This window comes from Streptomyces subrutilus, from assembly GCF_008704535.1.
Classification (GTDB): domain Bacteria; phylum Actinomycetota; class Actinomycetes; order Streptomycetales; family Streptomycetaceae; genus Streptomyces; species Streptomyces subrutilus.
Map to the genome: position 1 here is coordinate 3923728 of NZ_CP023701.1, position 113549 is coordinate 4037276.

General features: G+C 72.4%; 105 protein-coding genes, 4 tRNA genes and 3 pseudogenes (2 of these 112 only partly in view). 51 read left to right on the top strand and 61 right to left on the bottom strand.

The genetic code is table 11. The features are described 5' to 3' along the window. Positions 1–136 carry the final stretch of a phosphomethylpyrimidine synthase ThiC gene (gene thiC / locus CP968_RS17145; RefSeq protein ID WP_150518857.1) on the top strand. It extends 1652 nt beyond the left edge of the window, so 136 of the gene's 1788 nt are visible here — the last part of the coding sequence; its start codon lies beyond the left edge, outside the window; the stop codon is at positions 134–136. Between the two features lie 166 nt (positions 137–302). Beyond that, positions 303–596 (top strand): annotated as a pseudogene (locus CP968_RS17150) (aldo/keto reductase); the annotation flags it as partial. Between the two features lie 234 nt (positions 597–830). On the opposite strand, the gene CP968_RS17155 reads toward CP968_RS17150, so the two are convergent. The 3 genes from CP968_RS17155 to CP968_RS17165 all read right to left on the bottom strand — a co-directional run bounded on the left by CP968_RS17155 (position 831) and on the right by CP968_RS17165 (position 4275). Then, a complete protein-coding gene (locus tag CP968_RS17155; protein ID WP_150518858.1) occupies positions 831–1637 on the bottom strand; it encodes a hypothetical protein in 807 nt (268 codons plus the stop codon). Between the two features lie 149 nt (positions 1638–1786). Then, on the bottom strand, positions 1787–2944 hold the full coding sequence (locus CP968_RS17160) for a metallophosphoesterase (protein ID WP_150521959.1): 1158 nt from the start codon (positions 2942–2944) through the stop codon (positions 1787–1789). 215 nt (positions 2945–3159) lie between these two features. After that, positions 3160–4275, bottom strand: coding sequence for a LacI family DNA-binding transcriptional regulator (locus CP968_RS17165; protein ID WP_150518859.1), 1116 nt, complete (start codon positions 4273–4275; stop codon positions 3160–3162). 361 nt (positions 4276–4636) lie between these two features. On the opposite strand from CP968_RS17165, the gene hisC reads away from it, so the two are divergent. Then, positions 4637–5716 carry a histidinol-phosphate transaminase gene (gene hisC, locus CP968_RS17170; protein WP_150518860.1) on the top strand — a complete coding sequence of 360 codons (1080 nt, stop codon included), beginning with the start codon at positions 4637–4639 and terminating at the stop codon, positions 5714–5716. A 124-nt stretch (positions 5717–5840) separates the two neighbouring features. Here the strand turns inward: hisC and CP968_RS17175 are convergent, their stop codons facing one another. Next, a complete protein-coding gene (locus CP968_RS17175; protein ID WP_150518861.1) occupies positions 5841–6209 on the bottom strand; it encodes a cyclophilin-like fold protein in 369 nt (122 codons plus the stop codon). A gap of 189 nt (positions 6210–6398) precedes the next feature. Here CP968_RS17175 and CP968_RS17180 point away from each other — a divergent pair, with 189 nt between their 5' ends. The 4 genes from CP968_RS17180 (at position 6399) to CP968_RS17195 (ending at position 14307) form a co-directional block, all read left to right on the top strand. Continuing rightward, entirely contained in the window at positions 6399–7904 is a 1506-nt protein-coding gene (locus CP968_RS17180) for a cytochrome ubiquinol oxidase subunit I (protein WP_150518862.1), read from the top strand. A gap of 17 nt (positions 7905–7921) precedes the next feature. Then, positions 7922–8923 (top strand): cytochrome d ubiquinol oxidase subunit II, encoded by a 1002-nt coding sequence (cydB, locus tag CP968_RS17185; RefSeq protein ID WP_150518863.1) that lies wholly within the window; start codon positions 7922–7924, stop codon positions 8921–8923. Between the two features lie 62 nt (positions 8924–8985). Beyond that, on the top strand, positions 8986–12546 hold the full coding sequence (gene cydD, locus CP968_RS17190; protein WP_150518864.1) for a thiol reductant ABC exporter subunit CydD: 3561 nt from the start codon (positions 8986–8988) through the stop codon (positions 12544–12546). A 24-nt stretch (positions 12547–12570) separates the two neighbouring features. Next, the gene (locus CP968_RS17195; protein WP_150518865.1) at positions 12571–14307 is read left to right on the top strand and encodes a sensor histidine kinase; all 1737 of its coding nucleotides are present in this window, start codon (positions 12571–12573) and stop codon (positions 14305–14307) included. An 88-nt stretch (positions 14308–14395) separates the two neighbouring features. Here CP968_RS17195 and CP968_RS17200 read toward each other — a convergent pair whose 3' ends face one another. After that, positions 14396–15292, bottom strand: a complete 897-nt coding sequence (locus CP968_RS17200) for a Cof-type HAD-IIB family hydrolase (RefSeq protein WP_150518866.1) — start codon at positions 15290–15292, stop codon at positions 14396–14398. A 225-nt stretch (positions 15293–15517) separates the two neighbouring features. Between CP968_RS17200 and CP968_RS17205 the strand changes: the two genes are divergently transcribed. Next, a complete protein-coding gene (locus tag CP968_RS17205) occupies positions 15518–16423 on the top strand; it encodes an LLM class flavin-dependent oxidoreductase (RefSeq protein ID WP_150518867.1) in 906 nt (301 codons plus the stop codon). 51 nt (positions 16424–16474) lie between these two features. Here CP968_RS17205 and CP968_RS17210 read toward each other — a convergent pair whose 3' ends face one another. From CP968_RS17210 to CP968_RS17220, 3 genes are all read right to left on the bottom strand, one after another. Continuing rightward, positions 16475–19522, bottom strand: a complete 3048-nt coding sequence (locus CP968_RS17210; RefSeq protein ID WP_150518868.1) for a tetratricopeptide repeat protein — start codon at positions 19520–19522, stop codon at positions 16475–16477. Next, positions 19519–21381: an HSP90 family protein gene (locus CP968_RS17215; protein WP_150518869.1), complete on the bottom strand. Its 1863-nt coding sequence runs from the start codon at positions 21379–21381 to the stop codon at positions 19519–19521. The genes CP968_RS17210 and CP968_RS17215 overlap by 4 nt, the downstream gene beginning before the upstream one ends. Positions 21382–21578: 197 nt before the next feature. Further along, positions 21579–22118 carry an RNA 2'-phosphotransferase gene (locus tag CP968_RS17220; protein ID WP_150518870.1) on the bottom strand — a complete coding sequence of 180 codons (540 nt, stop codon included), beginning with the start codon at positions 22116–22118 and terminating at the stop codon, positions 21579–21581. A gap of 141 nt (positions 22119–22259) precedes the next feature. Here CP968_RS17220 and CP968_RS17225 point away from each other — a divergent pair, with 141 nt between their 5' ends. Beyond that, the gene (locus tag CP968_RS17225) at positions 22260–23123 is read left to right on the top strand and encodes an aquaporin (RefSeq protein WP_150518871.1); all 864 of its coding nucleotides are present in this window, start codon (positions 22260–22262) and stop codon (positions 23121–23123) included. A gap of 259 nt (positions 23124–23382) precedes the next feature. On the opposite strand, the gene CP968_RS17230 is transcribed toward CP968_RS17225, so the two are convergent. The 4 genes from CP968_RS17230 to CP968_RS17245 all read right to left on the bottom strand — a co-directional run bounded on the left by CP968_RS17230 (position 23383) and on the right by CP968_RS17245 (position 27902). Next, a complete protein-coding gene (locus CP968_RS17230; protein WP_150518872.1) occupies positions 23383–24297 on the bottom strand; it encodes a MerR family transcriptional regulator in 915 nt (304 codons plus the stop codon). Positions 24298–24307: 10 nt separating this feature from the next. Continuing rightward, positions 24308–25177, bottom strand: coding sequence for a metal-dependent hydrolase (locus CP968_RS17235; RefSeq protein ID WP_306419888.1), 870 nt, complete (start codon positions 25175–25177; stop codon positions 24308–24310). 98 nt (positions 25178–25275) lie between these two features. Next, positions 25276–27039 carry an SDR family oxidoreductase gene (locus tag CP968_RS17240; protein WP_189828911.1) on the bottom strand — a complete coding sequence of 588 codons (1764 nt, stop codon included), beginning with the start codon at positions 27037–27039 and terminating at the stop codon, positions 25276–25278. A 5-nt stretch (positions 27040–27044) separates the two neighbouring features. Next, the gene (locus tag CP968_RS17245) at positions 27045–27902 is read right to left on the bottom strand and encodes a M24 family metallopeptidase (protein WP_150518875.1); all 858 of its coding nucleotides are present in this window, start codon (positions 27900–27902) and stop codon (positions 27045–27047) included. Positions 27903–28116: 214 nt separating this feature from the next. Here CP968_RS17245 and CP968_RS17250 point away from each other — a divergent pair, with 214 nt between their 5' ends. The 5 genes from CP968_RS17250 (at position 28117) to CP968_RS17270 (ending at position 32432) form a co-directional block, all read left to right on the top strand. Then, positions 28117–29157 carry an ABC transporter ATP-binding protein gene (locus CP968_RS17250; protein WP_150518876.1) on the top strand — a complete coding sequence of 347 codons (1041 nt, stop codon included), beginning with the start codon at positions 28117–28119 and terminating at the stop codon, positions 29155–29157. Then, positions 29147–30034 (top strand): ABC transporter permease, encoded by an 888-nt coding sequence (locus CP968_RS17255; protein WP_150518877.1) that lies wholly within the window; start codon positions 29147–29149, stop codon positions 30032–30034. The genes CP968_RS17250 and CP968_RS17255 overlap by 11 nt, the downstream gene beginning before the upstream one ends. Further along, positions 30031–30942 carry an ABC transporter ATP-binding protein gene (locus CP968_RS17260; RefSeq protein ID WP_150518878.1) on the top strand — a complete coding sequence of 304 codons (912 nt, stop codon included), beginning with the start codon at positions 30031–30033 and terminating at the stop codon, positions 30940–30942. The genes CP968_RS17255 and CP968_RS17260 overlap by 4 nt, the downstream gene beginning before the upstream one ends. Positions 30943–30956: 14 nt before the next feature. Beyond that, positions 30957–31676: an ABC transporter permease gene (locus CP968_RS17265; protein WP_150518879.1), complete on the top strand. Its 720-nt coding sequence runs from the start codon at positions 30957–30959 to the stop codon at positions 31674–31676. Between the two features lie 93 nt (positions 31677–31769). After that, entirely contained in the window at positions 31770–32432 is a 663-nt protein-coding gene (locus CP968_RS17270; protein WP_150518880.1) for a rhomboid-like protein, read from the top strand. Positions 32433–32607: 175 nt separating this feature from the next. On the opposite strand, the gene CP968_RS17275 is transcribed toward CP968_RS17270, so the two are convergent. The 9 genes from CP968_RS17275 to CP968_RS17315 all read right to left on the bottom strand — a co-directional run bounded on the left by CP968_RS17275 (position 32608) and on the right by CP968_RS17315 (position 42411). Then, positions 32608–33420: an HAD family hydrolase gene (locus CP968_RS17275; protein ID WP_150518881.1), complete on the bottom strand. Its 813-nt coding sequence runs from the start codon at positions 33418–33420 to the stop codon at positions 32608–32610. After that, complete coding sequence (gene serS, locus CP968_RS17280) at positions 33417–34694, bottom strand: serine--tRNA ligase (RefSeq protein ID WP_150518882.1); 1278 nt, start codon at positions 34692–34694, stop codon at positions 33417–33419. Before serS ends, CP968_RS17275 begins: the two co-directional genes overlap by 4 nt. A gap of 526 nt (positions 34695–35220) precedes the next feature. Continuing rightward, the gene (pheA, locus tag CP968_RS17285) at positions 35221–36156 is read right to left on the bottom strand and encodes a prephenate dehydratase (protein ID WP_150518883.1); all 936 of its coding nucleotides are present in this window, start codon (positions 36154–36156) and stop codon (positions 35221–35223) included. Positions 36157–36198: 42 nt separating this feature from the next. Beyond that, positions 36199–37476: an iron uptake transporter deferrochelatase/peroxidase subunit gene (efeB, locus tag CP968_RS17290; protein WP_229886400.1), complete on the bottom strand. Its 1278-nt coding sequence runs from the start codon at positions 37474–37476 to the stop codon at positions 36199–36201. Positions 37477–37481: 5 nt separating this feature from the next. Beyond that, positions 37482–39533 carry a copper resistance CopC/CopD family protein gene (locus CP968_RS17295; protein ID WP_150518885.1) on the bottom strand — a complete coding sequence of 684 codons (2052 nt, stop codon included), beginning with the start codon at positions 39531–39533 and terminating at the stop codon, positions 37482–37484. A gap of 22 nt (positions 39534–39555) precedes the next feature. Next, positions 39556–40038: a copper chaperone PCu(A)C gene (locus CP968_RS17300; protein ID WP_150518886.1), complete on the bottom strand. Its 483-nt coding sequence runs from the start codon at positions 40036–40038 to the stop codon at positions 39556–39558. Further along, entirely contained in the window at positions 40035–40688 is a 654-nt protein-coding gene (locus CP968_RS17305) for an SCO family protein (RefSeq protein WP_150518887.1), read from the bottom strand. The genes CP968_RS17300 and CP968_RS17305 overlap by 4 nt, the downstream gene beginning before the upstream one ends. A 74-nt stretch (positions 40689–40762) precedes the next feature. Beyond that, complete coding sequence (locus tag CP968_RS17310) at positions 40763–41485, bottom strand: YcnI family copper-binding membrane protein (RefSeq protein WP_150518888.1); 723 nt, start codon at positions 41483–41485, stop codon at positions 40763–40765. Between the two features lie 110 nt (positions 41486–41595). After that, on the bottom strand, positions 41596–42411 hold the full coding sequence (locus CP968_RS17315; protein ID WP_150518889.1) for a hypothetical protein: 816 nt from the start codon (positions 42409–42411) through the stop codon (positions 41596–41598). Between the two features lie 315 nt (positions 42412–42726). On the opposite strand from CP968_RS17315, the gene CP968_RS17320 reads away from it, so the two are divergent. Then, positions 42727–43173 carry an ATP-binding protein gene (locus tag CP968_RS17320; RefSeq protein WP_150518890.1) on the top strand — a complete coding sequence of 149 codons (447 nt, stop codon included), beginning with the start codon at positions 42727–42729 and terminating at the stop codon, positions 43171–43173. Positions 43174–43303: 130 nt separating this feature from the next. On the opposite strand, the gene CP968_RS17325 is transcribed toward CP968_RS17320, so the two are convergent. Both CP968_RS17325 and CP968_RS17330 read right to left on the bottom strand, forming a co-directional pair. Continuing rightward, positions 43304–44770, bottom strand: coding sequence for an aminopeptidase P family protein (locus CP968_RS17325; protein ID WP_150518891.1), 1467 nt, complete (start codon positions 44768–44770; stop codon positions 43304–43306). Positions 44771–44863: 93 nt separating this feature from the next. Next, a pseudogene (locus tag CP968_RS17330) lies at positions 44864–46392 on the bottom strand (PP2C family protein-serine/threonine phosphatase). Positions 46393–46852: 460 nt separating this feature from the next. On the opposite strand from CP968_RS17330, the gene CP968_RS17335 reads away from it, so the two are divergent. After that, positions 46853–47608 carry a bifunctional DNA primase/polymerase gene (locus CP968_RS17335; protein ID WP_150518892.1) on the top strand — a complete coding sequence of 252 codons (756 nt, stop codon included), beginning with the start codon at positions 46853–46855 and terminating at the stop codon, positions 47606–47608. Positions 47609–47718: 110 nt separating this feature from the next. Beyond that, positions 47719–48291 carry a hypothetical protein gene (locus tag CP968_RS17340; protein WP_167536813.1) on the top strand — a complete coding sequence of 191 codons (573 nt, stop codon included), beginning with the start codon at positions 47719–47721 and terminating at the stop codon, positions 48289–48291. A 180-nt stretch (positions 48292–48471) separates the two neighbouring features. Here the strand turns inward: CP968_RS17340 and CP968_RS17345 are convergent, their stop codons facing one another. The 3 genes and pseudogenes from CP968_RS17345 to CP968_RS17355 form a co-directional block, all read right to left on the bottom strand. Beyond that, positions 48472–49446: a DUF5926 family protein gene (locus CP968_RS17345; protein ID WP_150518893.1), complete on the bottom strand. Its 975-nt coding sequence runs from the start codon at positions 49444–49446 to the stop codon at positions 48472–48474. Positions 49447–49583: 137 nt separating this feature from the next. Next, positions 49584–50185 (bottom strand): annotated as a pseudogene (locus CP968_RS17350) (ATP-binding protein). A gap of 85 nt (positions 50186–50270) precedes the next feature. Then, positions 50271–51059 (bottom strand): glycerophosphodiester phosphodiesterase, encoded by a 789-nt coding sequence (locus CP968_RS17355; protein ID WP_189828912.1) that lies wholly within the window; start codon positions 51057–51059, stop codon positions 50271–50273. A gap of 240 nt (positions 51060–51299) precedes the next feature. Here CP968_RS17355 and CP968_RS17360 point away from each other — a divergent pair, with 240 nt between their 5' ends. The 15 genes from CP968_RS17360 to CP968_RS17435 all read left to right on the top strand — a co-directional run bounded on the left by CP968_RS17360 (position 51300) and on the right by CP968_RS17435 (position 66994). After that, complete coding sequence (locus tag CP968_RS17360) at positions 51300–52994, top strand: S1C family serine protease (RefSeq protein WP_150518895.1); 1695 nt, start codon at positions 51300–51302, stop codon at positions 52992–52994. A gap of 84 nt (positions 52995–53078) precedes the next feature. Beyond that, positions 53079–53984 carry a LysR family transcriptional regulator gene (locus CP968_RS17365; protein WP_150518896.1) on the top strand — a complete coding sequence of 302 codons (906 nt, stop codon included), beginning with the start codon at positions 53079–53081 and terminating at the stop codon, positions 53982–53984. Between the two features lie 79 nt (positions 53985–54063). After that, positions 54064–54660, top strand: a complete 597-nt coding sequence (locus CP968_RS17370; protein ID WP_150518897.1) for a cysteine dioxygenase family protein — start codon at positions 54064–54066, stop codon at positions 54658–54660. Beyond that, positions 54660–55706, top strand: coding sequence for a YeiH family protein (locus CP968_RS17375; protein ID WP_150518898.1), 1047 nt, complete (start codon positions 54660–54662; stop codon positions 55704–55706). The genes CP968_RS17370 and CP968_RS17375 overlap by 1 nt, the downstream gene beginning before the upstream one ends. 327 nt (positions 55707–56033) lie before the next feature. After that, positions 56034–56996 carry a trypsin-like serine peptidase gene (locus CP968_RS17380; RefSeq protein ID WP_150518899.1) on the top strand — a complete coding sequence of 321 codons (963 nt, stop codon included), beginning with the start codon at positions 56034–56036 and terminating at the stop codon, positions 56994–56996. Positions 56997–57044: 48 nt separating this feature from the next. Beyond that, positions 57045–57131: transfer RNA gene (locus CP968_RS17385), tRNA-Ser, on the top strand. Positions 57132–57522: 391 nt separating this feature from the next. Then, on the top strand, positions 57523–57945 hold the full coding sequence (locus CP968_RS17390; RefSeq protein ID WP_229886404.1) for a DUF6344 domain-containing protein: 423 nt from the start codon (positions 57523–57525) through the stop codon (positions 57943–57945). A gap of 873 nt (positions 57946–58818) precedes the next feature. Continuing rightward, a complete protein-coding gene (locus CP968_RS17400) occupies positions 58819–59130 on the top strand; it encodes a hypothetical protein (protein ID WP_150518901.1) in 312 nt (103 codons plus the stop codon). A 192-nt stretch (positions 59131–59322) separates the two neighbouring features. Then, on the top strand, positions 59323–60489 hold the full coding sequence (locus CP968_RS17405; protein WP_150518902.1) for an acyl-CoA dehydrogenase family protein: 1167 nt from the start codon (positions 59323–59325) through the stop codon (positions 60487–60489). A 233-nt stretch (positions 60490–60722) separates the two neighbouring features. Next, positions 60723–61706 carry a bifunctional MaoC family dehydratase N-terminal/OB-fold nucleic acid binding domain-containing protein gene (locus CP968_RS17410; protein ID WP_150518903.1) on the top strand — a complete coding sequence of 328 codons (984 nt, stop codon included), beginning with the start codon at positions 60723–60725 and terminating at the stop codon, positions 61704–61706. After that, positions 61706–62785: an acyl-CoA dehydrogenase family protein gene (locus CP968_RS17415; RefSeq protein ID WP_150518904.1), complete on the top strand. Its 1080-nt coding sequence runs from the start codon at positions 61706–61708 to the stop codon at positions 62783–62785. The genes CP968_RS17410 and CP968_RS17415 overlap by 1 nt, the downstream gene beginning before the upstream one ends. 102 nt (positions 62786–62887) lie before the next feature. Next, positions 62888–63298, top strand: coding sequence for a MaoC family dehydratase (locus CP968_RS17420; RefSeq protein WP_150521962.1), 411 nt, complete (start codon positions 62888–62890; stop codon positions 63296–63298). Further along, positions 63295–64461 carry a lipid-transfer protein gene (locus CP968_RS17425; RefSeq protein WP_150518905.1) on the top strand — a complete coding sequence of 389 codons (1167 nt, stop codon included), beginning with the start codon at positions 63295–63297 and terminating at the stop codon, positions 64459–64461. Before CP968_RS17420 ends, CP968_RS17425 begins: the two co-directional genes overlap by 4 nt. A gap of 136 nt (positions 64462–64597) precedes the next feature. After that, positions 64598–65131, top strand: a complete 534-nt coding sequence (locus CP968_RS17430) for a SigE family RNA polymerase sigma factor (RefSeq protein WP_150518906.1) — start codon at positions 64598–64600, stop codon at positions 65129–65131. 213 nt (positions 65132–65344) lie between these two features. Then, on the top strand, positions 65345–66994 hold the full coding sequence (locus tag CP968_RS17435) for a long-chain fatty acid--CoA ligase (protein ID WP_150518907.1): 1650 nt from the start codon (positions 65345–65347) through the stop codon (positions 66992–66994). Between the two features lie 56 nt (positions 66995–67050). Here CP968_RS17435 and CP968_RS17440 read toward each other — a convergent pair whose 3' ends face one another. The 3 genes from CP968_RS17440 to CP968_RS17450 all read right to left on the bottom strand — a co-directional run bounded on the left by CP968_RS17440 (position 67051) and on the right by CP968_RS17450 (position 71610). Continuing rightward, the gene (locus tag CP968_RS17440; protein WP_150518908.1) at positions 67051–67626 is read right to left on the bottom strand and encodes an antibiotic biosynthesis monooxygenase; all 576 of its coding nucleotides are present in this window, start codon (positions 67624–67626) and stop codon (positions 67051–67053) included. A gap of 13 nt (positions 67627–67639) precedes the next feature. Continuing rightward, positions 67640–71065, bottom strand: a complete 3426-nt coding sequence (locus CP968_RS17445; protein WP_150518909.1) for a response regulator — start codon at positions 71063–71065, stop codon at positions 67640–67642. Positions 71066–71184: 119 nt separating this feature from the next. Then, a complete protein-coding gene (locus CP968_RS17450) occupies positions 71185–71610 on the bottom strand; it encodes an SSI family serine proteinase inhibitor (protein WP_150518910.1) in 426 nt (141 codons plus the stop codon). Positions 71611–71794: 184 nt separating this feature from the next. On the opposite strand from CP968_RS17450, the gene CP968_RS17455 reads away from it, so the two are divergent. Together CP968_RS17455 and CP968_RS17460 are read left to right on the top strand one after the other, a co-directional pair. Next, positions 71795–71885: transfer RNA gene (locus CP968_RS17455), tRNA-Ser, on the top strand. Between the two features lie 226 nt (positions 71886–72111). Then, positions 72112–72184: transfer RNA gene (locus CP968_RS17460), tRNA-Arg, on the top strand. Positions 72185–72262: 78 nt separating this feature from the next. Here the strand turns inward: CP968_RS17460 and CP968_RS17465 are convergent. From CP968_RS17465 to CP968_RS17520, 13 genes are all read right to left on the bottom strand, one after another. Further along, positions 72263–73489, bottom strand: coding sequence for a site-specific integrase (locus tag CP968_RS17465; RefSeq protein WP_150518911.1), 1227 nt, complete (start codon positions 73487–73489; stop codon positions 72263–72265). Then, complete coding sequence (locus CP968_RS17470; protein ID WP_150518912.1) at positions 73486–73692, bottom strand: excisionase family DNA-binding protein; 207 nt, start codon at positions 73690–73692, stop codon at positions 73486–73488. Before CP968_RS17470 ends, CP968_RS17465 begins: the two co-directional genes overlap by 4 nt. Beyond that, a complete protein-coding gene (repSA, locus tag CP968_RS17475; protein ID WP_150518913.1) occupies positions 73680–75083 on the bottom strand; it encodes a replication initiator protein RepSA in 1404 nt (467 codons plus the stop codon). The genes CP968_RS17470 and repSA overlap by 13 nt, the downstream gene beginning before the upstream one ends. Continuing rightward, positions 75080–76147: a DNA cytosine methyltransferase gene (locus CP968_RS17480; RefSeq protein WP_229886407.1), complete on the bottom strand. Its 1068-nt coding sequence runs from the start codon at positions 76145–76147 to the stop codon at positions 75080–75082. Before CP968_RS17480 ends, repSA begins: the two co-directional genes overlap by 4 nt. Then, positions 76144–76341, bottom strand: a complete 198-nt coding sequence (locus tag CP968_RS17485) for a hypothetical protein (protein ID WP_150518914.1) — start codon at positions 76339–76341, stop codon at positions 76144–76146. The genes CP968_RS17480 and CP968_RS17485 overlap by 4 nt, the downstream gene beginning before the upstream one ends. A 5-nt stretch (positions 76342–76346) precedes the next feature. After that, positions 76347–76526, bottom strand: coding sequence for a hypothetical protein (locus CP968_RS17490; RefSeq protein ID WP_150518915.1), 180 nt, complete (start codon positions 76524–76526; stop codon positions 76347–76349). Between the two features lie 94 nt (positions 76527–76620). Then, the gene (locus CP968_RS17495; protein WP_150518916.1) at positions 76621–76950 is read right to left on the bottom strand and encodes a SpdD-like protein; all 330 of its coding nucleotides are present in this window, start codon (positions 76948–76950) and stop codon (positions 76621–76623) included. Positions 76951–76962: 12 nt separating this feature from the next. After that, positions 76963–77118, bottom strand: coding sequence for a hypothetical protein (locus CP968_RS34115; protein ID WP_167536814.1), 156 nt, complete (start codon positions 77116–77118; stop codon positions 76963–76965). Positions 77119–77137: 19 nt separating this feature from the next. Next, positions 77138–77326 carry a mobile element transfer protein gene (locus tag CP968_RS17500; RefSeq protein ID WP_229886409.1) on the bottom strand — a complete coding sequence of 63 codons (189 nt, stop codon included), beginning with the start codon at positions 77324–77326 and terminating at the stop codon, positions 77138–77140. A 19-nt stretch (positions 77327–77345) separates the two neighbouring features. Beyond that, positions 77346–78011 (bottom strand): DUF2637 domain-containing protein, encoded by a 666-nt coding sequence (locus tag CP968_RS17505; protein ID WP_150518918.1) that lies wholly within the window; start codon positions 78009–78011, stop codon positions 77346–77348. A 69-nt stretch (positions 78012–78080) separates the two neighbouring features. Beyond that, positions 78081–78272 carry a hypothetical protein gene (locus CP968_RS17510; protein ID WP_150518919.1) on the bottom strand — a complete coding sequence of 64 codons (192 nt, stop codon included), beginning with the start codon at positions 78270–78272 and terminating at the stop codon, positions 78081–78083. A 79-nt stretch (positions 78273–78351) separates the two neighbouring features. Continuing rightward, positions 78352–79701, bottom strand: a complete 1350-nt coding sequence (locus CP968_RS17515; protein WP_150518920.1) for an FtsK/SpoIIIE domain-containing protein — start codon at positions 79699–79701, stop codon at positions 78352–78354. 2 nt (positions 79702–79703) lie between these two features. After that, positions 79704–80033 (bottom strand): SCO3933 family regulatory protein, encoded by a 330-nt coding sequence (locus CP968_RS17520; protein ID WP_150518921.1) that lies wholly within the window; start codon positions 80031–80033, stop codon positions 79704–79706. Between the two features lie 155 nt (positions 80034–80188). Between CP968_RS17520 and CP968_RS17525 the strand changes: the two genes are divergently transcribed. Beyond that, positions 80189–80983: a GntR family transcriptional regulator gene (locus CP968_RS17525; RefSeq protein ID WP_150521964.1), complete on the top strand. Its 795-nt coding sequence runs from the start codon at positions 80189–80191 to the stop codon at positions 80981–80983. After that, on the top strand, positions 80980–81663 hold the full coding sequence (locus CP968_RS17530) for a YdcF family protein (RefSeq protein WP_150518922.1): 684 nt from the start codon (positions 80980–80982) through the stop codon (positions 81661–81663). Before CP968_RS17525 ends, CP968_RS17530 begins: the two co-directional genes overlap by 4 nt. Here CP968_RS17530 and CP968_RS17535 read toward each other — a convergent pair. Further along, entirely contained in the window at positions 81636–82556 is a 921-nt protein-coding gene (locus tag CP968_RS17535; RefSeq protein WP_150518923.1) for a nuclease-related domain-containing protein, read from the bottom strand. The genes CP968_RS17530 and CP968_RS17535 overlap by 28 nt on opposite strands. A gap of 608 nt (positions 82557–83164) precedes the next feature. On the opposite strand from CP968_RS17535, the gene CP968_RS17540 reads away from it, so the two are divergent. The 11 genes from CP968_RS17540 (at position 83165) to CP968_RS17595 (ending at position 94608) form a co-directional block, all read left to right on the top strand. Further along, positions 83165–84154, top strand: a complete 990-nt coding sequence (locus tag CP968_RS17540) for a PIN domain-containing protein (RefSeq protein ID WP_150518924.1) — start codon at positions 83165–83167, stop codon at positions 84152–84154. A 421-nt stretch (positions 84155–84575) separates the two neighbouring features. Further along, positions 84576–84941: a PH domain-containing protein gene (locus CP968_RS17550; protein WP_150518926.1), complete on the top strand. Its 366-nt coding sequence runs from the start codon at positions 84576–84578 to the stop codon at positions 84939–84941. Between the two features lie 180 nt (positions 84942–85121). Further along, complete coding sequence (locus tag CP968_RS17555) at positions 85122–85556, top strand: Lrp/AsnC family transcriptional regulator (protein ID WP_150518927.1); 435 nt, start codon at positions 85122–85124, stop codon at positions 85554–85556. Further along, entirely contained in the window at positions 85553–86437 is an 885-nt protein-coding gene (locus CP968_RS17560; RefSeq protein ID WP_150518928.1) for a DUF2797 domain-containing protein, read from the top strand. Before CP968_RS17555 ends, CP968_RS17560 begins: the two co-directional genes overlap by 4 nt. Positions 86438–86613: 176 nt before the next feature. Further along, on the top strand, positions 86614–86952 hold the full coding sequence (locus tag CP968_RS17565; RefSeq protein WP_150518929.1) for an antibiotic biosynthesis monooxygenase family protein: 339 nt from the start codon (positions 86614–86616) through the stop codon (positions 86950–86952). Further along, complete coding sequence (locus tag CP968_RS17570) at positions 86936–87817, top strand: amidohydrolase family protein (protein WP_150518930.1); 882 nt, start codon at positions 86936–86938, stop codon at positions 87815–87817. Before CP968_RS17565 ends, CP968_RS17570 begins: the two co-directional genes overlap by 17 nt. Before the next feature lie 84 nt (positions 87818–87901). Continuing rightward, positions 87902–88669 carry a response regulator transcription factor gene (locus CP968_RS17575; RefSeq protein WP_150518931.1) on the top strand — a complete coding sequence of 256 codons (768 nt, stop codon included), beginning with the start codon at positions 87902–87904 and terminating at the stop codon, positions 88667–88669. Positions 88670–88767: 98 nt separating this feature from the next. Beyond that, the gene (locus CP968_RS17580; RefSeq protein WP_229886410.1) at positions 88768–90279 is read left to right on the top strand and encodes a sensor histidine kinase; all 1512 of its coding nucleotides are present in this window, start codon (positions 88768–88770) and stop codon (positions 90277–90279) included. A 25-nt stretch (positions 90280–90304) separates the two neighbouring features. Further along, positions 90305–91597: a bifunctional glycosyltransferase family 2/GtrA family protein gene (locus CP968_RS17585; protein WP_150518933.1), complete on the top strand. Its 1293-nt coding sequence runs from the start codon at positions 90305–90307 to the stop codon at positions 91595–91597. After that, positions 91594–93789, top strand: coding sequence for an ArnT family glycosyltransferase (locus CP968_RS17590; protein ID WP_150518934.1), 2196 nt, complete (start codon positions 91594–91596; stop codon positions 93787–93789). The genes CP968_RS17585 and CP968_RS17590 overlap by 4 nt, the downstream gene beginning before the upstream one ends. Positions 93790–93969: 180 nt before the next feature. Next, on the top strand, positions 93970–94608 hold the full coding sequence (locus CP968_RS17595) for a TetR/AcrR family transcriptional regulator (RefSeq protein ID WP_150518935.1): 639 nt from the start codon (positions 93970–93972) through the stop codon (positions 94606–94608). A gap of 77 nt (positions 94609–94685) precedes the next feature. On the opposite strand, the gene CP968_RS17600 is transcribed toward CP968_RS17595, so the two are convergent. Then, complete coding sequence (locus CP968_RS17600) at positions 94686–96263, bottom strand: MDR family MFS transporter (RefSeq protein WP_459542117.1); 1578 nt, start codon at positions 96261–96263, stop codon at positions 94686–94688. A gap of 87 nt (positions 96264–96350) precedes the next feature. Next, entirely contained in the window at positions 96351–96788 is a 438-nt protein-coding gene (locus CP968_RS17605; protein ID WP_229886850.1) for a MarR family winged helix-turn-helix transcriptional regulator, read from the bottom strand. Positions 96789–96906: 118 nt separating this feature from the next. Between CP968_RS17605 and CP968_RS17610 the strand changes: the two genes are divergently transcribed. Further along, positions 96907–97140 carry a hypothetical protein gene (locus tag CP968_RS17610; RefSeq protein ID WP_150518938.1) on the top strand — a complete coding sequence of 78 codons (234 nt, stop codon included), beginning with the start codon at positions 96907–96909 and terminating at the stop codon, positions 97138–97140. Between the two features lie 52 nt (positions 97141–97192). Here CP968_RS17610 and CP968_RS17615 read toward each other — a convergent pair whose 3' ends face one another. The 10 genes from CP968_RS17615 to CP968_RS17655 all read right to left on the bottom strand — a co-directional run bounded on the left by CP968_RS17615 (position 97193) and on the right by CP968_RS17655 (position 104171). Then, positions 97193–97996: a hypothetical protein gene (locus CP968_RS17615; protein WP_229886851.1), complete on the bottom strand. Its 804-nt coding sequence runs from the start codon at positions 97994–97996 to the stop codon at positions 97193–97195. Positions 97997–98129: 133 nt separating this feature from the next. Further along, positions 98130–98969 carry an RNA polymerase sigma factor SigF gene (locus CP968_RS17620; protein WP_150518939.1) on the bottom strand — a complete coding sequence of 280 codons (840 nt, stop codon included), beginning with the start codon at positions 98967–98969 and terminating at the stop codon, positions 98130–98132. A gap of 230 nt (positions 98970–99199) precedes the next feature. Next, a complete protein-coding gene (locus CP968_RS17625) occupies positions 99200–100219 on the bottom strand; it encodes an RNA polymerase sigma factor SigF (protein WP_150518940.1) in 1020 nt (339 codons plus the stop codon). Between the two features lie 212 nt (positions 100220–100431). Continuing rightward, on the bottom strand, positions 100432–100593 hold the full coding sequence (locus tag CP968_RS34120; protein WP_167536815.1) for a hypothetical protein: 162 nt from the start codon (positions 100591–100593) through the stop codon (positions 100432–100434). Between the two features lie 362 nt (positions 100594–100955). After that, positions 100956–101279, bottom strand: a complete 324-nt coding sequence (locus CP968_RS17630) for a hypothetical protein (RefSeq protein ID WP_167536816.1) — start codon at positions 101277–101279, stop codon at positions 100956–100958. Positions 101280–101371: 92 nt separating this feature from the next. Then, positions 101372–101458: transfer RNA gene (locus CP968_RS17635), tRNA-Ser, on the bottom strand. Positions 101459–101506: 48 nt separating this feature from the next. Then, on the bottom strand, positions 101507–101935 hold the full coding sequence (gene tadA, locus CP968_RS17640; RefSeq protein ID WP_150521966.1) for a tRNA adenosine(34) deaminase TadA: 429 nt from the start codon (positions 101933–101935) through the stop codon (positions 101507–101509). A 68-nt stretch (positions 101936–102003) separates the two neighbouring features. After that, entirely contained in the window at positions 102004–102552 is a 549-nt protein-coding gene (locus tag CP968_RS17645; protein WP_150518942.1) for a tRNA adenosine deaminase-associated protein, read from the bottom strand. 340 nt (positions 102553–102892) lie between these two features. Then, entirely contained in the window at positions 102893–103087 is a 195-nt protein-coding gene (locus tag CP968_RS17650) for a hypothetical protein (RefSeq protein WP_150518943.1), read from the bottom strand. 145 nt (positions 103088–103232) lie between these two features. Continuing rightward, complete coding sequence (locus tag CP968_RS17655; RefSeq protein WP_150518944.1) at positions 103233–104171, bottom strand: universal stress protein; 939 nt, start codon at positions 104169–104171, stop codon at positions 103233–103235. Between the two features lie 213 nt (positions 104172–104384). Between CP968_RS17655 and upp the strand changes: the two genes are divergently transcribed. Then, complete coding sequence (gene upp, locus CP968_RS17660; protein WP_150518945.1) at positions 104385–105020, top strand: uracil phosphoribosyltransferase; 636 nt, start codon at positions 104385–104387, stop codon at positions 105018–105020. A 118-nt stretch (positions 105021–105138) separates the two neighbouring features. Here the strand turns inward: upp and CP968_RS17665 are convergent, their stop codons facing one another. Together CP968_RS17665 and CP968_RS17670 are read right to left on the bottom strand one after the other, a co-directional pair. Then, positions 105139–105804, bottom strand: a complete 666-nt coding sequence (locus tag CP968_RS17665; RefSeq protein WP_150518946.1) for a LytR C-terminal domain-containing protein — start codon at positions 105802–105804, stop codon at positions 105139–105141. Positions 105805–105954: 150 nt separating this feature from the next. Then, positions 105955–106251 (bottom strand): type II toxin-antitoxin system VapB family antitoxin, encoded by a 297-nt coding sequence (locus tag CP968_RS17670; protein ID WP_017240525.1) that lies wholly within the window; start codon positions 106249–106251, stop codon positions 105955–105957. Between the two features lie 88 nt (positions 106252–106339). Between CP968_RS17670 and CP968_RS17675 the strand changes: the two genes are divergently transcribed. After that, positions 106340–108010, top strand: coding sequence for a helicase HerA-like domain-containing protein (locus CP968_RS17675; protein ID WP_150518947.1), 1671 nt, complete (start codon positions 106340–106342; stop codon positions 108008–108010). 98 nt (positions 108011–108108) lie between these two features. Continuing rightward, positions 108109–109041 carry a glucose-6-phosphate dehydrogenase assembly protein OpcA gene (gene opcA, locus CP968_RS17680; RefSeq protein WP_150518948.1) on the top strand — a complete coding sequence of 311 codons (933 nt, stop codon included), beginning with the start codon at positions 108109–108111 and terminating at the stop codon, positions 109039–109041. Between the two features lie 130 nt (positions 109042–109171). Here opcA and CP968_RS17685 read toward each other — a convergent pair whose 3' ends face one another. The 4 genes from CP968_RS17685 to CP968_RS17700 form a co-directional block, all read right to left on the bottom strand. Beyond that, positions 109172–109771: an HhH-GPD-type base excision DNA repair protein gene (locus CP968_RS17685; RefSeq protein ID WP_150518949.1), complete on the bottom strand. Its 600-nt coding sequence runs from the start codon at positions 109769–109771 to the stop codon at positions 109172–109174. 210 nt (positions 109772–109981) lie between these two features. After that, positions 109982–110428, bottom strand: coding sequence for a molybdopterin-dependent oxidoreductase (locus CP968_RS17690; RefSeq protein WP_229886852.1), 447 nt, complete (start codon positions 110426–110428; stop codon positions 109982–109984). An 80-nt stretch (positions 110429–110508) separates the two neighbouring features. Then, positions 110509–113280, bottom strand: coding sequence for a molybdopterin-dependent oxidoreductase (locus CP968_RS17695; RefSeq protein WP_150518951.1), 2772 nt, complete (start codon positions 113278–113280; stop codon positions 110509–110511). Further along, a protein-coding gene (locus CP968_RS17700; RefSeq protein ID WP_150518952.1) for an FAD binding domain-containing protein crosses the window boundary here: on the bottom strand, positions 113277–113549 show its end. The gene runs 624 nt beyond the window's last position; only the last 273 of its 897 coding nucleotides appear in the window; the start codon falls outside the window, past its right edge — the gene reads right to left on this strand; it ends in the stop codon at positions 113277–113279. The genes CP968_RS17695 and CP968_RS17700 overlap by 4 nt, the downstream gene beginning before the upstream one ends.

Below are 113549 nucleotides of genomic sequence, written 5' to 3' on the forward strand. Positions count from 1 at the left end.
GATGAAGATCTCGCAGGACATCCGCCGCGAGCACGGAGGGGACCTCAAGGCCGAGGAGATCCAGGCGGGCATGGCGGAGAAGTCCGCCGAGTTCGCGGCCACCGGCAACCGCGTCTACCTTCCGATCGCCGACTGACGCACGCCCAGGAGAGCGCCTCCTCAAGGGCCCAAGGCCCTTGAGGAGGCGCTCCGCGTGCTTGCGCTGCAGCGCGCTCCAGCTCCTGGAGTGCGTCGCCATGACCATGTGATACCGAAGCCTCGGCGGCACCGGCATAGAGGTCAGCGCACACTGCCTCGGCACGATGATGTTCGGGGCGGTCTGCAACCCGGACCACCAGGAGTGCGCCCGGATCGTCCGCGCCGCGCTCGACCAGGGCATCAACGTCGTCGACACCGCCGACATGTGCTCCTCGGGGGAATCCGAGGAGAACGTCGGCAAGGCGCTCAAGGGACGGCGGGACGAGGTCGTCCTGGCCACCAAGGTGCACTTCCACATGGGCGAGGGAGAACCCGGTGAGGGCCGCGACCGCAGCGGTAATTCGCGCCGGTGGATCGTGCGGGGCGTGGAGGACAGCCTCCGGCGGCTGGACACCGACCGGGGGCGTGGCGCCGGCCCTCCCTGGCCGAGGCGGCCCAACGGCGCCGTCCCCTGGAGGACCGGGCCGCGGGATGGGCGACCCGGCCGCACGTCCGGGGCCGTGTACAGCCGTTGTTTCACGTGAAACAGGGATCCAGGGCGGATGTTTCACGTGAAACACGGGCACCGCCGTCCGGGCCCGGGACGGTCCCGGCCCGGTGGCGGCCCGGTGGCGTCCGCACGGCCGTGACGGTCAGTCCGGCTGGTGTTCCGGGCCGCCGAAGTCCGGGCTCGTGAAGTCAGGAGGCGAGTAGCCGGGCCGGGGGCCCTCCGACGCGCTACCCGGACTCGTGAAGTCGGGCGCCGTGTAACCCAGGTTGGGAATGCGTCCCCTGCGGGAGGGCGGCGTACCGGGGTTCCGGCTCGGGTCGGCCAGCGCGTCCCGGAGGAACGGCATGATCCCGCGCTCCAGGAGGGCGTGGCGCCATGCCTCGCGGGCCCGGGCCACCTCGTCGGGAACCGTCTCGGTCTCCTCGGGCACCACCTCGGTGGAGCTGTTGCGGACCGCCGTGACCAGCAGGCCGATCACGGCGAACAGCAGGGAGGCCGCGGTGAGGGCCCCGAAGAGCCAACCGGCCGTCAGCATGGTCCGGGCGAACGCCGGCTCCGGGTCGATCGTCTTCAGGCTGTAGCCCACGAGCAGGAAGATGAGCATGGCGGTGCCCGCCAGCACCGGCGCGAGCACCGCGACGACGGCGCCGGCCCCCGCTCCGTCACCGCTCTGCGCGCCGTCCTCCCCGTCCGCCGATCCGGGGGTGGAGAGCAGTTCGTCGCGCCGTTCCCCGCGGATCTTCACGTAGTGGTCGTACTCGGCCGCTGCCGCGGCCACCAGGAGCGCCGTGGCCCCCATGGCCATGGTGCGCAACTGTTCGGCGTTCAGACGTTCGCCGATGGTGGCGAGCTCGGGCCGGTCCGGCGCCGTGCGCAGCGCCTCGTCCAGGAGGCGGTCGAACTCCGGCCGGTCTTCGGTCAGCAGGTGCGGAGCGCTGGTCATGTGCATCCCCCGATGCTCCGTGGAAGCCGGTCCGCCCGTGGAGAACCGGGCGCCGGCACAAACGGAGGAGAGCCTGCTACGGATAGAGCGATGGTAGAGCGCCCCCGCCTTCCGTCGACAGGGGCTTTCCGGAAAATACCCTCGGGCGAGAGCCCTCAGTCGTCCAACGGCAGTCGTACGACCAGCAGTTTGCCCGCCATCGTGACCCCGCCGTCCATCGCGATGGCCAGTCCCTGCGCGTACACGTGCGGGCCGTTCACGGCCTCCGGGCCGCGGGCCTCGTCACCGTCCTCGGCGCCCACCTCGCCGAGCAGGTAGGGGATCGGGCTGTGCCCGTGCACCACCCGGCTTCCGCCGTAGGTGCCGAGGAGTTCGCGTACGGCCTGGGGGCCGGTGTCCTCGTCGCGGAAGGCGAACCGCTTGGTGAACTTGCGGAAGAGGTCCCAGGTGACGTCGGCGTCGTTGCGGTTGAGGAGTTCGTGGATGGTGTCGTTGACGTCCTCGACGGAGTCGCCGTAGTCCAGGTAGGCCGTGGTGTCGGAGTGCAGCAGGAGGTGGTCCTCCTCCAGCACGGCCGCGTCCAGCCGCGACATCCACTGCAGGTGGACGTCCTGCAGGCGCTCCATGTCGGTGCGCTGGCCGCCGTTGAGGAGCCAGGCGGCCTGGAAGGTGGCGGTGCCCGCCCCGGAGGCCACGGGGGTGTCCCCGAACCGCTTGGCGCCGATCAGCAGGAGCTCGTGGTTGCCCATGAGCGCCTTGCAGTAGCCGCCGGCGGCGGCGGCCTCCGCGGACAGCCGCATGACGAGGTCGATCACCCCGATGCCGTCGGGTCCGCGGTCGGTGAAGTCGCCGAGGAACCAGAGCCGGGCGTTCCCGGCGGACCAGCGCCGCTCGTCGTCGATCAGGCCCTGGGTGTGGAGCTCGGTCACGAGCTCGTCCAGGTAGCCGTGGACGTCGCCGACCACGTAGAGGGGCCCGGGACCGCCCGGTACGGGTTCCTGGGGGACGTACTGGATCTGGACCGTGTCCCCGGGGCCGCCGATCGCGCCCCGCCCGATGACGGGCAGGTCGCGCTGGGTCGGCGTGTAGCCCTCCGGGTCCTCCGGTTCGGGTGCGTGGCCCATCGCGGGCGCGGACGGAGCGCCCCCGCCGTAGTACGCCGGGTACCCGCCGTAGACGGGCGCCTCGTCGGCGTACCCGCTGGACACGGCGTACGGGGCCGGTTCGGTGACCGGGACCCGGAAGTCCCGCAGCGTCTCCGTCCGGACCGCGGGTCCCTGACCGGCCCCCTGAGTCATCGACCCCTCCACCACCGTCGCGCTGCCGTACACCTGCGGACCCTCCTGACCTCCGGGGAGGAGGGTCCGTGATGTCGTGCGCCCATCATAGGAATGCGGCTCGCGCTCTGTGACGCACCAGGGGTGGTGAATCCTTTCCGGAGCCGCTTGTTCCTACTGTTTTCTCCCGATATCGGTGTTGCTGAAATCCTCAGCGCGCCGACGAACACGCCGTGGGGGTGGTGTGGCGGTCAGTCCTGGGCAGGTGAACGGGGCGGGCTGACGGTCGTGCGCGGCTGCCTGCGCTGCGACGACGTGCGGATGATGAGCTCGGTCGGGACGACCTGTTCGACGGGGCGTCCGGTGTCCACGCCCTCGATGGCGTCGATGAGCAACTGGACGACGGCGGTGCCGATGCGGCGCGGTTTGAGGGACAGGGTGGTGATGGGCGGCTCGGTGTTGGCGTACACGGTGGACTCGCTGCAGCAGACGAGCAGCAGGTCCTCCGGTACGCGCAGTCCGTAGCGCCGGGCGGCGGCGAGCAGGTCGGTGCCGTTGGGGTCGAAGAGCCCGTAGACGGCGTCGGGCCGGTCGGGGCGGGCGAGGAGCCGGTCGGCGGCCACGGCGCCCGCGCACGGGTCGTGTGCCGGGTAGGACTCGTACACGGGGTCCTGCCCGACCCGTTCGCACCAGCTCAGGTACGCGGTGGTGGAGAGCCGGGTGTAGGTGTCGGTGGTGGTGCCGGTCAGCAGCCCGATCCGGCGGGCGCCGGCGGCGGCGAGGTGGTCGAGCAGGTTGAGTACGGCCGCCTCGTGGTCGTTGTCGACCCAGGCGGTGACGGGGAGGGTGCCGGCCGGGCGGCCGTCGGATACCACGGGCAGGCCTTGGCGGACCAGCTCGCTGACGACGGGGTCGTGGTCCGAGGGGTCGATGACGACGGTGCCGTCGAGGGCGACGTTGGACCACACGTCGTGTCGTGAGGTGGCGGGGAGGATGACGAGGGCGTAGCCGCGGGCGAGCGCGGCCGAGGTCGCGGCCCGGGCCATCTCGGCGAAGTAGGCGAATTCGGTGAAGGTGAAAGGTTCATCCCCGTACGTCGTCACGGTCAGGCCGATGAGGCCCGACTTGCCGGTACGGAGGGTGCGGGCCGCGGCGGACGGGCGGTATCCCAGTCGGTCGGCGACCTCGCGGACGTGGCGGCGGGTGGCGTCCGGCAGCCGCCCCTTGCCATTGAGCGCGTCGGAGACGGTCGTGATGGAGACGCCGGCCGCGGCGGCGACGTCCCTGATGCCGGCACGGCCCTGTCGGCCGGCGGCCCGCCGGGTGGTCTCGGTCCGGCTCACCTGATGCTTCCCTGCTGCTGTCATGGCGAGCCGATAGTAGGGCTCGGCGGGGAGGGTGGTCCGGCTGCATATGCACGCGTTGACAGGCACGATTCTGCATGGTTCGCCACCTTCAATGACCTTGCAAACAAAGGTATTTGGGTGCGAAAGGCGGTCGTGGCGCTAGTCGTCGGGTCCGTGCATGCCAAGCCGGGGTGGTCTCGGCTGGGCTTCAACTCACCTGCACGAGGGACGCGCGCCACGGCGCAGGCCACCGGCGCGCGCATATATGCGCGCGCTCCCCCGCATTCCAGGCGCCCCCATTCTCTGATCCCGGGAATCCTCATAAGGTGAGCAGTATTGAGTCGGCGGCGACGTCGTACGGGACGGTCGAGGAGGACCTGCGGTGAGCGAGAAGAGCCCGAGGCTGCGCGCCGAGCTGGACGGCATTCCGACGTACAAGCCGGGCAGGCCGGCGGCCGCCGGGGGCCCCGTCGCGTACAAGCTGTCCTCCAACGAGAACCCGTACCCGCCGTTGCAGGGGGTGCTGGAGAGCGCGGTCGCGGCGGCCGGAAACTTCAACCGCTACCCCGACATGGCCTGCACCGGGCTGGTCAACGAGATCGCCGAGCGCTTCGGGGTGCCGGTCGAGCACGTGGCCACCGGTACCGGCTCGGTGGGCGTGGCCCAGTCGCTGATCCAGTCCACGGCCGGCCCGGGCGACGAGGTCATGTACGCCTGGCGCTCCTTCGAGGCCTACCCGATCATCGCGCAGATCTCCGGGGCGACCTCCGTCCAGGTCCCGCTGACCGAGGGGGACGTGCACGACCTGGACGCGATGGCCGAGGCGATCACCGAGCGGACCCGGCTGATCTTCGTCTGCAACCCGAACAACCCCACCGGCACCGCGGTGCGCCGCGCCGAGCTGGAGCGGTTCCTGGACCGGGTGCCGTCGGACGTCCTGGTGGTGCTGGACGAGGCGTACCGCGAGTTCGTGCGCGACGCCGACGTGCCGGACGGCATCGAGCTGTACCGCAGCCGCCCGAACGTCGCCGTGCTGCGCACGTTCTCCAAGGCGTACGGACTGGCCGGGCTGCGCGTCGGCTTCGCGGTGGCGCACGAGCCGGTGGCCGCGGCGCTGCGCAAGACCGCGGTGCCCTTCGGCGTCAGCCAGCTCGCCCAGGACGCGGCGGTGGCCTCGCTGCGCGCCGAGGACGAGCTGCTGGGCCGGGTCGGGTCGCTGGTGTGCGAGCGGAACCGGGTGCACGAGACGCTGCTGGCGCAGGGCTGGACCGTCCCGGACACGCAGGCGAACTTCGTGTGGCTGCGGCTGGGGGAGCGGACCGCCGAGTTCGCGGCGGCCTGCGAGAAGGCCGGTGTGGTGGTCCGGCCCTTCGCGGGCGAGGGCCTGCGGGTCACGATCGGTGAGACCGAGGCGAACGACCTCTTCCTGCATACGGCGGGGGCCTTCTTCAAGGGCCTCTAGGGCCTGAAGGACCCGTTCCGCAGGGGCTCTGGGACCGCGAGAGCCGTACGGGTGCGGCAGCAGCGGCCCCTCGGAGCGTGGTCTGGCAGGTGACCGGTGGGACGGGAGGGCCCGGGGGGACGTACTAGGCGCGTTCCACCCGGATGGGATCGCCGTCGCGGACGGTGGACAGCAGGCGGGGGTCGCCGTCGAGCGAGCCGAGCACGTTGCACGGACTCGCCAGGCGGCTCTCGCCTCCGCGCGAGACGGGCGTGGGGCCGTAGGGGAGCGCCAGGGCGTCGCCTTCGGTCCAGAAGGCGACGGTGCCGGGCTCGACCACCTGTCGGGCGTCGTGTTCCAGGGTGACGGACACCCCGGTGTCGAAGTAGACCTCCTCGCCCCAGGTGCGGGCGGACGCGGAGATCGGGAGGGCCTCGGCCAGCGCTTTGCCGGTCGGGGTCTCCTCAAGGGTCGCGGTGAGCTGGCCCGCGGGCCATGAGATGCGTATCTGCATGAGCCGCATTCAACAATCTGTTGAATGCGTTGGCTAGAGGGGACCCCCCTGGAAAGATCCGGAAGTCGGTGCGCCATAATGCTTGTGAATGTGAACGCGTTCACAAGCGTGTCCTGTTCCTCCCGTATTGAGTGGGACACAACAGGCTTACCGCGGCTGTGACCACGGCGACCCGAAGGAGACGACGACGTGGACCTGGCTCTGGCGCCGGAGACCTTGGCGCGATGGCAGTTCGGTATAACCACCGTCTACCACTTCCTCTTCGTCCCCCTGACGATCTCGCTCGCCGCCCTCACGGCCGGTCTGCAGACCGCGTGGGTGCGTTCGGAGAACGAGAAGTACCTCAGGGCCACCAAGTTCTGGGGGAAGCTGTTCCTGATCAACATCGCGATGGGTGTGGTCACGGGGATCGTGCAGGAGTTCCAGTTCGGCATGAACTGGTCCGACTACTCGCGGTTCGTCGGTGACATCTTCGGGGCGCCGCTGGCCTTCGAGGCGCTGATCGCCTTCTTCTTCGAGTCGACCTTCATCGGCCTGTGGATCTTCGGCTGGGACAAGCTGCCCAAGAAGATCCACCTGGCCTGCATATGGATGGTCTCCATCGGTACCATCCTGTCCGCCTACTTCATCCTGGCGGCGAACTCCTGGATGCAGCACCCGGTGGGGTACCGCATCAACGAGGAGCGGGGCCGGGCCGAGCTCACCGACTTCTGGCTCGTCCTCACCCAGAACACCGCGCTCACCCAGTTCTTCCACACCATCACGGCCGCGTTCCTCGTCGGCGGCGCGTTCATGGCCGGCATCGCCGCCTACCACCTCGCGCGCAAGAAGCACGTCCCCGTCATGCGCAGCTCGCTGCGGCTCGGCCTGATCGTCATGATCATCGCCGGCATGGGCACCGCCATCAGCGGCGACCTGCTCGGCAAGGTCATGTTCAAGCAGCAGCCGATGAAGATGGCCGCGGCCGAGGCGCTCTGGGACGGCGAGGCGCCGGCACCCTTCTCGATCTTCGCGTACGGCGACGTCGACAAGGGCCACAACAAGGTCGCCGTCGAGATCCCGGGCCTGCTGTCCTTCCTGGCGAACGACGACTTCACCTCCTTCGTCCCCGGCATCAACGACGTCAACAAGGCCGAGCAGGAGAAGTTCGGCCCCGGTGACTACCGCCCGAACATCCCCGTCGCCTACTGGGGCTTCCGCTGGATGATCGGCTTCGGCATGGCCTCCTTCAGCCTCGGCATGCTGGGGCTGTGGCTCACCCGCAAGAAGTTCCTGCTGCCGCCGGGTCTGCGCACCGGTGAGGACGAGGTCCCGCACCTGGTCCTCTTCAGGAACTCGCTCAGCCCCCGGTTCACCCACCTCTTCTGGGTCGTCGCCCTGTGGACGATGGGTTTCCCGCTGATCGCGAACTCGTGGGGATGGATCTTCACGGAGATGGGTCGGCAGCCGTGGGTGGTGTACGGGGTGTTGCGGACGCGGGACGCGGTGTCGCCGAACGTGTCGCAGGGTGAGGTGTTGACGTCGATGATCGGTTTCACGTTGCTGTACGCGGTGCTTGCGGTGATCGAGGTGCGGCTCATGGTCAAGTACGTGAAGGCGGGTCCGCCGGAGCTGACGGAGGCGGATCTCAATCCGCCGACGAGGATCGGCGGGGACGACAGGGATTCCGACCGGCCGATGGCCTTCTCGTACTGAGCCCAGGAGGCCTTCGCATGCAACTCCACGACGTGTGGTTCGTTCTGATCGCGGTCCTGTGGACCGGTTACTTCTTCCTGGAGGGCTTCGATTTCGGTGTCGGTGTCCTGACCAAGCTGTTGGCGCGTGACCGTACGGAGAAGCGGGTCCTGATCAACACGATCGGGCCGGTGTGGGACGGCAACGAGGTGTGGTTGCTGACGGCGGGCGGGGCGACGTTCGCCGCGTTCCCCGACTGGTACGCGACGCTGTTCTCGGGTTTCTACCTGCCGCTGCTGCTGATCCTGGTGTGTCTGATCATCCGGGGTGTCGCGTTCGAGTACCGGCACAAGCGGTCCGAGGACCGGTGGCAGACCAACTGGGAACACGCCATCTTCTGGACGTCGCTGATCCCCGCGTTCCTGTGGGGGGTGGCCTTCGCGAACATCGTGCGGGGGGTCAAGATCGACGCGGACAAGGAGTACGTCGGGACCCTCCTCGACCTCCTGAACGGGTACGCGTTGCTGGGCGGGCTGGTGACGTTGACGCTGTTCACGTTCCACGGGGCGGTGTTCACCTCCCTGAAGACGGTCGGTGACATCCGTGACCGCTCGCGTCGCCTGGCCGCCTGGCTGGGTGCGGCGACCGCGGTGCTGGCGGTGGTGTTCCTGGCGTGGACCCAGGCCGCGCGCGGGGACACGGCGAGTCTGGTGGCGGCGGTGGTGGCGGCGCTGGCGCTGCTGGCGGCGTTGGGCTGCAACCTCGCCGGGCGTGAGGGCTGGGCGTTCGCCCTGTCGGGGATCACGATCGCCGCGACCGTCGCGATGCTGTTCCTGACCCTGTTCCCCAACGTCATGCCCTCCTCCCTCGACCCGGCCTGGAACCTCACCGTCACCAATGCCTCGTCGAGCCCGTACACCCTGAAGATCATGACCTGGTGCGCGGGCGTGGCCACCCCCGTCGTCCTGCTCTACCAGGGCTGGACCTACTGGGTCTTCCGCAAGCGCATCGGCACCCAACACATCGCCGACGCCCACTAGCCCGCCCGCCCGCGGAGCCCGACCACCTGCCTGACTGACCCTGCCCCTGGGGGATGTTTCACGTGAAACCGATCGACCCGCGCCTGCTCCGGTACGCCCGCTCCACCCGCCTCTTCCTCGGGGCGGTGGTTGCGCTGGGCCTCGTCGGGGCGGCGCTGGTCGTCGGTCAGGCGATGCTGATCGCCGAGGTGGTGGTCGGCGCCTTCGAGGACGGACTGTCCGGCGCGGCCCTGCGCACTCCCCTGCTGCTGCTCGCGGCCGTGGCGCTCGGACGCGCCCTGGTCGCCTGGCTGACCGAGCTGGCCGCCCACCGGACGGGCGCCGCCGTCAAATCGGAACTGCGGCGCCGACTCCTGGATCGGGCCGCCGACCTGGGCCCCGGCTGGCTCACCACGCAGCGCACCGGCTCGCTCGTGGCCCTGGCCACGCGCGGGGTGGACGCGCTCGACGACTACTTCTCCCGCTACCTGCCCCAGCTGGGGCTCGCCGTGGTCGTGCCGGTGGCGGTGCTCGCCCGCGTGGTCACCGAGGACTGGGTGTCGGCGGCCATCATCGTGGTCACGCTGCCCCTCATCCCCGTGTTCATGATCCTCATCGGCATGGCCACCCAGTCCCGGATGGACCGCCAGTGGCGGCTGCTGTCCCGGCTGTCGGGACACTTCCTCGACGTGGTGGCCGGCCTGCCCACCCTGAAGGTCTTCGGACGGGCCAAGGCCCAGGCCGAGTCGATCCGCAAGATCACCGACGACTACCGGCGCGCGACGATGCAGACCCTGCGCATCGCGTTCCTCTCCTCGTTCGCACTGGAACTGCTGGCCACGCTGTCCGTGGCCCTGGTGGCCGTGACCATCGGCATGCGGCTGGTCCACGGCGAGCTCGACCTCTACACCGGTCTGGTCATCCTGATCCTGGCACCCGAGGCCTACCTGCCGCTGCGGCAGGTGGGAGCGCAGTACCACGCGGCCGCGGAGGGGCTGGCCGCCGCCGAGGAGATCTTCACGGTGCTGGAGACCCCCGTCGCCCACGCGGGCGGCGAGAGCGCGCTGCCGAACGGCGCCCCCCTGCGGATCGAGGTCGACGGGGTCGCCGTCCGCTACGAAGGCCGCGGTGAGGCATCTCCCGGCCCGGTCTCGCTGAGCGTCGGACCGGGCGAGTGCGTCGCCCTCACCGGCCCCAGCGGCGCGGGCAAGTCCACCCTGCTGCAGGTGCTGCTCGGGTTCGTGGCACCGACGGCCGGTCGGGTGCGGATCGCCGGGGTGGACCTGACCGAACTCGACGCCGACCGGTGGCGCGAGCGGATCGCCTGGGTGCCGCAGCGGCCGCACCTCTTCGCCGGAACCATCGCGGAGAACGTACGGCTGGCGCGTCCGGGGGCCTCCGACGACGAGGTGGCCGCCGCCCTGCGGGACGCCGGGGCGTGGGAGTTCGTCACCGCCCTGCCCCGCGGGGCCGCAACCCTGCTCGGCGAAGGCGGTGTGGGGCTGTCCGCCGGACAGCGCCAACGGCTCGCCCTGGCACGGGCCTTCCTCGCGGACCGGCCGGTCCTGCTGCTGGACGAACCCACCGCCGCCCTGGACGGCGAGACCGAGGCGGCGGTGGTGGACGCCGTCCGCCGGCTCGCCGCCGGGCGCACCGTACTGCTGGTCGTGCACCGGCCCGCGCTGCTCGCCGTGGCGGACCGGGTCGTGGCACTGGCGGCGGTGGACAGCCCTGAGCGGCCGCTCCCCCGGGCCCTCGCGTCCGGCCGGGACGGGGCCGCCGGGGCCGGTTCGGGCGCGCCGGACGCCGCCGCCCCGGATGCCGGGGAGTGGATCCTCGGTGCGGCGCCCGAGCGGGTTCGGGCCGGCGGCGCCGCGGACTCCGGCGGGGCCGATCCGCTGCGCCGGGTGCGGGCGGTGGCCAGCGCCTGGCAGGGCCGGTTCCGGCTCGGGCTGTTCCTCGGGGCGCTGGCCGTCGGGTGCAGCGTGGGCCTGATGGCCGTGTCCGGCTGGCTCATCTCGCGCGCCTCCGAACAGCCGCCCGTGCTCTACCTGATGGTCGCCGTCACCGCGACCCGGGCCTTCGGCCTGGGACGGGCCGTCTTCCGGTACGCCGAGCGGCTCGTCTCGCACGATGCCGTGCTGCGCATGCTCGCCGACCTGCGGGTATCGGTGTACCGGCGGCTGGAGCGCATCGCCCCGGCCGGGCTGCGGGAGCACCGTCGCGGGGACCTGCTGTCCCGGCTGGTGGCCGACGCCGACACCCTCCAGGACTACTGGCTGCGCTGGCTGCTGCCGGTCGGCACCGCCGTGCTCGTCGGTACCGGGTCGGTGGCCTTCACCGCCTGGCTGCTCCCCGAGGCCGGAGCGGTGCTCGCGGTCGGGCTGCTCGTCGCGGGCCTCGCGGTCCCGGCGCTCAGCGGGGCGACCGCCCGGCGCGCCGAGCGCAGGCTCGCCCCCGCAAGGGGCGAGCTCGCCACCCGGGTGGCCGATCTGCTCACCGGTACCGCCGAGCTGGTCGTCGCCGGTGCGCTCCAAGGCCGCAAGGACCGGACCCGGGAGAGCGACGGCGCCCTCACGCGCATCGCCGCCCGTGGCGCCGGCGCCACCGGGCTGGGCAGCGGACTGTCCTCCCTGGTCTGCGGGCTCACCGTGGTGGGCGCCGCGGCCGTCGCCGCCAACGCCGTCCAGGACGGACGACTCGGCGGGGTGGCCATGGCCGTCGCCGTCCTCACGCCCCTCGCCGCGTTCGAGGCCGTCAACGGCCTGCCCCTCGCCGTCCAGTACCGGCAGCGGGTGCGCCGCAGCGCCGAGCGGGTCTACGAGGTCATCGACGCGCCGATCCCGGTCGTCGAGCCGGCGTACCCCGCCCAGCCGCCCGCCTCGCCGTTCCCGCTACGGCTGACCGGCCTCACCGCCCGTCACCCCGGGCAGGAGCGGGACGCGCTGCACGGGCTGGACCTGACCCTGGAGGCCGGCCGCCGCATCGCCGTCGTCGGTCCCTCGGGCTCGGGCAAGACGACGCTGGCCCAGGTCCTGCTGCGGTTCCTCGACCCTTGCGAGGGCGCTTACACGGTGGGCGGTATCGACGCCCGCTCGCTCGACGGAGACGATGTGCGGGCACGCGTGGGCCTGTGCGCCCAGGACGCCCACATCTTCGACAGCTCCGTACGGGAGAACATGCGGCTGGCCCGTACCGGGGCGAGCGAGGCGCAACTGCGCGGGGCGCTGGCGGCGGCCCGGCTGCTGGAGTGGGCCGAGGGCCTGCCGGACGGGCTGGACACGCTGGTCGGCGAGCACGGCGAGCGGATCTCGGGCGGCCAGCGCCAGCGCCTGGCCCTGGCCCGCGCCCTGCTCGCCGACTTCCCGGTCCTGGTCTTGGACGAGCCCGCAGAGCACTTGGACCTGGCGACCGCGGACGCCCTGACGGCGGACTTGCTGGCCGCGACCGAGGGCCGCACCACCGTGCTGATCACCCACCGGCTGGCCGGTCTGGAGGCGGTGGACGAGGTGCTCGTACTGGACCGCGGCGAGGTGGTCCAGCGGGGCGGCTACGCGGATCTGGCCGCCACCGAGGGGCCGCTGCGCCGACTGCTCGAACGGGAACGGCAAGCGGACGGAATGGTGGCCGACTTTCCTCAATAAATGGGACTAACTAGGCTCAAGGGCATGTCAGCGCAGGAGTCGCAGGAATCGCCGGACCGATCACCGGGAACCCCGGACCCGCTGGAGGCCGCCACCCAGGCCACCCGGAGTCTGCAGGGCCTGTCCACGGAGCTCACGGCCCGGGTCCCCCAGTTGTTGGAGGCCATGCGGTCGGTCGGTACGGGGTTGGAACTGCACTCGACGCTGGACCGCATCTGCGAGACGGCGGCCGAGCTGGCCAACGCCCGGTACGCGGCGATCGGTGTCGTCGACACGGAGGGCCGGGGCCTCTCGGACTTCGTCACCTTCGGGATCAGCACCGAACTGGCCCGGAAGATCGGCCACCGGCCGGACGGCAAGCGGGGCCTGCTCGGCGCCCTGATCTCGCACCCCGACACGGTGCACCTCTCCGACCTGACGAAGGACCCGCGCTCCGCCGGATTCCCCGCCCACCATCCGCCGATGAAGACCTTCCTCGGCGTTCCGATCCGCGTCCAGGGAGAGATCTTCGGCAACCTCTACCTCGCGGAGAAGAACGGCGGCGGCGAGTTCAACGACTACGACGTCCACATGGTCCGGGTGCTCGCCACCGAGGCGGGCATCGCCATCGGCAACGCCCGGCTCTACGAGGCCGCCACCCAGCGCGAGCGCTGGATCGACGGGTCGGTGGCCGTCACCACCGCCCTGCTGTCGGGCGGAGACGCGGACGACGCGCTGGCAGTCGTCGCCGAGCAGGCCCGTCGCCTCGCCGATTCCGCCGCCGGGATCGTGATGCTGCCGGCCGAGGACGGCGGGATGGAGATCGTCGCGGTCTCCGCCGAGAACCCGGCGACCTCGCTCGGCGTGGTGATCCCCGCCGAGAGCCCGGTGGTGGACAAGCTGCTCCGGGGCGAGCCGGTCTTCGTGGACGACGCCGCTGCCGATCCCCGCATGATCAGTCGGCTGACCAGCCAGTACGGGCCGTGCATGATGCTGCCGCTGCACAGCGGGGGCCGGGTGCTGGGAGCGCTGGTCACCCCGCGGGCCCGCGGCAAGCGGCCGTTCAGCGAGTCCGAGCGGACCCTCGCCACGCAGTTCGCCTCCCAGGCGGCGCTGGCCCTGATGATGGCCGAGGCGCAGCGCGACCGGGAGCGGCTCGCCGTGTTCGAGGACCGCGACCGCATCGCGCGCGACCTCCACGACCTGGTCATCCAGCGGTTGTTCGCCACCGGGATGATGCTGGAGGGCGCCCAGCGCCGGTCCATCGTCCCCGAGGTGCGCGACGGCGTCGGCAAGGCCGTGGACGAGCTGGACGTGACGATCCAGGAGATCCGCACCGCGATCTTCGCCCTGCAGCAGGGCCCGGCCGAGGCTCCGTCTGGGCTCCGCACCCGGGTGCTGCGGGAGATCAACATGGCAGCGGTGCCCCTGGGGTTCAAGCCCGCGCACCGCTTCCTCGGCCCCATCGACGCGGTCGTCGGCGAACTGGTCGGAAAGAACCTGATCGCAGCGCTCCGCGAGGCCCTTTCCAACGCCTTCCGGCATGCCGAGGCCTCGCGGATCGAAGTGGTCCTGGACTCCACCGTCACTCTGGCAGACGGCCGGCCCGGGGTGCGTCTGGAGGTCGCGGACGACGGGGTGGGCATCGCGGAGGGCGGCCGTCGCAGCGGTCTGCGGAACCTGCGCCGGCGGGCGGAATCGCTGGGCGGGGCGAGCTCGTACGGTCCCGGCATCGGCGAGGACGGCGGCGGGACCACCCTGGTGTGGGAGGCCCCGCTCTGAGGCGTGTCCGCGCCGTCGCACCGGGTCCGCGGGAGCCGGCGCCGAGGTGGCTCGGCAGCACGGGGCGGCCGGCTCCGCGAACGGCGTTCTAGAGGGGCGTCCGCGGCTGTGCCGCGGCGCGCTCGGCCAGGATGCGCTCGATGACGACGGCGACCCCGTCCTCGTTGTTGGCGGTCGTGCGGCCGGAGGCCGCCGCGATCACGTCCGGGTGGGCGTTGCCCATCGCGTACGAGGTGCCGGCCCAGCCGAGCATCTCCACGTCGTTCGGCATGTCGCCGAAGGCGACGACCTCGGCCGGGGAAATGCCCCGTTCGGCGCAGCACAGGGCCAGCGTGCTCGCCTTGGAGACACCCGGACCGCTGATCTCCAGCAGGGCGGTCGGGCTGGAGCGCGTGATCGAGGCGTAGTCGCCGGCCGCGGAGCGGGCCAGGGTGAGGAACTCGTCCGGCGCGAGCTCGGCGTGGTGCGCGAGCAGCTTGAGCACGGGCTCGGCGCTTCCTTCCGCGTCCTCGTAGAGGAGCTTCTCGGCCGTCGCGACGTGGGCTCCGGGGTCCTGGAAGAAGGGCGGGTAGTCGGGCTCGTAGGTGATGCCGGTGGTGAGTTCGACGGCGAAGGTGATGCCGGGGACGGCGGCCCGCAGGGCCTCGACGACGGAGATCGCCACGGTTCGCTCCAGCGGCCTGACCCGCACGAACTCCGGTTCACCGTGCAGGTCGACCACCGCGGCGCCGTTGGCGCAGATCGCGAGTCCGTGGCCGTGGACGTGGTCGCTGACCACACCCATCCACCGGGCCGGGCGTCCCGTCACGAAGAAGACCTCGATCCCGGCCTCCTCGGCGGCAGCGAGCGCGGCGACGGTGCGGGGCGACACCGACTGGTCATCGCGCAGCAGCGTGCCGTCGAGGTCGGTGGCGATCAGCCGGGGCATGGGGAAGGGCCCTTCCGGGCGCTGGGGAGCCGAGGTCACGGCTCCATCTTCGCCCATGACCCCCAGCGGACGGACCAAGATCGAGACGTCCTGCCGGAACGGCCGGTGTTTCACGTGAAACATGGCCCGGAGCCGCCTCGTGTTTCACGTGAAACATCGATCCGAGGCGCGCGTGTTTCACGTGAAACACGCTCGTGGGCGTCCGTGGGCCGCGGTAGAGCCCCTGCGCACCGCGTGCCGACGAGGTGCGGGCGCCGTTGCCCGACCCGTAGGCTCGAACGCATGAGTCTGCGTCTGAGTACGGTGATCCTTCCGGTACGTCGATGGCACGAGGGCGGCCGTGACCAGTGGCAGCGGGCCGAGCGCCTCGGATTCCACACCGCCTACACCTACGACCACCTCTCCTGGCGGACGTTCCGCGACGGCCCGTGGTTCGGCGCGGTGCCCACGCTGACCGCGGCGGCCGCCGTCACCGAGCGGCTGCGCCTGGGCACGCTCGTCACCTCGCCGAACTTCCGCCACCCGGTGACCCTGGCCAAGGACCTCATCAGCCTGGACGACGTTTCCGCCGGGCGGATCACCCTGGGCATCGGCGCGGGCGGCAACGGCTTCGACGCGACCGCGCTGGGCCAGGAGCCCTGGAGCCCGCGGGAGCGCGCCGACCGCTTCGCCGAATTCGTGACGCTGCTGGACCGGCTGCTGACGGAGGGGGCGGTGAGCGACCGGGGCACCTTCTACTCCGCCGACGAGGCCCGCAACATCCCCGGCTGCGTGCAGTCCCCGAGGCTGCCGTTCGCCGTCGCCGCGACGGGCCCGCGCGGCCTGAAGCTCGCCGCCCGCCACGGCCAGGCCTGGGTGACCACGGGTGATCCGAAGCTGTTCGAGGAGGGCACTGCGGCCCAGTCGCTGGAAGCCCTGCGCGGGCAGATGGCGAAGCTCGACAAGGCCCTCGCCGAGATCGGGCGGAACCCCGGGCCCATGGAGAAGATCCTGCTGACGGGCTTCACCCCCGAGCGCAACACCCTGCTGCAGTCCGTGGACGCGTTCGTCGACTTCGCCGGCCGCCACCGTGAGTTGGGCTTCACCGAACTGGTGGTCCACGCGCCGATCCCGGACTCCGACTTCGCCGCGGACGAGACCGTCTTCGAGAAGATCGCGACCGAGGCCCTGGCACAGCTGGACGGCTGACGGCTGACGCGGTCGTCGGCGCCGCCCCTCGGAGGCGGCGCCGACGACGGCTCAGGCCGTCAGCTGAGTGACCACGCGTTGGGCCGCGGGCAGCAGCCATTCGGGCACGGTCTCCTCGGGCAGCGCGCCGACCTCGTCGATCAGCGCCGAGATCCTCGCGGCTCCGGCCGCGGGACGGCCCCGCTCCTGCTCCGTCCAAGCTGCGTTGTTCAGGCACTGGAACCGGTCCCGCAGGTACTCCGGGCCCAGCTCGGCGTAGATGCCCGCCGCCCGGTCCCACAGCTCGATCTCCTCCACGCGCAGGGCCTCCACCTGCGCCGCACCCAGCCTGCCCGCAGCTGTTGGATCCCCGTCGTCCACGCTCCCGTCAGCGTCAGCGTCAGCGTCGGCGTCGGCGACGTCATCATCGTCGTCCTCATCGGCGTCCTCGCCGACCCGCCGGTCCAGTACCTGTGCCAGCTGGTGCCAGGTCTGGGCGAGCTCCGGGCGCAGTTCGGCGCTGTCCGCGTCCGGGGCGAGGGCCGCCGCCTCCAGTACCGAGACGGCCTCGCCCATCAGCGCGCGGGCCCTGGCCACCCCCGCGTCCCCGACCTCCTCGCGCAGGCCCAGCCAGGCCAGGGACCTCAGGACCCGGACCTCGGACACCGGGGCGTCCCCGGTCCGTCGGTACAGCTCCAGTGCCCGCCCGTACGCGGCCGTCGCCTCCACGGGCAGCCCCGCGCCCGACAACGCCTCGGCCGCCGAGTGCGCCAGGTTCGCCTGGGGACGCGGGTTCTCCCAGTCCGCCGCCGCCTCGGCCGCCAGCAGGTACTGCTCGGCCGCGGGCCGGGGCTCACCGAGCTCGCGCAGCAGGTCCCCCAGGAACTCCCTCCCGAACACGGCCTGTTCCGCACCGTGCTCCAGCAGGTCGGGCAGCGCCGACTGCAGCACCTCGGCCGCCTCGGCGGTCCGCCCGTCCCGCGCGTACGCCCGGGCCAGCATCAGCCGGGCCTGCGCCCCGCCGTCGGCGCTCAGGCCGGCCTGGTCGAACCAGTGGGCCCCGGCCAGGGCGTGAGCGGCCGCCTCCCGGACCGCTTCGCCGCGCCGCAGCAGGATGTCCGCGAGGGTCAGCCGTACGGCGCCCTGCGCCTCGGCGTCGACGACTTCGGCGGCGTGCTCCAGCCCGGCCCGGGCGGCCTCCTCGGCCTCCGCGGGCCGGCCCAGCGACATCAGGACCCCGGCCCGCAGGGTGAGCGGGTCGACCGCCTGCCACGGCCGGCCGGCCGCGACCGCCCGTACGGCGGCCGCCGCCAGCAGTGCCTCCGCCCGCTCGGGGTCGCCCTGCGAGAGCGCGAGGCGGCCCAGCATCTCCTCTGCCTCCGCGACCAGGTCGGCCGCGGTGTCCGCGTGGGCCGCGACGAAGGCGGTCAGCTCCGCCACCAGCTCGGCGTGGCCGTCGCCCGGAGCGTCCGCGTGCTCGTGGTCGTGCGGCGCCTCCACCGAGCGCAGGTATGACTCCACGCGGATCTCCGAGAGCTCCACGAGCGCGATCCGCCGGGCCCGCAGCGGCTCGTCGGCGTCCAGTGCCGTCGCGGCCCGGGCCGCAGCCCGGAACAGCTCCCGCACCTCCGCGGGCGCCGCCCCGGACTGGGCGGCCGTACCGGCCAGCCGCAGTTCGGCCAAGGCGGCGCGCTCGGCCCGGCCCAGCGCGCGGTACGCGTCCCGTACCGTCCCCAGCAGCTGCGGCGCCTCCTCGGCCCCGCGACGGGCGGCGGCCAGGGCGTGGTGGTCCGCCAGGTCGGCCGAGACCAGTGGATCGGGCTCCGGCCGGGCGTCCTGGCGTACGGCCACCTCGGCCCAGAGGGCGCCGGCGCCGGGGTGCCCCACGTCCCGGGCCCGCCGGGCCCGTTCCACCAGCTCGGTGAAGTCCGCGGGCGGGGCCGCGGGCCCGGACCGGGTGACGGGCGCGGAGGGCGGAGCGCCCGGCCCGGAGGGCGACGGCGGCAGCGTGGCACTGCGCACGCCCAGCGGCAGGACGTCCACCAGCGGCTCCCGCCCGACCCGGGCCAGGAACCGGTCGGAGATCCGGCTGGTGCCGTTGCGGGCGTCGAAGCGGCGGGCGATGTCGAGCGCACCCGCGTACAGCACTTCGTGCAGCTCGGAGACGGTGCGCGGGACGCCCTCGTAGGGGACGGCGGCGCTGCCTCCGTGCCCCAGCTGCTCCAGTCGGCGCAGCAGCACGAGGACGCCGCCGTGGAAGGCCAGTTGGTCGTCGACGTTGGCGAGCGGCGCGACGTGGCCGGCGTGTTCGGCGAGGATCTCCAGGCCGCGGGACTCGTTTCCGGTGAGCGCGCAGAACTCGATGTGCTTTCCGATGGTGGGCAGCAGGCTTTCGTTGCCCCGGGCCATGCGGTAGCCGCGCAGGTGGTGCGCGCGGGCCTCGTCGGCCCGGCCGAGCCGCAGCAGCGGCAGCAGGGAGGTGGCGAGCACCCGGTGGGGCTCCTCGGCGCAGGTCAGATCGCCTTCCAGCACCGGCTTCCAGAGGTCCAAGGCCTCGTCGTCGTTGCCGTGCAGGACGGCGTACTGGCCCTGGCCGTTCAGCTCGCAGGCCTGGCAGTCGCTCATGTCGTCGCGCTCGGCCGCCAGCCAGCGGCCGAAGGCGCGCTCCGCGCGGTCGTCGTCGCCGGTGGCGTGGGCGAGCCAGAGCTCGGCCTCGCGCACCGGACGCTCGCTGTGACCCGCGATCCGGTAGCGGCGCTCCATCTCGTCGAGCCAGCCGGTCGCCGACTCCAGCGGGATGCCCGGGGAGTCGGAGATCGCCGTGGCCACCCACTTGAACTGCCAGTACAGGGAGTGCGCCTCCCATGCGGAGAAGGCCCCCGGGTCCTTGTCGTACTCCTGGAGCAGGCGGGCGAAGGGGACGACCATCTTCGACGATTCGGAGCTGTACAGGTAGGCGTTGATCAGGTTGTCGAGTGCGCTGCGGAAGAGTGCCGGGTCGCCGCAGGCCTCGGCGGCGGCCGCCAGTACCTCGGCGTGGGCGTTGCGCGCGGCGCCGTTCGGGGCCTCGGCGTTCTCGGCCAGGCCCCGTTCGATCTCGTCGCGGGTCATCGCGGTCACTTCGGGTCCTCCGGGGTGTCGGTGGCGTGGGTCGCCCATTCCAGGAGCCCGAGGAAGGCCCGGTTGAGCAGCGAGGAGTCGGCGGGCCGCAGGGGGCGCTGGGACATCAGCAGGGCCTGGCCGTAGAGCGATTCCACGGCGGTGGCCGTCAGCTCCGCGTCGGGGAGCGCGGAGATGCGCCTGATCAGCGGGTTGTTGTGGTTGAGGACCAGCCGGGCACGGGGGGCCGAGCCCCGCAGCGACCCGAGGATGCCGGTCCACAGGGAGTCGGCGCCCTCCAGCGCGGCGGTCCGGTCGCGCTCTTGGCGCGCCTGGCGGTCGTCGAGGTAGAGCGCGGGCACGGACACGGGCTGGAAGGCGCGCAGCACCACGTCGCAGCCCTGGGCTTCCAGGCGGGTGCGCGCGGTGGAGAGGAAGGAGGCCAGTTCGAGCTCGGCGGCGGTCGGCACCGGGTCGAGGCGCTCGGTGACGGCCCCGGCGTCCAGTTCCGCGACCTTGAGCTCCGGGCGTACGGAGGGCAGCAGGGCCAGCAGGTCGGCGTCGTAGGTGTAGCCGGCGTTGACGACACCGAGTCCGTGGGCCGCGGCGATCGGCGCGATCTGCCGGAACTCCTCGACGGTGCGGGTGAAGTGGATCTCGCTGTGGGCCGCCGTGAACTCCACGAGGCTCATCGGGCCGTCGCTGGTCTCGAACGGAAGCCACGGCAGCATCAGGGCGAAGAGCTCCGCATCGTGCCGCGCCATCGACTTCACACCGAGGTGGTGGACGCGGAGGAACGCCGCCAGCCGCTCCGGGTCGCTCGCGGCGAGTTCGGCGAGCCAGCCGCGGACGCTGGTGCCGAGGGCGTCGCGCACGGCGGACAGGGTCTCGTCGTCGTAGAGGTTCTCGCGCGAGGCGGTGGGGCGCAGCGTGTCGGTGTCGACGACGGCGCGTACGAAGAACGCCCAGTCCGGAAGCAGGTTGTCGGCCCGGTCGGTCAGCAGCATGCCCTTGAGGTGGACGCGGTGCCCGGCCCGGTGCGCGGGGCTGGTCGGCTCGGGAAGGACGTACGCCACCCCGCGCACGCCGGCCACCGGCAGGTCGAGGTCGATGGTGTCGAGCGGGGTGAAGCCGAAGAGCTCCGCACAGTGCCCGGCGAGCGCGACGCGCCGTGCGACGGGGGTGGGGAAGGCCCGGTCCCAGACGGCGGGGCGGTCGGTGACGGGACGCGGCGCACCGCCCAGGCCGTCGTCGAAGGTGATCTCGTACGGCAGCAGGGAGCCGTAGTCGCGGGCCAGTTGCTCGACCTTGGCCGGGACGGTCCACTCGGCGGCGCCCGGTCGGGCCTCCAGTACGACGGTGGTGCCGGGCTCCGGGCGGGCTTCGTGGGGCAGTTCGCGGACGGTGTAGGAGCCGTCGTCCGCGGCGAGCCACTCGACGGGCGCGGCCTGGGGGTCGCGGGCGGAGCGGGTGACGACGCGGATCTGGCGGGCCACGACGAAGCAGGCGAGCAGGCCGATGCCGAACTGGCCGAGAAACTCCCGGCGGGCGGTCTCCAGGCCGTGCTCGCCGCCGCGCTTGGAGCTGCGGCCGATGGTGGCGAGGAGGGAATGGGCCTCGTCGGCGGTGAGGCCGATGCCGCTGTCCTCGATGGTCACGCGGCCGTCGGCCGCCGCGAGCCGGATGTGGACACGGGCCCCGGGGTCGAGGGCGTGGCGGGCGGTGACGGCGTCCACGGCGTTCTGCAGCAGCTCGCGGACGTAGACGCGCGGGCTGGAGTAGAGGTGGTGGGAGAGGAGGTCGACCAGGCCGCGCAGGTCTACCTGGAAGTTGTGGGCGGCGGACGGCGGTGCCGACGGGGGCGGGGACGTGGACGTCATAAGGCGTCACCTCGGTGCGTCAGGGATGGTTCGGCGATCGCGAGGTACCCCCCTCACGGATCCCGGAGTGGGAACAGAGTAGGGGGATGATCTGACAATGCCCTCCTGAATTCCGGTCCGTGGCAGCCGCTTTCGCCCCGCACGCGGGCCCGATCCGGACCCGCTCGGGCAGCCATCGGCGCACGAGGCCCGATGCGCTACGAGAAGCGCAGGAACCCCGGCGGTACGGCGTCCACCAGCCACACCCCGTTGGCACTCACCCGGAAGACGTGGCCCGCCGCGCGCATCGCCGCCGCGTCCACGGCCAGTACGACGGGCCGGCCGCGCCGTGCGCCGACGCGGGTCGCGGTCTCCCGGTCGGGCGACAGGTGCACGTGGTGACGGGCCATCGGGCGCAGGCCCTCGGCGCGGATCGGCTCCAGGGCGGCGGCGACGGTGCCGTGGTAGAGGTACGCGGGCGGCTCGGCCTCGGGGAGGTCCAGGTCCACGGCGACGGTGTGGCCCTGACTGGCGCGGATGCGGGTGCCCTCGACGGCGAACCGCTGCTTGTCGTTGGCGGCCACGACGTGGTCGAGCTCGGCCCGGGTGAGGGCGAAGCCGTGACCGGCGGCCGCGCGCAGCAGGTCCTCCACTTCCACCCATCCCCTGGGGTCGAGCGTCAGCCCGATCCGTTCCGGTTGGTGGCGCAGGTGCTTCGAGAGGTACTTGGACACCTTCACGGTGCGTCTGTCGTCCATGGCCCCAGGGTGCCCCGTCGGGCGGCCGGGGGGCCGGGCATTTCCGGGTGCGGGTGCCCGGTGCGCTGTGGACACCCCCTATCGGCGTTCCAGGACACGGAATACATTTTCCGCCAAGACGTCCGTTCCGGGGGAGGAACCATGACAGCCCGTACGTCCCTGCCGCGCCGGGCGGCCGCCGAACTGATCGGCACCGCCGGCCTGCTCGTGGTCGTCATCGGCTCCGGCATCCAGTCCGCCCAGCTCAGCGTCGACAGCGGTGTCGCCCTCCTGGCCAACTCGCTGGCCTCCGGCATCGGCCTCGGGCTGATCATCACCCTCTTCGGACCGCTGTCCGGCGCCCATCTCAACCCCGTGGTCACGCTGACGTCCTGGTGGGCCCGGCGCACCGGGGGCGAGGGGCTCGGCGGGCGGGACGCACTCGCCTACACCGCCGCACAGCTCGTCGGGGCGGTCGGCGGCGCCGTCCTCGCGGAGACCATGTTCGGCCGGACGCCCGGTGTCTTCGCCACCCAGGTGCGCGACGGCGGGCACCTGCTGATCGGCGAGGTGGTGGCCACGGCCGGCCTGGTCCTGGTCATCCAGGGCCTGGGCCGTACCGGTCGGCAGAGGTTCGTCCCGGTCGCCGTCGCCGCGTACATCGCCGCCGCGATCTGGTTCACCTCCTCAGGCTCCTTCGCCAACCCGGCCGGTACGGTCGGGCGCAGCTTCAGCGACTCCTTCACGGGCATCGCCCCGCAGTCGCTGCCGGGCTTCATCGGGGCCCAGCTGGTCGGCGGCGTCCTCGGCATGGGCCTGGTCGGCCTGCTCTACGGAGGCCCCCGCACCGGGCGCGTGACGGCGCCCGCGGAACCGGCCGGGGCCCTTCCCGAGACCGGCCCACCGCCGCACACGTCGGACGCGGAACCGGACGCGGAGCCGACCATGGAACCGACCGCGGAACCGGACGCGGAGCGGCGCCCGGAGGCGGGGACGGGAACGGCCGCCGCACCGGCGGTTTCCTAGAGGGACGGTCGAGGCCGAACGGCGACGAGCCCGGGTTTCCCACAGGAGAGGGAAGTTGTCCACAGCCGTTTGGGATGGTTTTGGCGGCAAAAGCATGATCCGCCCTGTGGACTACGCTGTGGACAGCCGTGTGGACAGCGGCCGTTTCACAGGCCCGAGCGGATGGTTCTCCCGGACCCGGACCCGGACCCGGACCCGGGTACTGGTCCGGGTCGCGGTCGCCCGCGATGCGGCCCCGCCCCTCCCGCCCCTCCCGACGCTACCGGTCCTCCCGGCTCGCCAAGGCGTTCATGGTGCGGGCCTGGAGCTCGCGCTCCGTCGCCGCGCGCACGAACTCCGCGACGTTCTCGGCCCCGACGAGCTCTTGGACCGCCCGCACCGTCTGCGCCGGAAGGGCCACCGGGGCCGACCCGGACGGCTGGGCGGCGCCGGCCGCTCCCAGGTGCTGCTGCAGGTGGCGGGTGGCGAAGAGGCGCATGGCCCGGGCCAGCTCGGCGTCGACCGTCTGCTGGGCCAGCGGCCGCAGCCGACGCACCATCGTGGCCGCCTCCGCCGCATCGGAGTCCGTGGGCGGCACCTGCCCCAGGTAGCGAGCGAAGACGTGTTCGGTGGTGAACTCCAGGAACCGCGAGGCTATGTGCTCCACCTGCCCGCGCAGCTCCCGAAGGTGTCCGGTGATCGCCGGCAGCGGCACCCCGGCCGCGTACAGTTCGGCCGCGACCGCCAGTTCCTGCGGGGAGGGGACCAGGAACTGGTCCGGGCGCCCGGGGATCGCCTCCAGCACCCCCAGGTCGCAGGCCTCGCCGACCGCGTCGTCGTCCGGCTGGCCGCCGAACCTCTCGTTCAGCTCCGCCCGAGTGATCCGGGCGGCCTCCTCGTCGGTCCACGGCCCGTGCACCTCGGCGACCAGGCCCAGCACACCGCCCAGCCCGCGCCCCGCGTCCCACGCCTCCAAAAGCTCCTTGATGGACGCCAGGGTGTAGCCGCGGTCCAGCAGGTCCGCGATCTGGCGCAGCCGCGCCAGATGCGTGTCACGGTAGACGTTGGACCGGCCCCGCCGCTCCGGCTTGGGCAGCAGACCGCGGTCCTGGTACGCCCGGATCGTGCGCACCGTGGCCCCGCTGTGGTGCGCCAGATCCTCGATCCGGTACTCGGCTACCGCCTGCTCGGACAATCCCGGCTCCCTACGACATCGCGGCTCGGCCGACCGCGCCCGCTGCGGCCCGGGCGGCAGGCGAAGCCGCGAGGTACTCGACCGCCCTGCGCAGCGAGCCCTCCTGCGAGGGATGGTACGACCGCCGGAAGTAGCGGGGTATGGCCGTGCCGAGCTCTCTCCACGGCGGCAGCAGTCCGCGCGCCACCGCCCGGTTGTGCGCGCGCAGCGAATAGCGGGCCCGACCGGCCAGTTCCGGGTCGTTGCGCATGAGGTACGCGGCGCCCCACATCCACAGCCACGCCAGTACGGGGGCGACCACCACCATGCCCTCGATGCGGCGTGCGTACCGGGGCAGACCGGAGCCCCCGCAGTGCTGGTACAGGTCGAAGGCGACCGAGCGGTGCTCGACCTCCTCCGCGCCGTGCCAGCGCAGCAGGTCCAGCATCACCCCGTCCGCCCCGGCCCGGTCGAGCCCTTCCGCCCGCAGCACCCAGTCGCCGAGCACCGCCGTGAACTGCTCGACGGCGGCCACCACGGAGAGCCGGAAGCGCAACCACTCCTGCGCCGTGACGGGTGCTCCGAAGGGCGGGGTCTCGCCGAGCAACCGGTCGAAGAGGAGGTCCACGTACGTCGTGAACCCGTCCGTCGGAAGCCGCTGTTCGGCCAGGTGGTCGAGCACGTACGCGTGCTGCACGCTGTGCGTGGCCTCCTGGCCCATGAACCCCTCGACGTCCTTGCGCAGCTCGGGATCGGTGACCAGCGGCAGGCCCTCCCTGAGGACCTTCACGAACCACCGCTCCCCGGCCGGCAGCAGCAGGTGCAGAACGTTGATCACGTGGGTGGCGGTCGGTTCGCCGGGTATCCAGTGCAGCGGGGTCGTCCCCCAGTCGAAGGCCACCCGCCGCGGAGCGATCGGATACGGGTCCGCAAGCGGGTGCGGCTCGGGGCGGTCACCGCCGGCCGCGTCCGTCCCCGACCCCGCTCCCGTCCGCCGGGTCACAGCGGGGGCTCCAGCTTCGCGAAGGCCCGCAGCGTGCGCGGGGCGAAGCGGGACATCCACAGCGCGGCCTTGGACTCCGGGGTCACCGGCACCACGGCCTCATTGCGCACCACGGCCCGCAGGATCGCGTCGGCGACCTTCTCCGGCGGGAAGTTGCGCAGCCCGTACAGTCGCGAGGACCGCTGCTGACGGCGCTTCTCCTCGGCCTCGTCGACCCCGGCGAAGCGGGAGGTGGCGGTGATGTTGGTGTTCACGATGCCGGGGCAGATCGCGGAGACGCCGATGGACTTCGACGCCAGTTCCGCGCGCAGGCACTCCGACAGCATCAGCACCGCCGCCTTCGAGGTGCTGTACGCGGGCAGCGTCTTGGAGGGCAGGTAGGCGGCGGCGGACGCGGTGTTGACGATGTGGCCGCCCTGGCCGCGCTCGGCCATCTGCCTGCCGAAGATCCGGCAGCCGTGGATGACGCCCCACAGGTTGACGTCGAGGAGCTTCTTCCAGTCCTCCGCACTGGTGTCGAGGAAGGCCCCGGACAGGCCGATCCCGGCGTTGTTGACCAGGACGTCCACGATTCCGTACTCGGCGGCCACCTTCACCGCGAGCTTCTCCATGGCCTGTTCGTCACCGACGTCCACACACTCGCCCCAGGCCTCGGGGGCGCCGACCAGCCGGGCCATCTCGGCCGTGCGCGCGGCGCCCTCGCCGTCCCGGTCCACGGCCACGATCCGGGCGCCGGCCTCGGCGAACGCGAAGGCGGTGGCCCGGCCGATGCCGCTGGCCGCACCGGTCACCAGCACCAGCTGGCCCCCGAAGCGATCCGCGTACCGCCCCGGGGCGCGCTGCTCGGGGGCCCGGCCGGCCGGCTCCTCCCGACCGGTCACGAACTCGGTGATCCAGGCGGCCAGCTGGTCCGGCCGCGTCCGGGGCACCCAGTGCTTGGCGGGCAGGGTCCGCCGCACCAGGTCCGGGGCCCACCGCTCCAGGTCGTCGTAGAGGCGCTCGGACAGGAAGGCGTCGCCGGTCGGGGTGATCAGCTGTACCGGGACGTGCGCGTAGGCGTCGGCGCGCGGCCTGCGCAACCTGGGCCGCACGTTGTCCCGGTACAGCCAGGCCCCGTGCGCCGCGTCGGAGGGCAGCGAGGCCGTCGGGTACGCGCCGGCCGGCACCTTCTCGACGCGCTGGAGGATCGCGGGCCACCGCTTGCCGAGCGGCCCGCGCCAGGCGAGCTCCGGCAGCACGGGCGTGTGCAGCATGTACACGTACCAGGACTTGGCTCCCTGGCCGAGGAGCTGGGCGGCCCGGCGCGGGGTGGGCCGCGCCATCCGCTCCTTGATCCAGTGCCCGAAGTGGTCCAGGGAGGGCCCCGACATCGAGGTGAAGGAGGCGATCCGTCCCTCGGTGCGGGCGACCGTCGCGAACTCCCAGCCCTGGACGGAGCCCCAGTCGTGGCCGACCAGGTGCACGGGCCGGTCCGGGCTGACCGCGTCCGCGACCGCCAGGAAGTCGTCCGTCAGCTTCTCCAGCGTGAACCCGCCCCGCAGCGGCTGCGGTGCGGTGGAGCGCCCGTGGCCGCGCACGTCGTACAGCACCACGTGGAAGCGGGCGGCCAGCCGCTCCGCCACCTCCGACCAGACCTCCTTGCTGTCCGGGTACCCGTGCACCAGCACCACGGTCGGCCGGTCCGTCTCGCCGAGCTCGACGACGCAGAGCTCGACCCCGCCGGTGCGCACCCGGCGCTCGCGCGCGCCCGCCAGTCCCATCCCGTTCATGCCGCCATCTCCTCAGCCCAGCGCCGCACGTGCGGCAGATCCTCGTCCAGCCAGAACGCGCTCTCCTCGGGGTCCCGGGAGTCGGTGACCACCAGGATCTCCTCGAACTTCGCACCGGTGCCCCGGAACCCCAGGTGCGGCTCCACCGCCCACAGGCCCGGCTGCGGCGGATGGTCGGAGAAGCGGTACGGGCTCCACAGCGGGGACCACCCCTCACGGTGCCCGTGCAGGGCGTCGCCCGCCAGCCCCTTCAGCGACTGCGTGCCGAATCCGAACGCCGTGGGCGACCAGCGCCGCTCCCGGACCCGGTCGATCTTGTGGGCGATCACGCCGAAGGGGTACGCGCGGTGCCGGTTGGCGTAGCCCTGCCGCGTCATCAGCCGTTCGACGTTCTCGTATATCTCCCGCAGGGAACGCCGCTCGCGCACCTGCTCCAGGATCAGCACCCGGTGGGCCCGCAGATCCGCCATGAGCCGGTCCTGCACCGGATTGAGCCCGAGGCTCCCGGAGTAGCCGATGTCGGCCGAGTAACCCCGGTAGACCGGCGCCATGTCGAGGATGAACGGCATCCCCGGCTCCAGCTTGCGGTTCGTCGGGAAGAACTGCAGCGGGAAGCGGAAGTTCGCGAAGGCCGTCCGGTCCCCGAACCAGGCGAACGGGAGGTGGAACCAGTCCCGCACGCCCCGCTCGCGCAGCCACTCGCGCTGCATCCGCGCGGCCTCCCGCTCACTCACCCCGGGCCGCAACTGCGCGGCGACCGCCTCGGCGCAGGCGTACGAGAGCCGCTGCACCTCTCTGAACCCGTCGAGATCGGCGGTGAGTTGCGCGGTGCGGTGCTTGGTGTCCCCAGCCATGCCCAGTCCGTCCCTGTAGCCGTACGCGCCCGTAACTTGACACTGATGAATGTGACAATGGCCGGAGATCACGTCAAGGCCCGTGCACGGACCTGTGGACAAACTTGTCCGGGTCACATCAGCCTTCGGTACCGCCCCGTACGCCTCAAGACGGAGACGGGGTCCCTCTCCAGGTCTGACGTTTCGAGCGAGCCACACCACTAACGTCGAACCCGTGACTGTCATCGCGACCGAAAGCCTGAGCAAGCGGTACCCCCGAGTGACCGCCCTCGACCGGCTCTCCCTGGACATCGGGCCTGGTGTGACCGGCCTCGTGGGTGCCAACGGAGCCGGCAAGTCCACGCTGATCAAAATTCTGCTGGGACTGTCCCCCGCCACCGAGGGCAGCGCCGCCGTGCTCGGCCTCGACGTCACCACGCATGGCAGCGCCATCCGTGAACGCGTCGGCTACATGCCCGAGCACGACTGCCTGCCACCCGACGTCTCGGCCACCGAGTTCGTCGTCCACATGGCGCGCATGTCCGGGCTGCCGCCGACCGCGGCCCGGGAGCGCACCGCGGACACCCTGCGCCACGTCGGGCTGTACGAGGAGCGCTATCGCCCCATCGGCGGCTACTCCACCGGCATGAAGCAGCGCGTCAAGCTGGCCCAGGCGCTGGTCCACGACCCGCAGCTGGTCCTCCTCGACGAGCCCACCAACGGCCTCGACCCGGTCGGCCGCGACGAGATGCTCGGACTGATCCGCCGCGTCTACACCGACTTCGGCATCTCCGTCCTGGTCACCTCCCACCTCCTCGGAGAGCTGGAGCGGACCTGCGACCACGTCGTGGTCGTCGACGGCGGCAAGCTGCTGCGCTCCAGCTCCACCAGCGACTTCACCCAGACCACCGCGACCCTCGCGGTCGAGGTCACCGACTCCGACGCCCACCCGGACGGCACCGCAGCCCTGCGCAAGGCGCTCGGCGAAGCGGGCCTGACCCTCCACGCGGGCGAGGAGGAGGGCCTGCCCGGCGCCGGCCACATCCTGCTCGTCGAAGCCACCGGCGAGCAGACCTACGACACGGTCCGCGACACCGTCGCCGATCTGGGCCTCGGCCTGGTCCGCATGGAGCAGCGCCGCCACCACATCGCCGAGGTCTTCCGCGACGACCGGCCCGCCCACGCGGCCCAGTCCGCGCAGACCGCCCAGCCCGCGCCCGCGGCCCAGCCCGCGCACACCGCCCAGCAGAAGGGAGCCGGTTCCGATGGCGCCTGACACCTCGACCCAGATCCACAACATCGGCTACCGGTCCTACGACGGGGCCCGGCTCGGCCGCGGCTACGCCCGCACCTCACTGTTCTCGCAGTCCCTGCGGGGCGCGTTCGGGCTCGGCCGCTCGGCCAAGTCCAAGGTGCTGCCGATGATCCTCTTCGCGGTGATGTGCATCCCCGCGCTGATCATCGTCGCCGTGGCCATCGCGGTCCCCGGCTCCACCGAGCTGCCGATCAAGTACACGACGTACGCCTTGACCACCCAGGTGGTCATCGGCCTCTTCCTCGCCTCCCAGGCGCCCCAGTCGGTCTCCCGGGACCTGCGCTTCAAGACCGTGCCGCTCTACTTCTCGCGGCCCGTCGAGCGGGTCGACTACGTCGTCGCCAAATACGCGGCGATGGCCTCGGCCCTGTTCATCCTGACCGCCGTACCGCTGCTGATCATGTGGATCGGCTCGCTGCTGGCGAAGTTCGACTTCGGTGACCAGACCAAGGGATTCGGACAGGGACTCGTGTCTGTCTTCATGCTGTCGCTGCTCTTCGCGGGAGTGGGCCTGGTCATGGCCGCGCTCACCCCGCGCCGCGGGTTCGGCGTGGCCGCCATCATCGCCGTGCTCCTGATCCCGTACGGCGCGGTGACCGCCGTCCAGGGCATCGCGTACAGCACGGGCAACGCCGGAGCGATCGACTGGATGGGCCTGTTCTCCCCGATCACCCTGATCGACGGCCTCCAGACGGCCTTCCTCGGCGCGACCTCGGCCTTCCCCGGGGGCGAGGGCCCCTCGGCCGGTACCGGCGCCGTCTACCTGCTCGTCATCCTCGGCCTCATCGCCGGCTCCTACGCCGCACTGATGGCCCGCTACCGGAAGGCCGGGCTGTGACCATCATCGACATCGACCACACCTCGCGCTGGTTCGGGAACGTCGTCGCCGTCAACGACGTGACCATGCGCATCGGGCCCGGCGTCACCGGGCTCCTCGGTCCCAACGGCGCGGGCAAGTCCACGCTCATCAACATGATGGGAGGCTTCCTGGCCCCCTCGACCGGCACCGTCACCCTCGACGGCACGCCGATCTGGCGCAACGAGCAGGTCTACCGGCAGATCGGCGTCGTGCCCGAACGCGAGGCCATGTACGACTTCCTCACCGGCCGCGAGTTCGTCGTCGCCAACGCGGAACTGCACGGGCTCGGCGACGCGGACGCCCAGCGGGCACTGGCCACCGTCGAGATGGAGTACGCCCAGGACCGCAAGATCTCCACGTACTCCAAGGGCATGCGCCAGCGCGTGAAGATGGCCTCCGCCCTGGTCCACGACCCGTCCGTGCTCCTCCTCGACGAACCGTTCAACGGGATGGACCCGCGCCAGCGGATGCAGCTCATGGACCTGCTGCGGCGCATGGGCGACGCCGGACGGACCGTGCTGTTCTCCTCGCACATCCTGGAGGAGGTCGAGCAGCTCGCCTCCCACATCGAGGTCGTGGTCGCCGGCCGGCACGCCGCCTCCGGCGACTTCCGCAAGATCCGCCGCCTGATGACCGACCGCCCCCACCGCTACCTCGTCCGCTCCTCCGACGACCGGGCCCTCGCCGCGGCCCTGATCGCCGACCCGTCCACGGCCGGCATCGAGGTCGACCTCAAGGAAGGCGCCCTGCGCATCCAGGCCGTCGACTTCGGGCGCTTCACCGAGCTGCTGCCGCGGGTCGCCCGCGCGCACGGCATCCGGCTGCTGACGGTCTCGCCCTCCGACGAGTCCCTCGAGTCGGTCTTCTCCTACCTCGTCGCGGCCTGAAGGAGCTGGCACCCATGTACAACCCCACCGTCGCCCGGCTCACCTACCGGGCCCTGCTCGGCCGCCGCCGGGCGCTGATCCTCTTCCTGCTGCCGGCCCTGCTGATCGTCATCGCCATCGCCGTGCGCGCCCTCACCGGTGTGGACGACAAGGTCGCCGCCGACCTGCTGGGCGGTTTCGCCCTGGCCACCATGGTCCCGCTGATCGGCGTCATCGCCGGTACGGGCGCCATCGGCCCCGAGATCGACGACGGCTCGATCGTCTACCTGCTGTCCAAGCCGGTGAAGCGCCCGACGATCATCATGACCAAGCTGATCGTCGCCGTCGCCGTCACCATGGCCTTCTCCGCGATCCCCACTCTGATCGCCGGCTTCATCCTCAACGGCAACGGCCAGCAGATCGCCGTCGCGTACACGGTCGCCGCCCTCGTCGCCTCGATCGCCTACAGCGCGCTGTTCCTGCTGCTGGGCACGGTCAGCCGGCACGCGGTCGTCTTCGGCCTCGTCTACGCGCTGATCTGGGAGTCGCTCTTCGGCAGTCTGGTCTCCGGGGCCAAGACCCTCAGCGTCCAGCAGTGGGCCCTGTCGCTGGCCGAGAAGATCGCCGGCGAGGGATACGTCGACGCGACCGTCGGCCTGCCCACCGCCGTGGTCCTGCTCTCCGTCGTCACCGTCGGCGCCACCGTCTACGCCGGGCAGAAGCTGCGCCGGCTCACCCTCGCCGGCGAGGAGTAGCACCGCGCCGCTCCCACCGAACCCGCGGTGCACCTGTGCCCCGCCCGGCCCACCGGCCGGGCGGGGCACAGCCGCGCGCGGCATCATCGGGGCATGATCGACCACCCCGAGCCCGAGCCTTCCAGGCCCCTGCGGTCCTGGATACGCTCCTCGCCCGGAACGCACCTCTGGTTGCTGATCATCGCGATCACCAGCGTCATCGTGGTGATCGCCCCCGACCGGGTGGAGAACGTGCTGCTCCACCGCAACAGCAGCAACATCCACCAGCTCGTCCAGCATCCCCTCCGGGCGCTCCTCAGCAGCGCCTTCTGGATCGAGGACCCGGCCTCGCTGGCCCTCTACGCGGCCCTCTTCGAGCTGTTCCACGCGCCCGTCGAACGCTGGCTCGGCACCCCGCGCTGGCTGCTGATCGTCGCGACCGCGCACGTCGTCGCCACTCTGGTCAGCCAGAAGGTCCTGCTGACGGCCATCCAGGACCATCGCGCACCGCGCAGCATGACGCACGTCGTGGACATCGGCGTCAGCTACGGTCTCGCCGCCGCCGCGGGCGTGCTCACCTACCGGCTGCCCGGTCCCTGGAGATGGTTCTACCTCGCCGGAGTGGTCGCTTTCTTCGGCCTCCCGCTGGCCACCGGCGGCACCTTCACCGACCTGGGCCACGCCATCGCGCTCTCCGTCGGGCTGCTCGCCTGGCCGCTCACCCGGCACGGTGTTTCACGTGAAACACACCCGACGTTTCACGTGAAACGCGGCTAGTCGGCTTTCGCCTCCCTGCGCCTGCGATACGCCGAAATTCGGTGGTACGCGGCTTCCGTCCGGGGCAGAGTGAGCCGTGCGGGGAGCAACAAAAGGTCCGGGGCAACCACTTCGAGCGCGCCGTCCGGCGCGGGCTGTCCCGGACCTCTCGTACGTCGTGCGGAGCCACCGCAGGTCAGGCGGCGCCCAGCAGGCGCTCCAGCACCACCGCGATGCCGTCCTCCTCGTTGGACGTCGTCACCTCGTCGGCCACCGCCTTCAGCTCCGGATGGGCATTGGCCATGGCCACGCCGTGCGCCGCCCAGCCGAACATCGGGATGTCGTTGGGCATGTCGCCGAAGGCGATCGTCTCGGCCGCCTTCACGCCCAGCCGGCGCGCGGCCAGCGACAGACCGGTGGCCTTGCTCAGGCCGAGCGGGAGGATCTCCACCACGCCGGGACCCGCCATCACGATGTCCACCAGACTGCCCACCGTCTCCCGGGCCACCTTGACCAGGGCGTCGTCGCCCAGGCCCGGGTGCTGGATGTACAGCTTGTTGAGCGGGGCGGCCCACACGGCGGTGGTGTCTTCCAGGTAGACGGCCGGAAGGCCCTCCTGCACCTGGTAGCCGGGCCCGATCAGCACGTCGCCGTCCACCCCGTCCCGGCTGGCCGCGAGCGCCAGCGGGCCGATCTCGGCCTCCAGCTTCGACAGCGCCAGCCCGGCCAGCTGCCGGTCCAGCGTCACCGAGGTCAGCAGCCGGTGCGTCCCCGCGTCGTAGACCTGGGCGCCCTGCCCGCACACGGCGATCCCCCGGTAGCCGAGGTCGTCGAGCACGTGCCGGGTCCAGGGCACGGCCCGGCCGGTGACGATGATGTGGGCCGCGCCCGCCGCGGTCGCGGCGAGCAGCGCCTCACGGGTGCGTTCGGAGACGGTGTCGTCGCCGCGCAGCAGCGTGCCGTCGAGGTCCGTCGCGACGAGCTTGTACGGGAACGGGGCCGGGCTCACTTGGCGATCGGCTCCAGGAACTCGCGGCCGCCGAGGTAGGGACGGAGCACCTGGGGCACCCGTACCGAGCCGTCGGCCTGCTGGTGGTTCTCCAGGATCGCGACGATCGTGCGCGGCACGGCACACAGGGTGCCGTTCAGCGTGGAGAGCGGCTGCGTCTTCTTGCCGTCGCGGTAGCGGATCGACAGGCGGCGGGCCTGGAATCCGTCGCAGTTCGAGGCGGAGGTCAGCTCGCGGTACTTGCCCTGGGTCGGGATCCACGCCTCGCAGTCGAACTTGCGGGAGGCGGAGGAGCCCAGGTCACCGGTGGCGACGTCGATCACCTGGAAGGGCAGCTCCAGACTGGTCAGCCACTGCTTCTCCCACTCCAGGAGGCGCTGGTGCTCGGCCTCGGCCTCCTCCGGCGCGACGTACGAGAACATCTCGACCTTGTCGAACTGGTGGACGCGGAAGATGCCGCGGGTGTCCTTGCCGTAGGTGCCGGCCTCACGGCGGAAGCAGGGCGAGAAGCCCGCGTACCGCAGCGGCAGCTTGTCGGCCTCGATGATCTCGTCCATGTGGTACGCGGCGAGCGGGACCTCGGAGGTGCCGACCAGGTAGTAGTCGTCCTTCTCCAGGTGGTAGACGTTCTCCGCGGCCTGGCCGAGGAAGCCGGTGCCCTCCATGGCCCGCGGGCGGACCAGCGCGGGGGTCAGCATCGGGATGAAGCCGGCCTCGGTGGCCTGCGCGATGGCCGCGTTGACCAGCGCCAGCTCCAGCAGGGCGCCCACACCGGTCAGGTAGTAGAAGCGCGAGCCCGACACCTTGGCGCCGCGCTCGACGTCGATGGCGCCCAGCGATTCGCCGAGCTCCAGGTGGTCCTTGGGCTCGAAGCCCTCGGCAGCGAAGTCGCGGATGGCGCCGTGCGTCTCCAGGACGGTGAAGTCCTCTTCCCCGCCGATGGGGACGTCCTCGTGGACGATGTTGCCGAGCTGGAGGAGCAGCTGCTTGGCCGCTTCGTCGGCCTCGTTCTGCTCGGCCTCGGCCGCCTTGACGTCCTGCTTGAGCTGCTCGGCCTTCTTCAGCAGCTCGGCCCGCTCCTCCGGAGAGGCCTTCGGGATGAGCTTGCCGAGCGACTTCTGCTCGTTGCGCAGTTCGTCGAAGCGCATGCCGGAGGACCTGCGGCGCTCGTCGGCGGAGAGCAGTGCGTCGACGAGCTCGACGTCCTCTCCACGGGCGCGCTGCGAGGCGCGGACACGGTCAGGGTCTTCACGGAGCAGCCGGAGGTCAATCACCCCTCCAGGCTACCGGGCCGGGGTTCCGGGGATCACACCGATATCACGCTGCGTGGCGCTATGCCCCAATTGCCGCTAATGGATAAGTCTCGACGGCTGGCCGGAAGTGATCCTTCTCGGTCGGCCGATAAAACTGCCGCCATTCACCGGAAAGGGGCACAAGGGCGGCGGGGCGGCAGGCCGTGAGCAGGGCCGCGGTCCGTTCCTTGTCCACAGGAATGGGCTGCGGCAGCAGCTTATCCACAGGGTGTGTGCGGAATCTGTGGACACCGGAATAGATCAATCCCGATCGTTGGTCGGCCGGGACGAATCAGGGTTCAAACCACCCTCACACACTCATTCGGGTGGGAATGACTCGTCCCAAAGAGTTGATCGGTGATACAGGGGTGACGCCGTTCACCTACCGCTCTCCAGCGCGAAACCTGGCGCCCCTACCGATTTGTCGACCTTGTCGAGCTGTTCTGTCGACTTGTCCCCAGGCCCCCATCCCGGCCTGTGGATAACTCTGTGGACAGTGGACGAACTCCTACGCCCTGCCGTCGAGGCAGCGCGCCAGCCAGTCCGAAGCGGCCGTGAAGTCACCTTCCGCGGTACCCGCGCGGGGCGGGCGCACGTCACCCAGAGCGACGCCCGCGCGCGGGTACGAACCGAGGAAGCGGACCTGCGGGCAGGTCCGCTTGAGGCCCATGAGGGCTTCGCTGACGCGGCGGTCGGAGACGTGGCCCTCGGCGTCGACCGCGAAGCAGTAGTTGCCGATGCCGGCGCCGGTCGGCCGGGACTGGATCAGCATCAGGTTCACCCCGCGCACGGCGAACTCCTGGAGCAGCTCCAGCAGGGCACCAGGGTGGTCGTCGCCGAGCCAGAGCACCACGGAGGTCTTGTCGGCGCCCGTCGGCGCGGACGGCCGGGCCGGCCGCCCGACGAGCACGAAGCGGGTCTCGGCGTTCTCGGCGTCGTGGATGTCGGTGACCAGCGGGACCAGCCCGTAGGTGGCGGCGGCGAACTCGCCGGCGAAGGCGGCGTCGAACCGGCCCTCCTGGACCAGGCGCGCACCGTCCGCGTTGGAGGCGGCCGACTCCCACACGGCATCGGGCAGGTTGGCCCGCAGCCAGTTGCGCACCTGGGGCTGGGCGACCGGGTGCCCGGTGACGGTCTTGATGTCCGACAGGGCCGTCCCCGGCCGCACGAGCAGCGCGAAGGCGATGGTGAGCAGCACCTCGCGGTAGATCATCAGGGGCTCGCCGGAGGAGAGCTCGTCGAGCGTGGCGGTGACCCCGCCCTCCACCGAGTTCTCGATCGGGACCAGCGCGGCCGCGGCCTCGCCGGTGCGCACGGCGTCCAGGGCGGCCGGAACCGACACCATCGGGACCAGTTCGCGGGTCGCGGCTTCGGGCAGCGTGCGGAGGGCGGCTTCGGTGAACGTGCCCTCGGGACCGAGATAGGTGAAGCGGGTGGCCGTCATGTGATCAGCCTAATCCTGGGCGGTGCCCGCAGGAGGCGCTGTTCACCCTTCGAGCAGCCGCTGTCCGACGTACTCTCCGGCGCGGGGGCCCGGCGGTACGGCGTACAGGCCGCTCGACTCGTGCCGGATGAACGCCGACAGCGCGTCCCCCCGATCGAGCTTGCGCTGGACGGGGACGAACCCGCGCAGCGGGTCGGCCTGCCAGCAGATGAAGAGCAGCCCGGCGTCGGGTGCGCCGTCGGCGTCGATCCCGTCGTGGAAGGAGAAGGGGCGCCGCAGCATGGCCGCCCCGCCGTTCTGTTCGGGGGCGGAGATCCGCGCGTGCGCGTTGGACGCGATGACGGGCTTCCCGTCGGGGCCGAGCTTGTCGAGGGCCATCTCGGTGGTTTCGCCGCCGCCGGTGAGCGGGGCGCCGGTGGCCTTGGTCCGGCCGATCACCTGCTCCTGCTGGGCGGTGGTCTGCCGGTCCCAGTCGTCGAGGAGCATGCGGATGCGCCGGACGACGGCGTACGAGCCGCCGGCCATCCACGCGTGCTCGGCCGGACCGGGGCCCGCGTCCGGCACGAAGATCCGCCGGTCGAAGTCGGGCTCCGCCGGCTTGGGGTTCCCGGTGCCGTCGACCTGGCCCATGAGGTTGCGCGCGGTCATCGGGGTGCCGGTGGCGCCGGGCGACCGGTTGAAGCCGTTCATCTGCCAGCGCACGCGGGCAGCCGTTCCCGCGTCCTTCTGCAGGGCCCGCAGGGCGTGGAAGGCGACGAGCCCGTCGTTCGCGCCGATCTGGACCCACAGGTCGCCGTTGCCGCGCCGCTCGTCGAGCCGGTCGGCGGAGAAGGCGGGCAGTGGATCGAGGGCGGTGGGGCGGCGGGCGGTGAGGCCGGTGCGCTCGAAGAAGGAGTGGCCGAACCCGAAGGTGACGGTGAGGGAGGACGGGCCGGCGTCGAGGGCGATGCCCGAGTCGGCGGAACCGGCGACCTCTCCCGCCATGAGCAGGCGGGCCGTGTCCGACCAGCGCCGCAGCAGGGCCGCGGCCTCGGGACGCCCGGCGCCCGGGGCGAGGTCGAAGGCGAGGAGGTGGCCCTTGGCCTGCAGGGGCGTGGTGATGCCGGACTGGTGGTCGCCGTGGAAGGCGACCTGCGTGGACCCGAGCGAAGCGAGGCTGCCCGCCGCTCCCGTGGCGGCGCCGCCCGCGGGTCCGGCCAGCGCGGAGTGGGCCATGGCGCCGCCGGTGGCGCCGAGGGCGAGGCCCGCGGCGCCCGCTGCGCCGACGGTGCCCAGCAGCCGGCGCCGGGAGATCTCGATGTCGGGGTTGCTCTCGGTCACGCTGTTCAGCCGATCTTCACGGTCTTCTGGACGGTCGTCTGGTCGATGTCGGAGGAGCGGACGGTGACGTCGATGCGCCATTCGCCCGACAGGGGCAGCTGCACCCCGGACGCCGTCCAGTGTCCGGGAGTGGCCCGGTCGGGAAGGACGGGCAGGGGGCCGACGTCCTTGGCCGGAAGAGTGAAGGACACCTTGATCTCCGGCAGGTCGAAGGGCTGGCCGTCGGGGGTGTCGGCCCAGAGGTGCAGGGTGTTGGCGCCGACCCGGCCCGGATCGAGTTCCAGGCGGACGGTTCCCTTGCCGTTCGCACCACCGGTGTCGAACGGCAGGCTGACCTTGACGGCGCGGTCGGGAACGGCGGTGGAGACCCCACCGCGGCCCGTCTCCTGCTCCGCCGCACGACCCGGTTCCGTGCTGGTCAACACGGTGGTGACGGCGAGCAGGACCACGGCGACACCCGCCTCGGCGAGCACGGAGCGGCGCAGGCCGGCCCGGCCGGGGTCGGCGTCACGGACCTGCTTCTCCCGGGCGTTCTCACGGGCGGCGAGCTGCCGGGCGAGTTGCGCGGCCCGCTTCGGGTCGGCCGCTCCGCCGGAGCCGGCCGGGGCGGCGCCGCTCGTGGTTTCACGTGAAACACCGCCCCCCGTTCCACGTGAAACACCGGCCTTGGTTTCACGTGAAACACCGCGCTTCGGGGGCGGGGTCGGGGCTGCGGCCGTGGCCGGGCTCGCCGTCGCCGTTGCCTTCGCCGGCTCGCGTACGGGTTCCGCGGGCTCCTCGGCGAGCCGGGCGGTCCACCTGCGGGACAGGTAGGCGATGGCGACGAGGACGGCGACGAGGCCGACCTTGAGCAGCAGCAGCCGGCCGTAGTCGGTGCCGGTGAGGGCGGACCAGCTGCCGAGCTGGCGCCAGGACTGGTAGACGCCGGTGACCGCCAGCACCACCACGCTCGTGAACGCCACCTTCGAGAACCGCCGCACGGCGTCGCGTTCGATCCCGGGCACCTTGTACAGGGCCACGAGCAGCGCGGCCAGACCGCCCAGCCAGGTGGCGACCGCCATCAGGTGGAGGATGTCGGCGGGCATGGCGATGACGGGCTGGATGCCGGTGGACGCGTGCTCGGACAGCGCCCAGGTCGCGGCGATGCCGCCCGAGACCACGGCGCCGCCGATGGCCAGGCCGAAGGTGAGGTCGCTGGTGTCCTCGGCCTCTTCGGCGGTGCCGGAGCCCTGCTGGCGCCGGGCGTAGACCCCGAAGAGCACGGCGATGAACAGGGCCGCGGCGCCCAGCAGGAGGAGCCGGGAGATGAGCGAGGCGCCGGTCTTGGTCTCCAGCACGTCCCTCAGCCCGCCCAGGTCGAACGCGTCGGCGAACTTCCCGGAGCCGGTGTAGGGGGTACGGAGCACCAGCATCGCGAGCGTGGCCGCCGTCAGCGTGACCCAGGCCCGCACCACGAGCTTCTGGAGGGGGCGCTCGCCGGCGCCGCGGCGCCAGCAGAGCAGGATGAAGGCGGCGCCGCCGACGAGGACGGTGAAGCCCGCGTAGGCGACGTAGCGGGCGATCCCGTACGCGATGCCGACGGGACCGCCGCCCGCCCCGGCGGCGGGAAGGGCGACGCTGGTGGCCGAGGGCGCGCCGACGGAGAAGGTGAAGGCGCCGGCGATGGGGTGGCTGTCGGCCGAGACGGCCTGCCAGGCGACGGTGTAGGTGCCGTTGGGAAGGCCGGAGTGCAGAGCGGTGCCGTAGCGGATGGTGTTCCCGCTGCACATGTCGCGCAGTTCTCCGGTGTCCACGCGCCTGCCCTGGGGGTCGAGGACGCGGATGGAGTCGTCGCCCATGGCGACCTGCTCCGAGAAGGAGAGCGAGACCTGGGCGGGCGCCGTGGCGACCACCGCCCCGTCCTTGGGGTCGCTCGCGGTGAGTGCGGCGTGTGCCGAAGCCGGGGAGGCCGCGGTGAACAGGGTTGCCAGCAGGGCTGCGAGGACCAGCGCGAGCCGCGGCAGGAAGGCCGGGGCAGGGGCGCGGACCGCGGAATGGGCGGGGGCGGTGGCCGTCATGGCGTGTCGATTCCTCGGTCCGTCAGTGGGCGTTGGAGTTCTGCGCGGTGTACGTCCGTTCCTTCACGTCGAGCTCGACCTTGACGGGGTCGGCCTTCTCGAAGTGCAGCTCGACGGTGACCTTCTCGCCGACCTTCGGAGTGCTCTTGAGCCCCATGAACATGACGTGGTTGCCGCCGCGCTCCAGGTTGAGCTCCCCGTTGGCCGGCACGTCCATCGACGGGACCTGCTTCATCTTCTGGTCCTTGGTCTCGTGGATCTGCAGATCGTCCGAGAGCGGGGAGGTGATGCCGGTGAGCTTGTCGGCGGTCTTGGAGCCGTTCTTGATGACCATGAAAGCGCCGGCCATCTTGTCGTTGACGGGCTCGGGCATGAAGCCCCCGCTGACCGTCATCGCGGGCTTGTCCCCGTCCGCCCCGCCGTCGTCGGAGGAGCAGCCGGATATGGCGAGCGCTGCCGTCAGGGAGAGGGCGGCGGCGAGGGCTCGGGTGGTGCGGGTGTTCACGGGTTCTCTCCCTTGACGATCTTCGGCAGGTCCTTGGTGTAGTCCTCGACTGTCGTGCCCTCGCCGTAGAGGACGTAGCCCTCGTCGGTCTTGGGCGAGAACGCGATGACCTGGGCGCCGTGCATGGAGACGACGCTGCCGTCGGCCTCCTTCTTGGCTGCCTCGATACCGATGCCGAGCGCGCGCGCGGCGGCCTGGATGGTGGTGAAGTCCCCGGTCAGCCCCGTGAAGGCCGGGTCCTGGGATCTCAGCCACGAGCCGAGGGATTCGGGAGTGTCCCTTTCGGGGTCGGTGGTCACGAAGACGACCTGGAGGTTGTCCTGGTCGGCCTTGGGGAGGGCCTTCTTGGCGACGGCGATGTTGCTCATCGTCAGCGGGCAGACGTCCGGGCAGTTGGTGTAGCCGAAGTAGATGAGCGTCGGCTTGCCCTTGGTCTGCTCGCGCAGGTTCCACGGCTTGCCCGTGGTGTCGGTGAGGACGAGCTCCGGCTTGGTGAAGGGCCGGTCCAGGAGGGTCGCGGCCTTCCCGGTGCTCTGCCCGCCGGCGATCTGGGTGACCGAACCGGACGGGGCGGGCTCGCCGCCGCAGGCGGTGAGGGTGAGGGCGGCCACCGCTGCGAGAGCGGCGGCCGTCACACGTGTGGTGCGCATGAGGAGATGTCCCTGGGATCGGGGATTGTCGAGTGGGTACGGAAACGGCGGGACCCGCGTGAGGATGCGGCGGGTCAGGCGGAGCGGCGGCGCGCGGCGACGCCGAAGGCGACCCCGCCCAGGCCGATGACGATGCCCGCGATGCCGAGGGCGCGCGCGGTGGTGTCGGAGCCGTGGTCGGAGGCGGCCTCGTCGTGACCGCCCTTCGCCTCGCCGCCGTTCTTCGCCGGGTCGGCCGACGCGTCACCGGCGTCGTGGTGGTCGGCGCCCGTGGCGGCGGTCAGCTTCAGGACGGGCGCCGGGTTCTGCGGCTCGGCCGCGCCTTCCTTGGTCTCCTCGATCCACCGGACGACCTCGCCGTTGTCGTAGGTCTGGATCGCCTTGAGGACCATCTGGTCGGCGTCCTCGGGGAGCTTGCCGACGGACAGCGGGAACTGCTGGAACTTGCCCGACTCGATCTTGCCGCCGGACCAGGTGACCTTGGTGACGGCCTTGGTGATCTGCTTGCCGTGCACGGTGAGCGGCTTGGCGAGGTCGCTCGTCTCGACCTTCACGGTCCAGCCGGGAACGTCCTGCGGCATGACGGACGTCAGCGGCTGGTCGGCCGGGAAGTTGACCTCCAGCTGGGTCGTCGAGGCGTCGTCGCGCTCGTTGGGCACCTTGAGGCTGATCGTCGCGTACCCGCCCTTGGTGGCCTCGCCGGGCTGCACGCTGACGTGCGCGAAGGCGGTGCCGGACAGGACGAGGACGCTGCCGGCGGCGAGGGCGGCGGCGAAGGAGAGACGAGAGGTCTTCATGACGGGAACACTCCACGGAGGCAGGGGTGACGGTGGCTCCGCGCACGGACGCGCGCGGAGTTCGCGGCACGGGTGCTCCCGCCGGGTGTCCGGGGAACGAAGGTGCCGCGTCAGGCTGCGAGGACGAGCGCCACGGGCGGCCCGCGCCTGATCACGGTGTGCTGGAGTGCTTCGCGGCCGGTGGCCGCGGCCGGCGCGTCACCGGTGCGCGGCGCCCGCGGAGCGGGCCGGGCGCCGGAGGGGAGCCCGGCCTGGAGGGCCCGTACGAAGGCCAGCGCGACGCGCAGCGGCTGCAGCGGGGCGGCGTCGGCGGAGAGCCGGGACAGTTCGACGAGCCGGAACAGCGCCGCGTCGCCGCGGCCGAGCAGCAGGCCGGCGCCGAGCGCGGCCAGCAGGTGCCCGGCCAGCATGGCCGGGCTGAACAGGCCGGGGTCGGGCGCGGCGGTGGCGGCCTGGCCGAGGTGGGCGTGCGCGCTGTGGGCGTGGGCCGCGGCCTGACCGGCCAGGGCGGCCGGGTCCAGCCCGGCGGTCTCCAGGATCTGCCGGGCGTCCGCGGGGCTGAGCGGTACGGAGTTGCCCCCGCACACCAGCCGTGCGGCGAGCGCGGCGAGCGAGCCGTCGGCGGAGCCGGCGGGTGCCTGCGCGGCCGCGCTGCCGTGCTGGCCGAGGCCGAAGAGCGCGTGCAGTGCGAGCTGTCCCGCGGTGAGCGCGGTGGCCAGGCCGGGCAGGGTGCGGCGGCGTCCCGCGAGCGGGGCGGCGATCGAGAACACCCCGAGGAAGCCGATGCAGAGCGCCCACCACGGCACGGTCGCGCAGGACGCCAGGGCGTGCCCGGTCGCGGACAGCACGACACAGACCGCGGTGAACACCGCGGCCCGGATCAGCCGGAGGCCCGCTCCGGCCTGCGTCACGTGGGGGGCAGTCATGGCCGGGACATCATCGCACTGCGCTTAGCCCCTCCATACGGCAGGTCCGGAAGGTCCCTTGAGTCCCCTTGGACGGACGCCACAGGTACGGGACAAGCAGGACGAACGGACCGCTCACGCCGTCCGGATCGGCGTCCGGATCGAGGCCCGGATCGGGGTCGACACGGGTCTCGGCCGCGGCCGACGACCGGTGTACGGGGACGCCGTCCGCTTACACCGCGGCCCCGGAGCGCCACATCGACCGAACGAGGTCAATGTGCGCACCAACGGCCGTACGGCGCTTACCACCCCCCGCGGGCGGCAATACGTAACCGTATGAGCATCTGGTGGTCTGTCCACTTGAGGCGCGAAGCCGCGAGCGTGCCGCTCGCCAGGCGGCTGCTGCTGGGGACGATGGAGACCGCGGGGGTGGACCCGGACATCTCCTTCGACCTCTCGGTGGCGCTGACCGAGGCCTGTGCGAACGCGGTGGAGCACGGCGGAGGCGCCGGCGACCTCCCGGACGGTGCCGAGGCGTACCACGTCACGGCCTATCTGGACGGGGACCGCTGCCGCATCGAGGTGGCGGACTCGGGCCCGGGATTCCCCGCCGCGACGGTGGCCCGCCGCAGACCCGCCCTGGCCGAGCACGGCCGGGGGCTGCACCTGATCGCCGAACTCGCCGACCACGTCCGCTTCCGCAACCGCCCCGGCCGGGGCGCCGTGGTGAGCTTCGACAAGATGCTGAAGTGGCGCGACGACTCCCTCCTCGGGGCGGTCTAGGTATTGATCATGAGCGTTGTTAACAGGGCCGCCCCCAGGCCGCCCGCCCATCGGCGCACACGCACCCCGGGTACGCCGATGGGCGGGACCCCGGCCGGGGTCCCGCCCATCGGCGGTGGTGCGGGGCGGGTCAGCCCTTCAGGCGCGCCATCCAGGCCTCGACCTCGACCGAGGCGCGGGGCAGCCCGGCCGACAGGTTCCGGTTGCCGTCCTCGGTGACGAGGATGTCGTCCTCGATCCGGACGCCGATGCCGCGGTACTCCTCGGGCACGGTCAGGTCGTCGGCCTGGAAGTACAGGCCGGGCTCCACCGTCAGGCACACGCCGGGCTCCAGCGTCCCGTCCACGTACGCCTCGGTGCGCGCGGCGGCGCAGTCGTGGACGTCCATGCCGAGCATGTGGCCGGTGCCGTGCAGGGTCCAGCGGCGCTGCAGGCCGAGCTCCAGGACGCGCTCGACCGGGCCCTCCAGCAGGCCCCACTCGACGAGCTTCTCCGCCAGCACGTGCTGCGAGGCGTCGTGGAAGTCACGGAACTTCGCGCCCGGCTTGACGGCGGCGATGCCCGCCTCCTGGGACTCGTACACGGCGTCGTAGATCTTGCGCTGGATGTCGGTGTACGTGCCGTTCACCGGCAGCGTGCGGGTGACGTCGGCGGTGTAGAGGCTGTGGGTCTCCACGCCGGCGTCGAGCAGCAGCAGGTCCCCGGAGCGGACGTCGCCGTCGTTGCGGACCCAGTGCAGGGTGCAGGCGTGCGGGCCGGCGGCGCAGATCGAGCCGTAGCCGACGTCGTTGCCCTCGACCCGGGCGCGCAGGAAGAAGGTGCCCTCGATGTAGCGCTCGGACGTGGCCTCGGCCTTGTCGAGCACCTTCACGACGTCCTCGAAACCGCGGACGGTGGAGTCGACGGCCTTCTGCATCTCGCCGATCTCGAAGTCGTCCTTCACCGCGCGGGCCTCGGAGAGGTAGACGCGCAGCTCCTCGTCCCGCTCCTTGGTGACCTTGTCGGTCAGGGCGGCCTCGATCAGGGCGTCGTGGCCGCGGACGGTGCGCACCGGGCCCTCGGCCTCGGCGAGGGCCTCGGCGAGCTCGCGGACGTCCTTCGCGGGAACGCCCAGCAGCTGCTCGGCCTCGGTGAGGGAGTGGCGGCGGCCGACCCACAGCTCGCCCTGGCCGGACAGCCAGAACTCGCCGTTCTCACGGTCGGAGCGGGGCAGCAGGTAGACGGTGGCCGTGTGGCCGCTCTTCCCGGCGGGCTCCAGGACCAGGACGCCGTTCTCGGTCTGGTCGCCGGTGAGGTACGCGTACTCGGTCGAGGCGCGGAAGGGGTACTCGGTGTCGTTCGAGCGGGTCTTCAGCCGTCCCGCGGCGATGACGAGGCGGTCGCCGGGGAAGCGGGCGGACAGCGCGGCGCGGCGGGCGGCGGTGTGCGCGGCCTGGGGGATCGGCTCCAGTCCGCGCAGTTCGGTGTCGGCCCAGCCGGTGCGCATGCTCGCCGCGAGTTCGTCGCTGACGCCCGGGTACAGACCGTTCTTGCGCTGCTTGTGCGTCTTCTTGGGCTGCTCTTCTTCCGGGGTCTCCGGGGTGAGCTCGTCAGCCACGTCTTCTCCTCAGCTACGACAGGCACGGACCTGGGTGTGGACCCCGTCCATCGTATGGGTGAGCGGACGGCGCACAGGAGGGGGTGTGCCATATCACTCAAATCGGGCGGCCAGCAGGACGACGTCCTCGGCGACGTCGGCGGCTTCCCCTTCGGGCAGCACGGTCCGCAGGATGTGGTCGCAGAGCGCCGCCGGATCGTCCCGGGCCGCCCGCGGCACTCCGGACGCGGCCGCGTGCAGCCGGGCGTAGGCCCGGTCCATCGCGTCGCCGGTACGGCGCAGCAGCCCGTCCGTGTAGAGCAGCACCGTTTCTCCGGCAGCGGGCTCGATCTCCACGCTCGGCGCCTCCCAGCAGGACAGCATCCCGAGCGGTGCGGAGAGCGAGGTCTCCAGGTACTCGGTGCGCCGCTCCCCGATCAGCAGCGGCGGGGCGTGTCCGGCCCCGGCAAGGACGATCTTGCGCTGGGCGGGCTCGCAGTAGGCGAAGAGGGCGGTGGCCGAGCGCGCGGGTTCGGTGAGGCGCAGCAGCAGCTCCAGGTCGGACAGGACCGCGACGGGGTCCTCGCCCTCCATGACCGCGTACGCGCGCAGGGAGGCGCGCAGCCGGCCCATCGCGGCGACCGCGCTCGGCCCCGAGCCGGTGACCGACCCGACGGCCAGCCCCAGCGCGCCCTCGGGCAGGGGGAGCGCGTCGTACCAGTCGCCGCCGCCGCGCGGGCCGGTCCGGTGGCGGGCGGCCAACTGGACGCCGGGGATCCGCGGGAGCCGGCTGGGCAGCAGCTCCTCGGCGACGGTGGCCAGGCGGGCGCGGGAACGCTCGACCTCCAGCATGCGGGCGATGTGCTCGGCGGCGTACCGGACGTAGAGCCCGACGAGGTCGCGCTGGCGGTCGTCCGGCTCGGCCTGCTCGTCGTACAGCCAGACCGCGGCTCCGAGCCGGCCGGTGGCCTCGGCGGTCAGCGGCAGGGCGTAGCTGGCGGCGTAGCCGAGGCGGGCGGCGACCTCGCGGTGGCGGGGGTCGGCGGGGGAGCCGAGACCTCCGGCGCCTGCCGGGGCGCCCGGCTCGGGGAGCACCTCGGAGCCGCCCTGGGCGTCGGGGAGCCCGTCGAGGATGCGGCCGTAGGAGGTCGCGCTGCGCGGCACGGTCTCGATGTGCCCGAGGTCCGCGTGGCCGAGGCCGAGGCCGATCGTGGAGCGGGGGCCGAGGCCGTCGGAGGGTTCCAGGACGATCAGTGCCCGTCGCGCGCCGACCAGGGTGGCGCCGGCGCGCAGGAACTCGCGGAGGGAGGAGTCGAGGTCACCGGCGCGGGCCAGCCGCTCGGTGAGCTCGTGGAGGGTGGTGAGGTCGGAGACCATGCCCGCGAGGCGGTCCTGGATGATGCTGCCGGCGAGCGGCGGCGGGACCGCCTCGGGAGCAGTCCGGGGCGCCGCGGGTGCCGCAGTGTGCGGTGACGCGGTAACTGCTGGATCGATTCCAGCCACTTTCGGCAGATGCGGGGCGCTCATGGCGTCCGCCTTTCCACCTGGTGCGATTCGCCAAATAGCATCGCAAACCCCCAGATCGTGCTGCGCGCCATCAAGGAATCCACATCTACACGCACATGAGGACGCATGTCCAGCATCGCCCAGGTCCCAATTCTGGTGTTCGGTGGACGGCAACTCACGGTCGAGCCAAGGCTAGAACTTGGCCGGAAAAAGCTGGATCCCGACGGTTTTTGCGGTCGACTGGGCGGGCTGGCAGGACGCAGGGATGCAGCGGGGTACGTAAACGGCAGTATCCAGGGGCAGTTGGCCCCTGCCGGCACGTGCGGGGAAGCTGCGGAGCAGCTGCGCGGAACCACCCGGCGCGGGGCCGTCGTCCTTAGCGGCGGCAGCAGGTCCCGGTGCCGATGCGGGTTCCGGTGCGGTCGCGTTCCGCCCCGGCCGGACGTTTGATGGAGCCGTAGGAAAACGGTACGAACCGGTACGAACCGTGTGAACCTGCTTCTGGCGGACAGTGACGCGAAACGTGTACGTGCGGTGAGATGCCCCGTACATGGTGTGATGTGGCCCTCGACGTTCAACGGAAAGGAACGAGCGCTCATGCGCGAGATCCTCGGAAGGCGTCTCCAGTGGCTCCGCGACCGGATCCAGTCCCTGCGCCCCGCCCCGGCGCCGAGCGGACCGCCGGCTCTCCTCGACGCGGCGCTGACCTGCGCCACCGCCTGGGAGTGGCCCGTGCTGCCCGGCGTCGGCCGTTCGAGCACGGACGGCTCGCGGTGTGCCTGCCCCGATCCCGACTGCGTCGTCCCCGGCGCGCACCCCTTCGACCCCGGCCTCCTCGCGGCGACCACGGACCCCCGGATGGTGACGTGGTGGTGGACCAACCGGCCCGCCGCACCGGTTCTGATGGCCACCGGCGGGGCCGCGCCCTGCGCGGTGAGCCTGCCCGCCACCGCCGCGGCGCGCGCCCTCGTACGCCTCGACGCGCAGGGCCTGCGGCTCGGTCCGGTCGTGGCCACGCCCACGCGCTGGTCGCTGCTGGTGGCCCCGTACTCCCTGGAGCGGCTCGGCGAACTGCTCTACGCCAAGGACCACGTGCCCTCCTCGCTGCGCTTCCACGGTGAGGGCGGCTACCTCCTGCTCCCGCCGTCCGCAGCGTCCGGCGGCGGCGAGGTGCGCTGGGAGCGCGAGCCGCGCGCGGCGGACCGCACCCGGCCCCGGTCCGTGCGCGGGCCGCGGACGGCGGCGGGTGACACCGTGCGGACCCTCTGGCTGCCGGACGTCGAGGCGGTCGTGGACGCGCTCGTCGAGGCGAGCACCGGGGCGCCGGGCGGCGGGAGCCGGCTCGCGTACTGACCCCGTACGGCACCCGCGGATCACTCGTACGGGTGCCGACGGGGCCGGTTTACCGCGGAATTGGGCGCGGGGATCTCCGCGCCCCATTCCGGGATCGCTATCTTCGGCGAATGAATCTCCGCCTGATCGGTATCGGCGCCGGTGTGTTGATCATCTTGTCGCTCCCGCTGGCCGGGGCGATCGCCGGGCCGGATTACGACGGTCGGGAGGACGGGAAAAACGGCGGCCTGTTCTCGGCGCTCGGGCTTTCGGACGGGTCGCGCGCCGCGGCCGGCCCGGCCGCCGGACGCGCCCCGGCCGCCGGACGCGCGGAGCCCGGTCCGCCGCGGCAGCCGCGCACGGACTCCCGCTGCGGGCCCGAACTCACCTCCCCCCACGGGCTGGAGGCGCAGACCTGCGTCCTGGTCGGCGAGGGCCGCACCTGGGGCCGCAGCTACTACCGCAACACCGGCGGCCGCGCGCTCGACGCCGTACTGACGGTGATGGGGCCGGCCGGGCGGACGGTGCAGATCCGGTGCGAGGTCGCGGCGGGCGACGAGCCGGGGCTGTGCGAGACCCCGCGGGAGCCCTCCAGCGGAACGCCGGACGCCTACTCGGCCGTTGCGGAGTTTGCAGTTCCGGATGATGAAGGTGCACTACTGCTGCGGTCCGGGAGCAACTCACCAGCACCGGGCGACGGTTGAGACCGTCGGGAAAACAAGCGCCCGGTCGCTGGCGACGGGGGATGCACCAGCGACCGGGCTACAAGAACGGTAACAAGAGATCGCCTGTTCGCAAATTCGATCTCTGATATTCAGACACCGATTTGCAGACGATTAGCGGGAGTTGTGACTCCGGTCACCGGCCCCGTCCCGCCGTGCGGGTCAGCTGAGCGTGACCTGGCGGTTGGTGAGGCCGCCGCGCGCCCGGCGCTCCTCCGTGGTCAGCGGCGCGTCCGAGGCCAGCGCCCCGGCGAGCCGCTCCGCGAACTCGGCGGCCGGCTTCTCCACGTCGTCCGCGGTGACGCCGGTCGGCAGGTCCCAGACGGGGACCACCAGTCCGTGCGCCCGGAAGGAACCGACCAGTCGGGTGCCTTCGCCGAGCGAGGAGGTGCCGGCCGCGTGCAGCCGCGCGAGGGCGTCGAGCAGCTTCTCCTCCGGGTGCGGCATGACCCAGCGCAGGTGGTTCTTGTCCGGGGTCTCGCACCAGTAGGCCGCGTCCACGCCGGCCAGCTTGACGGTGGGGATGGCCGCCGCGTTGGCGCGTTCGAGCGAGGCGGCGATCTCCGGGGAGGCGCTCTGGGCGCTCTCCGATTCCGGAATCCAGAATTCGAAGCCGCTGTGCACAACCGGCTCGAAAACGCCGTCGACGTCCAGCAGGTCCTGGAGCCGCGGACCCTCGGCCGGCACCCGGCGGGCCGGAACGGGCGTGCCCGGCTCCGCGGCGAGGGCGCGCTCCAGGGTGTCGGCCATGTCGCGGCCGAGGTCCCCGGTGGAGGACTCGTTCTGCAGACCGAGCAGGACGGACCCGTCCTCGCGGCGCAGCGCCGGCCAGGCCATGGGCAGTACGGTCACCAGCGTGACCGACGGAACACCCTCGGGCAGGCCGCCCTTGAGGGTCAGCGGCACGGTGGCCGCGGGGACGAGCTCGCGCAGCGCGACCCAGTCGCACTCGCCCGGCAGGCCCTCGAAGGGGCGCTGGACGTGCTCGGTGACGGCGTGCGCGGCGGCCGCGCCGTGGCAGGCCTTGTAGCGGCGACCGGAACCGCAGGGACAGGGCTCGCGGGCGCCCACCACGGGGATTTCACCGGTGTTGAGCTGCGGCTTTGCAGTCTTGGCTGCGGGGCGCTTCTTGGCCATCGTGGGTGTCTCCCGGTTGCGGCGGTACGGCGTCGTGTCTGGGCGCGAGCCTAGCCGTTCGCACCGCCGCGGCCGGTGGGTGCGGCCGGGAGCGGGGTCGGGAGCGCGGTCGGCGTGCGCTCCCGAAGGGGCTCGGTTCAGGCGGCCGGATCGTCGAAGGCCGCGTCGAAGCCGAGGGCCTGCGGCGCAACGCGCGTAGCGAAGTCGCCGCGCCGGGGTCCGCAGGCGAGCACCACCCAGACGGTGACCTCGCCCGCCGCGCCGTCCCGGACGCCCCACTCCTCGGCCAGGGCGCCGACGATGGTGAGCCCGCGACCGCCGCGCGCGGTGACCGAGGGCGTGGCCGGCACGGGGCGGGTGGGCCCGCCCCCGTCCGTGACCTCGATCGTCAGCCCTCCGGCCGCGTCGACGCGCCAGGCGGCGCGGACCTCCCCGTCCCCCAGCTCCCGTCTGCCCAGGGGCCTGCCGTGCCGGCAGGCGTTGCCGAGCAGTTCGGACAGGACCAGTACGGCATCGTCCACGACCGGGTCCGGCACCCCGCCGCGACGCAATTCCTCGCGCATCCGGTGCCTCGCCTCGCCCACGCCCGCAGGACCATGGCGTATGTCCATGCACGACGACGTGGGCACTTCCTGTGCCACCATCAACGCCACCCCCGGAACCTCCTTAGCCCCACGCATGGTCTGGATGCCCCAATGGCCTGGACCGGAAACCGCCGTGGCGGAGCCCCCTGACGCATTCATGACGAACCGGGGCCGGGCGGATGCGCCGGGGCACACCCTGTGATTGGTGAGTCGCCCGGGGCGAGTGGGCAAAGAGGGACGTCAGCGTCCCAGCTGGGACAGAACCTGACGGGGTCTGTTCGTGATGATGGCCTCTACACCGAGGTCAGCGCACAGCTGAACGTCTTCCGGCTCGTTCACCGTCCACACGTGGACGGGATGTCCGGTGGCCTGGAGTTTGCGGATGAAGGCGGGGTGGTTGCGCACGATCCGCATGCCCGGACCGGCGATGCGCACTCCGGCCGGCAGCCGTCCGTCCCGCATGCGGGGGGTGATGAACTGCATCAGGTACACGGTCGGCACCGTCGGCGCCGCGGCCCGCACGCGGTGGAGGGAGCGCGCGGAGAAGCTCATGACCCGGACCGGATGGGGTCCCTCGGCGGGCGGGGCGTCCAGGCCGAAGCGCTTGAGTAGGAAGAGGAGGCGCTCCTCCACCTGTCCGGCCCAGCGGGTCGGGTGCTTCGTCTCGATCGCCAGCTGGACCGGCCGGCCGGCGTCCGCGGCCAGCTCCAGCAGGCGCTCCAGGGTGAGGACCGAGGTGCGCTCGGGGTCGGCGTCCCAGTCGGGGGACTCCTCGCGGTCCTTCCAGGACCCGAAGTCGAGCGCGGCGAGATCGGCCAGCTCCAGGGCGGAGACGGCGCCGCGGCCGTTGGACGTACGGTTCACGCGGCGGTCGTGGACCAAGACCAGATGGCCGTCGGCGGTGAGCCGGACATCGCATTCGAGCGCGTCGGCGCCGTCCTCGATGGCCTTGCGGTAGGCGGCCAGGGTGTGTTCGGGGGCATCCTCCGAGGCGCCGCGGTGGGCGACGACCTGGATGGGGCGCGGCATTGCGTGGGTCACCGGGTCATGGTGCCACCGGGAGGGCGTCGGGCGACGCGGCCGCATTCTGCGAGCAGCTCGAAATGTCGGATATAAAGAATGGCGGGAGACTCACAGGTCCGGCTTACAGTGCCCTGACGGGTCATGGGAAAGGCTTTGCCCAGGAACTTGTACGGCTCGTCGAACGTTCAGTCGGACCGATGTAAGACCAGAGAACACCGAAGCCGTGTGTGACGAGGAGAGAGCGCTGTGAGCACCGAGAACGAGGGCAACGCGGCCCAGACGCCCCCCGCGGCCCCGTCCGCACCACCTGCTCCGGCCTCCGAGACGCAGGCGACGGCCCCCGCGCCGCAGCCCGCGCCCGCGCCGGCACCGCACCACCCGGCCGACGCCCGCCCGACCGACGGACCGCCTGCGGCGGCCGTTCCGGCGGCCCCGGCCCAGCCCCCCGCGGGACCGCCCGCCGCCGATCCGGCGACGCAGCAGCTCCCCCCGACGGCCCCGCCCGGCGCCGAGCCGACCCAGCACCTCCCGCACACGCAGCCGCCGCAGGCCCCGGCGCAGGCTCCGGCGCAGGCTCCGGCGTACGGGCAGGACCCGGCTCCGGCCTACGGACAGGCTCCGGCCTACGGACAGGCTCCGGCGCAGGGGCAGGACCCCGCTCCGGCCTACGGAGAGCCCCAGGCCGGGGCGCAGGCTCCGGCCGCGCACGGCGCCGGGGGCTGGCCGCCCCCGCCGCCGACCGTTCCGGCGTACGGCGCGGGCGGCGGCCACGGCGGCGCCGCCTGGGGAACCACGTACGCGGACGGGAACCCTCCGCCCAAGAAGAAGGGCCGCGGCGGCCTGATCGCGGGCGTCCTCGTCGCGGCCCTGCTCGCGGGCGGCATCGGCGGCGGGGTCGGCTACTGGGCCGCGGAGCGCAGCGACAACGGCAGCGGCTCCACGACGATCAGCGCCGGCAACACGCCCAAGGACCTCAAGCGCGACGCGAACTCCATCGCGGGCCTGGCGTCCGGCGCCCTGCCCAGCGTGGTCACCATCGAGGCCTCGGCCGGCGACGGCGAGGGCGGCACGGGCACCGGCTTCGTCTACGACCAGCAGGGCCACATCCTCACCAACAACCACGTCGTGGCCTCCGCCGCGAACGGCGGAAAGCTCTCCGCGACCTTCTCCGACGGCAAGAAGTACGAAGCCGAGGTAGTGGGCCGCGCGCAGGGCTACGACGTCGCCGTGCTCAAGCTGAAGAACCCGCCGGCCGGCCTCAAGCCGCTCCCGCTCGGCGACTCCGAGAAGGTCGCCGTCGGCGACCCGACCATCGCGATCGGCGCCCCCTTCGGCCTGTCCAACACGGTCACCACGGGCATCGTCAGCGCCAAGAACCGTCCGGTCGCCTCGGGCGACGGCTCCGGCGGCAAGAACTCGTACATGAGCGCCCTGCAGACGGACGCCTCGATCAATCCGGGCAACTCCGGCGGCCCGCTGATCGACGGCCGCGGCGCGGTCATCGGCATCAACTCCGCCATCCAGTCGGCCGGCAACGGCGGCTTCGGCGGCGGCCAGGCCGGCTCCATCGGCCTCGGCTTCGCCATCCCGATCAACCAGGCGAAGAACGTCGCCGAATCGCTGATCAAGACCGGCAAGCCGGTGTACCCGGTGATCTCGGTCTCCGTGGACCTCCAGGCCAAGGGCGACGGCGCCAAGATCTCCGAGCAGGGCGCGGCCGCCAACGACCTGGTCGACCCGAACGGTCCGGCCGGCAAGGCGGGACTCAAGCCCGGCGACGTCATCACCGAGTTCGGCGGCAAGCCGGTCGACAGCGGCCCGTCCCTGATCAGCATGATCTGGACGTACAAGCCGGGCGACACGGTGAAGCTGACCTACCTGCGCGGCGGCAAGCCGACCACGGTCGACATCACCCTCGGCTCGCGGGTCGGGGACAAGTAGCGGTCGGCCGTTGGCCTGATCGGAGAGGGGCCGCAGGCGGGAATCCGACTGCGGCCCCTCCCAACGTCCGCTTATGCTTCGCTCGTGTTCGATTCTCGGCACATACGGACGTTCCACGCCGTCGTCACCTCCGGGTCCTACTCGGCGGCGGCCCGCGCCCTCGGGTACACCCAGCCCGCCATCACCCAGCAGATGAAGGCGCTCGAACGCTCCGTCGGCACCCCGCTGTTCACCCGGGTGGGACGCCGGATGCAGCTCACCGAGGCCGGCGAGTCCCTGTCCCGCCACGCGGAGGCCATCCTCGGCAGCCTCTCCGCGGCCGAGGCGCAGCTGACGGCCTACGCCCGCCTGCGCACCGGACGGGTACGCCTGTGCGGCTTCCCCAGCGCCAACGCCACGCTCGTCCCGGACGCCCTGAGCGGCCTGGCCGCGGAGCACCCGGGCATCCAGGTGGAACTGCTGGAGGGCGAGCCGCCGGGGTCCCTGCGCCGGCTGGAGCGCGGCGAGTGCGACATCACCCTGGCGTTCACCTACCCGGGCCTGCACGAGGAGGTCCCGGAGGAGGTGGCCGAGATCAGGCTGCTGGAGGACCAGCTGACGGTGCTGCTCCCGACCGGGCACCCGCTCGCCCGGCGCCGGGCCGTGCACCTCGCGGACCTCGCCGGGGAACGGTGGATCGCGGGCTGCCCGCGCTGCCGGGCGAACCTGCTGCACGAGTGCGCGGAGCTGGGCTTCGTGCCCGACATCCGCTTCGCCACCGACGACAACCTGGTGGTGCAGAGCCTGGTCGCGCAGGGGTTGGGCGTGGCGATGATGCCCGCGCTGGTACTGCCCTCGCTCTCCCTCAGCCGTGTCTGCGGCCGGGCGCTCCAGCCGGCCGCCCGCCGCCACATCGCGGCCTACGTCTACCGGGACCACCTGCGGGTACCGGCGACGGCGGTGGTGCTGGACGCGCTGCGACGGGTCGCGGCGAACCGGGTCGGCTGCTGACCGATCCATAAGCGGGACTTGGGATTTCGGGTCACAACTGTCGTTGGACGCGGGGGAAGGACCGCAGGACGCTGCGGGCATGACCACCACGACGCCGGCCCGCACCACCACGAGGATGGCCGCCCTCGTCCGTGAGATCCGCTCGGTCGTCGACCGGGGCCTGGCGCCCGACGTGACCGCGTACCTGGTGGGCGAGGTGCTGGCCCCGCACCTGGGTGCCGCCGACCTGCTGACGCCGGCGCAGCGGGAGGGCGACCCGGAGCGCTACCGCCAGCACGTCCTGCACGCCGAGTCCGACGGGAGCTTCTCGGTGGTGGCCCTGGTGTGGCTGCCCGGTCAGGAGACCTGCATCCACGACCACGTGTCGTGGTGCGTGGCCGGCGTGCACCAGGGCGCGGAGAGCGAGCGGCGCTACCGCCTGGTGCCGGGGACCGGGACGGGCACGGGTGCGGGGTCCGGATCGGGTGGCGGGTCCGGTGGCGGGTCCGCGCGGCTGGTGGCCACCGAGGACGTGGTCAACGGGCAGGGCGACGTGTGCGGTTTCGCCCCGCCGGGCGACATCCACTCCGTGCGCAACTCCTGTGCCGGTACCGCGATATCCCTCCACGTCTACGGCGCCGACGTGTCCCGGCTGGGCACGAGCATCCGCCGCGTCTACACGCTCCCCGTCGGCTGATGGCCCTCCTCAACCGCCCCCAGGGCGCGCCGGTCCGCCGTGTTTCACGTGAAACATCCACTCCTTGGCCCGGGTTGGCCGCGGCCGCGGCCGGAGCGCTGGTGGCGTGGCTCGTCCACCGGGCGGTGCCCGCGGTACCGATGCTGACCGCCGCGGTGGTGCTGGGCATCGCCGCCGCGCACCTTCCCGGCCCGCGCGTCTTCGTACGGGGCACCGCCCGCCCGGGGCTCTCCCTGGCCGGGCGGCGACTGATGCGGATCGGCATCGTCCTGCTGGGCCTCGGGCTGGGGCTCGACCAGGTGGTGCGGCTGGGCTGGGCGACCGTGGCCATGGTGGCCGGGGTGGTGGCGGCCACCTTCTTCGGCACCCTGTGGCTGGGTCGCCGCCTCGGACTCCCGGGCGACCAACCCCTGTTGATCGCCACCGGGTACTCGATCTGCGGGGCCTCGGCGATCGGTGCGGTGAGCGAGGTCTCGGGCAGCGACGAGGAGGACGTCGCCGCCTCGGTGGCCCTGGTCACCCTGTGCGGAACGCTGGCCATCGCGGTGCTGCCGCTGCTCCAGGGACCGCTGGGACTGTCGGACCCGGAGTTCGGGCGCTGGGTCGGCGCGAGCGTCCACGACGTCGGGCAGGTGGTGGCCACGGCCCAGGCCGCGGGCCCGGGAGCCCTCGGCGAGGCCGTGCTCGTCAAGCTGATGCGGGTGGCGCTGCTGGCCCCGCTGGTGGCGGCCGTGGCCTTCTCCGTACGGGCCCGGCGGCGCGGAGTGCGCACCGCCTCGGGCCGCAGGCCGGCCCCGGTGCCGCTGTTCGTGGCCGGGTTCCTCGCGGCGGCCGCCCTGCGGGCCACGGGGGTGCTGCCCGACGCGGCGCTGGAGTGGGCGCACACCGCCCAGGAGGCGCTGCTGGCCGCGGCCCTGTTCGGACTCGGGAGCGCGGTGCACCTGCCGACGCTGGCCCGGACCGGCGGGCGGGCCGCGACGCTGGGTCTCGGGGCCTGGGTGGTGGTGGCCGGGGTGTCGTACCTCGGGGTGCTGCTGACCCTGTGAGCCGTGCAGGGGGAAGGAGTTGGCCAATTCCTGGCCGGAACCGACCGAACGTTCCGACCGCCTCCTGACATCGACACCCGCCCGTGCCACTCTGCCCCGACATCCCCCACCGCGCACCGCGCACCGCGTACCGCTGACCCGCATCGGTACGGCGCACTGCGTACCCGCATCCGCACCCGTACGGCGCACTCACACCCGTTGGGCGCACTCGCACCCGCACCCGTACGGCGCATCCCGCACCGCGCAGCACCGTTGCACAGCCGATCCGCACCGACCGCTCTTCACCCCCGCCCTGCCCCGGACCGGGCACGGCCGAAGGAGTCCTGCGTGAATCGTCGTCGCACCGTCCTGTCCACCCTCTTATCCGCCGGCGCCCTCCTCGCGGGCGCCCTCACGGCCGCGCCCCCTGCCGCCGCCTCGGACGCGCCCGCGTCCGCCGCCTTCCGGCAGCAGCACGTCCAGGGCTTCTGGAGCGCCGAGCGCATGCGGGGCGCCACCCCGCTCGACGTCACGGCGGCCCCGGGAGCGGCCCGTACCCCGGTCGCCGCCCCCGCCGCCCGACCCACCGCCATCGCCCCGACGGCCCCGGCCGCCGCCTCCCCCACCGCGTTCCCGCAGGGGGGCGGTGCGTGGACCGGCGGTGGGGCGGTCGTGAAGACCTCGGGCCGGGTCTTCTTCACCATGGGCGACCGGACCGCGTCCTGCTCCGGCGACTCGATCACCAGCGCCAACGGCAGCACGGTGATCACGGCCGGCCACTGCGTGAAGTACCAGGGGGCCTGGCACACGAACTGGGTGTTCGTCCCGGCCTACGACAACGGCAACGCCCCCTACGGCCAGTGGTCGGCCACCAAGACGTTCGCCACCGACCAGTGGGCCGCGAGCGAAGACATGAACATGGACGTCGGCCTCGCCGTCGTCGCACCGCTGAACGGCCGCACGCTCAGCCAGGCGGTGGGAGCCCAGGGCATCCTCTTCAACGGCGGCTACAACAAGAGGATGTACTCCTTCGGCTTCCCGGCCGCGGCCCCGTACGACGGCACGAAGCTCGTCTACTGCAGCGGCAACAGCGGCAAGGACTTCCTGCTGACCAAGGACCACAGCCTGTCCTGCAACATGACCGGCGGCTCCAGCGGCGGCCCCTGGTTCCAGGACTTCGACGAGGCCACGGGCCTGGGCACCCAGGTCTCGGTCAACAGCTTCGGCTACACCTTCCTGCCGAACCGCATGTACGGCCCGTACTTCGGCAACGAGGCCAAGGCGGCCTACGACAAGGCCCAGACGGCCTGATCCACCCCGCCCCGGCCCCCGCCACGGCCCGGTACTCTGTACCGGCCAGGTGGGTTGCCCGAGCGGCCTAAGGGAACGGTCTTGAAAACCGTCGTGGCAGCGATGTCACCGTGGGTTCAAATCCCACACCCACCGCACCGCGTCAGCGCCATGCTGACCGGAAGGGGCGCCCCTCACGAGGGGCGCCCCTTCTGCGTGGGCGCGGCCGGGCTGCGATCCGGCGGGTCGCGTCCTTCGCCGCGCGAAGTCCGGCTCCGGTGGGCGAAGGCGCACAGCGGATTCTTCGGGTTGCCGTGCCGACGCCAGCGTGCCGGGAGGTGCCGTACCGGCTCTGAACTGGCTCTTTGTTTGCGAAAGTCGAGAGATGTGCCCGTGTAGGGAGGGGGCCTTCCAGGCGGCTTTGGGCCTTTTGAGTGGTGTTTGTCGGAAGATCGGCGCGCGTGGCGGGCGTCGTGCGGTTGCGGCCACATCATGACGAATGTATTCAGATCCGCCCGTCCGAACATCCCGAAATGAGGCAACCGTCATGGCCCACCGCACCACCGTCACCTCGATCTGGACCGCCGTCCTGGCCGCACTCGTGGCCCTCCTCGCGTCCCTCGGCTTCGGCGGCAAGGCTGCCCCGGCCGTCGCCGGTGTCTCCGCCCCCGCCGTCCCGGCCCCCGCGGCCGTCACCGCGCGCCGGGCGGCCGTCACGGCCCGGCGGACCTGGAGGGCGATGATGCGGGGAGGTTCGCTCCCGCCCACCATCAAGCAGCGGATCCGCGCCGAGGCCCATGGCAAGACCCCGTCCGTCCGCCGCTCGACCACCGCCGCCGCCATGGGAGCCGGAGCCGGAGCCGCAGTCGCAGTCGGAGCCGCAGTCGGTTCGGGTTCGCCCGCCGGAATCGTGACCGAGGTCGGAGCCCCCGCCGGCGCCGCCCGGGAAGCGCTCGCCCTCGCCGCGTAGTTCCGTCCGGAGCGTAGGACCCGTAGGACCCGTAGGACCCGTAGGACCTGTAGGACCTGTAGGACCTGTAGGACCTGTAGGACCCGTAGGACTTGTAGGACCGGTAGGACCCCGTAGGACGCGTAGGTCATGAGAGCCACGTAGGACTCGTAGGTCTCGTAGGTCTCGTAGGACTTGTATGACTCGTAGGACATGCAGGGAAGCCGTGACGAGCCGGTGTGGCAGGCGCACGAGCCGCCGTCGCTGAGCAGACGTACGGAAGTCGAGACACGAAGGCATGAAGTCCGTTATCCACAAGCGGACTTGCCGGACGTGGTCGATTGAGAGCGGGACCTGTCGCCGGCCAGTGGTGCGCGCCGAGGAGTCGGTGCGGACGGGTTCGTGCGTACAGGAGTGGTGAGAGAAGCGACCGGCGCTGGAGCCCGGACCCTCGTGGGCCGTGGAGCGCGCCGGGTGGCGCCCCTGTGTGGGGCGCGGACGGACTGCCCCGGCGGATGCCGGGGGCGTGCAGGGGGCGCAAGGCTTGGTACGGCAGGGCCGCATGCCCGGGAGACGGTGGGATCCCGGAGGGCGCGGCTCTTTTCGGCATGTCCGCACACCGTCAGTTTGGCGGAACGCTTCGCCCCTTGCGCGGCAAGGGTTTCAGCGGGCCCGGGTGGGGTGATCTGCGCCGTCGGGGGCGCGAATGAGGTTTATCCGATGTTGGTCATACTTGCGGGGGAATAGTGGTCTCCGGTCTGGTTCGCCGGGGATTCGGTGGGCAACTCTGGTTCCGCGACGTCGTCCCACACGGAACGGCCGAGGCGGTAGGCCAACTGCTCCGGCACAAGTCCCACTTCGAAGTCCCACTTCGGTTTTCTGGAGGATTCACACATGGCAAGCATCCGTACCGCCCGCGTCATCGCCACCGTCGCCGCCCTGCCCCTCGCCGTCGCCCTCTTCGGCGGAGTGGCCACGGCCGACAACGGCTCCTTCGCGAACGACGGATCGAATGCGAGCGTCGCCAGCATCATCGGCAGTGGTGTGGGCGGCAACAACAACGGGAACTCGTCGACCTCGCAGCAGGTGGCGACCGGCTCCGGTGCCTCCAACCAGAACAACACCGCGCAGGTGAACGGCTCGGCCCTCACCCCGATCCACCAGTCGAACTCGAACGTATCGGTCAACTTCCATCCCTGGTGGTAAGGGCGGCTTGACCCCTTCGGGCTGATGAGGGCGCCCGCGCGACCGGACCGGCTGGGGTCCGTCGGCGCGGGCGCCCTCGCGCGTGCCCTGCGGGCGCCGGCGCACGCCCGCCCCTTTGCGGCCTTGACACCACGGGTAAATCTGACGGACAGTCAGGTGCACTCGATGTTGTGATGCCGGGAGGCCAGTGCCGTGCACCTCGCCCCGACCGAAGGCCAGTTGAGGCTCCGCACCGAACTGCGGAACTACTTCCGCGACCTCATGCCGGACGGAGCGCCCGAGGACCCCGGCGGGCAGCGGGAACTCCTGCGCCGCATCGGAGCCGACGGGCTGCTCGGCCTCGGCTGGCCCGTCGAGTACGGCGGCCAAGGCCGGGGAGCGGAAGAGCAGTTCGTCTTCTTCGACGAGGCATACCGGGCCGGCGCACCGGTCTCCATGGTCACGCTCAACACGGTCGGGCCGACCCTGATGAAGTACGGGACTCCGGAGCAGAAGGACTACTTCCTGCCCCGGATCCTCGCCGGCGAGCTCGTCTTCGCCATCGGCTACTCGGAGCCCGAGGCGGGTACCGACCTCGCCGCGCTCCGTACCCGCGCCGTGCGCGACGGCGGCCCGGACGGGGACTGGGTGGTCGACGGGCAGAAGATCTTCACCTCCAACGCGCAGAACGCGGACTGGATCTGGCTGGCCTGCCGCACCGACCCGCAGGCTCCCAAGCACAAGGGCATCTCGATCGTCCTGGTGCCCACACAGGCACCAGGGTTCTCGTGGACCCCCATCGAGACGGTCGGCGGCCTCACGACCACCGCGACGTACTACGACGCGGTGCGCGTGCCCGCCGGCCACCTCGTCGGTCCGGAGCACGGCGGCTGGGGCCTGATCACCAACCAGCTCAACCACGAGCGCGTGGCCCTCGCCGCCATCGGCATGCAGGCCGAGGACTTCTACGACGCCGCCCTCGTCCACGCCCGCACCCCGGACCCGGCCACCGGAGCACGGCCCGCCGATCTCCCCTGGGTACGGTCGCGCCTCGCCGAGGCGCACGCCCGGCTGGCCGCCGTACGCCTCCTGAACTGGCGGCTGGTCCAGGACGTCGGCGGCGGCGACCTGGCGCCGGGGGACGCGAGCGGTGTGAAGTTCCTGGGCACCGAGTCGACCGTCGAGGTGTACCGGATGTGCCAGGAGGTGGTGGGCGAGCAGGCCCTGATCCGGGGCCCCGGGGCGGAGGCGTTCGGGGGCGGCGAGCTGGAGCGGATGAACCGGGCCGCCCAGATCAACACCTTCGGCGGCGGGGTCAGCGAGGTCCAGCGCGAGATCGTCGCCATGATGCGGCTCGGCATGAAGGGGAGGAAGCGATGACGGCGGACGCGGCCGGCGGGGGCGGGTCGGACGGAATACCCGGCACGGTCGGAGCGAGCGGTCCGGGCAGTACGGGAGCTGCGGCTCGGCCAGGTGGTGCGGGTGGTGCAGAGGGCACGCGCGGGCCCGGGACACCAGAGGCACCAGGGTCACCAGAGGTACCTGGGGCACCGGCGACGGCCCCGGGCTCCGCGGTCCGGGAGGGCTTCGGCGACGCGGGTCCGGTGGACGGGGTGGCGCGCGAGCGCGCGGCCGGTGTTCCGGGCGGGCCCGAGGCCGGGCCCGCGGACCCGTTCCACCGGCGGTTGGCCGCCTTCGAGGGGTCTGCGGCGGCGATCGGCGGCCGCGGCAAGGACCCCGTGAACGCTCCGATGATCCGCCACTGGTGCGAGGCGGTGGGCGACGCCAACCCGGCCTACACGGGCCCGGACGCCATCGCTCCGCCGACCATGCTCCAGGCCTGGACGATGGGCGGCCTCTCCGGCCACGGCGACCGCACCTCCGCCTACGACGAGTTGCTCGCGCTCCTCGACGGAGCCGGATACACCTCCGTGGTCGCGACCGACTGCGAGCAGGAGTACCGGCGCCCGCTCCGCCCCGGCGACACGGTCGCCTTCGACGCCGTCATCGAGTCCGTGTCGCCCCGCAAGACGACCAGACTGGGCACCGGCCACTTCGTCACCACGCGCATGGACGTCCGGGTCGACGGCGAGCTCGCCGGTACGCACCGCTTCCGCATCCTCAAGTACGCACCGGCCGCCCGCCCGGACGGGCGGGCCCGTAGCGCCGAGCGGCCCGCGTCCGGTGCCCGGCCCCGGGCGAGCCGTCCCCGGCCGGTGGTCAACCGCGACAACCAGGGCTTCTGGGACGGGGTGCGCGACCGCAAGCTGCTGATCCAGCGCTGCACCGGCTGTTCCGGCCTCCGTTTCCCCTGGCTGCCCGGCTGCCATGCCTGCGGCTCCCCGGCCTGGGACACCGTCGAGGCCTCCGGCGCGGCCACCGTCTTCAGCTACGTCGTCATGCACCACCCGCCCTTCCCGGCCTTCGACCCGCCGTACGCGGTCGCGCTCGTCGAGCTCGCCGAGGGCGTCCGGATGGTCAGCAACATCACCGGTGTCCCGTACGACAAGGTCCGCATCAGCCTGCCCGTCCAACTGGAGTTCCTGACCGTCGACGACGGTCTCGTACTCCCCGTCTTCCGCGGGAGCGAGGCCTGATGGACTTCCACCCCACCGAGGAGCAGGCCGCCGCGGCCGGCCTCGCCGCACGGATCTTCGGCGACCTCGCCACGCACGAACGCCTCGCCGCCGCCGGCACCGGCAGCGACGCCGAGCTGTGGAAGGCACTCACCGCGGCCGGGCTGCCCGCCGCCGTGGAGGACATCGGCCTGCTCGGCCTGGTCCTGCTCCTGGAGGAGCAGGGCCGTAGCACCGCGCAGGTCCCCTTCGCCGCCACCTGCGCCTACGGGGTGCTGCCCGTCGCCGCGCACGGCACCGTCGAGCAGCGCGCCCGGCTGCTCCCGGCCCTGGGCACCGGCGAAGCCGTGGCCACCGGAGCGTTTCCGAACCGCGGCCGGATCACCGCCGATCGCGGTCCCCTGGCCGCCGCCACCGCCGACACCGGCCGCCGCACCGCACAGGGCGGCGTCCGGCTCACCGGAACGGCCCCGGCCGTGCCCTGGCTGCGCGAGGCCACCCACGTACTGGTGCCGGACGCCGACGGCGGGCTGTGGATCGTGCGCACCGACGCACCCGGCGTCCGGACCGCCCCGGTGGAGACCACCGCCCCCTGGTCGGCCGGCCGGCTGACACTGACCGCCGCCGAAGCCGAGCCCCTCGGCGCCGCCGGGGCCTACGAGGCCGTGCTCGCGACCGCCCGTACGGCCTTCGCCGGACTCCAGGCGGGCGTCTGCGCGGGGTCGCTCGCCCGGGCGGTGGAGTACACGGGCGTCCGAGAGCAGTTCGGCCGGCCCCTCTCCACGAACCAGGGCGTGATGCTGCGCGCGGCCGACGCGTACATGGACACCGAGGCGATCCGGGTCACCACGTACGAGGCGGCCTGGCGCGTCGACGAGGGCCTGCCCGCGCGCGAGCACGCGCTGACGGCGGCCTGGTGGGCCTCGGAGGCGGGCAAGCGGGTCGTGCACGCCGGCCAGCACCTGCACGGCGGGATGGGCGCCGACCTGGAGCACCCCGTCCACCGGCACTTCCTCTGGGGGCGGCAGCTGGACGCCTACCTGGGCTGCGGCAGCGAACTGCTGGCCGAGCTGGGCGACGCACTCGCGCAGGAGGGCTGAGACATGCGGGGTGCCGGAGACGCCGAATGCACCGAACACACCGAAGAGATCGAATACATCGAACACACCGAGGACACCGAGGACGCGGGAGACGCAGGGGCCATGGCAGTCGGCGCGATACGGATCGGCACGGAGCTGCCACCGCTGGAGATACCGGTCACCCGCACGCTGATCGTCGCGGGCGCGATCGCCTCCCGCGACTACCAGGACGTGCACCACGACGCGGAACTGGCCCGGGAGAAGGGCTCCCCGGACGTCTTCATGAACATCCTGACCACCAACGGCCTGGTCGGCCGCTACATCACCGACCACCTCGGCCCCCGGGCCGTCCTGCGCAAGGTGGCCATCCGCCTCGGCGCCCCCAACTACCCGGGCGACACGATGACCCTCACTGGTACCGTCACCGCGCTCGACGGGGACACCGCGCAGGTCCGGGTGGTCGGCGCCAACGGCATCGGCCACCACGTCACCGGCACGGTCACGGTCACGCTGGCCCCGGGGAGCCCGGCATGAGCGCCCGCACCCGCGACGAGCTCGGCGGCCGCGCCGCGATCGCCGGCATCGGCGCGACCGAATTCTCCAAGGACTCCGGGCGCAGCGAGCTCACCCTCGCCGTCGAAGCCGTGCACGCGGCCCTCGACGACGCCGGGCTCACCCCGGCCGACGTCGACGGCATGGTCACCTTCACCATGGACACCAGCCCCGAGATCACCGTCGCCCAGGCGGCCGGGATCGGGGAGCTCTCCTTCTTCTCCCGCATCCACTACGGCGGCGGCGCGGCCTGCGCCACCGTGCAGCAGGCCGCCCTCGCCGTCGCCACCGGGGTCGCGGAGGTCGTGGTCTGCTACCGGGCCTTCAACGAGCGCTCCGGGCGCCGCTTCGGCTCCGGCGTCCAGCAGCGCGAGCCCTCGGCGGAGGGTGCGGCCCTCGGCTGGTCGCTGCCGTGGGGTCTGCTGACACCCGCGTCCTGGGTGGCCATGGCCGCACAGCGCTACCTGCACGCGTACAACCTGACGCCCGAGGCCTTCGGGCACGTCGCCGTCACCGACCGCAGGCACGCCGCGAACAACCCCGCCGCCTACTTCCACGGCAAGCCCATCACCCTGGCCGACCACGCGGCCTCGCGCTGGATCGTCGAACCCCTGCGGCTGCTGGACTGCTGCCAGGAGACCGACGGGGGCCAGGCCCTCGTCGTCACCACGGCAGAGCGGGCCCGAGACCTGCGGCAGGCACCCGCCGTGATCACGGCGGCCGCGCAGGGCGCCGGACGCCGCCAGGAGGCCATGACCTCCTTCTACCGCGACGGCCTCACCGGCCTGCCGGAGATGGACGTGGTCGCCCGCCAGCTGTGGCGCACCAGCGGACTGCGGCCCTCGGACATCGACGTCGGCATCCTCTACGACCACTTCACCCCCTTCGTGCTGATGCAGCTGGAGGAGTTCGGCTTCTGCCGTCCGGGCGAGGCCGCGGATTTCGTCGCCGCCGACGCGCTGCCGCTCAACACCCACGGAGGCCAGCTCGGCGAGGCCTACCTGCACGGCATGAACGGCATCGCCGAGGCCGTCCGCCAGCTGCGCGGCACCTCCGCCAACCAGGTGCCGGCAGCGGAGCACGTCCTGGTCACGGCCGGGACCGGGGTCCCGACCTCCGGTCTGATCCTCGGCTCCGACGGCTGAGACCCCGGCTGCGGCGGGCTCCGCCCTCCTCCACCTTCAGGAGGTGGAGCCCGCGCCGCCCCTACAACCTGAGGTGGACCCCCCTTCGGCACCTGCGGCCGATCCCAGGGAGCGGCCGCGCTCCTAGCGTGGAGACATGACCACCCCTGTGTGCACGCTCGCCTCGAATCCGACGCCGTACCCGTCGTTCTCGGCGTACGTCCGGACCCGGGGCACGGCCTTGATGCGCACCGCGCGCTCCCTGACAGCCAACCCCTGTGATGCCGAGGACCTGCTCCAGACGGCGCTCACGAAGACGTACGTCGCCTGGGACCGGATCGAGGACCACCGGGCACTGGACGGCTACGTCCGTCGGGCCCTGGTCAACACCCGCACCTCCCAGTGGCGCAAGCGCAAGGTCGACGAGTTCGCCTGCGACGAGCTTCCCGAGACCGACGAGCCGCCGGCCGCCGATCCCGCGGAGGCCCAGGCGCTGCGGGACGCGATGTGGCGCGCGGTGACCCGGCTCCCCGACCGGCAGCGTGCCATGGTCGTCCTGCGCTACTACGAGGACCTGAGCGAGGCGCAGACCGCCGAACTGCTCGGGGTCTCGATCGGCACGGTGAAGAGCGCCGTGTCCCGCGCGCTGGTCAAGCTGCGCGACGACCCCGAGCTCACCCCGGTCCGCTGAGCGCGCCCGACGCGGCGGTGCGCCGGTCGGCCGCACGCTGTTTCACGTGAAACAGCGGTCCGTGTTTCACGTGAAACACGGACCGTCGCACGTTTCACGTGAAACATCCGGGGTCGTTTCTACTCTCGGGTAGTGACATGCCGACCGGTACGTGCGCAGAATCGGCAGCATCCGAAGCCGCCGCAGCGCCGCAGCGCTCACTGGGAGGACGCTTTGCTGAGCACCATGCAGGACGTACCGCTCCTCGTCACCCGCATACTTCAGCACGGGATGACGATCCACGGAAAGTCCCAGGTCACGACCTGGACCGGGGAGGCCGAGCCGCACCGCCGCAGCTTCGCCGAGATCGGTGCCCGCGCCACCCGCCTCGCGAACGCCCTGCGCGACGAGCTCGGAGTCCGCCAGACGGACCGGGTCGCCACGCTGATGTGGAACAACTCCGAACACGTCGAGGCCTACTTCGCGATCCCGTCGATGGGCGCGGTCCTGCACACGCTGAACCTGCGGCTCCCTCCCGAGCAGCTCGTCTTCATCGTCAACCACGCCGCCGACCGGGTGGTGCTGGTCAACGGCACGCTCCTGCCGCTGCTCGCCCCGCTGCTGCCGCACCTGCCGACCGTCGAACACGTCGTGGTCTCCGGCGTCGGCGACCGCTCCGCGCTCGACGGGCTGGAGGTGCGCCTGCACGAGTACGAGGACCTCCTCGCGGGCCGCCCCGACACCTACGACTGGCCCGAGCTGGACGAGCGGCAGGCCGCCGCCATGTGCTACACCTCCGGCACCACCGGGGACCCCAAGGGCGTGGTCTACTCGCACCGCTCGATCTACCTGCACTCCATGCAGGTCAACATGGCCGAGTCGATGGGACTGACCGACAAGGACACCAGCCTCGTGGTCGTGCCCCAGTTCCACGTGAACGCCTGGGGGCTGCCGCACGCCACCTTCATGACCGGCATCAACATGCTGATGCCGGACCGCTTCCTGCAGCCCGCCCCGCTCGCCGAGATGATCGAGCGGGAGAAGCCGACGCACGCCGCGGCCGTGCCCACCATCTGGCAGGGACTGCTGGCCGAGGTCACCGCCAACCCGCGCGACCTCACCTCCATGAAGCAGGTCACCATCGGCGGCGCGGCCTGCCCGCCCTCCCTGATGGAGGCGTACGACAAGCTCGGCGTGCGCCTCTGCCACGCCTGGGGCATGACCGAGACCTCCCCGCTCGGCACGATGGCGCACCCGCCGGCCGGCCTGAGCGGCGAGGAGGAATGGCCGTACCGGATCACCCAGGGCCGCTTCCCGGCGGGCGTCGAGGCCCGGCTGGTCGGGCCCGGCGGCGACCACCTTCCCTGGGACGGTGAATCGGCGGGCGAGCTGGAGGTCCGCGGCACCTGGATCGCGGGCGCCTACTACGGCGGGGCCGCCGCGGAGCCGGTCCGCCCCGAGGACAAGTTCAGCGCCGACGGCTGGCTCAAGACCGGCGACGTCGGTGTGATCAGCTCCGACGGCTACCTGACCCTCACCGACCGGGCCAAGGACGTCATCAAGTCCGGCGGCGAGTGGATCTCCAGCGTGGAGCTGGAGAACGCGCTGATGGCGCACCCGGAGGTCGCCGAGGCGGCCGTCGTCGCCGTCCCGGACGACAAGTGGGGCGAGCGTCCGCTGGCCACCGTCGTCCTCAAGGAGGGCGCGACCGTGGACTACGCCGCGCTGCGCGCGTTCCTCGCCGGGTCCATCGCCAAGTGGCAGTTGCCGGAGCGCTGGACGCTGGTCGAGGCGGTGCCGAAGACCAGCGTCGGCAAGTTCGACAAGAAGGTGATCCGCAAGCAGTACGCGGACGGCGCGCTGGACGTCACCACGCTGTCCTGACCCCTGACCCCTGACCCCTGACCCCTGACCCCCGACCTCCGCGGCTCCGGTCCGGTTCAGCCCTTCGTGAGCCAGGACCGGAGCAGCCTGCTGACGGCGGGCATGGCCGCGTAGGTCATCAGGGTGCTGAAGACGACCGCGAACGCGGCCGTCCGCAGGACGAAGTTGACGTCCACCAGGTACGGCCCGAGCACCGCGTTGCCGACCAGCGAGATCGGGAAGATGGCCAGCCCGGAGCTGATCGCCATCTTCCACCGCGGCGGCGCGGGCCGGGTCGTACCCGGCTTCGCGAACCACGTCTCCATGCCCTGCAGTTCGCGCCGGGCTATCTCCGTGTGGTGGTGGCCCAGGCAGTTGGAGAACCACTCGGCCCGCTCCGCCGAGTCCTGCCAGCGCCGGAACGCCGCCTGATCGCGGAAGCGGTGCACCAGGAACCACGGCCCGCCCTCCACCGCCGGGCGGAAGAGCCCGTACCCGAGGTGGTCGGGGAACCGCGCGGCCGTCTCCAGGATGCCGTGGGCCCAGGCCTCGAACGTCTCCTCGTGCCCGGGCTCCACCTGCCGCGCGATCAGCAGGTTCACCTCCCCGTTGTCGGCGGGGACGGTCTGCTCGTTCGTCTGGGTGATGGCCATCGGGCCAGGATGACTAGTTGGTCCCGATCTTGGCCAGCAGGTCCACGATGCGGCCCTGCACGTCGGCGGAGGTGGCCCGCTCGGCGAGGAAGAGGACGCTCTCGCCGGAGGCCAGCCGCGGCAGTTGGGCCCGGTCGATGCCGGTCGCCGTGTAGACGACCAGCGGTGTCCGGTTCAGCTGCCCGTTCGCGCGCAGCCAGTCCACGATCCCGGCCCGCCGGCGGCGCACCTGCATCAGGTCCATGACGACCAGGTTGGGCCGCATCCGCGTGGCCAGCTCCACGGCGTCGGTGTCGGCGCCCGCCCGCGCGACCTGCATCCCGCGCCGCTCCAGGGCGGCGGTCAGGGCGGTCGCGATCTCGTCGTGCTCCTCGATCAGCAGCACCCGGGAGGGGTGCTGTTCGCTGTCGCGGGGCGCGAGCGCCTTGAGCAGGACGGCCGGGTCGGCGCCGTACGCCGCCTCCCGCGTGGCGTGCCCCAGCCCGGCCGTGACCAGGACGGGCACCTCGGCGGCCACCGCGGCCTGCCGCAGCGCCTGCAGGGCGGTACGGGTGATCGGCCCGGTCAGCGGGTCCACGAACAGCGCGGCGGGGAACGCGGCGATCTGCGCGTCCACCTCCTCGCGGGAGTGCACGATCACCGGACGGTAGCCGCGGTCGCTGAGCGCCTGCTGGGTCTGCACGTCCGGCGCGGGCCACACCAGCAGCCGGCGCGGGTTGTCCAGCGGCTCCGGCGGCAGCTCGTCGTCCACCGGCCGCGGTACGGGCCGGTTGACCACCTCGACGGCGCCGCCCGGGCCGTCCAGCGGCTCGGGACCCTCGTCGGAGCCCGCCTCGGGAGCCCCTATGGCGAACGCCCGGCCCTGCGGCGCGGGCTCGGCGAGGCGGCGCCGACGGCCCGAACCCGTGCCGTTCGGGTCCACCGAGACGCCCTGGCCCAGGGTGCCGAGGGCCCGCACGCTGATCGGTTGCGCCGCCTGACCCTCTTCCGGCGCGCCCTGCGGCTGCCGGGCCCCGGGGACCGGGGTGGCACCGGAGGCGTCCTCGTCCTCGGCGGCCGTCCGCGCCGCTGGGGCCGGCCAGGCCGGTGTCGCCGGGAGGGCACGCCGACGCCCGGTCGGCGTGACGGGCTCCGCCACGGCGTCGGCGCTCGGTGCGGCGGCCTCGGGCTCGGCCCCGGGCGCGCCCAGCACCCGGCGTCCGCGCCGTCCGCCGGGCGCGTCGGAGTCCGCCTCGGCGGGAGCGGGAGCCGGGTCGGCCGCAACGGGAGCCGGCGGGGCGGGCGGAGCCGGCGTGGGACCGGCCGGCAGGGCGAAGCCGCCTTCGGGGGCGATGGGCCGGGAGGGCGCCTGCCCCGGAGCGGACGCCGACCGCAGCCCCGTCGCCGGCACGGGGCCCGCGGGCTGCGCGGGACCCGCCGCGCCCAGGGCCCGCCGCCGTCCGGCGGGGTGGTCGGCCGCCGGAACCGGCGGCAGCGTGGGCACCGCGGCCCCGGGAGGTACCGCAGCCGCGGGAGGCACGGGCGGGAGCGCGGGTACGGGAGGCAGCGCGGGCACGCCCGAGCCCCGCGGCCCCCCGGGCCGACCCTGGCCCGCCGGCCCGTCGCCACCGCTGTAGCCACCACTGTTGCCGTTGCCGTTGCCGTTGCCGTTGCCGCTGTCGTCGCCGGCCCGGCCGCGCCGGCGTCCGGTACCGAGTCCGGCCGGGTTCACCGGGGACTGGTCGAGTCCCGAGCCGCTCTCGCCTTCCGCCGCTCCGCCCGCCCTGCGCCGTCCCGCCGACAGCGCCAGCGCGCCGCCGCCTTCGGGGCCGGGGGCGTTCGGCGTGCCGGGGCCGGCGGCCTCGGCCGCGTCGTCCAGGAAGGCGTCCACACCGCGCCGGGCCCGTCGTCCGGCGGCGGCCTCCGGGGCGCCGGGCCCGTTCGGGGCGTCCGGGCCGGGCTTGCCGGCCGGGGGCTCCTGGGCCGGCTCCGGCAGGGTCACCGTTCCGGCTCCCGAGCCCAGGGGCAGCTCCAGCACGTAGGCCCCGCCGGGCGCGCCCGGCACCTCGACCGTCTGGAGCACACCGCCGTGCGCGGCGACGATGCCCCGCACGATCGGCTCGTGCACCGGGTTCCCGCCCTCGTACGGTCCGCGCACCTCGATCCGTACGACGTCACCGCGCTGCGCGGCGGCCACCACGATCGTCGAGTCCCCGTACCCGCTGCCCTGGGCCGTCTTGCCGGTGGCGTCCACCCCGGCGACGTCCGCGACCAGGTGCGCGAGGGCGGTCGCGATGCGTTCCGCGTCCACCTCGGCCTCGATGGTCGGCGCGTGCACGGCGAACTGCGCGCGCCCCGGCCCGATCAGTTCGACCGCGCCGTCGACGCCGGCCGTGACCACCCCGTTGATCAGGACCTTCTTCTTCCTGAGCCGGTCGCCGCCGGAGTCGAGGCGCTGGAAGCCGAGCACGTTGTCCACGAGCGTGGTCATCCGCGAGTACCCGGCGGCCAGGTGGTGCAGCAGCTGGTTGGCCTCGGGCCACAGCTGTCCCGCGTCGTCGGCGGCCAGCGTGGCCAGCTCCCCGCGCAGTTCGTCCAGCGGGCCGCGCAGCGAGTCGCCGAGGACGGCCAGCAGCTGGGCGTGGCGTGCGGCCAGGGCGTCGTAGGGCCGGCGGTCGGTGAAGGTCATGACGGCGCCGACGAGCTGCTCCCCGTCCCGTACGGGCGAGGTGGTCAGGTCCACGGCGACCGGCTGCCCGGCCTTGTTCCACAGCACTTGGCCGCGCACCCGGTGCTTGCGCCCGCTGCGCAGGGTGTCGGCGAGCGGGGACTCCTCGAAGGGGAACGGCGAGCCGTCCGCCCGGGAGTGCTGGACCAGCCCGTGCAGTTCGCGGTTGCCGAGGTCGGTGGCGCGGTAGCCGAGGATCTGGGCGGCGGCCGGGTTGACCAGGACGACGCGGCCGTCGGTGTCCGTGCCCACGACGCCCTCGGCGGCGGCCCGCAGGATCATCTCGGTCTGCCGCTGGGAGCGGGCCAGCTCGGCCTCGGTGTCCACGGTCTGGGAGAGGTCCCGTACGACGAGCATCAGCAGTTCGTCGCCGGTGTAGGCGGGTTGCGGCTCGCGGTAGGCGTCGCGCCCGTCGAGGTGGGCGCTGGTGACCTCGACGGGGAACTCGCTGCCGTCGGTGCGCCGGGCCGTCATCCGGGTGGGCTTGGTCCGGCCGCCCTCGTCCTCGCCGGGCCGGCGCATGGAGCCGGGGATCAGCTTGGAGTCGAACTCCGGCAGCAGGTCCAGCAGCCCGCGGCCGACGAGCCCGGTCCCCGGGCTCTCCATGACTTCGAGAGCGATCGAATTGGCGTTGACGACCGTGCCGTTGGCGTTGACGAGCAACAGCGCGTCCGGAAGGGCGTCGAGTATTGCTGCGAGGCGAGCAGCGCCTCGGGATGGCCTGCTGCTCACGACGAGCTTCCTCCCTGACCACAACTACCGGCAAGTCACGGGAGGAGTCTAAGGCCACCGCCCCGCGGCGGGGTGGCGGATGCGGGGTGGATACCGCCCATCCCGCACATCCTCCCAGGTCAGGAACGCCCACTCGGAAGCAGAGGTTCCAACTCGTCCCAACGGCTGATTTCGCATCCGTTGGTGCGGCGGAAGGTCGCGTCCACCTTCTGTCCGTGCCAGGTGCCGGTGATCCGGGCGGTGGCCGGGCCTCCGTACTGCATGGTGCAGATCTGCCGGTCGGAGACGGGGGCGAACGGATTCCTCCCCTCCTGCGAGAGGTGCTCCAGCCGGGCGCAGGCCTGCTCCTTCTGGGGGTGGTCGCCGCCGGCGGGGTCGCATTCGAGCCGGTACTCGCGGTCCAACCGGGGGTTGCCGGTGTCGGTCATGGCGATGGTGAGGCGGTCGGGTGCCGTCAGCAGCCCGGCCAGGGGCAGCGGGGGCAGCGGCCCGGCCGCCGCGGCGGCCAGGGCGGAGGTGACGGCGAAGGCGGCGAGACGCAACATGGGCACTCCAGGTCGTCCGTACGTCGTACGCCTGACCAACGACGCGCGTGCGCCGATGTTGCGTGCCGGAGGGCTCTAAGGCTTTGCCCTACGGCCTCGCGGCCTTGTACCGTGGGACCGGATTGGTGACCGGCCCCGCGCCTGTGTCATCATCTGCACGCACCTTCGTACGCGAGGGTGTGCTGGAGGCGTCGCCTAGTCCGGTCTATGGCGCCGCACTGCTAATGCGGTTTGGGGCTTACCCCCCATCGAGGGTTCAAATCCCTCCGCCTCCGCACCTGAGAAGCCCCGGTCCGCATGGACCGGGGCTTCGGTGTTTTCCGGACGCGCCGACCGTCCGCTCCGACCTGTGTGCGAGCCCGCCGCCCTCATCCGGATGATCTTCTTCCAGGGCGTTTCCGCAGGTCAAGCGTGGTTTGGCCAATGGATTTCGCGTCCCGGCGAGGTCCATGTATTGTTGTTCTCGCAAGGCCAACGGGGCGCAAAACCCCAGCAGGCCAAGCACTCGTAGCTTAACGGATAGAGCATCTGACTACGGATCAGAAGGTTGCAGGTTCGAATCCTGCCGAGTGCACAGCAGCTCAGAGGGCCCGGACGAAAGTCCGGGCCCTCTGGCGTTTCCGCCGTACAGCAGCGAAGTACAGCAACCGCCTCAGCCGCTGCCACCCATCGCGGAGGACAGCCGGTCCAGGGCGTCCCGCACGTCCTCGTCGCCGGCCGCCGCGTAGACCTCCATCGTCATGGTGATCTGCGAGTGCCGCAGAATTCGCTGCGCCACCTTCGGGTGGACCTTGAGCACGACCAGGAGCGCCGCGCACGTGTGCCGGGTGTTCCGCAGCGGGATCACGCGAAGGCCGGCGCGAAGTGCCCGCAGGCCGAACATCCGGGTCAGGTTCCCCGGCTCGATCGGGGTCCCGTGCTTCGTCGTGAAGATCAGCCCGTGGCTGTCCTGCCACAGCTCCCCGGCAGCCTTGCGATCACCGAGCTGCTGGGCCCGCCGCATCCGGAGCGCCTTCAGGCAGAGCGCCGGCAGCGGCAGGAAGTCGTCCGACTCCTCCGTCTTGGTCTCCCGGTGCAGGATCTCCCGCCCGGCCCGCTGGATCTGGTGATCGACGTACAGCTCCCCGGCTTCGAGGTCGACGGACTTCCACGTCAGGCCCAGCACCTCCCCGCGTCGCAGCCCGAGGCAGAGCACGAGCACCCAGGCGGCGAACAGGTGGTCGTCCCGGTCCGCCGCATCGGCGAGGAACTGGCCGGCTTCGGCCACGGACCAAGGCTTGATCCGGCGACGCCGGGGCTTGGGCACCTTCACGAGGGAGGCCACGTTCTTGCCGATCTCCTCCTCGGTCACGGCGTGCGTCAGAGCAGCCCGCAGGGCATCACGCGAGCCCTGGATCACGCGCCGGGACGGGTACGACTCGCAGCACTCCCCGATGGCACAGCACCGCCGGCTTGCGGTGGCGCGCTTCGCGTCCTTGCCCTGGGCGCAGCACTGGCAGATGGCCGACAGCTTGGTCAGCCACTCGCGGACGTCTCGGACGGTCAGCTTGTCGAGCCGCTTCGTGCCGAGGTGCGGGGCGATGTAGAGCCGGACGTACCCCTCGTACGAGACGTAGGAGAGCGGGGCCAGGTTGGGCTTCACGATCGAGTCCAGCCAGTACGAGAGGAAGACGGCGAGCGTCCGGTGCCGAGTCGCGACCGGTCCCTTCTTCGCCTCCGCGTGCAGGTTGAGCCACTTCTCGTGGACCTCTTCGCGGGTCTTGCCGTAGGCGTACTTCCGGGCCCGCTTGCCGTCCGGCTTTGTCACCCAGACGTAGGCGGCGTAGCCGTTCTTGTACGGGTAGATCGAGCCCTCGCCGTTGCCGCGCTTGCCGCTCATGCCGCCCACCCTTCAGCGCCGGCGGAGATGCGGTCGACGTACTCGTCCACCCAGGCCGGAAGGATGCGGCGGTTGCGGCCGATCTTCACCGAACGGATCTCCCCGGTCAGTACGAGCATCTTGGTCTTGGACAGGCCGAAGCCGAGCATGTCGGCGACCTCGGCGCTGGTGTGCCACTTCCGTTGGATGACTACGGCAGCCACGCGGTCTCTCCTTCCAGTTCGGCCCGCATCTCGTGGGCGTGTTCGCGGTTGTGCTGGAGGTCCCGGCGGACGTTGGCGGCGAGCCAGGATTCGCCGGGGGTGGAGCCGTGGCCGGCGTAGGACCAGTGGGCGATCACGAGGAGGGTTGCCTCGGGGTGGTCGTCGGGGTCGGGCAGGCCGAGGGAGGCGCGCTGTTGGGCGGCTCGGTAGTCGGCGCGGACCTGGCGTAAGGCGCCGAGGGTGGTCGAGTAGCGGCGGGACTTGGTGGAGAAGTGGCCGCGGAAGCCGAGCATGTGAGCCCAGGCCCGTAAGCGCCGGTCGGGGTAGGCCCGGTCGAGGTCCATGCAGGCTTCCATGAGCCGCCGGGGGTGGTCGGGCACGCCGAGGAGGAGTAGGGCCTCCTTGTTGCCCACGGGGTGGTCCACGGTTCCGGTGGTCTCAGCGGCTTTGGTGGCGTACTTGGCGACGTAGGAGGCGACCGCCTGTTCCGTCAGGTCCTCGCCGTTGCCGAAGGCGCCGATGGGCTGGACGTCGAGCTGATCGCCCCACAGCAGTACCCGGTCGTCAGGTACGCCGTGGTCCGGAGCGGCCGGCACGACCACGCGGGCGCGAGGGGATGCGGCCCGGATGGCGTCGGTGAGCAGGTCGAGGGTGGCCCACGGGGGCGGGGGGCTGTCGGGGCCGTCCGGTCCGTCGAAGCGGATGACGGCGTGGAAGTGGACGGCGCCGCGTTTCTGGTACTCGGCGACCTTGCCGAAGGAGACGCGGGACTGTTCGCGGGCGGCTTTCTGGGTGAGTCCGGCGCGGGCGGCGATCTCGCGGCGGAGGTAGATCGTGAAGTAGCGCCAAAGCTCGGAGGCGTGGTTGTTCCACAGCACGGCGCCCGCGTAGTCGTACGTGGTCGGGTCGAGCGGTGTTCCCAGTTCCTCGGCGCCCTCGGGGTGCCGGGTGCCGCAGCGGCAGGGCCGGTTGCCAGGCCGGTTGTGGACGGGGCCGAAGGAGGGGGCGGTGAGGGTGGCGAAGACCCGAGGGTGATCGCGGATCGTCTCGGGGGTGCCCTTGGCCGGGTCCCCGGTGAGGCCGGCGCGGATGAGGTGGTAGGTGTCGCCGGCGTAGGTCCAGGCGCAGGCGGGGCAGCGGGAGGCCCGGCGGTTGCCGCAGGCGACGCGCAGGACCCCGCCGGGTTCGGTGTCGGTGGTGTAGGCGTGGATCACGGTGTGGGTGGCGGGGTGGAGGAGCTTGGTCCCGCCGGAGAGGCGGATCGGGGCGGCACATCCTCCGGTGCGGCGGATCTGTTCCTGGAGGCGGTCGAAGCCGGGATCCCCGGCCACCTTGAGCAGGTCGCTCAGGGTGGCCGGGTCCAGGCCCGCCGCAGTGGCGGTGTCGGTCACGCGGCCACCTCTAGTCGGGCCGGTACCAGCGAACGCAGGACGGCGGCGGCGAGAGGCGCGGGGACGGCGTTGCCGATCTGCTCGAACTGCTTCGTGCGGGAACCCGCCCACGGGTAGTCGGGGACGAAGCCCTGAAGGACGGATGCCTCCATGACGGACAGGCGCCGGACCGGAGTGCCGTCGGCGTCGATCCAGGAGACGTCGTTAAGGGCCTTGGCGAACAGGAGGGTAGGTGCGGGCTGGTCGAGCCGGCGACGGGTCGAAGCGGGCCGGTTGCCGACCCGGAGCATCCACGACCGGGCACGGCCGGTGAGCGCCCAGGAGGGGCCGGTGGTGGGGAAGCGGCTGCCGCCGGTGGTGTGGTTCCCGCGAGTGATCACGTCTCCCGGCGGGCATCCCAGCACGTCGCGCATGGTCCGCCAGGACGGGAGACCGTCGTTGAAGAGATCGGCCGGAGTGCCGCCGTCGGCGTGCGTGGGTGCCGGCGGAAGGGCGGGGCGAGTTCGGGAGGCGATGAGGAAGGCACGGCGCCGGGTCTGCGCCAAGCCGAAGTCGGCGGCGTTGAGCACGCCGGCCCACACCGAGTAGCCGACGCCGGCCAAGAGACGCGCGGTGTGCTCGAAGAGCGGCAGCACCGCGGGTACCTCTTCCAGAGCGATCCACTCCGGGCGCAAGTCGAGGGCGTAGCGCAGGGGCTCGACGACGAGCAGCGAACGCAAGTCCGTGCAGCTGGCCCGCAAGGTGCTGCGGGTATCGTGCCCGCGGGCGAGGTCGTCCAAGACCTGGTGGCACATGGGCAGATCGGTGTTTCCGGCGCGGAGGCCGGCGGCGCTGAACGTCTGGCAGGGCGGGGAGGCGATCAGCCCGGTCACCTTCCCGCGGAGCGGGGCGGTGGGATAGGCGGCGACATCGGCACGGATCGTGCGGTGCCCAGCGGCGGCGCGGGTCGCGCAGACCGCGCTGTCGATCTCGATACCGATGTCCCGGTGCCCGAGCGAGCGCAGTCCCTCGGACCAGCCTCCGGGGCCGGCGAACAGATCTACGATCTGGGGACTTGTGGTCACGACTTGGCCCCCTTCGTGTGGGCGGCGCCGTGGTTGGCGGTCCAACCGGAGACCAGGGCACCGACCTGGGCGTCGCCCTTGGCGGTGGCGGAGGCGCCGCAGTGGCAGACGGCGGACGCGGTGGCGGGCTCGGACGGGGAGGGCTTGCTCACGTGCAGGCCGGGCGCGTTGTTCGCGGGCGTGAGGTTCGGCACGGGGCTCACCTACCGATCCGGACGGGCACGGCGAGAACGGTGTGGCCGAGTCCCTGGCAGGCGCGGCAGTGGACCCGGATGGTGGTCCGCGCGCCGTCAGGGGTCCGGGTGCCGGTGGTGATCGTGGCGGTGGCGAAGCCGTCGCAGTCGCGGCAGACGGGCTTGGGCTGGGAGTGCTGGGGCATGATGAGGCTTCCCTTTCGGGTCCGTTGGAACTGGAGGGGGTCCAGGCGCCCGGGGCGGCGGAAGTTTGGCGACCGAGGCCGCCCCGGGGGCCGTTCAGTGCTTGTGCATGTCCTTCACGAGCAGACGCAGGACCACCGCGATTACGGCGACGGAGACGCCGGTGATGGCGACCGCCAAGAGCATCGAGACGAGGACAGCTCCGACGACGAGGACGACGGCGCCTCCGCCGGCGGCGAGGGCGACCGCGCTGCCGGGGGTGAGCTGGACCGTGGTGCGGGCTGGGGCGATGGGCGCCGCAGCCGAGTTGTGGCGGTCGCGGCCCATCGGCGCGGACTCACGGGTGGACTCGACGCCGGAGGGCTGTGCGAGCGGGGTGACTATGCCGGTCGGGAGCGGGTTGACCGGGATGCGCGATCGAAACATGGTGGGATCTCCCTACTTGGTGATCGGGTCGATGAGCGGGGCGAGGAAACTGTTGGCGAGGAGGTAGCCACCGATGAGGATCACGGCCACGAGCCACAGCGGCGGGCGGATGAGCTTGTAGCCGAGGACGCCGACGACGATCAGGGCGAGCCAGAGCGGTACGTCCATGACGCGGGTCTCCTTGTGATCAGCGCGGGTTGCAGCGGTGGGTGCGGGCGGCGAGTTCGGCGCCGGCGCGACTGCGGTAGTCGGCAGAGAAGTCGCAGCCGGGGGCCGTGCAGACGGCGGTGTGCAGGGTGCGGCCCCGGCCGTCGCTGTGGCTGCCGACCCTCACGGGGCCGATGCGTATGACCTGGTAGAAGCGGTTCGGGCGCACGGGTCTGTCTCCTGTCGTGTCAGGTGAGTTGGACGGCGATGGCATCCGCCAGCGCGGGCGGGACGCCGAGGCGATTGCGCAGAGTCGCTGTGTCGATCGGGGTCCCGGTCTGTGCCTGGTGGGTGTCCGCGATCTTCTGGGCGTGGTCGAGCAGGGCGGGCGGGACAGGCACGGCGGGCGGGAGCGGAGCGGGCTCCGGCGGTGCGGACTGCGGAGCGGGATCGGGCGGCGGCAGCTCATGAGCCGGTTCCGGCGCGCGCTCCACGGTCACGTCCGGCGAGGGCTCGACGTGGGGCTGGTCCGTGGGCTCCGGCTCCCGGACCGGGGCGGGAGCGTGTGCGAGGAGCGTGCCGCCGAGGAAGGCGAGTGCAGGCCAGCCGGCGACGAGGATGCGCAGCCAGGGCGGGACGTCGTTCAGGTCGAGTAGTCCGGCGGTGGCCACGTTGGCGCCGAGCGATGCGACGAGGGCGATGGCGAACCACAGCCAGGCATCGCGATTCTCCGTGTCCGTACGCATCCGGCGCCATGCGGCGACCAACAGCAGGTCGACGCTGACCGGGTATGCCCAGGCCTTCCAACCGTCCTGTCCGGCCGCAGCTGCCAGATCGTGGAGATGGGCGAAGGACAGTGCTCCGGCGATGACGGCCTGGATGAGCACGGGGTCGAGGCGGAAAGTGCGGGACACCGGGTCACCTCCTTTCGGGGAGACCGGTGCCGATTCCTGTGCTCCGGCACCGGCGGATTCGGGGAAGGGTCAGGCGGTGCCGGCGCCGAGGCAGGTCGGGCACAGTCCGGTCTGCGTGGCGCCGATTTCGCGGCGCTTACGGCCGACCCGGACGGTCGTGGTGGTCTCTCCCGATCCGGCGCAGGTGTCGCACTTCTCGGCGGCCGGGGTGGGCTTGGGCGAGCGGCTCCGTCGGGTCGGGGTCTTCTGCTCGGGGGTCATGGCGGTTCCCTTCGGCTTCGGGCATGGGTCGGGTAGGGACCTGACGCGAGGCGGTCGCGCCGACCGAGGGGAGGGGGTGCTAGTCCGTGGCCGGGATCGGCTTCACGAGCGGAGCGGATCCGGCGGCCGGGACCACGGTGCGGATCACCGGCCGGTACGGGGCGAGAGCGGGAAGGGCCGGGGTCAGGTGCGCGAACTGCGCGCAGGTCTCGGCCGCCTCCTCGGCGCTCAAGTCAGGGGTGCGGATCCGGGACCAGCCGCCCGAGGAGTCACCGGCCACCGCGACACCGGGCTTGTCGGGCGGGATCGTCGTAACGGCGACGACCGCGTCCGGGGCGATGTCGCCCAAGCCCATGTCGGCGGTCTGCTTGTCGTTGACGCGGTGCACCACCCGGCCGGTGAGCTGAGCGCGGAGCGTGGTGGCGCCCTTGCCGAGTTCGGAGCCGAAGCGCTGGCCGCAGATTTCCAGGTAGATGCCGGCGGCGCGAGCCATCTGCCCGAGGCGGATCAACTGCGTGACCATGCGGTCCCGGCGTTCTTCGTCCTTCTTCACGGCCACGAGGAACAGCTCAGCCACCTCGTCCACGAGCAGGACGATCGGTACCGGCCGAACCTTGTCGGGCAGCGCCCACAGATCGGCGGCCCCGTATTGGCTCAGTAAGTCGAAGCGGCTTTCCATCTCGTCCACGAGCTCGTTGAGGAGGCCGGATGCCTCCTCCGGCGTGACGGCGAGAGCCGACAGGCGGGGCGCGTAACGGCGTTGTTCGACTCCTCGTTTGCAGTCGATGCCGACCAAGGCGACCGGCAGCCGGGCGAGCCCGGCGATCAGGTTCCGCAGGTACATCGTCTTGCCCGACTGGTTGGCGCCGAGGGTCAGCGCGTGCGGGACCTTGAGGTAGTCCCGTACGAACGCGGTGCCGTCCTCCCGGAGCGCGACCGGGACCACCATCTGCCCGATCGGATGCCGTCGCGGCATCTTCACCTGGCGCAGTACGTCGTAGCCGGTCATCCGCAGCTCCACGAACCCGGGCTTCGTCTCGACCACGTGAACGGAGTGGACGCCCCAGGCGTGCCGCAGCCGTTCGGAGGCCGCCATCACGTCGGCGGGCTCCAACCCGGCCGGAAGACGCAGGGTGACCCGCATACCGGTCGAGGAACCCCGTACGCGGCGGACGCTGGGCGGAACGGGCTGCACGTCGCTGCGACGGGCGACGTTGCGGACGAGGAACGCCCGCAGGCGGGACGGCTGAACCGTCAACCCGCACACGTCCATCGTGGCCCGGTACGTCACCGCGAACCGCACACGCGCCACGGGCAGACCGGCCACGGTCCAGAACACGCGCGGGGCGCGAAGCCTCGCGTATCCGAGACCACCGCCCGCCCCGGCGAGGGGGAGGCCGACCTCCCATAAGGTCGTCAGGTCGGCCATGATCAGGCCCCGGCCGTGAGGGCGACGGCGCGGAACGAGATGCCGTGCCGGGTCTGGCCGTTGAACGTGTTCTCCCAGTCGCGGGCCTTGAGGCCGATCACCGACACCGGCATGCCCGGCATCAGGCCTTCGGGGAGGCCGGTCTCCGGGACGGTCACCTGGTAGAGGTTGCCCTCTCCCTCGTCCGAGATCAGCAGGCCCACCGTGGAGAGGCCGGCGCCGGTCTCCCGGTCCATCGCCCGCTCACCGGTCTGCTTGCTCACGAGCTTCGGGGTCGGAGCCGTGGCCACGAACACCACGGCGGTCGACGTGTCTACCTTGAACGACGGCATCTCTACCTCCAGCGTTGTCGTAACAGCCCAAAGAGGACTGCTCGTTGGTCGCTGTCCTAGGACTGCGAGCGCTTGAGTAGATAGTGCAGCGCAGTCCCAGGACTGTCAACAGTCCTGGGACTGTGTTTGACTTGATGGCGACGAGAGAGGAAGAGATGGCGCCGAAGTGGAGAGAGCTGGCCGACAAGCTGGCCGATCAAATCAGGCGGGGCGAGTTCGCCCCGGGTCAAAGGTTGCCGCAAATCAGAGACTTGGTTGATGCCGGCGAAGGCTCGAAGACCACGGTCCACTCCGCGTACAGGGCGCTGGAAGCGGAAGGCCTGGTGACCTCATCGCGGGGACACGGAACCGTGGTGCGGCAGCAAGTTCCACTCAAGCGGCTCGGCGTCGCCCGGTACGACAAGGCGAAGTGGCGAGACGGGGACGAGGTCGCGTTCATCGCGGACCGTGTGGCCTCAGGGCGGCCGTACCGCCGCAACGAGCAGACGCAGTCAGTCAGCCTCGTTGAAGCACCCCCCGAAGCCGCTGCCGCGCATGGGCTACCAGCCGGCGCCCAGGTGTACGCCCGCGCACGGTTGGTGAAGGAGGGCGACCAGCCCACTCATACGCTGACCAGCTACTACCGGCCGGAACACGTCGAAGGCACCCGCATCGTGGATCCCTCCCCCGGTCCGGCCGGCCGTGGTGGAGGATTCCGGGTGCTGTACGACGCGGGTTACGAGATCGACCACATGAAGGAGCAGATCTTCGCCCGCACTCCCACGGCCGACGAGGTGAAGCTCTTGCAGCTCCCCCAGGGGGAACCGGTGGTAGAGCTGCACCGGACGACCTACACGGCGGACGGCACCGTGGTCGAATTCGCCCTCGGCGTTCACGCTGCATCACGGTTCGCCTGGGAATACGACTTCCAGGTGCCGGACTCGGCGAACGACAGGGAAGGCCAGGAGTGATCTCGACCCAGGACTGGGCAGACACCCGACTCATCTGGAGCTACCACCAGATGGGCCACGTCCCGCGGCCGTGCTCGGTCGCGATCGGTCTCGGCAGCCACGACCTGGGCGTAGCCGAGACGGCGGCCGAGTTCTACGAGCGCGGCATGGCCCCCCTGCTCGTGTTCACCGGAGCCACCAGCCCGACGACACGCGAGCGGATGCCCCGCGGTGAGGCCGTTCACTACCGCGAGAGGGCGTTGGAGCTCGGCGTTCCCAGTTCTGCCGTGTTGGTCGAACCGCGAGCCCGGAACACGGGCGAGAACATCACGTTCTCTCGCGAGCTGCTGCACGAGGCCGGCGTCGATGTCACCTCTGTCTTGCTGATCAGCAAGCCGTACGAGGAGCGCCGTGCGTACGCCACGGCCCGAAAGCTCTGGCCCGGAGTGGAGATCGTCAGCGCGTCCAGCCCGATGAAGCTGGAGGACTACGTCGACTCGATCGGCGACGCTCGGCTGGTCATCGACATGCTGGTCGGAGCGTTGCAGAGGTTGTTGGTCTATCCCGAGCAGGGATTCATGATCAGCCAGCCCGTCCCGGACGAAGTAACCGAGGCGTACGAGCGACTCTGCCGGCGGGGCTTCACGAGCCGCCTCCTGCGAGACGATGCCGGTCAGGCGCGGAGCCAGACGCGTCGGTGACGAGCGACGCCGTGGACGTGCTCCACTTGCTCAGGTGTGAGCGCCCCGGCGAGCGGCCCCAGAGCGGCCACCTCCCTCTCCTGGTAGACGCGTACGGCGTACTGCGCCGCTGTTCGGTCCAGGGAGGCTATGCCGACGAAGACCAGGACCGGTTCGACGGGGACCTCGAAGGCGCAGTACCGCCCCAAAACCTTCCGAACGAACTCAGCCTCGGACTGGCTCGCCGCGGCGTAGGGGCGCGGCGGCCCGCCGTTGATCTTGGCCATCGAGTCGCCTACCCAGACCGAGGCGTCCCGGTGGTGCTTGGTGTTGATGGTGAACACCCCGCCGGGACCGATCATCAGGTGGTCGATGTCGCCGCCGTTGCTCTTCTCGATGCCGTGGAGCACCCGCCAACCCAGCGGGACGAGGCGCTCCAGCTCCCGACCTACCCGGCGTTCGCCTTCCAGGCCGGCGTACCAGCTGTCCCACTCCGTAGCCTGCCGCAGTAACTTCGCCTTCAGCCGCTGCACCGTCGACGGTCCTCGCTCGGCGATCGTCCCGACGAGTCGGGAGCCGGGCCGATTCCTGGCCAGGTCCTCGCTGGGGCTGAGGGGTGGGACTGACGCCGGCCGCTCGGATCGGTGGGGCGGGGATGTGGGAGCGGGGTGCCCTGACTGCCGGGGAGGCGCCGCCGGGCTGGCCTCACGCGGAGGGGCCGCGGGGCGGACGACGAGCACGTCACCCAGGTGCAGCCGCAGGAGTGCAAGCGCTCCGTCCTGGTACTTCGGAATCTTGATCGTCACGGCCTTGGTCGATCGATCTGCCCACGCCACGGCTGTGCCGTCCGGCAGATTCACGTAGAGCCGGTCCCTGCCATGCCTTTTCCACGGATGGACCGTCAGTTCGCTCATCAGTCGCCCCCCGATTGCCGTCCCCACATACATGCCAACAGGCGGTGGACAGATCGGCAAGACCGCCGGAGCAGCACGAGCTGTTACAGGTTTCTCTACCTCATCAAGCACCCGGCTGCGCTTCGCTCCGCCGGGCGGGCTTCCCGGCTCCGCTCGGGGCGACGCTCCTGCCTTCGGCCCGCTCCGCCCCCGCTGCGCCGACGCCCGCCCCTGCAAGGCGGGATAGGCCCAAAGGCATGAGGCAGTCCCCTACGGGCCCGCGGTGCCATCACTCACCGACATGCCTCCGGCGGGGGCCTCCGGCTCCGGGATGCGGGGGCGCCATTGGCGGGTGCCGGCCCGTGGAGGGTTGAGGCGGGGAACTCCCATCCCATCTGCCATCGACCCAGGACAAGCCGAGCAGACACGGCACCGGGCGTCCAGGTCGTTCGTCCAGTTGGGCGCTCCACCTGGACGCCCGGCACCGCGCCCGCTCAACGTGTCATGGGCCGACGGCAGACGGGATGGGAGTTGGGGGTGAGTCGTGGGCAAGGCCGGCGGACCACTCCCCTCGACGGCTCAAAGTCAAACCGCCCCGCATGCCCTGAGGCTTCCTCTAGCATCTTGCTGTGCTTCGATTGCTGATTGACACCTCTGTATGGCTGAACATTGCGAAGCGGCGTGATGGTCAACAAATCATCGTCCCTTTGCGTGTCCTGCTGCACCAAAACAAGCTAGAGATCTTGGTGCCCGCGCTCATATTGGACGAGTTCGACCGGAACAGGCCCCGAGCCGAGGCTGCAACAGCCCAAAGCGTGAAGGAGAGGTTCAGGCTCCTTCGCCAGGACTTGCAGGATTACGGCGACGACGAGGCTCAGCGTTGGATCGCGGAAATGGCGCACCAAATCCCGCATGCAAGTGCGCGATCGTTGCAGAATTTCTCCGAGATCTCCGACCTGATACGTCGAGGGACCCTTCTGGAGCCGAGTCCAGAAAATCACACGTCGGTCGTCCGGAGAGGCCTTGAGAAAAAGGCTCCGCTCCACCAGGACAAGAACAGCGTCGCGGACGCGCTACTGATCGAGCAGTACACCTCTGCCCTGCGGGCCGATGAGGGGGCGTGTGGTGAGTATGTTTTCGCGACGGCCAACTACACCGATTTCTCCGTCCCTAAAGGAGATCGACGGCAGCCCCATCCGGACCTAGCGGAAGTTTTCGAAGCGGCCAACTCTCACTACGTATACGACGTCGACGGCCTAGTGGCGACTCTGGGTGAAAAACTCGGTAGCGATTACCTCGAAGAGGCCGAAGAGGTGGAGTTCATCCAGGCCGAAACTCCCACCCGATCGCTGGCGGATATTCTCGCGGCCCAGGAGGAGTACTTCGAAAAAATCTGGTACGGCCGAAGCGTCATGCGCGACACGGAGGATGGGCAACTCCAGCCAGGGACATCTGAGTCCCTGGAGCGCACCATCTTGGCTGCCCGGCGGCGCATCGAAGAGAAATATGGCTCAGAGAACCTCCCTCCCGTCGACGACTGGGAATGGGGTCTCATGCACGGCAAGCTATCTGCTCTGCGCTGGGTCCTGGGGGACGAATGGGATTTTCTTGACACGTGATCTGTGGCGCAAAGGGCGGGGGGTCGCGGGGAAGGCTCCATAGCCACCCCCGCCGGGGTCCTGCGGTACAGCAGCGCGGTACCGCAACCGCAGCAACCGTCCCCGTCCAGCGGCGTTCCTCCGGGGCTCTGAAGTGGCTGGTATGACCGTCACTGACCGATCCGGCTAGAGCTACGGATCAGAAGGTTGCAGGTTCGAATCCTGCCGAGTGCACAGCAGGCGAGAGGCCCTCAGGAGAAATCCTGAGGGCCTCTCGCGTTTTCCCGGTCCGGGGGCCGTCGGCCGGGGCCGGGTCCTCCTCGGTGGGGACGGGGGACCCCGGGAAAAGTGGGGGTGGGGTCGGTCCTGCGGGGGAGGCGGCGGCCGGCCGGGCGTCGGTACGGTTTCGGGGATCGTTCGGAATCGGTACGAGGGGGACCCCGTGGGACTGTTCGGGAACGCGCACACCGTCGACTCCGTGTCGGCGCAGCGGGACTACGCGCGGCTGCTGGGTCAGGGGGAGCAGGTGCACGCCGCCTACCTGCTGATCCGGGACACGATCCTCTTCACCGACCGGCGGCTCGTGCTCATCGACAAGCAGGGGCTCACGGGGAAGAAGGTGGAGTACCACTCCGTCCCCTACCGGAGCATCACGCACTTCTCCGTGGAGACGGCCGGCCACTTCGATCTCGACGCCGAGCTCAAGATCTGGATATCGGGGACCGCGGCGCCGATCGAGAAGACCTTCACCAAGGGCGTCGACATCTACGAGGTGCAGGCGATCCTCACCCAGTTCGTCGCCCGGTAGGGCGGCCGGCCCCGGGCGCCGCCGGGTGCGGTGACGGGCCGCCGGTTCGGGTGAGGTGGACCGCGCCGGATGTCGTTCCCTTCGCGGCCTGCCGGGTGAATGGTGTTCGGTCTCAGGGTGGGATGACAGGAACGGGTACCGTCTTCGCGAGGGCCGACGGGCCCATGGGAGGAAGATCGCGTGGACGACATCGACCGGGCGCTCGTCCTGCGCCTGCAGCAGGACGCGGGCCAGTCGTACGCCACCCTGGGCGCCGCCGTCGGGCTGTCGGCCGGGGCGACGCACGAGCGGGTGCGCAAGCTGCGCGAGCGCGGGGTCATCCTGCGGACCACCATCGACGTCGACCCGGGCGCGGTCGGCAGCGGGGTGCTGGCCTACGTGATGGTGGACTCCAACGCCTGGATGGGCGAGTCCGGCGGCGCGTTCGCCGCGATCCCCGAGATCCAGGAGGCGCACATCATCGCGGGCAGCGCCTCGGTGCTGGTCAAGGTCCGCGCCGCCTCGACCGGTCGGTTGCAGGACGTGCTGCGCCGGCTCTACGCCATCGAGGGCGTCAGCGGGACGCACGCCACCGTCGTCCTGGAGACCTTCTTCGAGCGGTCCCTGCCGCTGTGACCTGGTGGTGCACCGGGATCAGGTGGAGCGGGGGCGGTCCCGCCATCGGGTGGTACGCGCAGGGGCGCGGCGAGCGTACGAGCCCGCTCGCGTACGGGCGGCGGCTGGCCTTCTCGGCGTGCGGCGAGCGGCGCTGCCAGGGCGTGTGGCGGGCCGGGAAGAGGACCCCGTGCCCCACCTCCGCGACCGTCCCCGGCCGGACCGGCCGGGCGCAGTGCCCCGAGTGCGCGCGCCTGGACCGCTCGTTCTCGGTGGCCGCCGACACCCGGGCCGACGATCCGCGGACCTACCGGGTGTACCTGGCCTGGTTCGGGCCCGGGCTGGTCAAGGTCGGCATCACCGCGGAGGAGCGCGGCGGCGTACGGCTGCTGGAGCAGGGGGCGGTGGCCTGGAGCTGGCTGGGGCGCGGGCCGCTGATGGCCGCGCGCCGCACCGAGGAGCTGCTGCGCGCGGCCCTGGGGGTGCCCGACCGGATCGCGTACGCCCGCAAGCGCGCCGTACGGACGCACCCGCCGCCCGCCGCGGAGCGGGCCGGGGAGGTCGCCGAGCTGCACGCCCGGGCGGCCGGCCTGGGGGGCTGGCCGGAGTCGCTGGAGCGGCTGGGGTGCGAAGTGGTCGACCACGCGGAGGTGTTCGGGCTGGCGGGGCTGCCCCCGGCCGCCCGGGTGATCACCGCGATGGTGTCCGGCGCGGCCGTCGACGGGACGCTGGCGGGCGCGGCCGGACCCGATCTGCACTTCGCCGACGGGCTCGTGGTGGACACCCGGCTGCTGGCGGGCTGGGAGCTGGCCGTACCGGCCGGCGGGACGGTGGCGGCGGCGCCCTCGGTGGAGATCCCGTCCGGCGGCGCACCGGCGGCCGAGCAGGACGGGTTGTTCTGACCCGGCGGGTCCGTTCCGGGCGGACGGCCGTCCGCGGCCGGTCGGCCCGCACGGCGCCGGTCGGCCCGCACGGCGCCGTGCCGCCCGGGCGGCCCATGGTCAAAACTTGGATCCCTTTGGCCGTCCGGGGCCGCATCCTGTGGACACGCGGCGGGGCGCGGCCGAGGGTGGTGGGCATGACGAACCAGCCGGCACCGGCCTTCGAACCCCCGTATCTGATGGCCGTATTCAGCAATGTCCGCAGCTCCGACGCGAGCGGCTACCCCGAGGCCCTCGCCCGGATGAACGAGATCGTCTCGGCCAATCCGGGCTTCCTCGGCCACGAGTCCGCCCGCACGCCCGGCGGGCTCGGCATCACCGTCGCCTACTTCCGCGACCACGAGGCCCTGACCGTCTGGCGCGAGGACATGGAGCACCGGGCGGCGATGGAGCGCGGCCGGACGGACTGGTACGACAGCTACACGCTGCACGTCGCGACCGTCGAGCGGAGCCACGGCTTTGTCCGCAACGGCTGAGGCGGTCCGCGCCTTCCGGGAGCGCCTCGGGGTGCCCGGACTGGTCGACGTCCACACGCACTTCATGCCCGAGCGGGTGCTGGCCAAGGTGTGGGACTACTTCGACGCGGTCGGCCCGCTGACCGGCGTCGAGTGGCCCATCACCTACCGCTACGAGGAGGAGCGGCGGGTCGCGCTCCTGCGGGAGTTCGGCGTACGGGCCTTCACCGCGATGCTCTACCCGCACAAGCCGGCGATGGCCGCCTGGCTCAACGCGTGGTCCGCCGAGTTCGCCGCCCGGACCCCCGACTGCCTGCACACCGCGACCTTCTTCCCGGAGGAGGGCGCGCCCGCGTACGTCCGCCGGGCCGTGGAGGGCGGGGCCCGGGTCTTCAAGGCGCACCTCCAGGTGGGCGGCTACGACCCGAACGACGAGCGGCTCGACCCGGTCTGGGGCCTGCTCGCCGAGACGGGGACCCCCGTGGTGGTCCACTGCGGGTCGGGGCCCGTGCCCGGCAAGCACACCGGGCCCGGGCCGGTGTCCCGGCTGCTGGCCCGCCATCCCCGGCTGCCGCTGGTCGTCGCCCACATGGGGATGCCCGAGTACGCCGACTTCCTCGACCTCGCCGAGCGGTACCCGGAGGTCCGCCTGGACACCACGATGGCCTTCACCGACTTCGCGGAGCGGTTCGGGGGCTTCCCGCCGAAGGAGCTGGGGCGGCTCGCGGACCTCGGCGAGCGCATCCTGCTCGGGACCGACTTCCCGAACATCCCCTACCCCTACGAGCACCAGCTCGCCGCCCTGGAGCGGCTCGGGCTGGGCGACGGCTGGCTGCGCGCGGTCTGCCACGACAACGGCGCACGGCTGTTCGGGCTCCCCGGCTGAGGGCGCCGCCGGCCCGTCCCGTTTCTCAGGGAATTCACAGGTCGGGGCAAGAACGCTCTCAGAGGCGCGGTGGAGCGTGTCGGTATGACTGCGACGACCACCTCCCACGCGTCCATGTCCACGAGCAACCCCGCGGCCCTGGTGCGGCCCGACGGCGGGCCCTGCCGGGTGCTCGTCGTCGACGACGAGGCCTCGCTCTCCGAGCTGCTGTCCATGGCCCTGCGCTACGAGGGCTGCGAGGTCCGCAGCGCCGCCGACGGGGCGACGGCGGTGCGGGCGGCCCGCGCCTTCCGGCCGGACGTCGTCGTCCTCGACATCATGCTGCCGGACATGGACGGCCTCGCCGTCCTCGCGCGGCTGCGCCGGGAGCTCCCGCAGGTCCCGGTGCTCTTCCTGACCGCCAAGGACTCCGTCGAGGACCGGATCGCGGGGCTGACCGCGGGGGGCGACGACTACGTCACCAAGCCGTTCAGCCTGGAGGAGGTCGTGGCGCGGCTGCGCGGGCTGGTCCGGCGGTCCGGGGCCGCGCAGGCCGCCCGCGGCGGCTCGGTCCTCGCCGTCGGCGACCTCCGGCTGGACGAGGACAGCCACGAGGTGGTCCGGGGCGGGCTGGACGTGCACCTGACCGCCACCGAGTTCGAGCTGCTGCGCTACCTCATGCGCAATCCGCGCCGGGTGCTGAGCAAGGCGCAGATCCTCGACCGGGTGTGGTCCTACGACTTCGGCGGCCAGGCCAACGTGGTCGAGCTGTACATCTCCTACCTGCGAAGGAAGCTGGAGAGCGGTCCCGGCATGGCCCCGATGATCCACACCCGGCGCGGCGCCGGCTACCTGATCAAGCCGGCCGAGTAGTGGCCCGGCGCCGGCCCCGGCCCGGGCCGCCGGGCCGCGGGCCGCGGCGTGCGCGCCGGCCGTGGTCGCTGCGGACCCGGCTCGTCGTCTCGGCGGTCGTGCTGATCGCCGTCGTCGGCGCGGCCATCGGCACCGTCACCACCCTCGCCCTGCGCTCGTACCTCGTCGACCAGCTCGACGCGCAGCTGTCGGGCTCCGTCCGGATGGCCGGCCGCGGTCCCGGAGCGGCGAAGGCCGCCCGGGAGGGTCTCGCCTTCTCCCTGCCGCCGGGCAGCCCCCTGGGCGCGGCCGGCATCCGCGTCGACCCGGACGGCAAGGGCGTCGTGGGCACCCGCAACGACCCGGTCGAGGGGGCCGCGTACGACCACGGGCAGAGCCTCACCGAACCGCAGACCGCCGCTTTCACCCGGGTCGCCCGCGAGGCGGTCCGGGGCCGGAGCGGGCCCACGGACCTGGAGCTGCCGGGCCTGGGCGCCTACCGGGTGCTCGCCTCCCCCGACGGCACCGTCGTGCTCGGCTTCCCGCTGCGCGGGGTGGACTCCATCGTGGGCACCCTGGTCGCCGTGGAGGTCTGCGTCACCCTGGCCGGCCTGATCGCCGCCTCCCTCGCCGGACAGGCCCTGGTCGGGGTCGCCCTGCGGCCGCTGCGCCGGGTGGCCGCCACCGCCACCCGGGTCTCCGAACTGCCCCTGCACAGCGGTGAACCCGCGCTCCACGAACGGGTCCCGGACGCCGAGGCGGACCCCCGCACCGAGGTGGGCCAGGTCGGTGCGGCCCTCAACCGGATGCTGGGCCACGTCTCCTCGGCCCTCACCGCCCGCCAGCAGAGCGAGACGCGGGTCCGCCAGTTCGTCGCCGACGCCAGCCACGAGCTGCGCACCCCGCTCGCCTCCATCCGCGGCTACGCCGAACTGACCCGCCGGGGGCGCGAGGAGCCGGGCCCCGACACCCGCCACGCGCTGGGCCGCATCGAATCCGAGGCCACCCGGATGACCGGGCTGGTCGAGGACCTGCTGCTGCTGGCCCGGCTCGACGCGGGACGCCCGCTCGGCACCGGCGACACCGACATCGACCTGGCCCCGCTCGTGATCGACGCGGTGAGCGACGCCCGGGCCGCGGGCCCCGGGCACCACTGGCGGCTGCGGCTGCCCGACGAGCCGGCGACCGTCCGCGCGGACCCGGCCCGCATCCAGCAGGTCCTCGTGAACCTGCTCGCCAACGCCCGCACCCACACCCCGCCCGGCACGACCGTCACCGCGCGTGTTTCACGTGAAACATCCGGCGTCCGGCTGCTGATCGAGGACGACGGGCCCGGGATCGCCCCCGCCCTGCTCCCCCACGTCTTCGAGCGCTTCGCCCGCGGCGACGCCTCCCGGTCCCGGGCCGCGGGCTCCACCGGGCTCGGCCTCGCCATCGTCCAGGCCGTGGTCGAGGCGCACGGCGGGCGGGTCGGGGTGCGCAGCGAGCCGGGAAGCACCTGCTTCGAGGTCCTGCTGCCCCCGGCCGGCCCGGAAACGGCCGCGGCCCCGGGCCCGGCTGCCTGCGGGTCCACCGGTACGGCCGCGGCCGCGCGCTCACAGACGGGCCACAGGCTCACCACACAGCGGTGACAGGCCGGCCCGCGAGGGTCGGGCCATGCCAACCGACGCCTCTCCCGCGGCCCTTCCGGTACGGGCGCCCCTCGCGCCCGTACCCGGCCGGCCCGTCCTCGACGTGGTGATCCCGGTCTTCAACGAGGAGGACGACCTCGGCCCGTGCGTACGCCGGCTGCACGAGCACCTCACCCGCACCTTCCCGTACCCGTTCCGGATCACGGTCGCCGACAACGCGAGCACCGACCGGACCCCCGAGATCGCGGCCGGCCTCACCGCGGCGCTGGAGGGCGTGCGCAGCACCCGGCTGGAGGAGAAGGGCCGCGGGAGGGCGCTGCGCACCGTCTGGTCGCGGTCGGACGCGCCGGTCCTCGCGTACATGGACGTGGACCTCTCCACCGACCTCAACGCCCTGCTGCCGCTGGTGGCGCCGCTGATCTCCGGCCACTCCGACCTCGCCATCGGCACCCGCCTCGCCCGTTCCTCCCGGGTGGTGCGCGGGGCGAAGCGCGAGTTCGTCTCCCGCGCCTACAACCTGCTCCTGCGCTCCTCCCTCGCCGCCCGCTTCAGCGACGCGCAGTGCGGGTTCAAGGCTGTCCGCCGGGACGTCGCCGAACGGCTGCTGCCGCTGGTGGAGGACTCGGGCTGGTTCTTCGACACCGAACTGCTGGTGCTCGCCGAGCGGGCCGGGCTGCGCATCCACGAGGTGCCGGTGGACTGGGTCGACGACCCCGACTCCACCGTCCACATCGTCCGCACCGCGGCCGAGGACCTCAAGGGCGTCTGGCGGGTGGGCCGCGCACTGGCCGTCGGCGCGCTCCCGCTGGACCGGCTCGCCCGCCCCTTCGGGGACGATCCGCGCGACCGCACCGCCCTGCACGGGGCCGACGGGTCCGGGGGCGTGGACGGCGGGCTGGCCCGCCAGCTGCTCGGCTTCTGCGCCGTCGGCGCCCTGTCCACGCTGGTCTACCTGCTGCTCTACTCCGCCTTCCGGTCCGGCACCGGGCCGCAGACCGCCAACGGCGCCGCCCTGCTGCTCTCCGCCGTCGCCAACACCGCCGCGAACCGCCGGTTCACCTTCCGGGTGCGCGGCCGGGACCGGGCCGTGCGCCATCAGGCCCAGGGGCTGGTCGTGTTCGCCATCGGACTGGCCCTGACCAGCGGCTCCCTGGCCGCCCTCGGCGCGGCGACGGCCCGGCCCGCGCACAGCACCGAGCTCGCCGTCCTGATCACCGCCAACCTCGCCGCCACCGTGCTGCGGTTCCTGCTCTTCCGCGCCTGGGTCTTCCCCGAGCGGCGCGTGCCCGCGTTCCCTACGTCCAAGGACAGCCGATGACCACGGCCGCATTCCCGCTCCTCCCGCCCGACGCCTCCGGTGCGACCGGGTCCCCCGGTTCCGCCGGAGCCGGGGCCACGACCACCGCCGCGGGGGCCCCGGGGCGGCCCCGCTGGGAGCGGCCCGCCCTCGCCGGGCTGCTGATCGCCACCGCCGTCCTGCTGCTGTGGGACCTCGGGGCCTCCGGGTACGCCAACTCCTTCTACTCCGCGGCCGTCCAGGCGGGCAGCGAGAGCTGGAAGGCCTTCTTCTTCGGCTCCTCCGACGCCGGCAACTCGATCACCGTCGACAAGCCCCCGGCCGCCCTGTGGCCGATGATGCTGTCGGTCCGGCTGTTCGGCCTCGGGTCCTGGCAGGTCCTCGTCCCGCAGGCCCTGATGGGCGTCGCGACCACCGGGGTGCTGTACGCCGCCGTCCGCCGCCAGTTCGGCCCGGGGGCCGCACTGCTGAGCGGCGCCGCGTTCGCGCTCACCCCCGTCGCGGCGCTGATGTTCCGCTTCAACAACCCCGACGCGCTGCTGACCCTGCTGATGACCGTCACCGTGTACTGCGTCCTGCGGGCCCTCGACGGGGCGCACACCCGCTGGCTGGTGTGGGCCGGCGTCGCGGTCGGCCTCGGCTTCCTCACCAAGACCCTCCAGGCCTTCGTGATCCTGCCGCCGCTCGCCCTGCTGTACGCGCTCTGCGCGCCGACCCGGCTGCGCAGGCGGCTGGGCCAGCTGCTGGCCGCCGGGGCCGCCATGGTGCTGGCCGGGGGCTGGTGGGTGGCGGTCGTGGAGCTGTGGCCGGCCGGCTCGCGCCCGTACATCGGCGGCTCGCAGACCAACTCCTTCCTGGAACTGACCCTCGGCTACAACGGGCTGGGCCGGATCAACGGCGACGAGACCGGCAGCGTGGGCGGCGGCGGTCGGGCCGGGGGCGGCGGGGGAGGCTGGGGGGAGACGGGCGTCGACCGGCTGTTCTCCGGGGCCATCGGCGGCCAGATCTCCTGGCTGCTCCCCGCGGCCCTGGTCCTGCTCGTGGCGGGCCTCGTGGTGACCTGGCGGGCCCGGCGGGCCGCCGACTCGCTGGAGGGCATGGCCCGGGCGGCGTTCCTCGCCTGGGGCGGCTCGCTCCTGATCACCGCGCTGGTCTTCAGCTCCATGCAGGGCATCTTCCACGAGTACTACACGGTCGCCCTGGCACCCTTCGTCGCCGCGCTGATCGGCATGGGCACCGCCGTCCTGTGGGAGGAGCGCGGCAGCCGGACCGCGTCGCTCACCCTGTCCGGGGTGGTGGCCCTGACGGCGGTCTGGTCGTACGTCCTGCTCGGCCGGGCCACCGGCTACCTGCCGTGGCTGCGCTGGACGGTGCTGGCGGCCGGGCTCCTCGCGGCGGCCGCGCTGCCGTTCGCCGCACGGGCGGGCCGGCCGCTCCGGCGGGCGGTGGCGCTGCTGGGGGTGGCGGCGGCGCTGGCCGGGCCGCTCGCGTACTGCATGACGACCGTGGCGAGCGCGCACACCGGTTCCATCGTGACCGCCGGACCGGCGGTGGCGGGCGGCCGGGGCGGTCCGGGCGGGATGCGGTTCGCCCCCGGAGGGGAGCGGGCGCGGGGCGGTCTCGGCGGCGCCCCCCCGGCCGGCGGCGCCCCGCAGGGCGGTCCGGGCGGTCCGGGCCGGCCGGCCCCGGGCGCCCAGGGCGGCATGCAGGGCGGTCCGGGCGGCGCGGGTACGCAGGGCGGGCCCGCGGGGGCCGGGTTCGCACGGGGCGCCGGCGGTCAGGGCGGTCCGGGCGGGCTGCTGGGCGGTACCAGGGTCACGGCGGAGGCCGCGGCGGCCCTGCGCACCGGCGCGGGTTCGTACACGTGGGCGGCGGCCGCCATCGGGTCGCAGAACGCGGCCGGCTACCAACTGGCTTCGGGCGAGCCGGTGATGGCGATCGGCGGCTTCAACGGCAGCGACCCGTCGCCGACCCTGGAGAAGTTCCGGGCGTACGTGAAGGCGGGGAAGATCCACTGGTTCATCGCGCAGGGCGGCTCCGCGACCGGCGCCGAGACGGGTGCGGGGGCCGGTGCGGCCGCCGGCGGACGCGGCGGGCCCTCCGGCGCCACCGGTACGGCCATCGCGACCTGGGTCGAGGCCACGTTCAAGGCGACCATGGTCGGCGGGGCCACCTTCTACGACCTGACGGCGCCGGTCTCCGCCACGCCCTGACCCCGGGTCACGTTCCGATCCCCGCCCCGTCCCCACCTCAGCCCCGCCAGACCCGGGAGCACGTCACCGGGTCCGGCGGGGTTCTGCGTGCCCGGACGCGCCGTTGCGGGCACCCCCTAGCATCAAGAGGGCGGACCGGGCATTTGGGACCGGTCCCCCTGGCGTGAGGAGGGTGCCTCCATGGTGACCGCGGCCGATTCCGGTGCGATCCGCAGCAGCGTGTGGCTGGCCGCCGGGCCCGCCGCCCCCGCCCGACGCCGCGGCGAGGCGCCCTCCGGCCTGGACCGCGAGCGGATCACCGCGGCCACCGTACGGCTGCTCGACGCGGAAGGGCTGGCCCGGTTCTCGATGCGGCGGCTCGCCGCCGGACTCGGGGTCACCGCGATGTCCCTGTACCGGTACGTGGACACCAGGCACGACCTGCTCGAACTCGCCCTGGACAGCGCCCTGGGCGAACTCGCCCCGCGACCCGGCCCCCCGGGCACCGGACCGGCGCGCACCGGTCCGGACGCCGACTGGCCGGTCCGGCTGCGGGCGCTCGCCCGCGGCTACCGGCGGGTGCTCGTGGACCATCCGTGGGTGGCCCCGCTCACCGCCGCCTATCCCAACATCGGCCCGCACGCCCGGGCCTTCGACGCCGCCCTCCGACGGCTGCTGGACGCGACGGGCCTGACGGACACCGCGCGCACCGGTGCGCACCTGGCCGTCTCGCAGTTCCTGCACGGCTGCGGGGGCGCGGTGCGGCGGGCACCCGAGGAGGACTTCTGCCTCGCCCTCGACGTCCTGATCGCCGGCATCGAGGCGAAGGCCACCGCCTGAACCCGGGAGTCCGGGTCCGGGCGGTGGCCCGGTGCCGCGTCGCCGGGCCTACGGGCCGGCCGACCTGCCTTTCCTGCTCAGGCCTTGGCCTCCGCGGGCTCCGGGGCCCCGGTCGCGGCGGCGGGCAGCGAGCTCGCCGCGGGGGCGTCGGCGGCCGGCTTCGACTTCAGTGCGACCTCCTTGATGAACACCACCAGCACCAGTCCGAGGAGCGCGAACGGGGCGGCGTACAGGAAGACGTCGCCGACGCCGTGTCCGTACGCGGACTCGACGACCTCGCGGAACGGCGCGGGCAGCTTGGCGAGGTCGGGGATGCCGCCCCCGGCGGTGCCGCCGTGGCCCAGGGCCGCGGCCTGCGGGCCCAGGGCGGTCAGCCCGTCCTGGACGTAGTGGGTCACCCGGCCGGCCATGACCGCGCCGAGTGCGGAGACGCCCACGGCGCCGCCGAGCGAGCGGAAGAAGGTGACGACCGAGCTGGCCGCGCCGAGGTCCTCGGGGGCGACCTGGTTCTGGGTGGCGAGGACCAGGTTCTGCATCATCATGCCGAGACCCAGGCCGGTCAGCGCCATGTAGAGCGCGATGTGCCAGTACGGGGTGTCGTACCGCAGGGTGCCGAGCAGGCCGAGTCCGGCCGTCAGGAGCACGCCGCCGGCGACGAGCCAGGCCTTCCACCGGCCGGTCTTGGTGATGACCTGGCCGGAGACGGTGGAGGAGACGAAGAGGCCGCCGATCATCGGGATCGTCAGGACCCCGGACATCGTGGGGGACTCGCCGCGCGCCAGCTGGAAGTACTGGCTGAAGAAGACGGTCCCGGAGAACATCGCGATGCCGACGAACAGCGAGGCGGCCGAGGCGAGGGAGATGGTCTTGTTGCGGAACAGGCGCAGCGGGATGATCGGGTCGCTCGCCCGGGACTCGACGAGGACGAAGAGCAGGCCCAGTGCGACGGAGCCACCGGTCATGGCCCAGGTCTGCCAGGACACCCACGCGTAGGAGTCCCCTGCCTGGGTCACCCAGATGAGCAGCAGCGAGACGGCGCCGCTGATGAGGAAGGCGCCCAGCCAGTCGACCTTGACGTCGCGCCGGACCACCGGGAGCTTCAGGGTCTTCTGGAGCACGATCAGAGCGATGACCGCGAAGGGCACGCCGACGTAGAAGCACCAGCGCCAGCCGAGCCAGTCGGTGTCGGTGATGACGCCGCCGAGCAGCGGGCCGCCGACGGTGGCGACGGCGAAGACGGCGCCGAGGTAGCCGCTGTAACGGCCGCGCTCGCGCGGGGAGATCATCGCGGCCATCACGATCTGCGCGAGGGCGGACAGGCCGCCGACGCCGATGCCCTGGACCACGCGGCAGGCGATGAGCGTGCCGGTGTTCTGGGACAGGCCCGCGACCACGGAGCCGAGGACGTAGATCACGAGCGATATCTGGACCAGCAGCTTCTTGCTGAAGAGGTCGGAGAGCTTGCCCCACAGCGGGGTGGCGGCCGTCATCGACAGCAGGGCCGCGGTGACCACCCAGGTGTACGAGGACTGGGTGCCGCCGAGGTCGCTGATGATCTGGGGCAGGGCGTTGGAGACGATCGTGGAGGACAGGATCGCCACGAACATGCCGAGCATCAGCCCGGACAGGGCCTTCATGATCTGCGGGTGGGTCATGGACGCGCCGTCGGACGTCGTCTCCGACTGGCCGCCGCCTCCCCGCACACCGGGGGGTGTGGTCGTAGCCATGTGTTTCCTTCTGTTCTAGAAGCTCGAACGGAGTCGGGCCAGCAGGGTGTTGAGTACGTCGATGTCCTGGGCGGACCAGCCGGCCAGTGCGCGTTCCAGCGCGGCCGTGTACCGCGCGCCGAGCTCGGCGAGGAGGGTCCGTCCGGCGGGGGTGAGCCGCAGGATGCGGCAGCGCGCGTCGCCGGGGTCCCTCTCGCGCTCGATCCAGCCGCGGTCGGCGACGTGGGCGACGTGCCGGCTGGTCACGGAGATGTCGATGGCCATGAGCTCGGTCAGCCGGCTCAGCCGCATCTCGCCGTGCCGGTCGAGCACGGTGAGGACGGCGGCGGCGCCGGGCGGGCAGTCCGGGGGCAGGATGCGGGCCAGATCGCGCTTGACCGCGCCGATCCCGGTGAGCTGGCGCGCCAGTTCCGCGTACCGGGTGGTGCTGTTCGCAGCGGCGGACGTGGTCACCTGCTGCCCCCTCCCATCTTGTTGCTTAGGGCAACCATAGAAGAGGATGGTTGCTACAGGCAAATGAATCGGAGGCCGGGGCGGTAAAGGAATCGGAAAACCGGCTAGGGTCCGCTCCATGGCTGCGAACCACAACTCACAGGGCCCCGAGGGCAACTACGACCCCGCGGGCAGCACTCAGATGTTCCGGGCGTTCGTCGACGAGGCCGCACCGGCCCGTCAGGCGGGCCCCGGAGCCCGCCAACAGCGCCGCGCGGCGCAGCAGTCCGACTCGAAGAAGGGACTGTGGATCGGGGTGGCCGTCGGGGTGGTCGTCGCCCTGGGCGCCGTCCTCTGGGTCGTCCTGCGCTGACCCGGTCCGGGCTCCCCGCCCGGCGGTGACGCCTCCCCCGGCGGGGCGCGGCTCAGTTCCAGGTGGCCGTGGCCTCGCGGGTCTCCACGTGCATGCCCAGCGGGACCCGCCAGGGCTCCAGGCACACCGTGTAGGCCCGCGTCTTCGACGTCCCGCCCGCGATGGGCGCGGGCAGCGGCCGGCTGGTGGTGAGGGTGGCCCAGTCGACCCCGAGGGCGCCGATGACGTGCGTCGCGAAGCGCACCGTGCCGGAGCGGGCCGCGGTGGTACCGGTGTTGGTGAAGGTGACGGTGACGCGCTCGCACCAGCGGTCGGCCGCGGCCGCCCTGGCCGGCGGCGACAACGTCAGCCGGGCCGGGGTGGCCGGCGGTGGCGGCGGGGCGTTCGGCGTGGTGCCCGGCCCCGGACCGCCGGAGCCGCCGGTGCCCGAACCGCCCCCCGTTCCCGAACCGCCCGTTCCCGAACCGCCCGTGCCGGTGCTCGGCGGGCCGCCCGGGGTGCCGGAACCGCCGGCCGCACCCGGCCGGGCGGAGGTGTTGGACGGGGCGCCGGCGCCGGGGCGCGCGGAGTCGCCGCCGGGTGCGGGGCCCGGGGCGGAGCCGTCCGGCGGCCCGGCCCCCGCCGGGCGCGCCGACGCGGAGGGTCCGGCGGCCGGGTCCGGGCCGCCGAGCCGCTGGAACTCCACCGGCCCCCCGGGCGGTACGTTCCGGCCCGTGCCCCGTTCGGGACCCGGGGCGGCGGCGCCCACGGCCACGTAGCCGTCCCGCGGCGGACCGCCGCAGCCGGTGAGTCCGGCGGCGGCGACGGCCGCGGTGCACAGGGCGAGCAGCGCGGCGGCGCGGGGTCCCGTTCGCATCGCGCCAGTGTCACTGACGCACCGTCAATTGAGAACCCCGAGGACCCCGAGGACCCCGAGGACCCCGAGAACCCCGAGGACCCCGAAACCGAGGACCGACGGCTCCGGGAGCCCGGCTGCCCCGCTGCCCGGGTTATTCGCCGATCAGGCCGACGCGCAGTTGCGCGAGGGTGCGGGTGAGCAGCCGGGAGACGTGCATCTGGGAGATGCCGACCTCCTCGCCGATCTGCGACTGCGTCATGTTGGCGAAGAACCGCAGCATGATGATCTGCCGTTCCCTGGGCGGGAGTTTGGCCAGCAGTGGCTTCAGCGATTCGCGGTACTCGACGCCTTCGAGCGCGGTGTCCTCGTAGCCGAGCCGGTCCGCGAGCGAGCCCTCGCCGCCCTCGTCCTCGGGGGAGGGCGAGTCGAGCGAGGAGGCCGTGTAGGCGTTGCCCACGGCCAGGCCGTCGACGACGTCCTCCTCCGAGACCCCGAGCACGGCGGCGAGCTCCGGCACGGTCGGCGAGCGGTCGAGCTTCTGGGCGAGCTCGTCGCTGGCCTTCGTGAGCGCGAGGCGCAGTTCCTGGAGCCGGCGCGGGACGCGGACGGACCAGGAGGTGTCCCTAAAGAATCGTTTGATCTCGCCCACGACGGTGGGCATGGCGAACGTCGGGAACTCGACGCCGCGTTCGCAGTCGAACCGGTCGATCGCCTTGATCAGGCCGATGGTGCCGACCTGGACGATGTCCTCCATCGGCTCGTTGCGGCTGCGGAAGCGGGCCGCCGCGTAGCGCACGAGGGGCAGGTTCAGCTCGATCAGGGTGTCGCGCACGTACACCCGGTCGGGGCTGTCCGCGTCCAGGGCGGCGAGCCGCTGGAAGAGGCTGCGGGACAGGGTGCGGGTGTCGATGGCTTCCGAGCGGTCGGACACAGCCGGTGCCGGGCTCTTGACGAGCGTGAGCACCTTGGAGCTGCCCTGGTCTACGGACATGCCACCCCCTTGAGGTCGCGGACGGTCGCGTGCGGCGCGCCCGTCGGAGGAACGCAGCCTCCACCTGAATACCGGAGGCGGGGCTGCGGCAAACGCGGTTCAAGCAGAATGTCACATGTCGGCAACACGCTGTAGCGCCAAGTCGACATATGTCTCCAGTGACAGACGGGGTCAGAAGTGGATCATCCCGTTCTGTCGGGAAACATGTGAATGATCTCCACTCGTTCCGGTTACGCCTCGATCCTGTTTGCGGATCTCAGCCGCGCGAAGCTCCGGGCGAGCAGCCGGGACACGTGCATCTGGGAGACGCCCAGCTCCACGCTGATCTGCGACTGCGTCAGGTTGTTGTAGTACCGCAGGAGCAGGATGCGCTGCTCGCGTTCGGGCAGCTGGACGAGGAGGTGGCGCACGAGGTCGCGGTGTTCGACCCCGGCCAGCTCGGGGTCCTCGTAGCCGAGGCGGTCCAGCAGTCCGGGCATGCCGTCGCCCTCCTGGGCGGCCTCCAGCGAGGTGGCGTGGTAGCTGCGGCCGGCCTCGATGCAGGACAGCACCTCGTCCTCGGTGATGCGCAGCCGCTCGGCGATCTCGTGGGTGGTGGGGGTGCGGCCGTGCAGGGTGGTGAGGTCCTCGGTGGCCGCGTTCACCTGCACCCACAGCTCGTGGAGGCGGCGCGGGACGTGGACGGTGCGGACGTTGTCCCGGAAGTACCGTTTGATCTCGCCCACGACGGTGGGCATGGCGAAGGTCGGGAACTGCACGCCGCGTTCCGGGTCGAAGCGGTCGATGGCGTTGATCAGGCCGATGGTGCCGACCTGGACCACGTCCTCCATCGGCTCGTTGCGGCTGCGGAAGCGGGCGGCGGCGTACCGGACCAGCGGCAGGTTGGCCTCGATGAGGGCCGCGCGCACCCGGGTGTGCTCCCGGCTCCCCGGCTCCAGGTCCTTCAGCTGCCCGAAGAGCACCTGCGTGAGGGCCCGGGTGTCGGCGCCCCGGCTCGGCGGTCGCGGCGGGACGGGCGGGGCCGTCGCCGCCGTCTGCTCCTGCGGTGCGCCCTGGGTTTCCCGGGCCGGCTCCTGTTGCGGCGGCACCTGGGATTCCGGGGAGGGCGGGTGCCCGGCCGTGGGCGGGGCCGGGTGCGGGGCCGAAGGGGGAGGTGACGGCGCGGGCTGGTGGGAGGACGGCTGCGGGGCGAGCTGGGGGGGATCCTGTTGGGGTGGAACCTGAGGCGCAGTACTGGCCGGCACGGTCACGCCACCCCTTCGGTCGTCTTCGGTCCACTCATCCGTCAAAAGCGGTCATAGCATCACAACACATGTGCACTGTGTTCAAGCACCGTATATAGCCGTGTTGTGGGCAAGTTGGGCATATCGGGGCAATCTGGCCAAGTGGGGGTATGTGAAGAAGCCCCCCACCCGTCGGAGTGGGGGGCCGGGACGTCCGGGAACCGCTTCGGCGTACGGGTTCAGCGCACCAGTTCGGTCATGAACCGGCCGATCCCGGAGGCGGCATCCGATATGCCCTGGAAGCCTATTCCGACCATCTCGGCGGCCCGCGTGGGCTGGGTGATGATCACGAAGAGGACGAACACGGCGAGGACGCCCGTGATGAGTTTCCTGGTGTCCATGAGCGGTGTCGGCCTCCCCAACCGGTCCTGCTGAGTCGGGTGAGTCTAACCGTTCGGGTTTGGACACTCACCAGGCCTTTAAGGACCAATGACCCGGCGGTCCGGGCCCTTTGCCGCCGCGGGAGCGGCCGCGGCGGGCGCAGGATGGGTGGTGAGCCCACCGGTTCTGGCAGGAAACCGGTGGGTGAGGGACAGGACCTCACTGCGGGGTCCGAGCCGCAAGCTTCCCCCCTGACTGCGGCCCGGACTGGCAGGTTCCGTCCTCTTCGGGGGGAGTGGCTTGTCCCCCCGATGCCACTTCCCCCGTCCCACGTGTTGAAGGTCCCGGCTCAGGCCGGGGCCTTCTTCGCGTGGGCGGGGTGCTACTCCAGGCCCCCGGCCAGATCGACGACGGGCTGGACCGGGGCGATGACGGGCGCCAGCTGGTTCGGGAGCTCCATCAGCGCGTTGAGCTCGTTGGCGCCCTTGCTGAGCTTCGAGCCGATCTCCTGGACGGACGTGGGCTGGGCCCCGGCCGGCATGCCCGGAGCGGCGGCCGGCAGGTCCGGCAGGGTGAGCGGGGCGACGGGGGCGGCCGAGGCGGCGGGTGCGGCGAGGCCCGCGGCGGCCCCCGCGAGGGCGATGGCGGCGAGGATGCGCTGGGTCTTGGTCATGCCGTGACAACGGCCGAGGGGGCGGCCGGTCACGCGGCTGTCCTCCGGACAGGCCCCGGAGCACACCCCGAGCGGAGAACGCCGAGAGCCCCGACCCTTGCGGGGCGGGGCTCTCGGTTCCTGAGCGGTAGCGGTGGGATTTGAACCCACGGATAGCTTGCACCATCACACGCTTTCGAGGCGTGCTCCTTCGGCCGCTCGGACACGCTACCGAGAGAGAGCTTAGCCCAAGGTGACCCGTGCGATGAAATCCGTCCCCGTCACCGGTTCCGGAAGAAGTCCGTCAGCTGCTGCGCACATTCCCCGGCGAGGACTCCGCCGACCACTTCGGGCCGGTGGTTGAGCCTGCGGTCCCGTACGAGGTCCCAAAGGGACCCGGCCGCGCCCGCCTTCTCGTCCTCGGCGCCGTAGACCACCCGCGCCACGCGCGACTGCACGAGCGCGCCCGCGCACATCACGCACGGCTCCAGGGTCACCACCAGGGTGCAGCCCGGAAGCCGCCACTGCCCGACCGCGGCCGCCGCCCGGCGCAGGGCCACCACCTCCGCGTGCGCGGTGGGGTCGCCGGTCGCCTCGCGCTCGTTGTACCCGGTGGCGAGGAGTCCGCCGTCCGGGCCGAGCACGACGGCGCCGACCGGCACGTCGCCGGCCGGCACCGCCCGGGCGGCCTCCGAGAGCGCCAGGCGCATGGAGTCCCGCCACGGGTCCCGTACGGGATCGGGGCCGTGCTCGTGGTGTGCGTGGTGCGGGTGGGTCACTAGCGGACGGCCTCCAGGACCTCGGTGGCGCCGAGCGAGTCGGCGATCTCCGAGAGGGCGTCCCCGTCCAGGGCCATCAGCTGCTTGTGGGTCACCCCGAGGTCGTCCAGGAGCCGAGGGTCGCCGAGCGGACCGGCCGTGACCGGCTCCGGGCCGGTGCCGTCCGGCCCGTCCTCGTCGTCCCCGTCGTCCGCGAACGCGGTGAGCGGCTCCTCCTCACCGTCCTCGGTGCCGTCCAGGTCGAGTTCGTCGAGTTCGTCGTCCTCCTCGTCGCTGCCCAGCAGCTCTTTGGTCAGCATCGAGCCGTAGGAGCTGCGGGCGGCCGCGGCGGCGTTCGATACGAAGTACCGCGGGTCCTCCTCGCCGTCCACGCGGACGACGCCGAACCAGGCGTCCTCCTCCTCGATGAGGGCGACCACCGTGTCGTCGTCGACAGCGGCGGAACGGGCGAGATCGATCAGATCACTGAGGGACTCGACGTCGTCGAGTTCCATGTCGCTCGCTTCCCACCCGTCTTCGGTGCGCGCGAGCAGTGCGGCGAAGTACACCGTGACTCTCCCACTGGTCTTAGGCGTGCCGGTTGGAGGTCCCCCCGGCCGGAGGATGGGGTGGACGGCCCGTGGTGCGCGTGGGTCCGTGCCCCGCCCAATCGGCATCGTGGCAGAAACAGCGGCATTGCGAGAGGTCTTCCGCGCTTGCGTCGTGCCGCGCCGTCCGGCGGACGACGCGTACGAGGGCCCTGGGGCGGGCGCGTCGCAGGGTTCCGGGGGCTCCGGCGGACCCGGCCGCGACGAACCCGCCGCCCGGCGTGGCCCGGCCGTGTCGGCGGCGCCGGAGCGTGCCGGCGGGGCCCGGGGGCAGGCTCCGGCGGCGGGCACGGGCCCCGGTTCACCAGCGGAATGTGCGCATGCGCATCTGCTGGCGCATACGGGCGGCGCGGGCGCGCCGGGGCTGGACGCGGTCGCGCAGTTCGCGCGCCTCGTTCAGGTCCCGCAGGAACTGCGCGCGGCGCGCCCTGCGCTGCGCCGCGCTCTCCGGCGTTTCGTCCGCGTCGCTCTCGTCGCTCGGCTGAGTGTCGGGCATCGGCCACCACCCCGGGCTGATCCGGTCGTCCTCCTTCGCCGGCGCGAAGCAGACCCCCCAGGGCCACCTTCCCCCGGCCGGCCCGTTTGATGCCACCCCCGGCGCAGGTCAGGCCGGTGGCGGCCGGCGGCGGGTCAGCGGCGGGTCAGCCGTCGTCCGACAGGGTGGGGACGACCGCCACCGGGCCGTGGGCGTGCTGGAGCACGGCCGTGGCGACCGAGCCGATCATCATCGACAGGGCGGTGCGCCGCGGGTGGTGCCGTCCGACCACGACCAGCGCCGCGGACCGGGAGGCGTCCACCAGGCGGCCCGCGGCGTCCCCCGGTACGGCGGCCTGCTCGACCGGTACGTCCGGGTAGCGGGTGCGGAAGGGGGCCAGGCGCTCGGTCTGGGAGCGCAGCATCTCCCGCTCGGCCGGCACGGCGTCCCCGTCGTCCGGCAGCCCCTCGGGCGGGATCACCGCGAACGGGCTGTCCACCACCATGGTCGGCGCGGGCGGGACGACGTACGCGGAGACCACCTGGACGGTGGTCCCCCGGGCGGCGGCCTCCGCGAACGCGAAGTCGAGCACGTCGGCGGGGGTCTCGGCGGCGTGCAGCCCGAGCACCACCCGCCCGGTCGAGGCGTCCGGCGCGGCGCCGGCGCCGCGCTCCGCGTGCGGGACGACCACCACGGGGCAGGGGGCGGTGGTGGCCACGGCGCGGCTGTTGGAGCCCAGCAGCAGGCTGGCGAAGCCGCCGCGGCCCCGCGAGCCCATCACCAGCATCAGGCCCTCGGCCCCGATGACCCGCAGCGCCTCGGGCACGGAGCCCTCCAGCGGCTCGTACCGGATGGGTCCGGGCCGGTCGGGAGCCGTGTCGAGCAGGGCCCGGATCCGGTCGCCCACCGGGTCGGCGAACTCCTCCGGCTGCCGGGGGTCGTGCAGCGCGGAGCGGCGGCCGGCGTACAACTGGGCGTGGTCGGGCAGTACATGGGCGACGAGCAGCCCGGTCCCGCGGCGCAGGGCCGCCGCCCGGGCCCACTCCAGGGCGCGGAGGCTGTGCTCGGAACCGTCGACGGCCGCGATCACCGGTGCGTTGCTCATCAGTCCAGCGTGCTGGGCATCCGGGCGCCCCGCATCTCCGGGTCGCCTCCCGGTTCGCGCCCCGGGTCGCGGACGGGGCCGGGCCGGTGCGTCCGCGCCGGGGGGACGCGATGCGGGTCCGCCACCGCGTAGCCTTTTGGGTGCGGGTCGCGTCTTGCGGCCGTTTTTGCAGGTCGCAGGTCGAAACCCTGAAGCTGAGTTTTGGAGGATGTTGTGCGTTTGCAGGTCGTCGACCACCCCTTGGTGGCGCACAAACTGACCACCCTGCGCGACAAGCGCACCGACTCCCCCACCTTCCGCCGCCTCGCCGACGAGCTGGTGACCCTGCTCGCGTACGAGGCCACCCGGGACGTGCGCACCGAGCAGGCCGACATCGAGACCCCGGTCGGCCCCACGACCGGGGTGAAGCTCTCCCACCCGCGGCCGCTGGTGGTGCCGATCCTGCGCGCCGGGCTGGGCATGCTCGACGGCATGGTGCGGCTGCTGCCGACCGCCGAGGTGGGCTTCCTGGGCATGGTCCGCAACGAGGAGACCCTGGAGGCCTCCACGTACGCGACCCGCATGCCCGAGGACCTCTCGGGCCGGCAGGTCTACGTGGTCGACCCGATGCTGGCGACCGGCGGCACGCTCGTCGCGGCGATCCGGGAGCTGATCAAGCGCGGGGCCGACGACGTGACGGCCGTGGTGCTGCTGGCGGCCCCGGAGGGCGTCGAGATCATGGAGCGCGAGCTGGCGGGCACGCCGGTGACGGTGGTGACGGCCGCGGTGGACGAGCGGCTCAACGAGCAGGGCTACATCGTGCCGGGGCTGGGCGACGCGGGCGACCGGATGTACGGCTCGGCCGAGTAGGGCGCACCGCCCGTGCGCGGCCCCCGGTCCGCGTAGGGGGCCGCGTACGCCGGAGCGCCGGTCCCGGAGGTCCGGGACCGGCGCTCCGGTCGTGCCGCCCGGCCGCCGCCGGAGCCGTTCAGCAGTTCTTCGCGGAAGCGGGCGCCGGGTCGGCCAGCAGGGCCAGTGCCTTGTCGGCGTCGGCCGGCGTGCTCAGCTGGGTGAAGGCGGTGCCGAGGATCAGGTCGATGTCGGCGCCCTCGCGGGTGTCGGTCTGCTGGGTGGTGCCGGCCAGCTGGGTGCCGAGGACGGAGTACGCGGCCTTGTCCGTGGCCGCGGAGCCGACCAGTGTGCCGGTGCCGGGCACCTTCTTGTCGAAGTCGGCCGGGGCGTTGCCGACCTTGCCGATGAGGAACCCGCGTTTCTTCAGTTCGTCGCCGACGGCCTTGGCGAGCCCGGCGCGCGGGGTCGCGTTGTAGACGTTGACGGTGATGTCACCGGGCTTGGGCAGCACCACGGCCGGTTTCGCGGGTGCGGTGGCGGCGGCGGGTGCGCCCTTCACGGCGGCCTTCGCGCTCGCGGTCGGACAGTCCTTGGCGCCCGCGGCGATGTTCCGGTCGGGGCCGTCACCCCGGAACACGCCGATGAGCTGCAGTGCCCCGTAGCTGATCACGGCGAGGGCGAGGGCCGCGCCGAGTACGGAGAGGACGATCCTGCGGAGGCTCCGCTTACGGCTCATGCGGGGGTAAGCCGTGCCCGTGACGCGGTACTTTCCGCCCATGCCGGGGGGAGTGAGCATGCTCATGGGCGCAGCGTAGTGCCGCTGCGCGGGGATGCCCACTCGATGATGTGCTGATACGTCAAGGGCGACCCGAAAGGCGCAATCCGGGAGAAGCCGCAGCTGAGCCCGGGCGCCGGCGGCGCGGGCACGGCGTCGGGCCGTCGCGGGGAGGCGTCAGTCCATTTCGAGGACGCGGGCGTGCAGCACCTGCCGCTGCTGCAGGGCCGCGCGCACGGCGCGGTGCAGACCGTCCTCCAGGTAGAGGTCGCCCCGCCACTTCACGACGTGCGCGAACAGGTCCCCGTAGAAGGTGGAGTCCTCGGCGAGCAGCGTCTCCAGGTCCAACTGCCCCTTGGTCGTCACCAGCTGGTCGAGCCGGACCGGGCGCGGCGCGACATCCGCCCACTGCCGGGTGCTTTCCCGGCCGTGGTCGGGATACGGCTTTCCGTTACCGATGCGCTTGAAGATCACACGGAAAGCCTACCGGGCCGGTGCCTGCGGGCGCAGCCTCGTGCCAGGGGTGCAAAAGTGGCAAGCAGCGCCAATTCGGGAGTGATGCATGAGCGAGAGCACCGACCCAGACGCCGCGGGCCCTCGGGGCGCGGCCGCGCCCGCCCGGCCTCCCGTGCCCGCGGAGCCCGCCGCGGCCGCGCCCGGCGCCGGGACCGGTCCGGCCGCGGAGATCGCCGCCGGGTACGCCTTCGCCGGGCCCGCGCTCGACCTCGGGGCCCTGCTCTGGGACGGCGCCTGCCTGCCGCAGCACCAGATCCGCATCCCGCTGTCGATGCTCAACCGGCACGGGCTGGTCGCGGGCGCCACCGGCACCGGCAAGACCAAGACACTCCAGCTCGTCGCCGAGCAGCTCTCCGCCCAGGGCGTCCCCGTCTTCCTCGCCGACATCAAGGGCGACGTCTCCGGGATCTGTGCGCCGGGCGTCCCCGGCGACCGGGTCGCACGGCGCGCGGCCGACGTCGCCCAGGAGTGGGAGCCGACCGGGTACCCGAGCGAGTTCTACTCGCTCGGCGGCCTCGGCACCGGCATTCCGGTGCGCGCCACGGTGACCGCCTTCGGCCCGGTGCTGATGTCCAAGGTGCTCCGGCTCAACCAGACGCAGGAGCAGTCGCTCGGCCTGATCTTCCACTACGCCGACGCCAAGGGCCTGGAGCTCGTCGACCTCAAGGACCTGCGCGCGGTCACCGCCTTCCTCGTCTCCGACCAGGGCAAACCGGAGCTCAAGGGGATCGGCGGCCTGTCGACGGTGACCGCCGGGGTGATCCTGCGCGCGCTCACCGCCTTCGAACAGCAGGGCGCCTCGGAGTTCTTCGGCGAGCCCGAGTTCGACACGGCCGAGTTCCTGCGGACGGCCGCCGACGGGCGCGGGCTGGTCTCCGTACTGGAACTGCCCGCCGTCCAGGACAGGCCGCAGCTGTTCTCCACCTTCCTGATGTGGCTGCTCGCCGACCTGTACGCGGACCTGCCGGAGGTCGGCGACCTGGAGCGGCCCAAGCTCGTCTTCTTCTTCGACGAGGCGCACCTGCTCTTCAACGGGGCGTCCAAGGCCTTCCTGGAGTCGATCACGCAGACCGTGCGGCTGATCCGGTCCAAGGGCGTCGGCGTGTTCTTCGTGACGCAGACCCCCAAGGACGTGCCGGCGGACGTGCTGGCGCAGCTCGGCAACCGGGTGCAGCACGCCCTGCGCGCCTTCACCCCGGACGACGCGAAGGCCCTGAAGGCCACGGTCAGGACCTTCCCCCGGTCCGGCTACGACCTGGAGGAACTGCTCACCGGGCTCGGCACCGGCGAGGCCGTGATCACCGTCCTGAGCGAGGACGGCGCCCCGACCCCGGTCGCGGCGACCCGGCTGCGCGCCCCGCGGTCGCTGATGGGCCCGGTGGACGCGGCGGCCCTGGACCGGGCGGTGAAGTCCTCGCCGCTCTACCCGCGCTACGCGGAGCCGGTCGACCGCGAGTCCGCCTACGAGAAGATCAGCGCCGAACAGGCCGCGGCCGAAGCGGCGGCGGAGCGGGCCGCGGCGGCCGCGGAGGCCGGGAAGCAGGCCGAGGCGGCCGGGAGGGCCGGGGCCGGGCGCGGCGCCCCGAAGCCGGACCCCTCACTGGCCGAACAGGTCGTGGGCAGCGGGCTCTTCCGCTCGCTGGCCCGGTCGGTCGGGACCCAGCTGGGCCGGGAGATCTCGCGCTCGCTCTTCGGAACGGCCCGCCGCAGACGGTGACGGGCCCCGGCGGGGCCCGGTGCGCGCCGCCGCGGGCTCCAGGGGGAATCGAGCGCACCGGGTGTCCGGCCGCGGCCGGGCGCTGACAGACTCGGCCCATGCGGACCGAACTCACCGACACCACGGCCAGCAAGATCAACCGGGCCCTGCTCGAAGCCCGTCGTGCGATAGGCAGCCCCACCATGGGGCTGGTCCTGACCCTGGTGGTCGCCACCGACGAGGAGAACGCCTACGACGCCGTGCGCGCCGCCTCGGAGGCCTCGCGCGAGCACCCGTGCCGCATCATCGCGGTGATCAAGCGCACCTCCCGGGGGCCGCACAAGCTCCGCGCGACCCGGCTGGACGCCGAGCTGCGGGTCGGTTCGGACGCCGGTCACGGCGAGGTCCTCATGCTCCGGCTGCACGGCGAACTGACCGGCCAGGCCGGTTCGGTGGTGCTGCCGCTGCTGCTGCCGGACGCGCCCGCGGTGGCCTGGTGGCCGGCCGAGGCCCCCGCCGATCCCGGACGCGACTCCCTCGGCGCGCTCGCACAGCGCCGGATCACCGACGCCCAGGCCGCGGTCGACCCGGTCGGCGAGCTGGACGTGCGGGCCGGCTCGTACCGGCCCGGCGACACCGATCTGGCCTGGACCCGGCTGACGCCGTGGCGGGCCCTGCTGGCCGCCGCCCTGGACCAGAAGCCGCTGCCGGTCACCGGCGCGACGGTGGAGTCCGAGGCCGACAACCCGAGCGCCGAACTGCTGGCCCGCTGGCTGGAGGACCGGCTCGACGTGCCCGTGACCCGGGTGGAGAGCGAGGGGCCGGTCATCACCCGGGTCGCGCTCCAGACCACGGGCGGGGAGATCCGGGTGGAGCGCCCCGGGGGCTCGCTGGCCACGCTGTCCCTGCCGGGCAGCCCCGACCGCAGGGTGGCCCTGAAGATCCGCAGCGGGGCCGAGCTGATCGCGGAGGAGCTGCGGCGCCTCGACGCGGACGAGGTCTACGGCTCCGCGCTGCGCCACCGGCCGCCCCAGGCCGCGCCCTCCGCGTAGCGGGCACCCGGCGGGCCGCCCCGCCGCGGCCCGCCGCGCGGAGGCCGGACGCCCCGGCCGGAGCGCCCCGGCCGGCCGCCGCGGCCCGCCCGGCGGCGGTCACCGGGGGACTCGGCGCCCGCTCGGAGCGCTACGCCCGCTCCGCCTTGGCCGCCTTCGCGGCGGCCTTCATCTCCTGCTTGTGGGCGCGCACCTTCGCCAGCGACTCCGGGCCCGTGATGTCCGCCGCCGAGCGGTATACGCCCTGCGGCCCGTACCCGCCGGCCGCCTCCCGCCAGCCCTTCGGGCGCACCCCGAGCCGCTTGCCCAGCAGCGCCAGGAAGATCTGGGCCTTCTGCTCGCCGAAGCCCGGCAGTTCCCGCAGCCGCCGCAGCAGCTCCTCGCCCGTCCCCGCGTCGGCCCACACGGCCCCGGCATCCGCGTCGTAGTGCTCCACCAGGTACGCGCAGAGCTGCTGGACCCGCTTGGCCATCGACCCGGGGTAGCGGTGGACGGCGGGCTTCTCGGAGAGGAGGGCCGCGAAGGCGTCCGGGTCGTACGCGGCGATGGCGTGCGCGTCGAGGTCGTCCGAGCCGAGCCGCCGGGCGATGGTCCAGGGCCCCGAGAACGCCCACTCCATCGGCACCTGCTGGTCGAGCAGCATTCCGACGAGGGCGGCGAGCGGGCTGCGGGAGAGCAGCGCGTCGGCCTCCGGTTCCTGTGCGAGGTGGAGGGTGATGTCCTTGTCCATGCCTCCAGCGTCCACCGCCCGGCCGCTCCCCGCGCGGCCGGCGCACCGCGCGCATGGCGCGGGAACGACTGGCCCGCGCGCACGCGGGCCGCGAGAGGCGGGCCGCGACGCAGGAGTCGATCGACCGTGGCCGAGTTCCCGGAAGGCGCACCGTGCCGGGTTGCGATGTTCACCGACGTGGAGGGCGCAGGCCGGGGCCGAAGGACGGGGCTACGGCCCCGGGACCGGCGGTGTCATCGTGCCGAACCACACGTGGGTGACCGCGCTGACGTAGCGCGCCCCGCACCGGTCGGAGGGGACCACCAGCTGGCTGCCCGCCTCGTCGAGGTCCTCCCCGTCGAGGCGGGTGGCCAGCAGCACCGGCGCATCGCCGAAATCGGCGTCGAGCTCCGCCCAGGACAGGACGGTGTGGTGCCCGTCCCCGCCGCTCACCGCCAGCAGGAAGCGGCTGCGGTCCTTGCGTCTGCGGACGTCGAAGGCGGGCCCCGCGTCCGCGACCACCTCGCGCAACAGGGGTCCCTCGAACACGTGGCGCCGGGAGCCGTCCGTCGCGCAGTCGAAGGTGACCGCGGCCCGGTGCTGCGCCCAGCGGCGCAGGTCCGCGACGCTCAGGTTCGCCGGGTGGTCCAGAGCGCCGTGCAGCATCAGTTCGGCCATGTCCGGTTGATGCCCGTGACGACTTGTCATGGAACCTCATCTGCGAGGTTCAGGGCTTGTTACAACCCGCAGACGTGGTCTCACTCGTGGGTTCTGTCTTGCATCTTCTGCCATACGACATCGCGCGTCACCGGCATCTCGGTGAAGCGCACGCCGGTCGCGTCCCGCAGCGCGTTGGCGAACGCGGGCGCCACCGGGTTGAAGGGGCTCTCGCTCATGGACTTGGCGCCCAGCGGGCCGATCGCGTCCGAGGTCTCCATGAAGTGCACCTCGGTGCGCGGGACGTCCGCGTACTGCGGGAGCCGGTAGCGGCGGAAGGCGGCCGTGGTGACCTCGCCGCGCCCGTCCACCCGTACGGTCTCGAAGAGGGTCGCGCCCAGCGCCTGGGCGACGCCCCCCTCCACCTGGCCGCGGCACTGCATCGGGTTCATGACCTTGCCCGCGTCCGCCGCGTGCACGCTGCGCAGGATCTTCATCTCGCCCGTGCCCGGGTCCACGGCCAGCCGGAACCACTGGGCGTTGAAGGCCACCGAGCGGGGGGAGCCGCCCCAGTGGCCGTCCGCCGCGATCTCGTCGAGCCTGCCCTTGTCGTGCGCGGCCTCGTACAGCTCCTTCAGGGTCACGGTGCGGCCCGCGCACTCGAAGGCCTCGGCCTCCAGCTTGCACAGGTGCCGGGCCACGCCCGTGTGCCGGGCGGCGAAGGACTTCAGCCGCTCCGCGAGCGAGTCGGCCGCCAGCATCACGGCCTTGCCCGCCACCACCGTGCCGGCCGAGCCGAAGGCGCCCGTGTCGTGGCGGACCACGTCGGTGTCGGACTGGCGGACCGTGATCCGGTCGACCGTGGTGTTCAGCGCGCCCGCGGTGATCTGCTTGTGCACGGTCGTCGTGCCGTTGCCGAACTCCGCCGTGCCGACCGCGATGTCGTACGTGCCGTCGCGCAGCAGGCTGACCCGGGCGTCGGCGAAGTGGCCGCCGGGCGGCCCGGTCGCGATCATCGCGACCGCCGTGCCCGTCCCGGTGAGCCAGCCCTCCGGGACGTCCTCGTGGCTGCGGTCCTCGGCGATGGCCCCGCGCACGACGTCCATGCACTGCTTCAACCCGTACGAGGCGATGAACAGGTCCTCCTCGTGGCCGATCGGGGTCACCATGTGGTCGCCGGGGCCGATGACGTTCTTCTCGCGCAGGACGAGCGGGTCCATGCCGAGCCGGAGCGCGAGCTCGTCCATCGCCGATTCGAGGGCGAAGAGCACCTGGCCCAGGCCGTAGCCGCGGAAGGCGCCCGCCGGTACGCCGTTGGTGTAGACCGCGTACGCCTCCACCTCCTTGTTCGGCGCCCGGTAGACGGCGAAGGACTCGCCGACGCTGTGGAACATGACCGCCGGGCCGTGGTTGCCGTAGGCGCCGGTGTTGGAGACGACGCGGATGCGCAGCGCGGTGAGGGTGCCGTCGGCCTTGGCGCCGATCTTGACGGTGATCTTGAAGGGGTGGCGGGTGGTGGCACCGTAGAACTGCTCGGCCCGGGTGAATTCGAGTTTCACCGGCCGGCGCAGCTTCAGGGCGGCGAGGACCACGATGTCCTCGGTCAGCATCTCCTGCTTGCCACCGAACCCGCCGCCCACGCGGCCCGCGACGACGCGGACCTCGTCCTCGTCGAGGTCGTAGAGGGCGCACAGCGCCCGCCGGGTCAGGAACGGCGCCTGGGTGGAGGAGCGGACGGTGATGCGCTCGCCGTCGCCCTCCTCCTTGGGTTCGAAGTACGCGACGCTGCCGTGCGTCTCCAGGCTCGCGTGCTGCACGCGCTGGGTCTGGAAGGTCTCCTCGTAGACGACGTCCGCCTCCGCATAGCCCCGCTCCATGTCCCCGAGCGTGTTGTGCACCTCGCCGCACACGTTGTTCTCGGCGCGGAAGATCCCCGACTCGGGGCCCTTGGGGTGGAGGACGGGGGCGCCCGGAAGCATCGCCTCCTCCGGGTCGATCACGTACGGGAGCTCCTCGTACGCGACGACCACCCGGCGGCAGCCCTCCTCGGCCGCCTGCTCGCTGTCGGCGACGACGGCCGCCACGCGCTGGCCGACGAAGCGGACCACGTCGTCCAGGACGCGGGTGTCCATCGGGTCCTCGGTGGGGTGCTCGTGGCGCGCGGAGGAGTAGAGCCGGTCGGGGGCGTCGTGGTGGGTGAACACGGCGTGCACGCCCGGCACGGCCAGCGCCTCGGAGGTGTCGATGGAGACGATCCGGGCGTGCGGGTGGGGGGAGCGCAGCAGCTTCATGTGCAGCAGCCCCGGCACCTCGACGTCGAAGGTGTAGCGCGCGGTGCCGGTCACCACCTGGGGGCCGGCGGGGGCGCCGAGGCTGCGGCCCACGGCCTTGCCCGCGCAGGGGGTTTCGGTGTGCTTCACCCCGCGTACGGCGTCCTCGATGGCGCGGTAGCCCGTGCAGCGGCAGATGTTGCCCTTGAAGGCGCGGGGGAGGTCGTCGAGCTTGCCGTCGTCGTGGCAGGTGCCCCGCTCCTGCTGGAGCGCGGAGGTGGTCATCAGGAAGCCGGCCGTGCAGAATCCGCACTGGAAGCCCTGGGCGTCCAGGAACTGCTGCTGGGCGGGGTGCAGCTCGCCCTCCGGTGACGCGAGGCCCTCGACGGTGGTCACGGAGCGGCCCTCGGCGCGGACGGCCGGATAGAGGCAGCTGTGCACCGGCTGACCGTCGACGTGGACGGTGCAGGCCCCGCAGTCGCCCTGGTCGCAGCCCTTCTTCACGCCGAACCAGCCGCGCTCGCGCAGGTAGGTGCGCAGGCACTGGCCGGAGCGGGGCTCGGCGTCGAACCGCTGCTTGTTGATCTCGATCTCGTAGCTCATCGGGAGACCTCCGGTCCGGTGGCGGCGGCGGGGGCCGCGGGGTCTGCGGGATCTGCGGGGTATGCGGGGTATGCGGGGTCTGCGGGGTCGAGTTCGCGGCGGACCTCCTCGGCCAGGCGCAGGCCCATGTGGCGGCGCCAGGCGGGCAGCCCGTGGATGTCGTCGAACCACTCGTCGGGGCGGACGGCGGTGTCGATCGCCTCCCGCAGTTCGGCGGCGCCGGGCGGCAGCGGGAACCAGAAGCGGAAGGGCCGCGTGGTGGCGGCGGT

What these genes read in the sequence shown, in the direction of transcription:
- CP968_RS17155 (WP_150518858.1), bottom strand. Translation starts at nt 1,637, where the DNA reads ATGCACATGACCAGCGCTCCGCACCTGCTGACCGAAGACCGGCCGGAG.
- CP968_RS17165 (WP_150518859.1), bottom strand. Translation starts at nt 4,275, where the DNA reads ATGACAGCAGCAGGGAAGCATCAGGTGAGCCGGACCGAGACCACCCGG.
- CP968_RS17175 (WP_150518861.1), bottom strand. Translation starts at nt 6,209, where the DNA reads ATGCAGATACGCATCTCATGGCCCGCGGGCCAGCTCACCGCGACCCTT.
- cydB (WP_150518863.1), top strand. Translation starts at nt 7,922, where the DNA reads ATGCAACTCCACGACGTGTGGTTCGTTCTGATCGCGGTCCTGTGGACC.
- CP968_RS17195 (WP_150518865.1), top strand. Translation starts at nt 12,571, where the DNA reads ATGTCAGCGCAGGAGTCGCAGGAATCGCCGGACCGATCACCGGGAACC.
- CP968_RS17200 (WP_150518866.1), bottom strand. Translation starts at nt 15,292, where the DNA reads ATGGGCGAAGATGGAGCCGTGACCTCGGCTCCCCAGCGCCCGGAAGGG.
- CP968_RS17205 (WP_150518867.1), top strand. Translation starts at nt 15,518, where the DNA reads ATGAGTCTGCGTCTGAGTACGGTGATCCTTCCGGTACGTCGATGGCAC.
- CP968_RS17215 (WP_150518869.1), bottom strand. Translation starts at nt 21,381, where the DNA reads ATGACGTCCACGTCCCCGCCCCCGTCGGCACCGCCGTCCGCCGCCCAC.
- CP968_RS17220 (WP_150518870.1), bottom strand. Translation starts at nt 22,118, where the DNA reads ATGGACGACAGACGCACCGTGAAGGTGTCCAAGTACCTCTCGAAGCAC.
- CP968_RS17225 (WP_150518871.1), top strand. Translation starts at nt 22,260, where the DNA reads ATGACAGCCCGTACGTCCCTGCCGCGCCGGGCGGCCGCCGAACTGATC.
- CP968_RS17240 (WP_189828911.1), bottom strand. Translation starts at nt 27,039, where the DNA reads ATGGGACTGGCGGGCGCGCGCGAGCGCCGGGTGCGCACCGGCGGGGTC.
- CP968_RS17245 (WP_150518875.1), bottom strand. Translation starts at nt 27,902, where the DNA reads ATGGCTGGGGACACCAAGCACCGCACCGCGCAACTCACCGCCGATCTC.
- CP968_RS17255 (WP_150518877.1), top strand. Translation starts at nt 29,147, where the DNA reads ATGGCGCCTGACACCTCGACCCAGATCCACAACATCGGCTACCGGTCC.
- CP968_RS17265 (WP_150518879.1), top strand. Translation starts at nt 30,957, where the DNA reads ATGTACAACCCCACCGTCGCCCGGCTCACCTACCGGGCCCTGCTCGGC.
- CP968_RS17270 (WP_150518880.1), top strand. Translation starts at nt 31,770, where the DNA reads ATGATCGACCACCCCGAGCCCGAGCCTTCCAGGCCCCTGCGGTCCTGG.
- pheA (WP_150518883.1), bottom strand. Translation starts at nt 36,156, where the DNA reads ATGACGGCCACCCGCTTCACCTATCTCGGTCCCGAGGGCACGTTCACC.
- CP968_RS17295 (WP_150518885.1), bottom strand. Translation starts at nt 39,533, where the DNA reads ATGACGGCCACCGCCCCCGCCCATTCCGCGGTCCGCGCCCCTGCCCCG.
- CP968_RS17305 (WP_150518887.1), bottom strand. Translation starts at nt 40,688, where the DNA reads ATGCGCACCACACGTGTGACGGCCGCCGCTCTCGCAGCGGTGGCCGCC.
- CP968_RS17310 (WP_150518888.1), bottom strand. Translation starts at nt 41,485, where the DNA reads ATGAAGACCTCTCGTCTCTCCTTCGCCGCCGCCCTCGCCGCCGGCAGC.
- CP968_RS17315 (WP_150518889.1), bottom strand. Translation starts at nt 42,411, where the DNA reads ATGACTGCCCCCCACGTGACGCAGGCCGGAGCGGGCCTCCGGCTGATC.
- CP968_RS17320 (WP_150518890.1), top strand. Translation starts at nt 42,727, where the DNA reads ATGAGCATCTGGTGGTCTGTCCACTTGAGGCGCGAAGCCGCGAGCGTG.
- CP968_RS17335 (WP_150518892.1), top strand. Translation starts at nt 46,853, where the DNA reads ATGCGCGAGATCCTCGGAAGGCGTCTCCAGTGGCTCCGCGACCGGATC.
- CP968_RS17340 (WP_167536813.1), top strand. Translation starts at nt 47,719, where the DNA reads ATGAATCTCCGCCTGATCGGTATCGGCGCCGGTGTGTTGATCATCTTG.
- CP968_RS17345 (WP_150518893.1), bottom strand. Translation starts at nt 49,446, where the DNA reads ATGGCCAAGAAGCGCCCCGCAGCCAAGACTGCAAAGCCGCAGCTCAAC.
- CP968_RS17355 (WP_189828912.1), bottom strand. Translation starts at nt 51,059, where the DNA reads ATGCCGCGCCCCATCCAGGTCGTCGCCCACCGCGGCGCCTCGGAGGAT.
- CP968_RS17370 (WP_150518897.1), top strand. Translation starts at nt 54,064, where the DNA reads ATGACCACCACGACGCCGGCCCGCACCACCACGAGGATGGCCGCCCTC.
- CP968_RS17375 (WP_150518898.1), top strand. Translation starts at nt 54,660, where the DNA reads ATGGCCCTCCTCAACCGCCCCCAGGGCGCGCCGGTCCGCCGTGTTTCA.
- CP968_RS17390 (WP_229886404.1), top strand. Translation starts at nt 57,523, where the DNA reads ATGGCCCACCGCACCACCGTCACCTCGATCTGGACCGCCGTCCTGGCC.
- CP968_RS17400 (WP_150518901.1), top strand. Translation starts at nt 58,819, where the DNA reads ATGGCAAGCATCCGTACCGCCCGCGTCATCGCCACCGTCGCCGCCCTG.
- CP968_RS17415 (WP_150518904.1), top strand. Translation starts at nt 61,706, where the DNA reads ATGGACTTCCACCCCACCGAGGAGCAGGCCGCCGCGGCCGGCCTCGCC.
- CP968_RS17420 (WP_150521962.1), top strand. Translation starts at nt 62,888, where the DNA reads ATGGCAGTCGGCGCGATACGGATCGGCACGGAGCTGCCACCGCTGGAG.
- CP968_RS17425 (WP_150518905.1), top strand. Translation starts at nt 63,295, where the DNA reads ATGAGCGCCCGCACCCGCGACGAGCTCGGCGGCCGCGCCGCGATCGCC.
- CP968_RS17430 (WP_150518906.1), top strand. Translation starts at nt 64,598, where the DNA reads ATGACCACCCCTGTGTGCACGCTCGCCTCGAATCCGACGCCGTACCCG.
- CP968_RS17440 (WP_150518908.1), bottom strand. Translation starts at nt 67,626, where the DNA reads ATGGCCATCACCCAGACGAACGAGCAGACCGTCCCCGCCGACAACGGG.
- CP968_RS17450 (WP_150518910.1), bottom strand. Translation starts at nt 71,610, where the DNA reads ATGTTGCGTCTCGCCGCCTTCGCCGTCACCTCCGCCCTGGCCGCCGCG.
- CP968_RS17465 (WP_150518911.1), bottom strand. Translation starts at nt 73,489, where the DNA reads ATGAGCGGCAAGCGCGGCAACGGCGAGGGCTCGATCTACCCGTACAAG.
- CP968_RS17490 (WP_150518915.1), bottom strand. Translation starts at nt 76,526, where the DNA reads ATGCCCCAGCACTCCCAGCCCAAGCCCGTCTGCCGCGACTGCGACGGC.
- CP968_RS17495 (WP_150518916.1), bottom strand. Translation starts at nt 76,950, where the DNA reads ATGTTTCGATCGCGCATCCCGGTCAACCCGCTCCCGACCGGCATAGTC.
- CP968_RS34115 (WP_167536814.1), bottom strand. Translation starts at nt 77,118, where the DNA reads ATGGACGTACCGCTCTGGCTCGCCCTGATCGTCGTCGGCGTCCTCGGC.
- CP968_RS17510 (WP_150518919.1), bottom strand. Translation starts at nt 78,272, where the DNA reads ATGACCCCCGAGCAGAAGACCCCGACCCGACGGAGCCGCTCGCCCAAG.
- CP968_RS17515 (WP_150518920.1), bottom strand. Translation starts at nt 79,701, where the DNA reads ATGGCCGACCTGACGACCTTATGGGAGGTCGGCCTCCCCCTCGCCGGG.
- CP968_RS17520 (WP_150518921.1), bottom strand. Translation starts at nt 80,033, where the DNA reads ATGCCGTCGTTCAAGGTAGACACGTCGACCGCCGTGGTGTTCGTGGCC.
- CP968_RS17525 (WP_150521964.1), top strand. Translation starts at nt 80,189, where the DNA reads ATGGCGCCGAAGTGGAGAGAGCTGGCCGACAAGCTGGCCGATCAAATC.
- CP968_RS17535 (WP_150518923.1), bottom strand. Translation starts at nt 82,556, where the DNA reads ATGAGCGAACTGACGGTCCATCCGTGGAAAAGGCATGGCAGGGACCGG.
- CP968_RS17565 (WP_150518929.1), top strand. Translation starts at nt 86,614, where the DNA reads ATGACGAACCAGCCGGCACCGGCCTTCGAACCCCCGTATCTGATGGCC.
- CP968_RS17575 (WP_150518931.1), top strand. Translation starts at nt 87,902, where the DNA reads ATGACTGCGACGACCACCTCCCACGCGTCCATGTCCACGAGCAACCCC.
- CP968_RS17585 (WP_150518933.1), top strand. Translation starts at nt 90,305, where the DNA reads ATGCCAACCGACGCCTCTCCCGCGGCCCTTCCGGTACGGGCGCCCCTC.
- CP968_RS17590 (WP_150518934.1), top strand. Translation starts at nt 91,594, where the DNA reads ATGACCACGGCCGCATTCCCGCTCCTCCCGCCCGACGCCTCCGGTGCG.
- CP968_RS17595 (WP_150518935.1), top strand. Translation starts at nt 93,970, where the DNA reads ATGGTGACCGCGGCCGATTCCGGTGCGATCCGCAGCAGCGTGTGGCTG.
- CP968_RS17600 (WP_459542117.1), bottom strand. Translation starts at nt 96,263, where the DNA reads ATGACCCACCCGCAGATCATGAAGGCCCTGTCCGGGCTGATGCTCGGC.
- CP968_RS17610 (WP_150518938.1), top strand. Translation starts at nt 96,907, where the DNA reads ATGGCTGCGAACCACAACTCACAGGGCCCCGAGGGCAACTACGACCCC.
- CP968_RS17615 (WP_229886851.1), bottom strand. Translation starts at nt 97,996, where the DNA reads ATGCGAACGGGACCCCGCGCCGCCGCGCTGCTCGCCCTGTGCACCGCG.
- CP968_RS17620 (WP_150518939.1), bottom strand. Translation starts at nt 98,969, where the DNA reads ATGTCCGTAGACCAGGGCAGCTCCAAGGTGCTCACGCTCGTCAAGAGC.
- CP968_RS34120 (WP_167536815.1), bottom strand. Translation starts at nt 100,593, where the DNA reads ATGGACACCAGGAAACTCATCACGGGCGTCCTCGCCGTGTTCGTCCTC.
- tadA (WP_150521966.1), bottom strand. Translation starts at nt 101,935, where the DNA reads ATGCGCCTGGCGCTCTCGGAGGCCGCCCGGGCGGTGCCGGCCGGCGAC.
- CP968_RS17650 (WP_150518943.1), bottom strand. Translation starts at nt 103,087, where the DNA reads ATGCCCGACACTCAGCCGAGCGACGAGAGCGACGCGGACGAAACGCCG.
- CP968_RS17655 (WP_150518944.1), bottom strand. Translation starts at nt 104,171, where the DNA reads ATGAGCAACGCACCGGTGATCGCGGCCGTCGACGGTTCCGAGCACAGC.
- CP968_RS17665 (WP_150518946.1), bottom strand. Translation starts at nt 105,804, where the DNA reads ATGAGCATGCTCACTCCCCCCGGCATGGGCGGAAAGTACCGCGTCACG.
- CP968_RS17675 (WP_150518947.1), top strand. Translation starts at nt 106,340, where the DNA reads ATGAGCGAGAGCACCGACCCAGACGCCGCGGGCCCTCGGGGCGCGGCC.
- opcA (WP_150518948.1), top strand. Translation starts at nt 108,109, where the DNA reads ATGCGGACCGAACTCACCGACACCACGGCCAGCAAGATCAACCGGGCC.
- CP968_RS17685 (WP_150518949.1), bottom strand. Translation starts at nt 109,771, where the DNA reads ATGGACAAGGACATCACCCTCCACCTCGCACAGGAACCGGAGGCCGAC.
- CP968_RS17690 (WP_229886852.1), bottom strand. Translation starts at nt 110,428, where the DNA reads ATGGCCGAACTGATGCTGCACGGCGCTCTGGACCACCCGGCGAACCTG.
- CP968_RS17695 (WP_150518951.1), bottom strand. Translation starts at nt 113,280, where the DNA reads ATGAGCTACGAGATCGAGATCAACAAGCAGCGGTTCGACGCCGAGCCC.